At 72.2% G+C, this 96,873-nt stretch carries 85 protein-coding genes, 1 tRNA gene, 4 pseudogenes and 1 riboswitch (1 of these 91 cut by a window edge); of the genes and pseudogenes, 47 read left to right on the top strand and 43 right to left on the bottom strand.

The window, feature by feature from the left end; all coding sequences use genetic code 11:
* Positions 1-186 (bottom strand): annotated as a pseudogene (locus tag ACZ6B1_RS19155) (YbjN domain-containing protein); the annotation flags it as partial.
* Positions 187-366: 180 nt separating this feature from the next.
* A complete protein-coding gene (gene clpB / locus ACZ6B1_RS19150; RefSeq protein ID WP_468779810.1) occupies positions 367-2,964 on the bottom strand; it encodes an ATP-dependent chaperone ClpB in 2,598 nt (865 codons plus the stop codon).
* Positions 2,965-3,105: 141 nt separating this feature from the next.
* On the opposite strand from clpB, the gene ACZ6B1_RS19145 reads away from it, so the two are divergent.
* Positions 3,106-3,519 (top strand): pyridoxamine 5'-phosphate oxidase family protein, encoded by a 414-nt coding sequence (locus tag ACZ6B1_RS19145; protein WP_468779808.1) that lies wholly within the window; start codon positions 3,106-3,108, stop codon positions 3,517-3,519.
* A gap of 166 nt (positions 3,520-3,685) precedes the next feature.
* Here ACZ6B1_RS19145 and ACZ6B1_RS19140 read toward each other — a convergent pair whose 3' ends face one another.
* The gene (locus tag ACZ6B1_RS19140; protein WP_199211337.1) at positions 3,686-4,021 is read right to left on the bottom strand and encodes a hypothetical protein; all 336 of its coding nucleotides are present in this window, start codon (positions 4,019-4,021) and stop codon (positions 3,686-3,688) included.
* On the bottom strand, positions 4,018-4,206 hold the full coding sequence (locus ACZ6B1_RS19135; protein WP_468779806.1) for a hypothetical protein: 189 nt from the start codon (positions 4,204-4,206) through the stop codon (positions 4,018-4,020). The genes ACZ6B1_RS19140 and ACZ6B1_RS19135 overlap by 4 nt, the downstream gene beginning before the upstream one ends.
* Positions 4,207-4,341: 135 nt before the next feature.
* On the opposite strand from ACZ6B1_RS19135, the gene ACZ6B1_RS19130 reads away from it, so the two are divergent.
* Positions 4,342-5,394: a helix-turn-helix transcriptional regulator gene (locus ACZ6B1_RS19130; RefSeq protein WP_468779804.1), complete on the top strand. Its 1,053-nt coding sequence runs from the start codon at positions 4,342-4,344 to the stop codon at positions 5,392-5,394.
* Positions 5,395-5,420: 26 nt separating this feature from the next.
* Here the strand turns inward: ACZ6B1_RS19130 and ACZ6B1_RS19125 are convergent, their stop codons facing one another.
* The 7 genes from ACZ6B1_RS19125 to ACZ6B1_RS19095 form a co-directional block, all read right to left on the bottom strand.
* On the bottom strand, positions 5,421-6,473 hold the full coding sequence (locus ACZ6B1_RS19125; protein ID WP_468779801.1) for a helix-turn-helix transcriptional regulator: 1,053 nt from the start codon (positions 6,471-6,473) through the stop codon (positions 5,421-5,423).
* Positions 6,474-6,641: 168 nt separating this feature from the next.
* Complete coding sequence (locus ACZ6B1_RS19120) at positions 6,642-7,748, bottom strand: sugar ABC transporter substrate-binding protein (RefSeq protein WP_468779799.1); 1,107 nt, start codon at positions 7,746-7,748, stop codon at positions 6,642-6,644.
* A gap of 306 nt (positions 7,749-8,054) precedes the next feature.
* Positions 8,055-8,513 carry a heat shock protein transcriptional repressor HspR gene (locus tag ACZ6B1_RS19115; RefSeq protein WP_401136404.1) on the bottom strand — a complete coding sequence of 153 codons (459 nt, stop codon included), beginning with the start codon at positions 8,511-8,513 and terminating at the stop codon, positions 8,055-8,057.
* Between the two features lie 7 nt (positions 8,514-8,520).
* Positions 8,521-9,690, bottom strand: coding sequence for a molecular chaperone DnaJ (gene dnaJ, locus ACZ6B1_RS19110; protein WP_468779797.1), 1,170 nt, complete (start codon positions 9,688-9,690; stop codon positions 8,521-8,523).
* A gap of 36 nt (positions 9,691-9,726) precedes the next feature.
* On the bottom strand, positions 9,727-10,389 hold the full coding sequence (gene grpE, locus ACZ6B1_RS19105) for a nucleotide exchange factor GrpE (protein WP_468779796.1): 663 nt from the start codon (positions 10,387-10,389) through the stop codon (positions 9,727-9,729).
* Positions 10,386-12,224, bottom strand: coding sequence for a molecular chaperone DnaK (gene dnaK / locus ACZ6B1_RS19100; RefSeq protein WP_468779794.1), 1,839 nt, complete (start codon positions 12,222-12,224; stop codon positions 10,386-10,388). Before dnaK ends, grpE begins: the two co-directional genes overlap by 4 nt.
* Before the next feature lie 94 nt (positions 12,225-12,318).
* Positions 12,319-13,338 (bottom strand): MraY family glycosyltransferase, encoded by a 1,020-nt coding sequence (locus ACZ6B1_RS19095; RefSeq protein ID WP_468779792.1) that lies wholly within the window; start codon positions 13,336-13,338, stop codon positions 12,319-12,321.
* 193 nt (positions 13,339-13,531) lie between these two features.
* On the opposite strand from ACZ6B1_RS19095, the gene ACZ6B1_RS19090 reads away from it, so the two are divergent.
* The 5 genes from ACZ6B1_RS19090 (at position 13,532) to ACZ6B1_RS19070 (ending at position 19,569) form a co-directional block, all read left to right on the top strand.
* Positions 13,532-15,814 carry a (Fe-S)-binding protein gene (locus tag ACZ6B1_RS19090; protein ID WP_468779790.1) on the top strand — a complete coding sequence of 761 codons (2,283 nt, stop codon included), beginning with the start codon at positions 13,532-13,534 and terminating at the stop codon, positions 15,812-15,814.
* Between the two features lie 168 nt (positions 15,815-15,982).
* A complete protein-coding gene (locus ACZ6B1_RS19085; protein WP_468779788.1) occupies positions 15,983-17,281 on the top strand; it encodes an FG-GAP repeat domain-containing protein in 1,299 nt (432 codons plus the stop codon).
* Between the two features lie 121 nt (positions 17,282-17,402).
* Positions 17,403-17,921 (top strand): integrin alpha, encoded by a 519-nt coding sequence (locus ACZ6B1_RS19080; RefSeq protein ID WP_468779786.1) that lies wholly within the window; start codon positions 17,403-17,405, stop codon positions 17,919-17,921.
* Between the two features lie 24 nt (positions 17,922-17,945).
* Positions 17,946-18,971, top strand: a complete 1,026-nt coding sequence (locus ACZ6B1_RS19075; RefSeq protein WP_468779784.1) for a Yip1 family protein — start codon at positions 17,946-17,948, stop codon at positions 18,969-18,971.
* Positions 18,972-19,176: 205 nt separating this feature from the next.
* Positions 19,177-19,569: a hypothetical protein gene (locus ACZ6B1_RS19070; RefSeq protein WP_468779783.1), complete on the top strand. Its 393-nt coding sequence runs from the start codon at positions 19,177-19,179 to the stop codon at positions 19,567-19,569.
* A gap of 84 nt (positions 19,570-19,653) precedes the next feature.
* Here the strand turns inward: ACZ6B1_RS19070 and ACZ6B1_RS19065 are convergent, their stop codons facing one another.
* Both ACZ6B1_RS19065 and dcd read right to left on the bottom strand, forming a co-directional pair.
* Entirely contained in the window at positions 19,654-20,163 is a 510-nt protein-coding gene (locus ACZ6B1_RS19065; RefSeq protein ID WP_468779781.1) for a phosphoribosyltransferase, read from the bottom strand.
* 13 nt (positions 20,164-20,176) lie between these two features.
* Positions 20,177-20,752: a dCTP deaminase gene (dcd, locus tag ACZ6B1_RS19060; protein WP_351672548.1), complete on the bottom strand. Its 576-nt coding sequence runs from the start codon at positions 20,750-20,752 to the stop codon at positions 20,177-20,179.
* Between the two features lie 521 nt (positions 20,753-21,273).
* Here dcd and ACZ6B1_RS19055 point away from each other — a divergent pair.
* The 4 genes from ACZ6B1_RS19055 (at position 21,274) to ACZ6B1_RS19040 (ending at position 24,027) form a co-directional block, all read left to right on the top strand.
* Positions 21,274-21,344: transfer RNA gene (locus ACZ6B1_RS19055), tRNA-Gly, on the top strand.
* Between the two features lie 431 nt (positions 21,345-21,775).
* A complete protein-coding gene (locus ACZ6B1_RS19050) occupies positions 21,776-21,979 on the top strand; it encodes a cold-shock protein (protein ID WP_210925114.1) in 204 nt (67 codons plus the stop codon).
* Between the two features lie 179 nt (positions 21,980-22,158).
* Entirely contained in the window at positions 22,159-23,640 is a 1,482-nt protein-coding gene (locus ACZ6B1_RS19045) for a DEAD/DEAH box helicase (RefSeq protein WP_468779779.1), read from the top strand.
* A 78-nt stretch (positions 23,641-23,718) separates the two neighbouring features.
* Positions 23,719-24,027: a CBS domain-containing protein gene (locus tag ACZ6B1_RS19040; RefSeq protein ID WP_468779777.1), complete on the top strand. Its 309-nt coding sequence runs from the start codon at positions 23,719-23,721 to the stop codon at positions 24,025-24,027.
* Between the two features lie 87 nt (positions 24,028-24,114).
* Here ACZ6B1_RS19040 and ACZ6B1_RS19035 read toward each other — a convergent pair whose 3' ends face one another.
* On the bottom strand, positions 24,115-24,489 hold the full coding sequence (locus ACZ6B1_RS19035; protein ID WP_468779775.1) for a hypothetical protein: 375 nt from the start codon (positions 24,487-24,489) through the stop codon (positions 24,115-24,117).
* 556 nt (positions 24,490-25,045) lie between these two features.
* On the opposite strand from ACZ6B1_RS19035, the gene ACZ6B1_RS19030 reads away from it, so the two are divergent.
* The 3 genes from ACZ6B1_RS19030 to ACZ6B1_RS19020 all read left to right on the top strand — a co-directional run bounded on the left by ACZ6B1_RS19030 (position 25,046) and on the right by ACZ6B1_RS19020 (position 26,337).
* Complete coding sequence (locus ACZ6B1_RS19030; RefSeq protein ID WP_468779773.1) at positions 25,046-25,396, top strand: helix-turn-helix domain-containing protein; 351 nt, start codon at positions 25,046-25,048, stop codon at positions 25,394-25,396.
* Between the two features lie 167 nt (positions 25,397-25,563).
* Entirely contained in the window at positions 25,564-25,902 is a 339-nt protein-coding gene (locus tag ACZ6B1_RS19025; RefSeq protein ID WP_468779771.1) for a helix-turn-helix domain-containing protein, read from the top strand.
* A gap of 231 nt (positions 25,903-26,133) precedes the next feature.
* A complete protein-coding gene (locus tag ACZ6B1_RS19020; RefSeq protein ID WP_007383480.1) occupies positions 26,134-26,337 on the top strand; it encodes a cold-shock protein in 204 nt (67 codons plus the stop codon).
* Positions 26,338-26,427: 90 nt separating this feature from the next.
* On the opposite strand, the gene ACZ6B1_RS19015 is transcribed toward ACZ6B1_RS19020, so the two are convergent.
* Positions 26,428-27,180 carry a DUF4232 domain-containing protein gene (locus tag ACZ6B1_RS19015; RefSeq protein WP_468779769.1) on the bottom strand — a complete coding sequence of 251 codons (753 nt, stop codon included), beginning with the start codon at positions 27,178-27,180 and terminating at the stop codon, positions 26,428-26,430.
* A 214-nt stretch (positions 27,181-27,394) separates the two neighbouring features.
* Between ACZ6B1_RS19015 and ACZ6B1_RS19010 the strand changes: the two are divergent.
* Both ACZ6B1_RS19010 and ACZ6B1_RS19005 read left to right on the top strand, forming a co-directional pair.
* A pseudogene (locus ACZ6B1_RS19010) lies at positions 27,395-27,538 on the top strand (helix-turn-helix domain-containing protein); the annotation flags it as partial.
* Positions 27,539-27,838: 300 nt separating this feature from the next.
* The gene (locus ACZ6B1_RS19005; RefSeq protein ID WP_468780153.1) at positions 27,839-28,750 is read left to right on the top strand and encodes a hypothetical protein; all 912 of its coding nucleotides are present in this window, start codon (positions 27,839-27,841) and stop codon (positions 28,748-28,750) included.
* A 46-nt stretch (positions 28,751-28,796) separates the two neighbouring features.
* On the opposite strand, the gene ACZ6B1_RS19000 is transcribed toward ACZ6B1_RS19005, so the two are convergent.
* From ACZ6B1_RS19000 to ACZ6B1_RS18980, 5 genes and pseudogenes are all read right to left on the bottom strand, one after another.
* The gene (locus ACZ6B1_RS19000; protein WP_468779767.1) at positions 28,797-29,081 is read right to left on the bottom strand and encodes a hypothetical protein; all 285 of its coding nucleotides are present in this window, start codon (positions 29,079-29,081) and stop codon (positions 28,797-28,799) included.
* 9 nt (positions 29,082-29,090) lie between these two features.
* Positions 29,091-29,237: a hypothetical protein gene (locus ACZ6B1_RS18995; protein ID WP_468779765.1), complete on the bottom strand. Its 147-nt coding sequence runs from the start codon at positions 29,235-29,237 to the stop codon at positions 29,091-29,093.
* A 108-nt stretch (positions 29,238-29,345) separates the two neighbouring features.
* The gene (locus ACZ6B1_RS18990) at positions 29,346-30,533 is read right to left on the bottom strand and encodes an NAD(P)/FAD-dependent oxidoreductase (RefSeq protein WP_468779763.1); all 1,188 of its coding nucleotides are present in this window, start codon (positions 30,531-30,533) and stop codon (positions 29,346-29,348) included.
* A gap of 93 nt (positions 30,534-30,626) precedes the next feature.
* On the bottom strand, positions 30,627-31,571 hold the full coding sequence (locus ACZ6B1_RS18985) for an RNA polymerase sigma-70 factor (protein WP_468779762.1): 945 nt from the start codon (positions 31,569-31,571) through the stop codon (positions 30,627-30,629).
* A pseudogene (locus ACZ6B1_RS18980) lies at positions 31,480-31,770 on the bottom strand (protein translocase subunit SecD); the annotation flags it as partial. The gene ACZ6B1_RS18985 and the pseudogene ACZ6B1_RS18980, both read right to left, overlap by 92 nt.
* A 252-nt stretch (positions 31,771-32,022) precedes the next feature.
* Here ACZ6B1_RS18980 and ACZ6B1_RS18975 point away from each other — a divergent pair.
* Positions 32,023-32,343, top strand: a complete 321-nt coding sequence (locus ACZ6B1_RS18975) for a GYD domain-containing protein (protein ID WP_468779760.1) — start codon at positions 32,023-32,025, stop codon at positions 32,341-32,343.
* Positions 32,344-32,355: 12 nt separating this feature from the next.
* On the opposite strand, the gene ACZ6B1_RS18970 is transcribed toward ACZ6B1_RS18975, so the two are convergent.
* Positions 32,356-33,048, bottom strand: a complete 693-nt coding sequence (locus ACZ6B1_RS18970; protein ID WP_468779758.1) for a TNT domain-containing protein — start codon at positions 33,046-33,048, stop codon at positions 32,356-32,358.
* Positions 33,049-33,267: 219 nt separating this feature from the next.
* Positions 33,268-34,041 carry a VOC family protein gene (locus ACZ6B1_RS18965; RefSeq protein WP_468779756.1) on the bottom strand — a complete coding sequence of 258 codons (774 nt, stop codon included), beginning with the start codon at positions 34,039-34,041 and terminating at the stop codon, positions 33,268-33,270.
* A 132-nt stretch (positions 34,042-34,173) separates the two neighbouring features.
* Between ACZ6B1_RS18965 and ACZ6B1_RS18960 the strand changes: the two genes are divergently transcribed.
* The 4 genes from ACZ6B1_RS18960 (at position 34,174) to ACZ6B1_RS18945 (ending at position 39,128) form a co-directional block, all read left to right on the top strand.
* On the top strand, positions 34,174-35,718 hold the full coding sequence (locus ACZ6B1_RS18960) for a M1 family metallopeptidase (protein WP_468779754.1): 1,545 nt from the start codon (positions 34,174-34,176) through the stop codon (positions 35,716-35,718).
* Between the two features lie 174 nt (positions 35,719-35,892).
* The gene (locus ACZ6B1_RS18955) at positions 35,893-37,830 is read left to right on the top strand and encodes an N-acetylmuramoyl-L-alanine amidase (RefSeq protein WP_468779752.1); all 1,938 of its coding nucleotides are present in this window, start codon (positions 35,893-35,895) and stop codon (positions 37,828-37,830) included.
* 72 nt (positions 37,831-37,902) lie between these two features.
* Positions 37,903-38,085 (top strand): hypothetical protein, encoded by a 183-nt coding sequence (locus ACZ6B1_RS18950; RefSeq protein WP_468779750.1) that lies wholly within the window; start codon positions 37,903-37,905, stop codon positions 38,083-38,085.
* Positions 38,086-38,138: 53 nt separating this feature from the next.
* Positions 38,139-39,128, top strand: coding sequence for an NAD-dependent epimerase/dehydratase family protein (locus ACZ6B1_RS18945; protein WP_468779748.1), 990 nt, complete (start codon positions 38,139-38,141; stop codon positions 39,126-39,128).
* Positions 39,129-39,304: 176 nt separating this feature from the next.
* Here the strand turns inward: ACZ6B1_RS18945 and ACZ6B1_RS18940 are convergent, their stop codons facing one another.
* Entirely contained in the window at positions 39,305-40,489 is a 1,185-nt protein-coding gene (locus tag ACZ6B1_RS18940) for a sensor histidine kinase (RefSeq protein ID WP_468779746.1), read from the bottom strand.
* Position 40,490: 1 nt separating this feature from the next.
* A complete protein-coding gene (locus ACZ6B1_RS18935; protein WP_468779744.1) occupies positions 40,491-41,225 on the bottom strand; it encodes a response regulator transcription factor in 735 nt (244 codons plus the stop codon).
* 105 nt (positions 41,226-41,330) lie between these two features.
* On the opposite strand from ACZ6B1_RS18935, the gene ACZ6B1_RS18930 reads away from it, so the two are divergent.
* The 3 genes from ACZ6B1_RS18930 (at position 41,331) to ACZ6B1_RS18920 (ending at position 43,448) form a co-directional block, all read left to right on the top strand.
* Entirely contained in the window at positions 41,331-42,020 is a 690-nt protein-coding gene (locus tag ACZ6B1_RS18930; protein WP_468779742.1) for a glycosyltransferase family 2 protein, read from the top strand.
* 88 nt (positions 42,021-42,108) lie between these two features.
* Complete coding sequence (locus ACZ6B1_RS18925) at positions 42,109-42,720, top strand: TIGR04282 family arsenosugar biosynthesis glycosyltransferase (RefSeq protein WP_468779740.1); 612 nt, start codon at positions 42,109-42,111, stop codon at positions 42,718-42,720.
* A complete protein-coding gene (locus tag ACZ6B1_RS18920; protein ID WP_468779738.1) occupies positions 42,717-43,448 on the top strand; it encodes a class I SAM-dependent methyltransferase in 732 nt (243 codons plus the stop codon). Before ACZ6B1_RS18925 ends, ACZ6B1_RS18920 begins: the two co-directional genes overlap by 4 nt.
* Before the next feature lie 346 nt (positions 43,449-43,794).
* Here the strand turns inward: ACZ6B1_RS18920 and ACZ6B1_RS18915 are convergent, their stop codons facing one another.
* Complete coding sequence (locus ACZ6B1_RS18915; RefSeq protein WP_468779736.1) at positions 43,795-45,033, bottom strand: molybdopterin-dependent oxidoreductase; 1,239 nt, start codon at positions 45,031-45,033, stop codon at positions 43,795-43,797.
* A 113-nt stretch (positions 45,034-45,146) separates the two neighbouring features.
* On the opposite strand from ACZ6B1_RS18915, the gene ACZ6B1_RS18910 reads away from it, so the two are divergent.
* Positions 45,147-46,529, top strand: coding sequence for a hypothetical protein (locus ACZ6B1_RS18910; RefSeq protein ID WP_468779734.1), 1,383 nt, complete (start codon positions 45,147-45,149; stop codon positions 46,527-46,529).
* A gap of 40 nt (positions 46,530-46,569) precedes the next feature.
* Here the strand turns inward: ACZ6B1_RS18910 and ACZ6B1_RS18905 are convergent, their stop codons facing one another.
* The 3 genes from ACZ6B1_RS18905 to ACZ6B1_RS18895 all read right to left on the bottom strand — a co-directional run bounded on the left by ACZ6B1_RS18905 (position 46,570) and on the right by ACZ6B1_RS18895 (position 49,053).
* Positions 46,570-47,514 carry an MIP/aquaporin family protein gene (locus ACZ6B1_RS18905; RefSeq protein WP_468779732.1) on the bottom strand — a complete coding sequence of 315 codons (945 nt, stop codon included), beginning with the start codon at positions 47,512-47,514 and terminating at the stop codon, positions 46,570-46,572.
* 101 nt (positions 47,515-47,615) lie between these two features.
* Entirely contained in the window at positions 47,616-48,281 is a 666-nt protein-coding gene (locus ACZ6B1_RS18900; RefSeq protein ID WP_468779731.1) for an SDR family NAD(P)-dependent oxidoreductase, read from the bottom strand.
* A 55-nt stretch (positions 48,282-48,336) separates the two neighbouring features.
* On the bottom strand, positions 48,337-49,053 hold the full coding sequence (locus ACZ6B1_RS18895) for a DUF4328 domain-containing protein (protein WP_468779729.1): 717 nt from the start codon (positions 49,051-49,053) through the stop codon (positions 48,337-48,339).
* Between the two features lie 202 nt (positions 49,054-49,255).
* Here ACZ6B1_RS18895 and ACZ6B1_RS18890 point away from each other — a divergent pair.
* A pseudogene (locus tag ACZ6B1_RS18890) lies at positions 49,256-50,449 on the top strand (AAA family ATPase); the annotation flags it as partial.
* Here ACZ6B1_RS18890 and ACZ6B1_RS18885 read toward each other — a convergent pair.
* The 3 genes from ACZ6B1_RS18885 to ACZ6B1_RS18875 form a co-directional block, all read right to left on the bottom strand.
* Positions 50,434-50,733 (bottom strand): hypothetical protein, encoded by a 300-nt coding sequence (locus tag ACZ6B1_RS18885; RefSeq protein ID WP_468779727.1) that lies wholly within the window; start codon positions 50,731-50,733, stop codon positions 50,434-50,436. The pseudogene ACZ6B1_RS18890 and the gene ACZ6B1_RS18885 overlap by 16 nt on opposite strands.
* Before the next feature lie 131 nt (positions 50,734-50,864).
* A complete protein-coding gene (locus tag ACZ6B1_RS18880; RefSeq protein ID WP_468779725.1) occupies positions 50,865-51,749 on the bottom strand; it encodes an RNA polymerase sigma-70 factor in 885 nt (294 codons plus the stop codon).
* Positions 51,750-51,821: 72 nt separating this feature from the next.
* Positions 51,822-52,508: a DUF6445 family protein gene (locus tag ACZ6B1_RS18875; protein WP_468779723.1), complete on the bottom strand. Its 687-nt coding sequence runs from the start codon at positions 52,506-52,508 to the stop codon at positions 51,822-51,824.
* Positions 52,509-52,793: 285 nt separating this feature from the next.
* Here ACZ6B1_RS18875 and ACZ6B1_RS18870 point away from each other — a divergent pair, with 285 nt between their 5' ends.
* Positions 52,794-53,549 carry a DUF4142 domain-containing protein gene (locus tag ACZ6B1_RS18870; RefSeq protein WP_468780133.1) on the top strand — a complete coding sequence of 252 codons (756 nt, stop codon included), beginning with the start codon at positions 52,794-52,796 and terminating at the stop codon, positions 53,547-53,549.
* Between the two features lie 100 nt (positions 53,550-53,649).
* Here the strand turns inward: ACZ6B1_RS18870 and ACZ6B1_RS18865 are convergent, their stop codons facing one another.
* Positions 53,650-55,296 (bottom strand): glycoside hydrolase family 13 protein, encoded by a 1,647-nt coding sequence (locus ACZ6B1_RS18865; protein WP_468779721.1) that lies wholly within the window; start codon positions 55,294-55,296, stop codon positions 53,650-53,652.
* A 257-nt stretch (positions 55,297-55,553) separates the two neighbouring features.
* Between ACZ6B1_RS18865 and ACZ6B1_RS18860 the strand changes: the two genes are divergently transcribed.
* Together ACZ6B1_RS18860 and nicT are read left to right on the top strand one after the other, a co-directional pair.
* Positions 55,554-56,486: an LAETG motif-containing sortase-dependent surface protein gene (locus ACZ6B1_RS18860; RefSeq protein WP_468779719.1), complete on the top strand. Its 933-nt coding sequence runs from the start codon at positions 55,554-55,556 to the stop codon at positions 56,484-56,486.
* A 141-nt stretch (positions 56,487-56,627) separates the two neighbouring features.
* Positions 56,628-56,832, top strand: a riboswitch (cobalamin riboswitch).
* A 29-nt stretch (positions 56,833-56,861) separates the two neighbouring features.
* Positions 56,862-57,947: a Nickel transporter NicT gene (gene nicT, locus ACZ6B1_RS18855; protein ID WP_468779717.1), complete on the top strand. Its 1,086-nt coding sequence runs from the start codon at positions 56,862-56,864 to the stop codon at positions 57,945-57,947.
* Positions 57,948-57,974: 27 nt separating this feature from the next.
* Here the strand turns inward: nicT and ACZ6B1_RS18850 are convergent, their stop codons facing one another.
* Positions 57,975-58,961 (bottom strand): nucleoside hydrolase, encoded by a 987-nt coding sequence (locus ACZ6B1_RS18850; RefSeq protein WP_468779715.1) that lies wholly within the window; start codon positions 58,959-58,961, stop codon positions 57,975-57,977.
* A gap of 471 nt (positions 58,962-59,432) precedes the next feature.
* On the opposite strand from ACZ6B1_RS18850, the gene ACZ6B1_RS18845 reads away from it, so the two are divergent.
* Positions 59,433-60,215, top strand: a complete 783-nt coding sequence (locus ACZ6B1_RS18845; protein ID WP_468779713.1) for a hypothetical protein — start codon at positions 59,433-59,435, stop codon at positions 60,213-60,215.
* A 129-nt stretch (positions 60,216-60,344) separates the two neighbouring features.
* Here the strand turns inward: ACZ6B1_RS18845 and ACZ6B1_RS18840 are convergent, their stop codons facing one another.
* Positions 60,345-61,688 carry a helix-turn-helix domain-containing protein gene (locus ACZ6B1_RS18840; RefSeq protein WP_468779711.1) on the bottom strand — a complete coding sequence of 448 codons (1,344 nt, stop codon included), beginning with the start codon at positions 61,686-61,688 and terminating at the stop codon, positions 60,345-60,347.
* Positions 61,689-62,187: 499 nt separating this feature from the next.
* Between ACZ6B1_RS18840 and ACZ6B1_RS18835 the strand changes: the two genes are divergently transcribed.
* Both ACZ6B1_RS18835 and ACZ6B1_RS18830 read left to right on the top strand, forming a co-directional pair.
* Positions 62,188-63,771 (top strand): LCP family protein, encoded by a 1,584-nt coding sequence (locus tag ACZ6B1_RS18835; protein ID WP_468779709.1) that lies wholly within the window; start codon positions 62,188-62,190, stop codon positions 63,769-63,771.
* Positions 63,772-63,940: 169 nt separating this feature from the next.
* The gene (locus tag ACZ6B1_RS18830) at positions 63,941-65,893 is read left to right on the top strand and encodes an NHL repeat-containing protein (protein WP_468779707.1); all 1,953 of its coding nucleotides are present in this window, start codon (positions 63,941-63,943) and stop codon (positions 65,891-65,893) included.
* Between the two features lie 6 nt (positions 65,894-65,899).
* Here the strand turns inward: ACZ6B1_RS18830 and ACZ6B1_RS18825 are convergent, their stop codons facing one another.
* Positions 65,900-67,033, bottom strand: coding sequence for a hypothetical protein (locus ACZ6B1_RS18825; protein WP_468779705.1), 1,134 nt, complete (start codon positions 67,031-67,033; stop codon positions 65,900-65,902).
* Positions 67,034-67,097: 64 nt separating this feature from the next.
* On the bottom strand, positions 67,098-68,240 hold the full coding sequence (locus ACZ6B1_RS18820; RefSeq protein ID WP_468780131.1) for a PP2C family protein-serine/threonine phosphatase: 1,143 nt from the start codon (positions 68,238-68,240) through the stop codon (positions 67,098-67,100).
* 152 nt (positions 68,241-68,392) lie between these two features.
* Between ACZ6B1_RS18820 and ACZ6B1_RS18815 the strand changes: the two genes are divergently transcribed.
* Positions 68,393-68,881 carry a hypothetical protein gene (locus tag ACZ6B1_RS18815; RefSeq protein ID WP_468779703.1) on the top strand — a complete coding sequence of 163 codons (489 nt, stop codon included), beginning with the start codon at positions 68,393-68,395 and terminating at the stop codon, positions 68,879-68,881.
* 328 nt (positions 68,882-69,209) lie between these two features.
* A complete protein-coding gene (locus ACZ6B1_RS18810) occupies positions 69,210-70,151 on the top strand; it encodes a hypothetical protein (RefSeq protein ID WP_468779701.1) in 942 nt (313 codons plus the stop codon).
* On the opposite strand, the gene ACZ6B1_RS18805 is transcribed toward ACZ6B1_RS18810, so the two are convergent.
* Positions 70,051-71,397 (bottom strand): aminotransferase-like domain-containing protein, encoded by a 1,347-nt coding sequence (locus tag ACZ6B1_RS18805; RefSeq protein ID WP_468779699.1) that lies wholly within the window; start codon positions 71,395-71,397, stop codon positions 70,051-70,053. The two genes, ACZ6B1_RS18810 and ACZ6B1_RS18805, sit on opposite strands and share 101 nt — an antisense overlap.
* A gap of 88 nt (positions 71,398-71,485) precedes the next feature.
* On the opposite strand from ACZ6B1_RS18805, the gene ACZ6B1_RS18800 reads away from it, so the two are divergent.
* The 10 genes from ACZ6B1_RS18800 to ACZ6B1_RS18755 all read left to right on the top strand — a co-directional run bounded on the left by ACZ6B1_RS18800 (position 71,486) and on the right by ACZ6B1_RS18755 (position 85,089).
* Positions 71,486-72,289, top strand: coding sequence for an alpha/beta fold hydrolase (locus ACZ6B1_RS18800; protein WP_468779697.1), 804 nt, complete (start codon positions 71,486-71,488; stop codon positions 72,287-72,289).
* Entirely contained in the window at positions 72,286-73,269 is a 984-nt protein-coding gene (locus ACZ6B1_RS18795; RefSeq protein WP_468779695.1) for an endonuclease/exonuclease/phosphatase family protein, read from the top strand. The genes ACZ6B1_RS18800 and ACZ6B1_RS18795 overlap by 4 nt, the downstream gene beginning before the upstream one ends.
* 61 nt (positions 73,270-73,330) lie before the next feature.
* On the top strand, positions 73,331-74,818 hold the full coding sequence (locus ACZ6B1_RS18790) for a VWA domain-containing protein (RefSeq protein ID WP_468779693.1): 1,488 nt from the start codon (positions 73,331-73,333) through the stop codon (positions 74,816-74,818).
* A gap of 138 nt (positions 74,819-74,956) precedes the next feature.
* Positions 74,957-76,672, top strand: coding sequence for a methionine--tRNA ligase (gene metG, locus ACZ6B1_RS18785; RefSeq protein WP_468779691.1), 1,716 nt, complete (start codon positions 74,957-74,959; stop codon positions 76,670-76,672).
* A 364-nt stretch (positions 76,673-77,036) separates the two neighbouring features.
* Entirely contained in the window at positions 77,037-77,750 is a 714-nt protein-coding gene (locus ACZ6B1_RS18780; protein ID WP_468779689.1) for a nucleotidyl transferase AbiEii/AbiGii toxin family protein, read from the top strand.
* Between the two features lie 115 nt (positions 77,751-77,865).
* A complete protein-coding gene (locus ACZ6B1_RS18775) occupies positions 77,866-80,991 on the top strand; it encodes an FG-GAP repeat domain-containing protein (RefSeq protein ID WP_468779687.1) in 3,126 nt (1,041 codons plus the stop codon).
* 125 nt (positions 80,992-81,116) lie between these two features.
* Positions 81,117-81,704 (top strand): hypothetical protein, encoded by a 588-nt coding sequence (locus ACZ6B1_RS18770; protein ID WP_468779685.1) that lies wholly within the window; start codon positions 81,117-81,119, stop codon positions 81,702-81,704.
* A gap of 21 nt (positions 81,705-81,725) precedes the next feature.
* Positions 81,726-83,123 carry a peptidoglycan-binding protein gene (locus tag ACZ6B1_RS18765; protein WP_468779683.1) on the top strand — a complete coding sequence of 466 codons (1,398 nt, stop codon included), beginning with the start codon at positions 81,726-81,728 and terminating at the stop codon, positions 83,121-83,123.
* On the top strand, positions 83,120-83,878 hold the full coding sequence (locus ACZ6B1_RS18760) for an ABC transporter ATP-binding protein (protein ID WP_468779681.1): 759 nt from the start codon (positions 83,120-83,122) through the stop codon (positions 83,876-83,878). Before ACZ6B1_RS18765 ends, ACZ6B1_RS18760 begins: the two co-directional genes overlap by 4 nt.
* Positions 83,875-85,089: an ABC transporter permease gene (locus ACZ6B1_RS18755; protein ID WP_468779680.1), complete on the top strand. Its 1,215-nt coding sequence runs from the start codon at positions 83,875-83,877 to the stop codon at positions 85,087-85,089. The genes ACZ6B1_RS18760 and ACZ6B1_RS18755 overlap by 4 nt, the downstream gene beginning before the upstream one ends.
* A gap of 327 nt (positions 85,090-85,416) precedes the next feature.
* On the opposite strand, the gene ACZ6B1_RS18750 is transcribed toward ACZ6B1_RS18755, so the two are convergent.
* Both ACZ6B1_RS18750 and ACZ6B1_RS18745 read right to left on the bottom strand, forming a co-directional pair.
* On the bottom strand, positions 85,417-87,033 hold the full coding sequence (locus ACZ6B1_RS18750; RefSeq protein WP_468779678.1) for a sensor histidine kinase: 1,617 nt from the start codon (positions 87,031-87,033) through the stop codon (positions 85,417-85,419).
* Positions 87,030-87,752, bottom strand: coding sequence for a response regulator transcription factor (locus ACZ6B1_RS18745; protein WP_468779676.1), 723 nt, complete (start codon positions 87,750-87,752; stop codon positions 87,030-87,032). Before ACZ6B1_RS18745 ends, ACZ6B1_RS18750 begins: the two co-directional genes overlap by 4 nt.
* A 383-nt stretch (positions 87,753-88,135) precedes the next feature.
* Here ACZ6B1_RS18745 and ACZ6B1_RS18740 point away from each other — a divergent pair, with 383 nt between their 5' ends.
* On the top strand, positions 88,136-88,492 hold the full coding sequence (locus ACZ6B1_RS18740; protein WP_468779674.1) for an SH3 domain-containing protein: 357 nt from the start codon (positions 88,136-88,138) through the stop codon (positions 88,490-88,492).
* 102 nt (positions 88,493-88,594) lie between these two features.
* Here ACZ6B1_RS18740 and aspS read toward each other — a convergent pair whose 3' ends face one another.
* A complete protein-coding gene (gene aspS / locus ACZ6B1_RS18735) occupies positions 88,595-90,358 on the bottom strand; it encodes an aspartate--tRNA ligase (protein ID WP_468779672.1) in 1,764 nt (587 codons plus the stop codon).
* A gap of 176 nt (positions 90,359-90,534) precedes the next feature.
* Here aspS and ACZ6B1_RS18730 point away from each other — a divergent pair, with 176 nt between their 5' ends.
* Positions 90,535-92,658, top strand: coding sequence for an ATP-binding SpoIIE family protein phosphatase (locus tag ACZ6B1_RS18730; RefSeq protein WP_468779670.1), 2,124 nt, complete (start codon positions 90,535-90,537; stop codon positions 92,656-92,658).
* Here the strand turns inward: ACZ6B1_RS18730 and ACZ6B1_RS18725 are convergent.
* From ACZ6B1_RS18725 to ACZ6B1_RS18715, 3 genes are all read right to left on the bottom strand, one after another.
* Positions 92,628-93,674 (bottom strand): AI-2E family transporter, encoded by a 1,047-nt coding sequence (locus ACZ6B1_RS18725; protein WP_468779668.1) that lies wholly within the window; start codon positions 93,672-93,674, stop codon positions 92,628-92,630. The genes ACZ6B1_RS18730 and ACZ6B1_RS18725 overlap by 31 nt on opposite strands.
* Before the next feature lie 146 nt (positions 93,675-93,820).
* Positions 93,821-94,798, bottom strand: a complete 978-nt coding sequence (locus ACZ6B1_RS18720; RefSeq protein ID WP_468779666.1) for a pirin family protein — start codon at positions 94,796-94,798, stop codon at positions 93,821-93,823.
* A gap of 109 nt (positions 94,799-94,907) precedes the next feature.
* Positions 94,908-95,384, bottom strand: a complete 477-nt coding sequence (locus ACZ6B1_RS18715; protein WP_468779664.1) for an SseB family protein — start codon at positions 95,382-95,384, stop codon at positions 94,908-94,910.
* Between the two features lie 143 nt (positions 95,385-95,527).
* Here ACZ6B1_RS18715 and ACZ6B1_RS18710 point away from each other — a divergent pair, with 143 nt between their 5' ends.
* Positions 95,528-96,873, top strand: partial view of an acyl-CoA dehydrogenase gene (locus ACZ6B1_RS18710; RefSeq protein ID WP_468779662.1) — the 5' portion only. It continues 481 nt past the right edge of the window; 1,346 of the gene's 1,827 nt are visible here — the first part of the coding sequence; the start codon lies at positions 95,528-95,530; its stop codon lies beyond the right edge, outside the window.

The following is a 96,873-nucleotide window of genomic DNA, read 5'->3' as shown; positions in this document are numbered from 1 at the left end:
GTACGTGCGGAACTGCTCCCAGGGCGCCGCGAGGTCTCCCTCCTCGTCGACGACGTACTTCAGCTCCATCTGGTCGAGGAGCTGCTTCACGAGGTCCTGATCCGGGACGACGGGGCCCACCGGTCCCTGGGGCTGCGGTTCGGGCTGGCCCCCGAAGTTCGGAATCGAGGACGGGTCGATGCTCACCGTGTATTTCCCTTCATTGGATCCCGCCATCCTCCCCCATGCGGGGAGGGGGGTGGCAAGCCCCGACGCGGCCTGTCAGCCCAGGGCTGACATGATCCGCCGAGCGGGTGCGGGCCGCACGGACCCGCCGTGCGGCCCGGGGGCGGCGGCCCCCGCCCCCGGGTCGCGCGGCCGCCCGCGTCAGAGCGTCTTGCCCGTCACCGGGCCCACGATCAGACCCTCCTCGAAGCGGTCCACGCGGACCGTGTCGCCGTCCTTGACCTCGCCGGAGAGGATCTCCCTGGCGAGGCGGTCACCGATCGTGGTCTGCACGAGCCGGCGCAGCGGGCGGGCGCCGTAGGCCGGGTCCAGGCCCTCCTCGGCGAGCCAGGCCAGCGCCTCGGGCGTGATGTCCAGCGTGAGCCGGCGCTCGGCCAGCCGCCTGGCCAGCCGATCGATCTGGAGGCCCGCGATCCGCTCCAGCTCGGACTTGGTCAGCGCGGTGAAGACCACCAGGTCGTCGAGCCGGTTGAGGAACTCGGGCTTGAAGGATGCGCGTACGACCTCCAGCACCTGCTCCCGCTTCTCCGCCTCGCTGCTCACCGGGTCGACCAGGAACTGGCTGCCCAGGTTGGAGGTGAGCACCAGGATGGTGTTGCGGAAGTCGACCGTGCGCCCCTGACCGTCCGTCAGGCGGCCGTCGTCCAGCACCTGCAGCAGGATGTCGAAGACCTCGGGGTGGGCCTTCTCCACCTCGTCCAGCAGCACCACGCTGTACGGGCGCCGCCGCACCGCCTCGGTGAGCTGGCCGCCCTCCTCGTAGCCGATGTAGCCGGGAGGCGCGCCGACCAGCCGGGCCACGGTGTGCTTCTCGCCGTACTCGGACATGTCGATGCGGACCATGGCCCGCTCGTCGTCGAAGAGGAAGTCGGCGAGCGCCTTGGCCAGCTCGGTCTTGCCGACACCGGTCGGGCCCAGGAAGAGGAAGGAGCCGGTGGGACGGTCGGGGTCGGCGATCCCGGCCCGGGAGCGCCGTACCGCGTCGCTCACCGCGCGCACGGCCTCGGTCTGGCCGATGAGACGCCGGCCCAGCTCGTCCTCCATGCGCAGCAGCTTCTGCGTCTCGCCCTCCAGCAGGCGCCCGGCGGGGATGCCGGTCCAGGCGCCGACGACGTCGGCGATGTCGTCGGAGCCGACCTCCTCCTTGACCATGGTGTCCTTGGCGACCTCCTCCTCGGCCTCGGAGGCGGCCTCCAGCTCCTTCTCCAGCTCCGGGATCCGGCCGTAGAGCAGCTTGGCCGCGGTGTCGAAGTCACCGTCGCGCTGGGCCCGTTCGGCCTGGCCGCGCAGGTCGTCCAGGCCCTCCTTCAGCTCACCGACCCGGTTGAGGGACTGCTTCTCCTTCTCCCAGCGGGCGGTCAGGCCCCGCAGCTCCTCCTCCTTGTCGGCGAGGTCGCGGCGGAGCTTCTCCAGGCGCTCCCGGGAGGCCGGGTCGGTCTCCTTGGCGATCGCCAGCTCCTCCATCTTCAGCCGGTCCACGGAGCGCTGGAGTTCGTCGATCTCCACCGGGGAGGAGTCGATCTCCATCCGCAGCCGGGAGGCCGCCTCGTCGACCAGGTCGATGGCCTTGTCGGGCAGGAAGCGGGAGGTGATGTACCGGTCGGACAGGGTGGCGGCGGCCACCAGCGCGCTGTCGGCGATCTGCACCTTGTGGTGGGCCTCGTACCGGCCCTTGAGCCCGCGCAGGATGGCGATGGTGTCCTCGACGGTCGGCTCGGCGACCAGCACCTGCTGGAAGCGGCGCTCCAGGGCGGGGTCCTTCTCGATCCGCTCCCGGTACTCGTCCAGGGTCGTGGCGCCGACCATGCGCAGCTCGCCGCGGGCCAGCATCGGCTTGAGCATGTTGCCCGCGTCCATGGCCGAGTCGCCGCCGGCACCGGCGCCGACGACGGTGTGCAGCTCGTCGATGAAGGTGATGATCTGCCCCTCGGAGTCCCTGATCTCGGCGAGCACCGACTTCAGCCGCTCCTCGAACTCGCCGCGGTACTTGGCGCCGGCCACCATCGCACCCAGGTCGAGCGCCACCAGCCGCTTGTCCTTCAGCGACTCGGGCACGTCGCCCTTCACGATCCGCTGGGCGAGCCCCTCCACGACGGCGGTCTTGCCGACGCCGGGCTCACCGATGAGGACGGGGTTGTTCTTGGTACGGCGGCTCAGCACCTGCACGACCCGCCGGATCTCCTGGTCCCGCCCGATGACCGGGTCGAGCCGGCCCTCACGGGCGGCGGCGGTGAAGTCGGTGCCGAACTTCTCCAGGGCCTTGTACTGACCTTCGGGATCGGCGGTGGTCACGCGGCGTCCTCCCCTGGCCTTGGTGAAGGCCTCTTCGAGCTTCTTGGCGTCGGCACCCTGCCTCTGGAGAACCTCGCCGGCCGCGCCGCCCTTCGCGGCGATGCCGAGGAGAAGGTGCTCGGTGGACAGGTACTCGTCGCCGAGCGCCTTCGCCCGCTCGGTGGCGTCGGCGATGACCGCGAGCAGCTCGCGGTTGGGCTGCGGGGGCGCGACGGTGGAGCCGGTCACGCTGGGCAGTCCGGCCAGCACGCGCTCGGCGCCGGAGCGTACGGCGGCCTGGTCGGCCTCGACGGCGGCGAGCAGGTCGGTGATGTTCTCGTTGTCCTGGCCCTGGAGCAGAGCCAGCAGCAGGTGAGCGGGGGTGAGGTCCGGGTGCCCCCCGGTGACTGCGCGGTTGCCGGCCGCGTTGATCGCGTCCCGGCTCCTGTTGGTCAGCTCGGCGTCCACGTGTCCGTTCTCCTCCTCGGCGTCGGCTCGGCGGCCAGGTCCTTCCCAGTGCTGACTTGACCAGCGTACACAAAGTTGAGTCTATTCCACTCAAGGCACGGCATGCCGCGGGACGGGGGAAATTGCGGCTAGGTTTCGGCCATGGCCAAGCACTCCGTAGACCCGGCTGCCCCGGACGAGCCCTATCTCGCCTTCTGGCGGGAGCGGCATCTGTGCACCCTGACGACCCTGCGCCCGGACGGCAGCCCGCACGTGGTGCCGGTCGGGGTGACGTACGACCCCGAAGCACGCCTGGCCCGGGTGATCACGAACGGGGGCAGCGCGAAGGCGGCCCACGTCCGCGCGGCCGGCACCGAGGGCGCCCGGGTCGCGGTGTGCCAGGTGGACGGGCGCCGCTGGGCCACGCTGGAGGGCCGGGCACGGGTGCGCACCGACCGGGCGCGGGTCGCGGAGGCGGAGCGGCGGTACGCCGAGCGCTACCACCGGGTGCCGGCGGAGAACCCGCGGCGGGTGGTGATCGAGATCGAGGTCGAGCGGGCGCTCGGGCACGGCTGACACCGGTCACCCCGCATGCACCGGCCATCGGATTCCAGCCAGTGCGGGAACGCGCCCATACCCCGAAATATCACCGGAAACTGCAGCGGCGTCACCGTGTTCAGGTCACGGTGACGCCGCTGCGGGGGGAAGCACCTGAGCGATCTTTTACGACGGGGGAATCGCGTCAGGCACTGCGGGGGGTGGCTGAGATGGTCGTGAGTTCCGGGTCCTCCGGCTCCGCGAGGCGGTGGTCCCTCTGGTCCAGGTTCACAAAGATCATGCCGTAGCGGACGGCGCACCGCACCGGCTGCGGCGCCCCGCGCGGCTTGCGCAGGCACCGGTAGGCCCGTACGTCCTCGTCCTCGTCCCGGGTGACGACGACCGGCTCTCCGAACACGGTCACCATCAGCGAGTCACCACTGTGGGGGATTGCGGTGACCAGGTCGATGAAGTGCCAGCCGGAGCGGTAGGCGGTGGCCATCTCTCGCCGGAAGGACCGGTCGTCGGGTGGGGTGGTCATGCCGGCGCACCCGCCCGCACGACGTCCCAGCCGAGATCCTGCCCGGACGCGGTCTGGCTCGTGCGGGGCGTGATGTCCCAGCCGAGATCCAGCGCGGAGTCCGCGTGACCGGCCGGCCGTACGATGTCCCAGCCGAGGTCCAGCGTGCTCACCGTGCCGAAGACCAGTCCTGTGGAGAAGGCCACGGCAAGTACTGAGCGAAGCATTCTCTTGCACATGATGGGCTTCGTCCTCACTTCCCCTGTGTCTCTCCCCCGCCCTCAAGACGATGGCTCATCAAGCCACGTCAAAGCCACAGAAGCGGTGCATCATGTTCCTGCATGTACAGGACCCTGGGGGGTGGAGATTTGCCTAATACTCACACAAACGAGACACATCATCCTCACGGGATGACAGATCTCTGTGAAGACGGCAAGCGCCTGTACGCCGACGCGCTGCGGCTGGGACGCGTCGCCCGCCCGGAGGTGGAAGTCGCCCCCTGCCTGCTGGAACTCGCGCTGCTGCACCCCGATCCGGACGATCCGAAGTGGCTGCGCCCCGTACCGCCCGCCGCCGCGCTCGCCCAGCGCCTGCATCCGATCGAACGGGAGATTCAGGAGCGCAGACACGTCGCGATCGAACTCACCGATTCCTTCGAGCCATTCATGGCCATCAGTGCCCAGAGTACGGGGGAGACCAACGCGGTCACGGTGCACGAGGGCATCGAGCGGATCAACGCGGCCATCGAACGGGCCACGGCGGACTGCCGGCACGAGGTGCTCACCGTGCAGCCCGGCGGCGGACGCAGCGAGAACGTCCTCGGCATCGCCCTGAAGCGGGGTCAGGCCGTCATCGACCGCGGGATCTCGATGCGCACGCTGTACCAGCACACGGTGCGGCACAGCCAGGGGACGCTCGCGTACGCGGAGATCATGGCCAAGGGCAAGGTGGAGATCCGCACGCTCGAGGAGCTGATCGAACGTCTGATGATCTTCGACCGCGAGGTCGCCTTCATCCCCGCCCGCGACGACCGCCAGGTGGCGCTGGAACTGCGGCACCCGGGGCTGGTCGACTATCTGGTCAAGGTCTTCGAACAGCTCTGGCGGCGCGCGGTCCCCCTTCTGGAGGAGCCGGCCTACGCTCCCCCGGTCGACGGCGTCACCGGGGTGCAGCGCTCCATCGCCAAGCTCCTGGTCGAGGGCCATGTGGACGAGGCGATCGCCCGCCGGCTCGGCATGAACGTACGGACCTGCCGGGCCCACATCGCCAAACTGGCCGCCGCCCTCGGCAGCGGCAGCCGCGCCCAGCTCGGGTATCTCATCGCCCGCTCCGGGCTGCTGGACCAGGAACCGGACCAGGCGCCCGGGATGCCTGCCCCGGGGGAGCACGACTGACGAGAGGGCGGCGCGGCCCGGGCGCGTCAGCGCACGCTCGGGGAGCCCTGGCCGGGTATTCCCAGCGCGGTGGGCGTGGCCGGCGGGCCGCTGTGCGGAGGACGGTCCAGGCCCACCTGGGCGATGCGCACACCCAGTTGGGTACGGCTCGCCGCGCCGAGCGTGTCCGACAGCCGGGCGATGTGCGCTCGGCAGGTACGGACGCTGATGCCGAGCCGTTCGGCGATCACCGCGTCCTGGTGGCCCTCGGCGAGCAGCGCGGCGATGGACCGCTCGCGGTGCGAGATGCCCTCGATGCCGGTGTCGGGCAGCGGGGCCGTCAGCGGCAGCGCCAGGCGCCAGAGCCGCTCGAAGACGGTCACCAGGTACTCGACCAGGGCCGGGTGCCGCAGTTCGAGGGCCATCGTGCGCTCGGAGTTGGCGGGGATGAACGCGACCGTGCGGTCGAAGAGGATCAGCCGGTCGATGACCTCGTCCAGGGTGCGGGCCTCGACCGCGCCGCCCATCAGCTCCAGGTAGTTGAGCAGCCCCTGCCCGTGCCGGGCCACGTGCGTGTACAGGTCGCGCATGCGCACGCCCCGGCCTCGCAGCGCCAGCGCCCGGTGCAGCCCCTCGGACAGCTCGCCCTCGCGCCGGATGCCGCCGGGCTGCACGGTGAGCACCTCCGCGGTGCACGCCGCGGTCGCCTCGTCCATCGCGGCCTGGATGCGGGAGAGCCCGTCCAGCACCCGGATGGCCGTGCCCTCACCGGACGCCGACAGCGCCTGCAGCTGCCGGCCCAGACCGGCGTACCACTCGAAGGCGGCGACCGCCGAGCCCACCCGCCGCTGGCTCTCCCTGACCTCGTCGTGGACCCCGCGCAGCAGCCGGGTCATGACCTCCTGCGGTGAGGTCGGCACCAGCCAGTCCATGTCGTCCGGATCGGGGTGCAGCAGGGCCAGTTCCAGCAGGCAGGGCACCGGCACGGCGTCCGTGCGCGGCACCCGCCCCCGGCGTACGGCCCGGGAATACACGCGATCCCCGGCCTCGCACAGCCGGTCGGCACCGTGAGGATGCTCCTCCGTCCCGTGCCCGGCCATCGCCCATTCCACCCCCGGTTGCTGCCACTTCCGCAGCGCAACTATGCGCGGCCGGGACCGGGTCCGCAACACGGCTCCGGCCGCCCCGGGCGGGGAAAACGGCTGGTATGCGCCATTGCGTACGGGCTTCCGCCCGCCGCGACCGCAACAAGCTGGGGGGGACGCGGGCTACTTCAGGCCGATCGACGCGCAGGCCGCCTTGTACTTGGCCGTGCAGATGTCGCCGACCGAGTAGATCCCGTCGGCGATGACGGTGTCCTTGATCTTGGCCCGGGTCAGCGCGCTCACCTGGACGAGGCGGGACGGGATGTCCTTGTCGGTGGGGCTGTCCACCCGGTCCTGGGTCAGGGCGTCGAACTGGATGTCCTTGCCCTGGACCTTGGTGACGGCCATCTGGGCCGCGGCCTCGGCCTCGTCCGGGTAGGACTTGTAGACGCTCATGTACTGCTCGCCCGCGACGATCCGCTGCACCCCGTCCAGTTCGGCGTCCTGGCCGGTGATCGGGGGCAGGGTGGTGACACCGGCCGCCTTCAGGGCCTTGATGACACCGCCGGCCATGCCGTCGTTGGCGGAGTAGACCGCGGCGATGTTGTTCTTGCCGATCTCGGCGATCGCCTTGGCCATGTTGGCCTCGGCGTTCTCCGGCTTCCAGTCGGTGGTGTCGAAGGACTTCGCGATGTCGACCTTGCCGTTCAGCTCGGACATCGCGCCCTGCTTGAACTGCTTGGCGTTGGGGTCGGTGGGCGAGCCGTTCATCATGACGACCTTGTCGGAGGTGTCCACCCCCGAGCCCAGGGCCTCGAGCAGCGTGCGGCCCTGCACCTCGCCGACCAGCTCGTTGTCGAAGGAGATGTAGGCGTCGATCGGGCCCTCGGCGAGACGGTCGTAGGCGATGACGGGGATGCCCGCCTCCTTGGCCTTCTTCACCTCGCCGACGATGCCGTGCGAGTCGACCGCGTCGAGCAGGATGACGTCGACCCCGTCGTCGATCATCGTCTGCATCTGGCCGGCCTGCCGGGCGGCGTCCGCGTCCGCGTTGGCGTACCGGACCGTGCCCTTCTTGTGGGTCAGTTCGGCCACCTTGCTCTTGATGATCGGGTAGTCGAACTTGTCGTAGCGGCTGTTCGCCTTCTCCGGGAGCAGCAGCCCGACGGTGACGTCGTCACCCTTCGTCGGGCTCGCGCTCGCACCGTCCCCCGTCGCGTCCAGCACGCCGCACCCGGCGAGCGAAAGGATCATCGTGGACGCGGCCACGGATATGGCGATACGACGCATTCGAGGGCTCACTTCAGGTGCGATCCGGACGTGGGTGCTGCTTTACGACCCAGGTGTCTGAAAAGACAACGCGGAGCGGCCACCCGGCGTCAAGCGGAACCACTTAACGAGTGCGCAACAGCACGCTCCGCTGTACCTGTGAAGGCGGAGCGGAATCCCCTCCAAACGCTCTTTACGGACCCTCCACGTAAAGGAAGTTCACAGGAGGGCAAAGATCCGGGCAACCTTCGGCGGCCGCCGCGCACGCGGAAGGGGCCGGAGACGTCACCCGTCTCCGGCCCCTTCGCTGCTGCTTCTCGCGGGCGGTCAGTCCGCCTGCTGCTGCCGCTTCGGCCGCCAGACCACCAGCGCGCTGGTCTGCTGCACCTCCTGATACGGCACCAGGTCGCGCCGGTAGGAGGCGTGGACGGCGGCCTCGCGCTGCCGCATCGCGGCCGCCGCGCCGTCCAGGGCCCCCTGCAGCTCCGCGACGCGGGACTGGAGCGCGGCGACCTGGTTCTCCAGTTCGATGATGCGCTTGATACCGGCCAGGTTGATGCCCTCGTCCTGGGACAACGCCTGCACCTGGCGGAGCAGTTCGATGTCACGGGCCGAGTAGCGGCGGCCCCGCCCGGCCGTGCGGTCCGGGGAGACCAGACCGAGACGGTCGTACTGGCGCAGCGTCTGCGGATGGAGTCCGGAGAGCTGGGCCGCCACCGAGATGACGTAGACCGGGGTCTCCTCGGTCAGTTCATACGGGTTACGCCGACGGCCGGGTGTGTCCATGGGGCCCTCAATCTCCCTTCGCGGCCTCGAACAGCTCCGCCCGCGGGTCCTCGCCCGCGGTCGCCTCGCGATACGCCTCGAGTGCGTCACGAGCCTTCCCCGACAGGTCCTTCGGGACACTCACCTCGACGGTGACCAGAAGGTCGCCGCGGGTGCCGTCCTTGCGGACCGCGCCCTTGCCCCGGGCGCGCATGGTGCGGCCGTTCGGGGTGCCGGGCGGCAGTTTCAGGGTGACCGCCGGGCCGCCGAGGGTCGGGACCCGCACCTCGCCGCCCAGGGCCGCCTCGGGATACGTCACCGGCACGGTGACGGTGAGGTTGTCGTCCTTGCGCCCGAACACCGGGTGCTCGCCGACGTGCACGACCACGTAGAGGTCGCCGGCCGGTCCGCCCCGCTCGCCGGGCGCCCCCTTGCCGCGCAGCCGGATCCGCTGCCCGTCCGTCACTCCGGCCGGGATGCGGACCTGCATGGTGCGCGAGGACTTGGCGCGGCCGCTGCCCTTGCACTCCAGGCAGGGATGCTCGGCGATCAGGCCGCGGCCCTTGCAGTCGGGGCAGGGGTCGGTGAGCGAGAACCCGCCGCCCGAGCCCCGGGCGACCTGCCCGGTGCCGACGCAGGTCGGGCACACACGCGGTGTGCCGTTCTTGTCACCGGTGCCCGAACAGGCCTTGCAGGGCGCCTGGGAGGACATCCGCAGCGGCACCGTGGCGCCCTCGATGGCCTCCGTGAAGCTCAGCGTGACCTCGGTGTCGATGTCCTGTCCGCGCCGCGGCTGGGTACGGGTCGTGCCCGTGCCGCCGCGGTTGAACAGGCCGCCGAAGACGTCGCCGAGCCCGCCGCCGAAGCCGCCCGAGCTCTGCGCGTTGCCCCCGAAGAGGTCGCCGAGGTCGAAGTTGAAGTTGCCGCCGCCGGCGCCCGGCCCGGGGCGGAAGCCGCCGTTGCCGAACAGGGCGCGCGCCTCGTCGTACTCCTTGCGCTTCTTCGGGTCGCCGAGGACGTCGTTCGCCTCGGAGATCTCCTTGAAGCGCTCCTCGGCCCTGGCGTTGCCCTTGTTGGCGTCCGGGTGGAACTCGCGGGCGAGCTTCCGGTACGCCTTCTTGATCTCGGCGTCGGTGGCGTCCTTGGGGACGCCGAGGACCTTGTAGTAGTCCTTCTCGATGAAGTCCTTGGTACTCATCCCCGACGTCCCTCCTTCCTGTCCCGGGTGATTACGTCAGCCCTCCTCCGGGCCACCGTTCTCCTTGTCGTCGGCCGCTTCCGCCTCGGTGTTCTCCTCGGCGCCCTCGGCCTTGACCGTCTGCGCGCCGGGCTGTGGTTCGGCGACGGCCACCCGCGCGGGGCGGATGGTGCGCTCGCCGATGCGGTACCCGGGCTGCAGGATGGCCACGCACGTCGTCTCGGTGACGTCCGGCGCGTAGCTGTGCATCAGGGCCTCGTGGATCGTCGGGTCGAAGGGCTCGCCCTCCTTGCCGAACTGCTGCAGGCCCATCTTGGCCGCGACGGTCTCCAGCGACTCGGCCACCGACTTGAAGCCGCCGACCAGTTCGCCGTGTTCCCGTGCCCGGCCGATGTCGTCGAGCACGGGCAGGAGCTCGGTCAGGAGGTTCGCGATGGCGATCTCCCGGACCGCGACCCGGTCGCGTTCGACGCGGCGGCGGTAGTTCTGGTACTCGGCCTGCAGGCGCTGGAGGTCCAGCGTGCGCTCGTTCAGTGCCGTACGCACCTGGTCCAGCTGTGCCACCAGGCCGGCGTCTGCGGTTGCGTCCCCGGCCGGGGCCGCCCCCTCCTCGGGGGCGGCCTTCGGCTCGGCGTCGTCAGGGGTGGCGCCGGAGGGGACGTCGGGCTTCTCCTCGAAGCCCGGGGTCTCCTCCGTCACGCGGCACCGTCCTTGCGCTCGTCGTCGACGATCTCGGCGTCCACGACGTCGTCGTCCGCCTTGGCCTCACCCTCGGGCGCGCCACCGGCGGCCTGGGCGGCCTGGGCGTCGGCGTACATGGCCTGACCCAGCTTCTGCGAGACGGCCGCGACCTTCTCGGTGGCGGTGCGGATCTCGCTGGTGTCCTCGCCCTTGAGCTTCTCCTTCAGCTCGGCGACGGCCTCCTCGACCTCGGTCTTGACCTCGCCCGGGACCTTGTCCTCGTTGTCCTTGAGGAACTTCTCGGTCTGGTAGACGAGCTGCTCGCCCTGGTTGCGGGTCTCGGCGGCCTCGCGGCGGCGGTGGTCCTCCTCCGCGTACTGCTCGGCCTCCTGGCGCATGCGGTCGACCTCGTCCTTCGGCAGCGAGGAGCCGCCGGTGACGGTCATCTTCTGCTCCTTGCCCGTGCCCAGGTCCTTGGCGGTCACGTGCATGATGCCGTTGGCGTCGATGTCGAAGGAGACCTCGATCTGCGGGACGCCACGCGGCGCCGGCGGCAGACCGGTCAGCTCGAACATGCCGAGCTTCTTGTTGTAGGCCGCGATCTCGCGCTCGCCCTGGTAGACCTGGATCTGCACCGACGGCTGGTTGTCCTCGGCCGTGGTGAAGATCTCCGAGCGCTTTGTCGGGATCGTGGTGTTGCGCTCGATGAGCTTGGTCATGATGCCGCCCTTGGTCTCGATACCGAGGGACAGCGGGGTCACGTCGAGGAGCAGGACGTCCTTGACCTCACCCTTGAGGACACCGGCCTGGAGCGAGGCGCCGATGGCGACGACCTCGTCCGGGTTCACACCCTTGTTGGCCTCCTTGCCGCCGGTCAGCTCCTTGACGAGCTCGGCGACGGCGGGCATACGGGTGGAACCGCCGACGAGGACGACGTGGTCGATCTCGCCGAGCTGGATGCCCGCGTCCTTGATGACGTTGTGGAACGGCGTCTTGCAGCGCTCCAGCAGGTCCGCGGTGAGCTGCTGGAACTGGGCCCGGGTGAGCTTCTCGTCCAGGTGCAGCGGGCCCTCGGCGGACGCGGTGATGTAGGGCAGGTTGATCGAGGTCTCGGTGGACGAGGACAGCTCGATCTTCGCCTTCTCGGCGGCCTCGCGCAGACGCTGCAGCGCCATCTTGTCCTTGGCGAGGTCCACGCCGTGGCCGGCCTTGAACTGCTGGACCAGGTAGTCGACGACGCGCTGGTCCCAGTCGTCACCACCGAGGTGGTTGTCACCGTTGGTGGCCTTCACCTCGACGACGCCGTCGCCGATCTCCAGGAGGGACACGTCGAAGGTGCCGCCACCGAGGTCGAAGACGAGGATCGTCTGGTCGTCCTTGTCGAGGCCGTAGGCGAGCGCCGCCGCGGTGGGCTCGTTGACGATGCGCAGGACGTTCAGACCGGCGATCTCGCCGGCCTCCTTCGTCGCCTGGCGCTCGGAGTCGTTGAAGTAGGCCGGGACGGTGATGACCGCGTCCGTGACCTTCTCGCCCAGGTAGGACTCGGCGTCCCGCTTCAGCTTCTGCAGGATGAAGGCGCTCATCTGCTGCGGGTTGAACTGCTTCCCGTCGAGCTCGATCTTCCAGTCCGTGCCCATGTGGCGCTTGACGGAGCGGATGGTCCGGTCCACGTTGGTGACCGCCTGGCGCTTGGCGACCTCGCCGACCAGCACCTCACCGTTCTTCGCGAAGGCGACGACGGACGGCGTGGTCCTGGCACCCTCGGCGTTGGTGATGACGGTGGGCTCGCCGCCCTCCAGAACGCTGACGACGGAGTTAGTCGTGCCCAGGTCGATGCCGACCGCACGTGCCATGGTTGATTCCTCCAGCTGACTTGAGTGGAACAGGCTCAAGTGTGCATGAGCGGGCCCGCGCGGTCAACAGACCTGAGTCAGCCGGACTCAACTCTTATCCGTTCCTTACACGCAACTGCCCGCTGACCTGCGTCGATACCGTCCGCCGAGGCGGCTGGACAGGGATGCGAAGGAGTACGAGAACGGCGAAGACCACCCCGCCGACCACCCACAGCACCGCCTTCCCCCCGGTCCACCCCGTGTGCACGAGCACCCCCACGAGAACGGAGGAGAAGGACCCGGCACCCAGCAGCACGACCGCCCCCGGCGGGGTCGGCCCGAGCCGCCGCAGCCGGTGCGCCAGATGGTCCGGGCCGCGCCTGAGCAGCGGCCGGCGGGAGGTGAGGCGCGCCAGGACGACCAGCAGGAAGTCGGCCGCGGCCACGGCGCTCAGGCTGAACACCACACCCGCGCTCTGCTCCAGCCCGTACCCCGCGCGCGTGAAGACGACGGCCGAGGAGAGCAGGAATCCGGTGAAGAGCGACCCGCAGGCCCCGAGCCCCACGCGCGCGGGATGCCAGTTGTGCATCAGGAAGCCGGTCAGCGCGGCGGCGAAGACGCTGAGCAGAACGGCGAGGCCGTCCATCAGCTCCGCCGCGGCGCAGACCCCCGCCCCGAAGGCGGTGACCACGCCCACGGTCCCGGCCAGCCCGTCGGCGTGGTCGAGCCCCTTGAAGGCGAGGGTGGCGAAGACGATCCAGCCCACGGCCAGGAGGCCGCCCCAGGCGCCCGTCTCGTCGTACGGCACCACACAGGCCGCCGCCACGGCCGTGCCGGTGACCAGCACCCGTGCCCGCAGCCGCCACACGTCGGCGACCAGCCCCAGTAAGGCGATCCCGGCGGCGACGGCGAGCAGCCGGCCGACCCCGTCTCCCAACGGCGCGACCCCGATCCACTCCCCCGCCCAGGCGACCAGGCCGGTGACGGCCACGACGGCCAGTCCCCCGAGCACCGGAAGAGGCCGCTGCCGCCGCCGGTCCACGATTCCCGCGCGCAGCGCGGGCACCCGGAGCAGCGCCGCGAGCACGGCGGTCAGGAGGAGGGCGGCACAGGCCGCGGCGATCCCGTAGAGCACGGCTCTAAGTTAGGCGCGAAAGTAGCAATTCGGTATGAATAACACGATCAGATTGCCACTCGGCTCAGGCACACCTCAGCGATCCAGATCACCTCGCGCCTGGCTACAGTGCGAGTAAAGATGCGGGTAGTCTCGAACGGACTGCATAAGTTACCGCTTAGTAATTTCCCTCGCAGGCCCGAGGAGCCCCGAAATGCAACTCGCCGCGATCATCGTGTCGCTGGTTCTGATCGTGGTCGGCGTGGCCCTGTTCGCCCGCGCCCTCCTGCAGATCTACAACTTCATGCGGCTCGGCCAGAACGTGCCCGCGGGCACCCGAACCGACGAGCCCGGCCGGCGCACCGTCACCGTGGTCAGGGAGTTCCTCGGCCACACCCGGATGAACCGCTGGGGCATCGTCGGTGTCGCGCACTGGTTCGTGGCGGTCGGCTTCTTCTCGCTGCTGCTGACGATCGTCAACGCCATCGGCCAGCTGTTCCAGGCCGACTGGATCCTGCCGGTCATCGGCGACTGGGCGCCGTACAACGTCTTCGTCGAGTTCATCGGCACGATGACGGTGCTCGGCATCCTCGCCCTGATCGTCATCCGGCAGCTCACCCACCCGCGCAAGCCGGGCCGCAAGTCCCGCTTCGCCGGCTCGAACTTCGGCCAGGCGTACTTCGTCGAGGCCGTCATCCTCATCGTCGGCGTCTGCATCTTCATGCTGCACGCGCTGGAGGGCGCCCAGCACCACGTGGACGGCTACGAGGCCTCGTTCTTCATCTCGTACCCGGTCGTCCACTGGCTCGAGGGCATGGACGTCTCCACGCTCCAGAACCTCACCTACTTCTTCGCGGGCCTGAAGATCGCGACGTCCTTCATCTGGATGATCACGGTCGCCCTGAAGACCGACATGGGTGTGGCCTGGCACCGCTTCCTCGCCTTCCCGAACATCTGGTTCAAGCGCAACGCCGACGGCGGGACCTCCCTCGGCGCCCTGCTCCCGATGACCTCCGGCGGCGAGCCGATCAACTTCGAGGACCCGGGCGAGGACGACGTCTTCGGCGTCTCCCAGGTCGAGCAGTTCTCCTGGAAGGGCCTGCTGGACTTCTCCACCTGCACCGAGTGCGGCCGCTGCCAGTCGCAGTGCCCCGCCTGGAACACCGGCAAGCCGCTCTCCCCGAAGCTGCTGATCATGTCGCTGCGGGACCACGCCCACGCCAAGGCGCCGTACCTGCTGGCCGGCGGCGGCAAGACCATGGAGGGCGAGGAGAAGGCCTCCGAGGAGCAGCTCAAGGACGTGCCCGCCGCCGCCCTCGCGGAGGCCGAGCGCCCGCTGATCGGCACCGCCGAGGAGAACGGCGTCATCGACCCGGACGTCCTGTGGTCCTGCACCACCTGCGGCGCCTGCGTCGAGCAGTGCCCGGTGGACATCGAGCACGTCGACCACATCGTCGACATGCGGCGCTACCAGGTCATGATCGAGTCCGCGTTCCCGTCCGAGGCGGGCACGATGCTCAAGAACCTGGAGAAGAAGGGCAACCCCTGGGGCCTGGCGAAGAAGCAGCGCCTGGAGTGGCTCAAGGAGGTCGACTTCGAGGTCCCGGTCGTCGGCAAGGACATCGAGGACCTCACCGAGGTCGAGTACCTGTACTGGGTCGGCTGCGCCGGCGCCCTCGAGGACCGCGCCAAGAAGACCACCAAGGCCTTCGCCGAGCTGCTGCACATCGCGGGCGTGAAGTTCGCGATCATGGGCGGCGACGAGAAGTGCACCGGTGACTCCGCCCGCCGCCTGGGCAACGAGCCCCTGTTCCAGGAGCTCGGCATGGAGAACGTCATGGCCCTGAACACGGCGTTCGGCGAGGAGCTGGACGACGACGGCAAGGTCACGGCGGAGTCCAGGAAGCCGAAGTCGGCGAAGAAGATCGTCGCCACCTGCCCGCACTGCCTCAACACCCTCGGCAACGAGTACCCGCAGCTCGGCGGGGACTACGAGGTCATCCACCACACCCAGCTGCTCCAGCACCTGGTGGACGAGGGCAAGCTCGTCCCGGTCACCCCGGTCGAGGGCATCATCACCTACCACGACCCGTGCTACCTGGGCCGCCACAACAAGATCTACACGCCTCCGCGCGAGATCATCGGCAAGGTCCCGGGCCTGCGCAACGAGGAGATGCACCGCCACAAGGAGCGCGGCTTCTGCTGCGGCGCCGGCGGCGCCCGGATGTGGATGGAGGAGCGGATCGGCAAGCGCATCAACAACGAGCGCGTCGACGAGGCTCTCTCGCTGAACCCGGACATCGTCTCGACCGCCTGCCCGTTCTGCCTGGTCATGCTGACCGACTCGGTCAACGGCAAGAAGAACGACGGCAAGGCCAAGGAGTCCATCCAGGTCGTGGACGTCGCCCAGCTGCTGCTCGACTCCGTCAGGACGCCGGTCGACCCGGCGGGCGAGGCGGAGACGGAGAGCGAGCCGGAGCCCGAGCCGGTGAAGTGACCGCCCGCTGAACAGCCCACGGCGCCCCCCGAACCGCACGGCGGTTCGGGGGGCGCCGTGGTGTCCGCGGGCCGCCCGTGACCGAACCGCCACCCCCGCCCCTTACCCCGCCTCTCGAACGCGTGCATGATTGCGAGGTTGTCGTCCGGGAGTCTGGAGGGGTGTGCGGTGCCGTTGCGCAGACGTGGGACCCGTACCGCGGCCACCGCCGTCCTCTGCGGCACCCTGCTCCTCGCCGCCTGCGGCCCGGGCGGCGCCGGCGGCGGAGCCGGGCCCACGCCCGCCCGGATCGCCGACGCCCCCGCCGAGATCCCCGTGCCGCACGGCGAGGGAAGCGACGTCCCCGACGACTTCAACGGCGACGGCCACCGCGACCTCGTCCTCAACGACCTCGTCAAGGAGGACAGCCACGCCGACGACGCGGGCATCGGGATCGTCTACGGCGGCCCGCGCGGACTCACGCCCGGCGCGCGGCAACTGCTCACCCCGGGGAAGCGGGCCGCCCCCACCAAGGGCCGCCTCCCAGCCGTCTTCGACGCGGAGGAGGGCTGCGACCTGGACGGCGACGGCTTCACCGACCTGATCGTCTCCACCGACCCGCCCTACGACGGCCAGGGCCGGCCCCCGGTGCCGCTGCAGGTGCTGTTCGGCTCTCCCGCCGGGCTGACCGGCCGCGCCGTCAAGCTCACCGTCCCGGCCCGCGCCCGCTTCGGCAACGACTGGCCGGACCAGCCGGTGTGCGGCGACTTCGACGGGGACGGCAGCAAGGACCTGGTGCTGCACGCGTCCGGCGGCAGGCTGTCGTACCTGCGCGGCCCGTTCGGCCGGACCGGCGCCCCGCACGCGGCCGGCGCGCCACTGGCCGCCCCCGGCGAGGTGCCCGCCGGGCCCGCGGCCGACGTCGACGGCGACGGGAACGACGACCTCGTGGTCCGCGCCACGGAGGGCACCGGCACGGCCGCGGTCGTGCTCGGCGGCCCGGCCGGCCCCGCCCGCACCGGCACCCGCCTGCCCGCCGGCGCCGACGTGGCCCTCGGCCGCTTCGGCCGCGGCAAGGCGCTGGACGCGGCGGTCGGCAGCACGGCGGAAACGTCCCTGCGCTACGACCTCCCGGCCGCGGCGGCCCGGGCGGCCCTCGCCGTGCCCGGCTCCGTGCTGGACGCCGCCGACTTCGACGGCGACGGCCGCGACGAACTCGTCTCCAGCGGCTCCCGGCTGCGTGTCCTGCGGGCGGGGAGGACCGGGCTGTCCGGGGACGGCATGGTCACCGTCATGCCGGCCGGGCCCGGCACCACCCGGGTCCTGACGGTCGGCGACTTCGACGGGGACGGGCGGGCCGACCTGGTCGTGCGGACACACCGGGGCGGGACGAAGGACACCGTCGCCGTGTACCGGGGGTCGGCGAGGAACCTGCTCGACGGCAGGCCCGCGGTGACCTTCTCCAGCTCGGAGTTCCTGGCGATGTGATCCGGGCCGGTCCGGTTCCCGGCAGTCCCGGAAACCGACCGGGCTCACGTACAACCCTCACGCCCCGACGCGGGTCTCCTCTGCGCCGAACGCTCCGTGAACCAAGGGCGGCAAGGTCTGGGTGACCTACGGCTCCGACGGCGACCCCTCCAACGCCACCGGCATCACCCAGGACACGGGCAACGTCCCCGGCACCGCCGAGGGCAACGACTTCTTCGGCTACGAGCTCGACCTCGGCGACGTCAACGGCGACGGCTTCCTCGACCTCGCGATCGGCGTGGCCGGCGAGAACATCGGCAGCGCCGCCAACACGGGCACGGTCACCGTCCTCTACGGCACCCCGGACGGCCTGGACACCACCTCCGGCGCCCAGTCCTTCGCCCAGTCCACGGCGGGCGTGCCCGGCAGCGACGAGGACGACGACTTCTTCGGGCAGGACGTCAAGCTCGACGACGTCACCGGCGACGGCAGGGCGGACCTGATCGTGGGCTCCCGGGAGAACGCCGACAACGGCGCGGTGACCTACCTGCCCTCCAACGGCACCCGGATCACCACGACCGGCTCCCGCGCCATCTCCCCGAGCACCTCGGGCGTCTCGACGACGGGCACGCCGTTCTTCGGCGCCAACTTCGCCGACTGACCGACCCTGACGGTCCCTTAGGGGATGTCACAGGTCGGCCGCAAAGCCGGGCCCGGACGCCCGGGTCCGGCACGTCGGTCCCCGGGACCAGGTACGTTCGATGACGTGGCTGGATTCAGGAGCGGACGTGGGGGCCGGGACAACCGCACCCCCCAAGGACAGCAGGCGCCGCAGGGCCCGTCGTACGGACAGGGGCGGCCCGGCGGGCCCTCGCAGGGACGGCAGGGACCGTCGTACGGACGGCCCGCGGGCCCCTCGCACGGCTACCCGGCGGCGCCGCAGCCGCCGTACCCGCAGCAGGGGCAGCCGTACGGGTACCCGGGGGCGGCCGACGACGGCCCGGAGTACTTCGGCGACGGCGGCCACCCGGGGGCCGGACACGGCGGGTACGACCCGTACGCGGCGAACAACCCGGGCCACACCCAGGCGTTCTCGGTCGACGAGGCCGCCGGCTACACCCAGGGCTCGACCTACCACGCCGGCGCGGCCGCGCCGTCCGGCCCGATCGGCCCGCCCCTGCACTGGAAGGAACTGCTGAAGGGCGTCGTCCTCGCCCCGAACCAGACGTTCCTGCGGATGCGGGACTACACGATGTGGGCCCCGGCCCTGATCGTCACCTTCCTCTACGGCTTGCTCGCCGTCTTCGGCTTCGACGGGGCCCGCGCGGACGCGATCAACGCGACGCTGTCCAACGCGATCCCGATCGTCCTGGTCACCGCCGTGGCGATGGTGCTGAGCGCCTTCGTCCTGGGCGTGGTGACCCACACCCTGGCCCGCCAGCTCGGCGGCAACGGCGCCTGGCAGCCCACGGTCGGCCTGTCCATGCTGATCACGTCCCTCACGGACGCCCCCCGCCTGGTCGTCGCCATGTTCTTCGGCGGCGACGCCGGCTTCGTCCAGCTGCTCGGCTGGGCCACCTGGATCGGCGCGGGCGCCCTGCTCACCCTGATGGTGTCCCGCTCGCACGACCTGCCCTGGCCGAAGGCGCTGGCCGCGTCGGCCATCCAGCTGATCGCGCTGCTGTCGATCGTGAAGCTGGGCACGTTCTAGCCCGGCCCGTCACCATCGAAGAAGGCCCCCGCGCAATCGCCCGCCGGGGGCCTTTCGCACGCGCTCCGCGCATTTCCCCGGGTGAGGCTGTCCGGGGGAAAAGGAAGGCACCGCAGCGCGCCCAGTGATCCTTCGCCGCCCGTCGTGACCATTCTGTCCACCGAAGCCGGGAATTCGGTGTCAGGGACGACGAAAGGTTGGTCGAGTGAAGTTCGCCAAGCGATGTGCCGCGGTCAGCGCCGCTGTGACGGCGGCCGTTCTCTTCAGCGCCGGAGGCGCCCAGGCACAAGGTGTCGGGGACCTTCCGCTGCTGGGCCACGTGACACTCCTGCAGATCTCCTACCCCTCGATGGACCAGGCCCGGCTGGGCGACGCCGCCACCAAGGCCCTGAAGGCCATCGACAAAGACGACGACGGCACGATCACCGTCAACTGCAACCAGCAGCAGCAACAACAGCAGCAGCAGGCGGGCGGGGCCGCCACCAAGGCCCTGAAGACCGTCAAGGCCCTGAAGACCGTCAAGAAGGACGGCGGGAACACGGTCACCATCAACTGCAACCAGCAGCAGCAACAGCAGCAGCAACAGGCGCGGCCGTAACGACGGAGCCGATCGCACGGTCCGGCGGCCGGGTGACGTGCAACCCCGGCCGCCGGACCGTTCCGGCCGCTCCGGAGCGCGTCTCTAGAGCGCGTCCTTGGACGGCGTGACCGGCGTACCGGCCTTACGGACCGGGGGCAGCACGCTCCACGGGAAGTTGATCCAGTCCTCGGTCCGCTGCCAGACGTACTCGCACTTCACCAGGGAGTGGGACTTCTCGTAGATCACCGCGGAGCGCACCTCGGCGACGGTGTCGAGGCAGAAGTCGCGCACCAGCTTGAGCGTCTTGCCGGTGTCCGCGACGTCGTCGGTGATCAGGACCTTCTTGTCGGAGAAGTCGATCACGTTCGGCACGGGCGCGAGCATGACGGGCATCTCGAGCGTGGTGCCGACGCCGGTGTAGAACTCGACGTTCACCAGGTGGATGTTCTTGCAGTCGAGGGCGTAGGCCAGCCCGCCCGCCACGAACACGCCGCCCCGCGCGATGCTCAGCACGACGTCGGGCTCGTACCCGTCGTCCGCGATGGTCTGCGCCAGTTCGCGGATCGCGGTGCCGAACCGCTCGTAGCTCAGATTCTCACGCGCTTGGCTCATGTCGTCGCCGCCCTCACACCTGGGTCCGGTGGAAGTTCAGGAAGGACCGCGAGGCCGTCGGCCCACGCTGCCCCTGGTACCGGGAGCCGTAGCGCTCGCTGCCGTACGGGTGTTCAGCGGGCGAGGTCAGCCGGAACATGCAGAGCTGGCCGATCTTCATACCGGGCCAGAGCTTGATCGGCAGGGTGGCGAGGTTGGACAGCTCCAGGGTCACGTGACCGCTGAACCCCGGGTCGATGAACCCGGCGGTGGAGTGCGTGACGAGCCCGAGGCGGCCGAGGGAGCTCTTCCCCTCGAGACGTGAGGCGAGGTCGTCGGGAAGCGTGATCACCTCGTACGTCGACGCGAGCACGAACTCCCCGGGGTGCAGGATGAACGGCTCGTCGCCCTCGGGCTCGACCAGCCGGGTCAGATCGGCCTGCTCGATCGAGGGGTCGATGTGCGGGTACCGGTGGTTCTCGAACACCCGGAAGTACCGGTCCAGCCGGACGTCGATGCTCGACGGCTGCACCATGGTTTCGTCATAGGGATCGATCCGTACCCGCCCGGCATCGATCTCGGCCCGGATGTCCTTGTCTGAGAGAAGCACGCACCGAGGATACGCAAGGCGCGCGGAGCCCCGACAATCGTGACGACTCCGCGCGCCTGTGTCCGTGTGCCGAGGTCCGGCTACCGCTTCTCCAGGGCGACCGGCACCACACTGCGGAGCCGGGCACACCGTGGACACCTCACGAGCCGGCCGGGGCCCAGCCGCTCGGCCTTCTGCATCGGGAACGAAGTGGCGCTGAAGACGTGCCCGTCCGCGCAACGAACGACGGTGCGTTCCATCAAATCCCTCAAGTCCCTTCCCCAAGAGCCTCGTCGCCCTGCTGCTCCGACGACGAAAGCCACATTACGGGATCAAAGAGACGACTCTCCAGGCGGCACTCCGGCCTCGCCCGGCCCCTCTCCCACCCCGCCACGGTACGCCCCAACTCCGTTCCCCCGCAGCGGTATCCCATGCCCCGGACGCACGTGGACCCCCGGGTCCGGGCACCGGGGGTCCACGATGGGGTACAGTGAGCGAGCGTTCGGGCATCGACTCCGCGGAGCCGGTCAACCCGTAATCACGCGGGTGTAGTTTAATGGTAGAACATCAGCTTCCCAAGCTGAGAGCGCGAGTTCGATTCTCGTCACCCGCTCTTCTTGAAGCCCCAGGTCAGTGACCTGGGGCTTCTTTCATTTAGGAGCCATTGCCGCGCAGCGTGGCGCCGGCCGACGCGCAGCCCCCAGCCTCTCCGGCGGCGTCGCGGTGCTGAAAGGCCTACAAGCAAGGGGTCGTCGGCGCCCGCACGAAGATCGCGACGAGTCGGCAGACGTACCCGACAGCGGTTCCTCCCCGGAAACCAATATCTGTGGTCGCGAGATGAGAAATCGACGCGGCGCAGGAGAAATATCTCTGCGGCCACAAGCGGGGCGGAATTATTTATCGCACTCGACCGGCGCCGACGTGCTACTGTCGTCATCAGTTGCAGGTGTGGTTGCCAGTGGGCTTTTCCGACGGCTGATCATCACGGCGACACGGAATGCGCACGAGGTGTATTCCTGAAACCGCCTCCGAAGGAGAGACAAAATGGCTACTGGCACTGTGAAGTGGTTCAACGCGGAAAAGGGCTTCGGCTTCATCGAGCAGGACGGCGGTGGCGCCGACGTCTTCGCCCACTACTCGAACATCGCCGCCCAGGGCTTCCGCGAGCTGCTGGAAGGCCAGAAGGTGTCGTTCGACGTCGCGCAGGGCCAGAAGGGCCCGACGGCCGAGAACATCGTTCCCGCCTGACACACCGGCACTGCCGCGTACTTCGCAGCTGGGGCCCGCACCTTGGGGTGCGGGCCCCAGCTCGCTTTACTGGCGGGGGATTCACCCCTGCCGTTCTCGGCCCGTTCTCGCGATTCCCTGCGCCGCGAATTCTGCTGCGGAAATTCCTTGATACGTGCCCGCATCGAGGAAGGTTCCGCATGAACCGCACACGTACCACTCGCACACGCGCCGATCGCCCGTCCGATCGCTTCGGTGGGAATGCCGCCGGGGGTCGCTCCGGCGTTCCGCGCCGCTCCAGCGGTTTCGGAAACCGGCAGCCCGCGCAGGGCGAGTTCGCCCTGCCGAAGACGGTCACGCCCGCGTTGCCCGCTGTCGATTCGTTCGCCGATCTCGGCCTGCCGGCGGCGTTGCTGGCCACGCTCGGCCATGAGGGCGTGACCGTACCGTTCCCGATCCAGGCGGCGACCTTGCCGAACTCCCTGGCCGGCCGTGACGTACTCGGTCGCGGCCGCACCGGGTCGGGCAAGACCCTCGCCTTCGGCCTCGCGGTACTGGCCCGTTCGGCCGGCCGGCGCGCCGAGCCGCGCCGCCCACTGGCCCTGGTGCTCGTCCCCACCCGCGAGCTGGCCCAGCAGGTCACCGACGCGCTCGCTCCCTACGCCCGCTCCGTACGCCTGCGGATCGCCACCGTCGTCGGCGGAATGTCTCTCGGCAGGCAGGCCGGTGCGCTGCGCACCGGCGCGGAGGTGGTCGTCGCGACGCCCGGCCGGCTCAAGGACCTCATCGACCGGGGCGCCTGCCGGCTCGACGACGTCGGCATCACGGTTCTCGACGAGGCCGACCAGATGACCGACATGGGCTTCATGCCCCAGGTCACCGCCCTCCTCGACCAGGTCCGCCCCGAGGGTCAGCGGTTGCTCTTCTCCGCCACCCTGGACCGCAACGTCGACCTGCTGGTCCGTCGCCATCTGACCGACCCGGTGGTCCACTCCGTCGACCCGTCGGCCGGTGCCGTCACCACGATGCAGCACCACGTACTCCACGTGCACGACGCGGACAAGCACCGCACGACCACCGAGATCGCGGCCCGGGACGGCCGGGTCATCATGTTCCTGGACACCAAGCACGCCGTGGACCGGCTGACCGAGCACCTGCTGAACAGCGGTGTCCGCGCCGCGGCCCTGCACGGCGGCAGGTCCCAGCCGCAGCGCACCCGGACCCTGGCGCAGTTCAAGGACGGTCACGTCACCGTCCTGGTGGCCACCAACGTCGCCGCCCGCGGCATCCACGTCGACAGACTCGACCTGGTCGTCAACGTGGATCCGCCCGGTGACCACAAGGATTACCTGCACCGTGGCGGCCGTACGGCCCGCGCCGGGGAGTCCGGCAGCGTCGTCACCCTCGTGACCCCCGGCCAGCGCCGCGGCATGAGCCGACTGATGGCGTCGGCCGGCATCACCCCGCACATCACCCCGGTCCGTTCGGGCGAGGCGGAACTGCGTCGCATCACCGGCGCCCAGGCGCCCTCCGGCGTCCCTGTGGTCATCACGGCGCCAGTCACGGAACGCCCCCGCCGCGCGTCGTCGCCGTCTCGGGGCCGCGCCGGCCAGGGCGGATCCGTCGGCGCGGGGGTGCGGCGACGCGCACAGCGGCGGCCCGGCAACGACTCGGCTGCTTAAGGCCCGCACAGGGAGCCCCATGCCCTCCTGGGGCCGCGGGGCCGTCAGACCGACCAGCCCTTACCGAAGGAGACACCCTTGACGCCGGCACGGACGCAGTACCGCAGGACGCACCCCGCCCCCGGGTCCGTGCTCGACGACAGCCATGGGCACCGGCCCCGGGTATGTGACGACATGACCGTCGAGGTGGCTCTGGCCGTCATGGCGGGTGCCCGGGTCGAGTACCTGACCGTGTGCGACGGGGACGACGAGAGCACGGGTCTGATCACCTTGGCCCGGCTCGCCGTTCTCCGCGACAGCTCCGCGTACACGGACCGGATCCGTCTGCGGGACGTCCTCGACGGATCGCCGTCCCGCGCGGGTGGCGCGCCCTCCCTCGTCCCGTGACTTCACCGCCGGCGATGCCGGGTCCTCTGGATCCCGGTGGGACCGTCCACTCGCAAAGGCCGCCCGGGCCGAGGGACGGAGACGGCGTCACCGGTCGACGTAGCTGAAATCCCCCACGGTCCATGCGCCGACGTCCTCGATCGCGACCCGGTACATGCCGCCCGTCTCCGGGATGCCGAGGCTTCCCTGCAGGATCCGGGCGAGATGGAAGTGCAAATGCGTGGGCGCCTCGCCGCGTTCGGGCGGGTTCCCTCGCCGGCCACGGTCGAAGACCTCCGCGAACGGGCCGAGACGGTCCGAGTCCTTCAGGACGTCCGCCACCCGCTCCCTCCATACGGCCTCAGGGGCCAGCCGGCCAGTGATGACGGCGCCGCCGACGACCACGGTCAATGACATCTGATTGCTTCGCCCGGCCTCCACCGCGGCGGCAATGGCGACAAGCAGTTCATCAGGGTTCGACATGCCAGCAGAGCTTATGCGGCCCGCGCGTATCCGACCCCCCGCGGGGTCGTGCCGGTCACGCGCGCGGCAGGAAGGGCTTCTGTCAACCGGCCGGCGCGACCGTAACAGACCTTCTCCTTCACCAGACGGGTGAAACCTACTCTGCACGAAGTAGATTTTTACTCGCGCCCTGGGTATGCTTCTTGGCGTAGACATGGTCGATGGAGGCCCGCCAGACGCGAACCGGCGGGATGCTGAAGAAGAAGCCCGCAGCTCAGGGCGGATCTCTGGCCTGGAGGCCAGTTCGTTCAGTGGTTGACCCGACGGAAAGGAACGGAGGAGCAGACGCCATCAGGATCGCCCGGCCCGAGGAGCACTCGGCCCGGGTACCGCAAGACCCCGGAATGGATGGTGGTCCCCGGTCACGCAGCTGCGATCCCCGCTCCGCCCTGCCGGGCCGGTAGCGGAAACAGAAGGTCGGCAGAGCAGTAGGGCCGACAGATGGTGTTGAATTTCCTTCGGGGCCCTGGTGCCGTACGGCACCAGGGCCCCTCGACGCGTTGCACAGCGAGGTGACATGACATCGGACAACCCACTGAATGATCGTCTGGACGACGACGACTACCCCGCGTACACGATGGGCCGGGCAGCCGAGCTGCTCGGCACCACCCCGGCCTTCCTCCGAGCCATTGGTGAGGCTCGTTTGATCACTCCACTCCGCTCGGAGGGAGGACACCGCCGGTACTCCCGCTACCAACTGCGGATCGCCGCGCGCGCCCGCGAACTCGTCGACAAGGGGACCCCGATCGACGCGGCGTGCCGCATCGTCATCCTCGAGGACCAACTCGAGGAAGCACAGCGCATCAACGCCGAGTACCGGCGTGCCGCCGATCGATCGGCGGGCAGCCGCGGCACCGGCGCCGGCTGAACAGGCGGACGAGCGCGGCCGGCGTCGGCCCTGATCGGATATCTGCCATGACGGGGCCACATCTCCATGCCTCCCGACGCTAGGGTTGCCGTACGAGGCAGAGGAGCGCCGAGTCCGCGTGGCGCGCACAAACGGGTTCTCCGCCGCGCCCCCGAGACGAAGGTGCCATGCCCGCCGATAAAGCCCCCGTCGCCGGCAACCTCGACGACGACGACTATCCCGCCTACACCATGGGACGGGCCGCCGACGTCCTCGGGACCACCCCCGCCTTCCTCCGGGCCGTCGGCGAAGTCGGGCTCATCACCCCCCTGCGTTCGGGAGGGGGCCACCGCCGTTACTCGCGCCGCCAGTTGCGCGTCGCCGCCCGGGCCCGTGAACTGGTCGCCCAGGGCACTCCCGTCGAGGCCGCCTGCCGCATCGTCTCCCTCGAGGACCATCTCGACGACACCCTCCGCCTGAACCGGGAAATGCTCCGGAAGCTGGACGGCCGCCGCACAGATATCTAGTCCCGCCGGTACAGAATTACGGGTGGCGGCCGGACGAGGATTAACCGACGCTCCGGAAAATGCTCAGGTGCTGGGACCGGGACCTGTGTTAGCTTGGCTACCGGTTGCAGTTTTGGTTGCCAGAGATTTTTTCTTTGCAAAGCTTTCCGGATCTTTCCGGAGGGGTGATCATCGCGGCCACTCGGTTCCGTAAAGTGCGGATCCGGCACTGCCCCTCAAGGGAGATTCAATATGGCATCTGGCACCGTGAAGTGGTTCAACGCGGAAAAGGGCTTCGGCTTCATCGAGCAGGACGGCGGCGGCGCTGACGTGTTCGCCCACTACTCGAACATCGCCACCAGCGGCTTCCGCGAGCTTCAGGAAGGCCAGAAGGTGACCTTCGACGTCACGCAGGGCCAGAAGGGCCCGCAGGCGGAGAACATCGTTCCCGCCTGACGCTGACGCGAATCGTCGCGAGCCAATGGTTCGCGCACCACGTGGCCGGGGCCCGCACCCATGAGGTGCGGGCCCCGGCTCATTTGCGTGTCACCAGTTCAGGGCGTCGTCCATGGTCGACTGCCAGTACGAGACCCGGATCGAGTCGTCGACGTGCACGCCCTTCGCGGGCAGCGACGGACGGGCGGCGACGTTCGCGCTCGTGTTGAAGTACACCTCGAGGGACTTGGCCGTGTAGCCGTGCGAGCCGCTGCCGTCGCCGGCCGAGAGACGGACGCTCGCATAGCCCGACTCACCGGGCGCCAGCGTGACCACAGCCTGCGGCTTGGAGTCCTCGTAGGCCGCCGGGACGGACTGCGCCTCGCCGAACCGGACCGCCGGGTAGTGGAGAAGGTCGCAGTTCTTCGAGCCGGTGTTGGTGACGGTGAGGAGAAGGTGGTTCAGGGGGCGGGAGACCGCCGTGGCGGTCGTCCGGGTGGAGGAGACGGAGCAGCGGGTGGAGGCGGCCCCCGAGTCCTTCGAGCCCGACGAGCCCTTCGAGCCGGACGACCCGCTGGAACCCTTCGAGCCCGTGGCCCCGGTCGAGCCCTTGGAGCCGGACGAGTTCTGAGAGCCCGTGGTGCCGCTCGAAGCGGCCGAGCCGTCTGCCGAGCCGTCGGAGGTCCCCCCGCCCGCCTTGGACGAGGACGTGGCGGAGGCCGTGGGCGCCGACGTGGACGCGGATCCGGCCGACGCCCCCTCGTCGCGGACGTCCTGTCCGTCGTTGCACGCCGTCAGCGTCAGCGCGGCGGCGGCGAGCGCGGAAGCGAACAGCAGACGGGTGCGGCGGGTGCGAGTGGACATGGGATCCCCCTTGTGCGGTACGGGTGTTGGCGTGGGCCGCTCGTCCGGGATCCGGGAGCGGCGTGCTTGGATGGCCCAAGCTTGTGCGGCGATCCGTCCCGGCCGCCACAGCCGCCGGGACATCCGGGACGGCGGAACGCCCGCAACAGCTCTGACCTGCTGAAATGACCTCCCCCTGGAATGGGGGTGCGGGACGCGTGGAGGGGACGGAACGGTGACGGGGGACGATTTCCCGGAGCTGTTGGGCCGGTTGAAGGAACGGTCCGGGCTCAGTTACGGGGTGCTCGGGAAACGGCTGCACACGAGTGCGTCCACGCTTCACCGGTACGTCAACGGGGACGCCGTACCGACGGACTACGCGCCCGTGGAACGGTTCGCGCGACTGTGCAGGGCGACGCCCGAGGAACTGGTGGAACTGCACCGGCGGTGGGTTCTCGCGGACGCCCGGCGTGGACAGAGGGCGAGCGGGGCGGCGGAGTCCGAAGCGCCTTTCGCGTCCGGGACGGCGGAGTCCGAAGCACGGCCCGCTTCCGGTGCCGCGGGGGCCGCGGCGCCGCCCGCGGCTGCGGCTGCGGCTGCGGCTGCGGCGGCGGAGTCCGAGGCCGCTGCGGACGGGACCGCTCCCGAGGGTGAGCCGTGGCGTTCGGCGGAGGCTCCCGTGGCACGGCGGCGCACCGCCGTCCTCGCCGGGGTCGGTGTGGCCGCCGCCCTGGTGTCGGCCGCGCTCGTGGCGAACCTCCTGTCCGGCGGTGGCGAAGACCGCCGGGCCGCAGACACGTCCACGGGAACGGCGGTCTCTCAGCCCGACGCCGGGAGTGCCGGCGCCTCGAAGCCGGCCGACGGGAAGAGCGGTTCACCCTCGCCGTCCGCCTCCCGCGGCGCGAGTCCACCGGCTTCCGCCCCCGCCTCCCCCTCCCGTGGCGGTGCGGCCGGGGCGGCGCGGGGCGGCGGTTCTGAGGACGGGGCCACCGCGCCCACCGTCGCCGTCGATCCGTACAAGTGGGAGGACCCGTGCAGCCAGCACTACCTGATCGACCGGCAGCCCGAGCAGGTGCCTCCGCCGCCGGGTGAGCAGGACGCGCGCGGGTGGGTCACCGCGCTGGGCGGGGTCGCCGGCGGACAGCAGATGCTCGCGCTGACCGTGCAGGGGACCGGCAGGGCCACCGTCGTCCTGGAGGGCCTGCATGTACGCGTGGTGGAGAAGAGCGCGCCGCTCGCCTGGAACGACTTCGCGATGGGCGTCGGGTGCGGTGGTGGCGTGGGTACGGCGGCGTTCGGGGCGGACCTCGACGCCGGGCGGCCCACGCTCACCCCGAAGGCCGGTCAGCGCGACTTCCCGTACAAGGTGAGCGAGTCCGACCCCGAGGTCTTCTACGTCTTCGCGGACGCGCGGGCGCACAACGTGAGCTGGTACCTGGAGCTGGACTGGTCCAGCGGTGACCGGCACGGCACGGTGCGCGTCGACGACAACGGCAGGCCCTTCCGGACGAGCGGGAACGTGGGACGCCCCGCGTACAGCCATCCGCTCGGCTCCTCCGAGTGGGGGCCCAACCCCGACGTTCCCCGGTGAGAACGGTGGTCCCTCGGCCACCGGGTGTCGGTACGGGATGGCGCGGCTACGCCCGGGGCGTGAACCGGCGCACCAGGACGAGGCCGGTCCAGCCGGCCAGCATCACGGCGCCGCCCAGCGGGGGCCACTGCCCGCCCGCCAGGACGCCGAAGGCCGCCAGGGAGGCGCCGGACAGGACGACTGCGGCCACCGCGGACTCGGCGCGGAGCCGACGGGCCGGGCGCCGGCCCGTCGAGGGCCTGACGAGCCGGCGGCCGAGGAAGGCCTGCACGGCGTTGATCACGGCCAGCAGGGCCGCCAGGGCACCGAGGGAACCGAGGGCTATGGACACGGCGTGAAGCTACACCGGCCGGGTGGCGCGCCAGGCCGGGAGGGTGCCCGCCGTGCCGTGGGCCAGGAGCAGGTCGTCGTGCCGGCGCTCCAGGGAATGGTGGCGCCGCTGCTGCTCGTGGGTGCGAGTGGCCCCCGCGACTGAGCCGTCCGGCACCGGTCACCCGGTGTCCCCCGGGCGCACCGGGCCGGGGTGCGCCTCGCAGGCCGACGGCGGGCCGCGGGACGGGCGTCCTCGCCGAGAGGACGCCCGCCCGCGGTGCGGTCAGGCGACGGCCTCGGCCGCCTGGGCCGGCTGCCGCACGACGCGGCGGCGCCGGGTCGGGACGCCGAGCGTCGGGTTGGCGACGCCCCAGGCCGCGCCCTTGCAGACCAGTTCCTTGTAGAAGGCCGCGAGCCGCCCGGTCAGGGCCGCCCGGACGGCCCGGTCGTCGGCGGTGACGTACTGAATCAGCGCCTCCCCGCGGCCCAGCGAGACGCACTGGTTGAAGTAGCGCAACGGCACGCTCGGCAGCTTGCCGCCGGTCAGGCGGGCCGCGATGGCGTCGGCGGCCTGCCACGCCATGGGCACGCCAGAGGCGCAGGACATCCGCAGCGGATTGTCGGCGGCGCCCGTCGCCATGGCGGCGTCGCCGACGGCGTACACGTCCGGGTGGGACACCGAGCGCATGGTGCCGTCGACCACGATCTGTCCGGTGCCGGTGACCTCCAGGGTGGTGGCCCGCGCGATCGGGTGGACGGCGAAGCCGGTGGTCCACACGGTGACCGCGGCCGGGATGGAACCGCCGCCGGCGGTCACGACCCGGTCGGCCTCGACGGCGGTGACGGCGGTGTGCTCGTGCGCGGTGATGCCGAGCCGGCCGAAGACCTTCCGCAGGTGCCCGCGGCCCTTGGCCGAGAGCCAGTCGCCGAGGCCGCCACTGGCGGCGAGGGCGACGTCGAGGTCCGGGCGGGCCTCTGCGATCTCGGTCGCGGCCTCCACACCGGTGAGGCCGCCCCCGACCACCACCACGGTCCGGCCGGCGTCCAGGCGGGCCAGCCGCTCGCGCAGCCGGAGCGCGCCGGTCCGGCCGGCGATCTCGTCGGCGTGCTCGGCGGTCCCGGGGACGCCCTGGTCGTTCCAGCCGCTGCCGAGGGCGTACACGAGGGTGTCGTACGCCAGTTCCTCGGCGCCGTTCGCGGTCTCGACGGCCACCGTCCCGCGGTCGGCGTCGACGCCGGTGACCTCGGCGATGCGCAGTCGCACGCCGGTGCCCGCGAACAGGTCGGCGAGGGGCCGGGGCCGCAGCTCCTGGCCCGCCGCGAGCTGGTGCATCCGGACGCGCTCGACGAAGTCGGGTTCGGCGTTGACGAGCGTGATGGCGACGTCTTCGGGGCGCAGCCGCCTGGCGAGGCGTCCGGCGACGGTGGCGCCGGCGTATCCGGCTCCGAGGACGACGATGCGGTGCTGCATGTCCCTGCTCCTGTCTTCAGCGGATTCGCCCCTTGAACCGGGCGGCCCGCCGTTTCCTGACAGGTTTTGGATGTGAAGCAGGTCACATCCGGTTCAGAAGATGGTGAGCAGGGGTTCTCCGTGGTCGGTGGCCGCCCAGCGCTCGGTCGCGCGCTCGAGCTTGTCGGGGTTGGCCTGGCTGCGGAGCGCGGCGATGCCGTCGGCGGTGACCTCCAGACACAGGACGCCGATGACGCGGCCGTCGAGGACCACCACGACGGCGGGTCCGCCGTTGGCCGTCACGGCGTGGATCTCGGGCGAGCCGCCGACCAGGTCCCGCTTGGCCTTTCCGGGCTTGAACAGACCGCGCATGAACTTCGCGACCGCGAGGGCGCCCTCGAACGCCTTGGTGCGGGCCGGGACCTTCCCGCCGCCGTCGCCGATCGCGACGGCGTCCTGGGTGAGCAGCCGCACCAGGGGCTCGGTCCGGCCGCTGGTGGCGGCCGCGAGGAACTCCTCCACGATCCGCCGGGCGGCGGACTCGTCGATCTCGGTACGGGCCCTGCCCTCCGCGACGTGCTTCCTGGCGCGGTGGAAGATCTGCTGGCTGGCGGCCTCGGTGAGGTCGAGGATCTCGGCGATCTCCCGGTGCGGGTAGTCGAACGCCTCCCGAAGCACGTACACCGCGCGCTCGTTGGGGGACAGCCGCTCCAGCAGGGTGAGGACCGCGTACGAGACCGACTCGCGCTGCTCGGCGGTGTCGGCGGGGCCGAGCATCGGGTCCCCGGCGAGCAGCGGCTCGGGGAGCCACTGGCCCACATACGTCTCGCGCCGTGCGCGGGCCGAGGTGAGCTGGTTGAGGCACAGGTTGGTGAGCACCTTCGTCAGCCAGGCCTCGGGCACCTCGATACGGCCGACGTCGGCGGCCTGCCAGCGCAGGAACGTCTCCTGCACGGCGTCCTCCGCCTCACCCGCCGAGCCGAGCAGACGGTAGGCGATGGCCTCGAGGCGTGGCCTGGACGCCTCGAACCGGTCCACGTCGTGCACGGTCAGTGCCATGGTCACGGATCCTAGCCCGCGCGGGGCGGGAGTGCTGGTGGCGGTGCGCCCCCGTGCGGGTTCCACTCGGCCCGCGCCCCGCCGCCCGCCGGTCCGGACCTGGAGTTCGATCGGGTGCGGCGACGAAGACGGAGGACCAGGTGCCGACCGCCAGGCCGATGAGCAGGGCGAGGGCGAAGTCGGTGAGCGAGTCTCCGCCGCGGCCGCCTACGGCACCGCGGCCCTCGCCGTGCTGCACGACCTCGCCGCGTGGGACGAGGCCTGGGCCAGGCCGGCGCCCCGCTGGACGCCGTCCCCGTGATTGGGCGGCGGGTGACGGGGGGTCACCGTGCCCTGGGCGGGCACCGCGAGACCGCCGGGCGGGTGATTCAGGCCGCGCCGCGGGGGACGGCCGGGGCCGCGACGGGAAGCCCCTCGTGCGTAAGCCGGTCACCGACGTGCAGGGAGTGTCATGCCGAAGTTCCTCATCCAGGCCACCTACACCGCCGAGGGCACGAAGGGTCTGCTCGACGAGGGCGGGAGCGGTCGCCGCGCCGCCGTCGAGCAGGTCGTCACCGGCCTCGGGGGCAGCGTAGAGGCCATGTACTTCGCCTTCGGGGCGGACGACATCGTGCTCGTCGTCGCCTTCCCCGACCCGGTGTCCATGGCCGCCGTCAGCCTCTCCGTCAAGGCCAGCGGCGCCCTGCACACCCGGGCCACCCCGCTGCTCACCGTCGAAGAGATCGACGAGGCCGCCCGCCGTCAGGTGGCCTTCCGCGCTCCCGGCAGATGAGCCGGTCCCGCCCTACGCCGCGGGGGCGATCTCCTTCAGCTTCTGACCGGCGATCAGTTCCGGGACGGTCTTGCCCGTCACGTACTGCCGCCCGAGTCCCGGCTGGCCGAACCAGGGCCTGATGGGGCCGGCCTGGACCGTGAAGTCCTCGAGGACACGGTAGAGGTGGTAGTTGAACGGCGGAGCGGCCGTGTCGTACTCGTCCAGGTTGGTCGGCGGGATGGCCCGCTTGGCGTACGGCGTGCCGGCCGGTGCCAGGAAGTTGCCGCGGCCGCTGCCGAAGAGGTCGACGAGCTGCCCCTTGCGGAGGGTCTCCGTCTGCTGCACCGGGCGGCCGTCGCGCAGCACGAACCCGTTGTTGTCCGGGTACCACCAGCCGGACACGTTCTGCTGGTCGGTCTGCCAGTAGCAGCCCAGGAACCAGTACGAGGACGTGCTGTCCTGCGGTTTCCACCCCTTGAGCATCTTCGCGACGGGGCCGGTGGTGGGGAGGTGGCTGGGGCCCAGCCGCCAGTCGTCGCGGTAGTAGTTCTCCAGCCCCGTGGGCGGCGCCTTGGTCGGGCCCGCCGTGCGGTGGGTGACCGGGCAGGCGCGGCTGTCGTGGCGGAGTTGTGCCTCGGCGGCCTGGGCGGGGGCCGGCGTGACCCCGAACAGCAGGAGCGTCGAGGCGAGCGCGCTCCACAGGAAACGGCGCAGTACGCGCATCCAGGTCCCTTCCTCTCCGGTGCCCGCGGGGCACCGGGTACGCGGGCATGTTCGTGGACGCGCGAAGGGACGGCCCGGAGCGGATGCCCTTCACGCGGCACGGTGCATTCAATGCGCGGCGCGGGGACGGAGCGCCGAACTGCGGCGGGAGGGGCACCGGAACGGCGTAACAGAACACCCCGGGCAGCCGAGGGCCGCTCCGCCCGACGGAGGATTGCCTCAGACCTGGCGCGGGTTCGGCCGCAGGACGGCGAACACGGACTGGTCGGGGGCGCTCAGCCAGGCGATGGTGCCGACCTCCGGGACGTCGACCGCGGGCATGAGCACCGTCGCCCCGTTGTCCCGCCCGGCGGCGACGACGGCCTCCGGGTCGGACACGGCGAAGTACGGCACCCAGCGCGGGTCACCCTGGCCGCCCTGCAGCGGGGCCACACCGCCGAAGGCGCCCTCCTGCTGGTCGCCGTCGGCGATGCTGAGCACCTGGTACGTCATGCCGGGTGCCGTCATCTCCGCCGAGCGCCAGCCGAACACCCCGGCGTAGAACCGGATCGCCGACTCCGGGTCGGTGGTGTGCAGTTCGACCCACACCAGCGCGTTGTCCTCGGACGTCCGCTGCAGCCCCATCGGGGACTGCAGCACCGCGAACCGGGCGCCCTGCGGGTCGGTGAACTGGGCCATCGAGCCCTCACCCACGCTCATCGGCTCGACGCGCACCGTTCCGCCGCCCGCGACCACGTCACGAGCGGTGGCCTGGATGTCGTCGCTGTGGAAGTACGTCGTCCAGGCCGGGGCGGCGCCCGGTTCGGTGAGGTGTCCGAGGGCGGCGACGGTCCCGCCTTCCTTCAGGAAGAACCCGTAGCCGCCCGCCTCCGGTCCGGCGGAGGCGAAGTGCCAGCCGAAGACAGCCCCGTAGAAGGCGGCGCTCGCGTCGGTGTCCGGGCTTCCGAGGTCGAGCCAGACGGGCGATCCGGTACGGAAGTCGGTGCCGAGCATGCGTTTCCTCCTGGGGCCGGTGCCAAGACGCCGCCACTATGCCGCAAACCTGGTGAGGAAGTGACAGACAGACATGTAAGTGCTCATAGGAAAATAAGCCGCGATTCATCGCTTTGCTGACATAGTGCGGCCATGAAAATCACGAGGACCGGCAGCCGTGCCCGCACCGCACGCCCCCGCGGCCGCCGTACGGCCCTCGTGCTCGCCGGCACCGCCCTCCTGGCCGGCGCCCTCTCCTGCCAGGGCGGCCGCGACGCGCCCCACCCGGCCCGCCGGGCCCCCGGCTCGGGCGCGAGCGCCTCCGGTGCGGCCCCCTCCCCCGGCGCCCGGGGCATCGGCGACCCGCTGCTGCCGCACGACGGCAACGGCGGCTACACGGTGCGCCGTTACGACCTCGCCTTCGACTGGCGGGCGCCGGGCACGCCCTTCGAGGCCGGCGCCACCATCACGGCCACCGCCACCCAGGCCCTGTCCCGCTTCGACCTGGACTTCGCGGGCAACACGCTGCACACGGTCACCGTCGACGGCCGTACCGCGCGGGCGGAGCGCGACGGCGACGAACTCGTCGTCACCCCGGCGCGGCCGGTCCCGGACGGCGCCGCCTTCACGGTGCGGGTCACCTACACCGCCGACCCCGACCAGCGTCGCCACCGCCGCGACGCGATCGGCGAGTACGGCTGGGTGCCCACCCCCGACGGCACCGTGCTGTACCCGCAGCCCGACGGCGCCAAGATGATCTTCCCGGCCGACGACCACCCCAGCCTGCGGGCGCCGTTCACCTTCCGCATCACCACCCCCGCGGACCGCCGTGCGGTGGCCAACGGCCGGCTCGTCGAGCGGGCGCCGCAGCCCGGCGGACGCCTCCGGTGGACGTACGACTCCGAGGAGCCCATCGCGGCCCAGCTCGTCCAGGTGGCGATCGGCAGGTTCGAGTTCGCCGACGCGACCGGACCGCACGGGCTGCCGGTGCGGGACGTGGTGCCGGCGGACCTCGTCGCGGACACCGGGGAGTACCGCTCCCTCACCCCGGAACACCTGGCCTGGCTGGAACAACGGCTCGGCCCCTACCCGTTCCGCCGCTACGGCGTGCTGGTCGCCGACACCGACCTGCCGGTCGCGCTGGAGACCCAGTCGCTGTCCGTCGTGCCGAGGGACAGCCTGCTGGGCGACCGGGTGCACGCCGAGCGCGACCTGGTGCACGAGCTGACCCACCAGTGGACGGGCGACAGCGTCGCCCTCCGGCGGTGGTCGGACCTGTGGCTGAGCGAGGGTCACGCCCGCTTCTACGAACGCCTCTACTCCGACGCGCACGGCGGGGTGTCCCTGGAGGACGCGATGCGGGACGCGTACGAACAGCACGACCAGTGGCGGCACGACGACGGGGCGCCCGCCGAACCCACCGAGCCGGCCCTCTTCCGGAACATCCGCTACGACGGCTCCGCGCTGGTGCTCTACGCGCTGCGGGAGGAGGTCGGCGAGGAGACCTTCGAGCGGATCGAACGGTCGTGGGTGACCCGGTTCCGGGGCCGGGCCGCCGGCACCGCGGACTTCGTCGCGCTCGCCTCCGAGGTCGCCGGCCGGGACCTGAAACCGTTTCTGACGCCGTGGCTGTACGGGCCGCACACCCCGCCGATGCCCGGGCACCCCGATTGGCGGGTGGATCCGGTCGAGGACTGAGCGTCCACGCCGCCGACCGGGTGGCCTGGGCGGGGTCACTGGTCCACGCCGGTGACCCTTGGCGCGACGTGGCGCGGTGGGCACGGCAGCGTACATGGGGTGGCGGTGGAGCACTCGCTCCCCCCTGGGCAGCACGAGCGCGGTCGGAGGCCCTTGCATATGTGGAGTCGTGTCATGTCCCGTGTCCCCGACGCCGTACGCGGACGCAACGGGCTGATCTGCGCCACCGCCTCGGCGGCGCTCCTGCTGCCGCTGCTGGCCTGGCCGCCGTCCGACGACGGCGGGACGGAGGACGGGCGGCTCCAGAACGACTTCGCGACCGCCGCGCAGGACTACCACGTACCGGTGAGCGTCCTCATGGGCGTGTCCTATCTGCAGTCGCGCTGGGACTCCCATCCGGGCGTCCCGAGCACCGGCGGCGGCTACGGGCCGATGCACCTGGTGGACGACGGAGTCACTGGGGCGGCGGGCCCCTCGCCCCGGCCGGCGGCCAGGCCCGCGCGCGGCCGGCCGGAGCAGCAGGCGGCGGACCTGCGCCGGGCCGCCCGCCTGACCGGAGAGGCGACGGACCGGTTGCGGCTGGACGCCGCCGCCAACGTGCGCGGCGGCGCCGCCCTGCTGGCGGCGACCCAGAAGGCGCTCGGCAGGCCGCTGAGCAAGAACCCGGCGGACTGGTGGGACGCGGTGACCCGGTTCTCCGGCTCCAGCGACAAGGCGGAGGCGGCGACATACGCGCACGACGTCTTCGAGGTGATCCGGCAGGGCGCGCACCGCACCACCGACGTGGGTCAGCGGGTCAACCTGGCCGCCCGCCCCGAGGTGCGCTGGAACCCCGCCGGCCGGTCGGGCCCGCAGCGGGCGCAGGACCCCGAGTGCCCGCCGGAGCTGTCCTGTTCCTGGCTGAGCGCGTCCTACGACACGACCGACGACGACGGCGGGTACGGCAACCACGACCTGGCCGACCGGCCCCGGGACCAGAAGATCGACTACATCGTCATCCACGACACCGAGGCGATCCTGCCGAACATGTTCAAGACCGTGCAGGACCCGACGGAGGCCTCCTGGCACTACTCGATCAGCTCCCGTGACGGGCACGTCACCCAGCACATCAAGACCAAGGACGAGGCCTGGCACTCGGGCAGCCAGTTCGTCAACGCCCGCTCGATCGGCATCGAGCACGAGGGCTTCCTCACCCAGCCGGACGCCTGGTTCTCCGAGACGATGTACCGGACCTCGGCCCGCCTGGTGCGCTACCTGGCGAGGAAGTACGGCGTCCCACTGGACCGGCAGCACATCTTCGGCCACGACAACGTGCCCGCCCCGACCGCCGACTCCATCCCCGACATGCACGACGACCCCGGCCCGTTCTGGGACTGGCGGCACTACTTCGACCTGCTCGGCGCCCCGCTGAAGGCGACGGCCGGGGCGGACAGCCCGATGGTGACCGTGCTGCCCGACTACGCCACCCACAAGCCGCGGTTCACCGGGTGCACGGGCAAGGGCGACCCGTGCGCGCCGCACGGCTCCAGCGCCGTCCGCCTGCACACCGAGCCGTCCGACAACGCGCCGCTGATCCAGGACATGGGCCGGCACCCGGACGGCGAGGACTCCACGGAGGACGTCAACGACCTCGGCTCGCGAGTCTCGGCCGGACAGACGTTCGCGGTCGCCGGGCGCAGCGGCGACTGGACGGCGATCTGGTTCCAGGGCAACAAGGCCTGGTTCGAGAACCCGAGGAAGCACCCGACGGCGGTCGGCGCGGCCGGCCGGATGGTGACGCCCAAGGAGGGCCTGAGCGAGATCCCGGTGTACGGGCGCGCGCTGCCGGACGAGGACTCCTACCCGGACGGCGTGGAGGAACAGCCCGAGTCGCCGCTGCCGTACGACCTCCGCGCGGGCCAGCGGTACGTGACCCGGTCCAGCGTCCTCGGCACCTGGGCGGGCAAGTCCTACGGCAGCGCGCCCAACCCGGTGGTGAAGGGCCGGGAGCGCTACTACGAGATCCAGTTCGGGCACCGGCTCGCCTACGTCCGGGAGCAGGACGTGGACCTGGTGAAGGTGCCGTCCACGAAGGCCCCGAAATCCGGGGCGGCGGGCGGCCCTTCGCACTGACGCAGCCCCCTCCCCGGCGGGTCACCGGGATCGTCGAGCACGCGGTGCCCGAGCCCCGAGGGAGGCGTAGGCATGGAGATCGCCTGCACGGTGGGCGGCCGGCGCTGTCCGTCGGGCGACGACTGGGTCTCGGCCTACGGCCTCATGGCCGTCGCGGGCACGATCGGCGTGCTCGCCTGCGCCGGCACCGTCCTCGTCACCCACCGGGCCCGCACCGTCCAGGCCGCCGGTGACGGGGTCCTTACGGACCCGTGACGCGCCGTCCGCCGCACGGGGTCCGGGGCCCGGCCCGGGCCTAGCGTGGCCGTATGCGCGTACTGGTCACCGGCGGTGCCGGGTTCATCGGGTCCCATGTCGTCGACGCCCTGCGGGCCCGCGGGCACGAACCGGTCGTCTACGACGTCCGAGTGGACCCCGGAGCCGACGTACGCGACCCGGCGGCGGTCGCCCGCGCGCTCGCCGGGGTGGACGCGGTCTGCCACCAGGCGGCCATGGTGGGCCTCGGGGACGGCGTCGCGGACGCGGCCGAGTACGTCTCCCGCAACGACCTCGGCACCGCCGTCCTGCTCGCCGCGATGGCCGGGGCGGGCGTGCGGCGGCTGGTGCTGGCGGGCTCGATGGTGGTGTACGGGGAGGGCCGCTACGAGTGCCCGGCGCACGGCACCGTACGTCCCGGCCCGCGCGCCGAAGCCCGGCTGGCGGCCGGCCGCTTCGAACCGGACTGCCCGCTCTGCGGCGCCGAGCTGGCCCCGGGACTGGTCGCCGAGGACGCCCCGGCCGACCCGCGCAACGTCTACGCCACCACCAAGCTCGCCCAGGAGCATCTGTCCGCCGCCTGGGCGCGCTGCACCGGCGGTACGGCCGTCTCGCTGCGCTACCACAACGTGTACGGGCCCCGGATGCCCCGTGACACGCCCTACGCCGGCGTCGCCTCCTTCTTCCGCTCGGCCCTCGAACGCGGCGAGCCACCGCGGGTGTTCGAGGACGGGCGGCAGCGCCGGGACTTCGTCCACGTGCGCGACGTGGCCGCCGCCAACGTGACCGCGCTGGAGGCCGGGGGGCGTCCCGGAACGCTCACCGCGTACAACACCGGCAGCGGTGAGCCGCACACGGTCGGCGACCTGGCCCGCGCCCTGGCCGCCGCCCACGGCGGCCCCGAGCCGCTGGTCACCGGCGAGTACCGGCTGGGCGACGTCCGCCACATCACGGCGGACTCCGCCCGCCTGCGCGCGGAACTCGGCTGGCGGCCGGAGACCGGTTTCGCGGCGGGGATGCGGGAGTTCGCCCGGTTCCGCTGAAGCGTCGCGCTAGCGCGGCCACGCACCAACTTCGACCGCGGGCCCAGGAATCGTTCCGGCTCCCGTGCAGCCCGTGTCTCTCGCCGAGGGCCTGCGGACGGCGACGACCACCCCGGCCTCGCGGCCGGAGTCCCCGGCGACGTGACCAGGCGGCAGCCTCTTTCGTGCCGGCGCGGTCACCGTCCCGCGCGGCGGTCCGGCTCGGCGGACCCTCCCGGACGCATCCCGGACCCGCCCGCGGACCCGGCCCGCGCCTCGGCCGCCGGCAGGGTCACCTCGAAGCGGCAGCCGCCCGGGATGTTGCGCACCGAGGCGTGACCCTGATGCGCCTCCACGATCCCCCGTACGATCGCCAGGCCAAGGCCCGCCCCCGCCGGGGGCGTCCGGGCGTCCGTGCCGCGCCAGCCGGTGTCGAACACGCGGGGCAGGTCCTCCTCGGGGATGCCGCCGCAGCCGTCCGTCACCGACAGCACCACGCCGCCGGGCGCGCGCTCGGCGGCGACGGCGACCGTGCCGTCGGCGGGGGTGCGGCGGATGGCGTTCACCAGCAGGTTGGCCAGCACCCGGCTCATCTCCTTGCCGTCGACCTCCACCGGCACCGGCTGCACCCCGTCCCCGACCAGCCGCACACCGTGCTCGCGGGCGAGCGCGCCGACGCCCGCGAGGGCGTCGCCGACCAGGTCGTACAGGGAGACGCGGGCCGGGCTGAGGGGGAGCGTGCCGGCGTGGATGCGGGAGAGCTCGAAGAGGTCGCCGACCATGTCGTTGAGGCGTTCCACCTCGGTGCGGATCTGCTTGAGGTAGCGGTCCGGATCGGTGGCCACCCCGTCCTCCAGCGCCTCCGACATCGCACGCAGTCCGGCGAGCGGGGTGCGCAGGTCGTGCGAGATCCAGGCGACCAGTTCGCGCCGGGAGGTCTCCAGCGCCCGTTCGCGGTCCCTGGAGGCGGCCAGCCGGGCGCTGGTGGCGGCCAACTCGCGGCTCAGCGCCTCCAGTTCGGCGGTGGCCGGGACAGCGGGCGCGGCGAAGGCGCCGCCGTCGCCGAAGTGCCGTGCGGCGTCGGTGAGTTCCCGGCTGCGGGCGACGACCCAGCGGCCCAGCAGCAGCGCGGTGGCCAGGGAGACGACGGCCGCCATCGCGACGACGGCGGTGACGACCCGCAGATCGTGGGCGGACAGGAACATCGCCCAGGCCACGGCCATGGTCCCGGCGAGCATGGCCACCACCCCGACGGCGGCCACCACCGCGAGCGAGGCGGTGAGGGAGCGTCTGCGGATCACGCGCAGCACAGCCGCGCCCACGAGGCCGGTGGCGGCGGCACCGAGGAAGGCGTAGAGGGCGATGAGGAGGTTGCCGCGCACGTCAGACCGCCTCCTTCCCGGTGTCGTCGAAGCGGTAGCCGACGCCCCACACGGTCTGGATGAGGCGCGGCCGGGCCGGATCGTCCTCGACCTTTCCGCGCAGCCGGCGGACATGGACGGTGACGGTCGACAGGTCGCCGAAGTCCCAGCCCCACACCTCCCGCATCAGCTCCTCCCGGCCGAACGCCCGGCCCGGGTGCCGCAGGAAGAAGGCGAGCAGGTCGAACTCGCGCAGGGTGAGCAGCAGTTCGGCGCCGTCCTTGGTGGCGCGGCGGGCCTGCGGGTCCACGGTCAGACCGGCCGCGCCGAGCCGGGCGGCCGGGGCGGCGGGCCGGGCGCGGCGCAGCACCGACTCCACTCGCAGCACCAGTTCGCGCGGGCTGAAGGGCTTGGTGACGTAGTCGTCGGCGCCGACCTCCAGGCCGAGGATGCGGTCGTCCTCGTCACCGCGCGCGGTGAGCATGACGACCGGCACCGAACCCCGCTCGCGCAGCCGGCGGCACACCTCGAGGCCGTCCATGCCGGGCAGCATCAGATCGAGCACCACCAGGTCCGGCCGGTGCTCGGCGGCCCGCTCCAGGGCGGCCGGCCCGTCACCCGCGCGGTCCACGGCGAACCCGGCTCGGTCCAGGTAGCCCGCGACGACCTCGGCGACGGTCGGGTCGTCGTCCACGACGAGGATCCGGCCCCGGCTGTCCGGCCGCCCGGTGTCCGGTGATGCGTATGGCTGCTGCATGCCTCCCACCCTGGCACCGCGCCGCCGCCGCGGCCCGGTCCCGGCTCCGACGTCCGGGTTTCGTAAGGAGCGGATGTCCGGTTCGTCATGGTTCGGCTTCGTAGGGTGAACGCCGTGACCACCTCACCGTCCCCCGCCGGCGTGGATGTCGTCCTGCCCTGTCTGAACGAGGCCGAGGCCCTGCCCTGGGTGCTGGAGCGCATTCCGCCCGGCTGGCGCGCCCTCGTCGTCGACAACGGGTCCACCGACGGCTCCGCCGCTCTCGCCCGCGCCCTCGGCGCCACCGTCGTCACCGAGGAACGGCGGGGCTTCGGCGCCGCCTGCCACGCGGGGCTGCTGGCCGCCACCGCCGACGTGGTGTGCTTCTGCGACTGCGACGCCTCCCTCGACCCCGCGCAACTGGTCCCGTTCGTCCGCGAGGTCCAGGGCGGTGGGGCCGATCTGGTCCTCGGCCGGCGCCGCCCGCGGACCCGGGGCGCCTGGCCCGTCCACGCCCGGGCCGGGAACCTGGCGCTCGCCCGTCTGCTGCGCCGCCGCACCGGGCTGCGTCTGCACGACCTCGGCCCACTGCGCGCCGCCCGCCGGGAGGCCCTGCTCGCCCTCGGCCTCACCGACCGGCGCAGCGGCTATCCCCTGCAGATGGTGGTGCGCGCCGCCGACGCCGGCTGGCGCATCACCGAGCACGACGTCCCCTACCTCCCCCGCACCGGCACCTCCAAGGTCACCGGTACCTGGCGCGGCACGTGGCACGCCGTGCGGGACATGAGCACGGTCCTGAAGGAGCCACCCCGGTAGCCGCCGGGACAGCGGCATCCCGCCAGCGCGGGCGAGTGGAACATCCCTGCCCACCCCCCGACTCCGGTCACAAGCCAAGGACCCGAGCATGACCACCCTCCTAGTCATCGCCAAGGAACCCCGCCCCGGCAGGGTCAAGACCCGCCTCACCCCGCCCTTCACCCCCGCCGAGGCCGCCGCCCTCGCCGAAGCCTCCCTCGCCGACACCCTGCGCGCCGTGGCCGAAACCCCCGCCACCCGCAGACTCCTCGTCCTGGACGGCCGGCCCGGCCCCTGGCTCCCGCCCGGCTTCGACGTCGTCCCCCAGTGCGCCGGCGGCCTCGACGACCGCCTCGCCGACGCCTTCGCCCGCTGCCCCGGCCCGGCCCTGCTGATCGGCATGGACACCCCGCAGGTCACCCCCGCCCTGCTGACCGTGGACTTCGCGGACTGCGACGCGTACTTCGGCCCGGCCGAGGACGGCGGCTTCTGGGCGCTGGGCCTGGCCCGCCCCGAGCCCGCGCTGCTGCGCGGTGTGCCCATGTCGACGCCGGTGACCGGGGCCGTGCAGCGGGAGCGGCTGGTGGCCGCCGGGCTGCGGGTGCGGGACCTGCCCAGGCTGCGGGACGTCGACACCGCCGCCGACGCCCGTGCCGTCGCCGCCCTGGCCCCGCACGGCGCCTTCGCCGCGCGGCTGGCCGACTGCACGGCCGGCCGATGAGCACGGCCGGCGCCCCGCCCGCCTGGGCGGCCTGCGATCCGTACACCGCCGCGCTGCGCAGCGGCCGGGGCCCGCTCTTCCTGCGCCGCGCCGACGGCCGGCTGCTGCCGCTGGAGGTGGAGCGCTGGTGCGCCGGCGCGGACGCCGTCGACCGGGCAGTGCTGGCCCGCTGCGAGGGCGCCGTCCTTGACGTCGGCTGCGGACCGGGCCGGCTGGTCGCCGAACTCGCCGCCCAGGGCCGCACCGTGCTCGGTGTCGACGTCTCCGAGGCCGCCGTCACCCGCACCGTCACCGTGGGCGGCCAGGCGCTGCGCCGCTCCGTCTTCGGCCCGCTGCCCGGCGAGGGCCGCTGGGGGACCGTCCTGCTCATGGACGGCAACATCGGCATCGGCGGCGACCCGGGTGCCCTGCTGCACCGGATGCACCAGCTTCTGTGCCCAGGCGGCCTGCTGATGACCGAGACCGACCCCGCGGACATCGACGAGCGCGCCGAGGTACGGGTGGTGCGCCACGGCCGGGAGGCCGTCGGCGAACCGTTCCCGTGGGCCCGGATCGGCACCCCGGCCCTGCTCGGGATCGCGGACCGGGCCGGATGGCGGACGGCCGCTCAGTGGGCGGCCGGTGAGCGCCGCTTCGTCGCCCTGCGCACGCCGAGCACCCGGAGCACCAGCAGCAGCGCCGAGCCGCCGAAGAGCACGGCCGTGATCAGCAGCCAGCGGCCCAGGTAGACGTCGGCGGACATGCCGGTGGCCGCGCGGTAGCGCCGCTCCACCAGGTTCAGGATCAGCGGGCACCACACGAGCAGCAGCAGTCCCGAGAGCACGGCCGGCACCCGCACGTACAACGTCCACTCACGGCATCCGGCCGCGCCGAGCCCGCGGACGACCGCCCGGTCCGCCGCCGAGTACAACGGCAGCAGCACCAGGTCGTGCAGCAGTGCGGCCCCCACGATCCACAGCGCGATCCCGAGCCAGTCACCGGCGAGCAGCCGTACCCCCGCGTACCCGGCGAGCGCGAACGAGCAGGCGAGCAGCAGCAGTTGGAACGGGCTTCCGACCGGAAAGCGGCTCCGCATCACAGGTCTCCGAAGGTCAGCCGGGCCACCCACTTGGTGTTGAGCACACCGGGTGCGGCGGGCACGATGATCCGCGCCGGGTAGCCGTGGTCCATGGACAGGTCCTCGCCGTTGACGGACAGGGCGAGCAGGGACCGGCCGTCGGCCACCTGGTTGGCGCGCAGGGCCGCGCGGCGGAAGGCACCGTGCCGCTGCAGGGACTCCACGAACACGTCGGGCACCTCGCCGTCGTACCCGACGAGCGCCGCGAGGTCGCGCAGCCGCACCCCGCGCCACCACTGGTCGGCGGTCGACCAGCCCTCCACGCAGGCGATGGGCAACGACGAGCTGTGCTGGGGCAGTCGCAGCAGCTCGGCGCGGCCGAGGCGCACCGTGCCGGTCCGCCCGGTGACGACGAGCCGCCACGCCTGCGCGCCGGTCTCCGCCGCGTCGATCCCGGCGTACGCGGCCGTCTTGTTGATCTGGAAGCCGTTCGGGCCGCCGCCCGGGTCGGGCCCGCCGTGCGGCGCGAGCAGCGCGGTGCGGCGGAACGGGCCGCCCAGGCTCTGCCCCACCGTGGTCAGGAACAGCAGCAGCGAGCCGCCGCCGACCAGCCACAGCGCCCCGCGCCGGGAGACGGTGGGCGGGTCGGGGCGCGGAGCGACGAGGTCGCTCTCCGGCTCCTCGCGCAGGCGCCGCCGTACGGTGCGCACGGCGGTCGGCGCCTTCAGCGCTGCGTGCGCCACGAAGGCGGCGAAGAACACCCAGGCACCGTAGAAGTGCAGCGGGTAGAAGGAGCCCGGGAAGACGTAGGCGAGCTGGACGTTGAGCACCCCGGTGGTGAACTCGAACAGCCCGCCGCCGACGAGCAGCAGGAGAGAGAGCCGCTCCAGGGCGTGCGCGAGGGAACGGGCCGGCGGCAGGGTGAACAGCCGGGGCACCACCGACCACAGCTTGGCCAGCAGGACCGGGACGAGGGTGATGCCGAGGGTTACGTGGACGCCCTGGGTGAACCGGTACAGCCACACCGGGCCGACCGGCCAGGAGAACAGGTAGAACCCGAGGACGCCCTTGTCAGGCGTGGTGTCGTTCACCGGGGACAGGTCCGGGTTGTAGGCGGCGTACGACACCAGGCCGGTCACGAACAGCACGGTGATGCCGGCGAGCAGCACGAGGCCGAGCACCGAGGTGAACCAGGGCCCGCGCAGGGGGCTGCGCCAGAAACCGGGGGCGGTGGGACGCCGGGGATGGTCGCGCATGTGCCGACGGTAGGCCGCGGGGCGTCCGGAGAAGGGTCCGCGACCGGTGACGAAACGCTGACGTCAGCCCCGTGCGACGGCTTTGGCGCGGCCGTGCGGCCTAACGTGCCGACGTGACCCGCTCCCTCCGCCGTGACACCGGCCGCGCCTCCCGCCCGGCCGGCCGGGACGCCCGGCGCGACCTCCGCCGCGACCTGTACGCCGCCGGGGCCGCCGCCCTGCTGGTGACGGCCGCCGTGCTGACCGGCCGCCGCATCCAGTCCACCCGCCACACCCTGTTCGTGCACTGGCCGCCCCTGCTGGCCGAGTGGGACCCGCACCTGGGCCCCGGCACCCCGGCCGCCGTCCTCCTCGCCGTGGCCGGAGTGGCGTACGGGCCGTCGCTCGCCGAACGCCTGCCCTGGCGGGCCCTGCTCGCGGCGGCCTGGGCGGCGGCGACGGCCTGGGCCCTCTCCCTCGCCCTGGTCGACGGCTGGCACCGGGGCGTCGCCGGCCGCCTCAGCACACGTGAGGAGTACCTCCGGGTCACCGGCCGCTTCCACGACATCCCGGCCGCCCTGCGCGACTTCACCCACCACATCGTGGCCGGTACCCCCGATCCCTGGCCGGCCCATGTCGCCGGCCACCCGCCCGGCGCCACGCTCACCTTCGTCCTCCTCGACCGGGCCGGACTGCGCGGGGGCGGCTGGGCCGGCCTGTGGTGCGTGCTCACCGGCGCCACGGCCTGCGTGGCCGTCCTGGTCGCCGTTCGGGCCCTGGCCGGCGAGACACTCGCCCGGCGCGCCGCGCCCTTCCTGGTACTGGCCCCGGCCGCGGTCTGGACCGGCACCTCGGCGGACGGCTGGTTCGCGGCGGCCGCGGCCTGGGCGGTGGCCCTGTCGGCCCTCGCGGTCACCCGGCGCTCCCTGCCCTGGGCGGCCGCCGCCGGCCTGCTGTACGGCCTGACCTGCTACCTGTCGTACGGGCTCACGCTCATCGCCCTGCCCGGCGCGGCGGTGCTGTGGGTGGCCCGGGACGGGGCCCGCCGGCGTCCCGTCCTGCTCCTGGCCCTGCTCGCCGGACTGGCCGTCGTGCCCCTGGTGTTCACGCTCGCCGGGTTCGACTGGTGGACGGCGTACCGCCTGCTGGTGACCCGTTATTACCAGGGCGTCGGCGGCGTCCGGCCCTACGGCTACTGGGTGTGGGCCAACCTGGCCTGTGCCGTGCTGATCACGGGCCCGGCGACGGCGGCGGGCCTGCGCCGGACCGCCACTGCCCTCACCCACCGCGCGTCCCCGGCCGCGGTCCGCCTGGCGGTCCTCGTCTGCGCCGCCCTCCTCGCCCTGCTGATCGCCGACCTGTCCGGGATGAGCAAGGCCGAGACCGAGCGGATCTGGCTGCCGTTCGCGACGTGGCTGATCCCGGCGTGCGCGTACCTTCCGCGTCCCCGGGCCTGGCTCACGGCCCAGACGGCGCTCGCCCTGCTCCTGAACCACCTGCTGTTGACCGGGTGGTGAGGGGCGGGAGCGGTCCACAGCCTGTGGACGGCCGCCGGTGCTAGTAGCCCTCCTCCTCCACGGGACGCGTTCGGCCCGGCTCGGGCAGTTCGCCGAGCTCGCCGCGGACCACCAGCACATCGCCGATGAACAGGTCGTAGACGAGGATCCCGATCACGGCGCCGATCAGCGGCCCGACGATCGGGATCCACCAGTACGCGCTGAACGAGCCGGCCACACTGCCCGGGAAGGCCAGACTGTCCCAGCCCGCCGCCCAGGTGAACAGCCGCGGCCCGAAGTCGCGGGCGGGGTTGATGGCGTAGCCCGCGTTCGCGCCGAAGGACATGCCGATCGCGGCGACGACGAAGCCCACCACCAGCGGTGCGAGGTTGGCCTTCACGGCCTGGTTGCGCAGGTCGAGGACGGCGGCGATCAGCATCAGCAGGAAGGCCGTGCCGACGATCTGGTCGATCAGCGGCCCCCAGATCCCGCCGTGGAAGTACGGAGCCGGGAAGGTCGCGAAGATCGAGAACGTGGCGTTGGTATGCCCGTTCACCTTCGGTCCCGGCACGGCCGCGTCGAAGGCGTTGATCGCCTGGTGGTAGACGAGGTAGACCAGCGCCGCTCCCGTGAACGCACCCACGATCTGCGCGAACCAGTACGGCAGCACCTTGACCCAGGGGAACCCGCGGCGCACGGCCATCGCCAGCGTCACCGCCGGGTTGATGTGGGCGCCGCTGACGCCGCCGGCGACGTAGACGCCGAAGACGACGGCCATCGCCCAGCCCCAGGTGATCAGCAGCCAGTCACCGGCTGCCAGGAAGATCGTCGTCGGGGTGGCGGCACGGCCCGATCCGGGCAGCGCGGCGACCGCCATGGCGACCACACCGCAGCCGAAGGAGATGAGGACGAAGGTCCCCAGGAACTCCGCCAGACACTCGCCCAGCAGCCCTCCCCGGCTTCGGAGCCGGGACGGCTTGATGAGCGAAGGGATTTCCACAGCCATTGAGGCCCCCTCGAAGAGAGCAATGCGGCCAACATCACCATATTGGCTCACAAATGCTCTTCATGCAGGGCAGCGCCCGGGGCCCCCGCCCGCCTGCGGTTTCAGGCGTCGAGGTCGTCGGCGTAGTGCCGGAATCCGCGCCGGTCGCGGTGCATGTCCCACAGGGTGTCCGCCAGCACGGCCGGGTCCTTGCGCACGTGTCCGGGTGTGATCGACCCCGGGATGACCAGTTGGGCGACATGGATGCCCTCACCGGCCAGCCGGTCGTGCAGCAGATGCCCGTACGCGCTCTCCGCGGCGAACGCGATCGAGGTGCCGGCCCGCTCGGGATGGGGCACGGCGGCCGTACCGCCGTTCACGAAGAGGATGGTCCCGCGGCCCAGCTCCCGCATGCCCGGCAGCACCTGCTGCACCGCCGCGACCGGCCCGTACACCGAGAACTCGATCGGCCCGAGCAGATCACGGTGCCGGGTCTCCAGCACCGGCCGCATGAAGTCGCGGTGCGGTACCGGGCTGTACTGCAGCACCTCCACCGTCCCGAGTGCGCTGCCCGCCTCCTTCAGCGCGGCGGCCAGTTCCTCCGGCCGGCGCACGTCGGCGGCGAAGCCGCGCGCGGTGACCCCGTCGGCGGCCAGCTCACGGACCAGGTCGTCCAGCCGCCCGGGATCCCGCGCGAGGAGGGCGACACCGAAGCCCTCCCGCCCGAAACGGCGAGCGGCGGCGGCCCCGAGCCCGGGGCCGGCCCCGACAATGGCGATGGCACTCACGCAAGAAATCCTCCCCGCCCCACGGCCACCTCACCACCCGCGGGCGGGTTCCCCGTCACCCGCCGCCGACGCCCACGGACTCCTCCGCCACGCCCTGACCCCGCCCCTGCCGGATCCGCTCCACCTGCGCGGCGGTGACGGCCCGTACGGCGAACGCCCCGGCCACGGCGGCCCCGACCACGGCGGCGTCGGCGATGAGCAGCGGCCACACCTCCTCGTAGGCCCGCGCGATGATCTCGTCCGTCGAGTCGCGCGACACCAGCCCGACCCCGCCGAACATGCCGATCAGCCAGAGCACCCACCACACGTTGACGGAGACCGGCAGCTTCCGTTCCGGGGCGGTGGCCCGGAAGGCGTCCGCGACGATGCCGCGCGGGAACCAGAGGTTCACGACGGGCACCACCCACCCGAGGTACACCCAGATCCCGAGGTACTTCGGCGCCCGCCCCGACAGCACCCGCGCGTTGTCCCGCACCCGCCACACCCAGGCCAGGAACAGCAGCGCGCACACGAAGGCGACGCCACCGCCCAGCGAGGTCACGAGGTGGTACGAGTCCTCGAGCCCGTTGAGCGGCCGGTGCACCCCTTCCCCCTGGTCCGGCGGCCCCGATGCGGGCTCCCCGGCCACAGTCAGCCTGATCTCCCAGACCCCCCGCACCACCCAGGCGGCCCCGGCCGCCAGCAACGCCCCGCCGGCCAGCCACCCGGCAACCCGAACGGACCGCTCCCCGAGCCGCCCGCGAGCGGCTCCCTCCCCCATGAGTTCATCCACGGGCCCATCCTGGCGCATCGGCCCGCCAGCCCGCGAGGAACCCCTCGTCGAGCGCGATCTCCCGCAGCCGTCCCAGGCTCGGTTCCGGTCGAGTCTCCCCTTGCACGCGATGGGGTACGGCCGCGTTACGCCCTCGCGCCGAACGCCCGAAAAGCGGCGTCGATCTGCGGATCGACGCAGCACCCCAATGCAGGGGTACACGGTCGATGCGCTTCTGGCGCTGGGAGCCGAACGGCCCGTCCCAGTCGTGATCGACGAGTTTCCGTATCTGGCCAAGGCCAATCCGGAGCTGCCCTCGATCGTTCAGGAGGCGCTGCGGACGCTGCGCGACGAGCGCACCGGTTCCCGCACCAGGCTGCTCCTGTGCGGGTCGGCGTTGTCGTTCATGGGGCGGTTGCTGTCGGGGAACGCCCCGCTACGTGGCCGGGCAGGGCTGGAACTGGTGGTCCGCCTCCTCCACCACCGCCTCGCCGCCCAGTTCTGGGACATCACCGATCCCCGTCTGGCCATGAAGGTCAACGCGATCGTGGGCGGCACCCCCGCCTACCGGCGCGAGTTCGCACGCGGCGACTCGCCCAGGAACGCGGACGATTTCGACGACTGGGTCGTCCGCACCGTCCTCAATCCCGAGACCCCTCTATTCCGCGAGGCCCGCTATCTGCTCGCCGAGGAACCCGACCTCCGCGACACCGCCCTGTACCTGTCCGTCCTGGCCGCCGTCGCCGACGGCAACGCCACACGCGGCGGGATGGCCGGCTACCTGGAACGCAAGGCCACCGATATCGCGCATCCCATCAACGTCCTCGAGGACGCGGGTCTGCTCCACCGTGACGCGGACGCCTTCCGCGACAACCGGCCCACGTACCGGATCGCCGAGCCATTGATCGGCTTCTTTCACGCGATCATGCGCCCGGTCTGGGACCAGCTCGAGCGCCCCGGCAGCGCAGCACGCGTCTGGCAGGCCAGTCGCCGCCGCTTCGTCAGCAATGTCCTGGGACCTCATTTCGAACAGGTCTGCCGTGACTGGACCCTGCATCACGCCGACCCCGAGCTTCTGGGCGGGATACCCGCCCGCGTCGGGCACGGCGTGGTGCACGACCCCAAGGCCCGTATCGGCCACGAGGTCGACGTGGCGGTCATCGGCATCGCCGACGGCTCCAAGCCACCGCTCCTCGCCATCGGGGAGGCCAAGTGGAACGACACCCTGGGCATCGCCCACATCGACCGCCTCCGGCACATCCGAGACCTCATCACTCAGGCCGGACGCTATGACACCAGCGGCACCCGGCTCCTCTGCTTCAGCGGAGCGGGCTTCAACGACAAGGCGCACACGGCGGCGAAGGCCGGCCCCGAGGTTCAGCTGATCGACTTGCAGACCATCTACGCGCTCACCTGACACGAGAGCCCGCCACGCCTCATGCGGAACGTCCGCCGCGCGGAGTCCGTGAGGGGCCGGCCGGAATGCACCGGCGCCCGCTCGTCCCCATGAACCACGAACGGGCGCGTGCGGACAAGGAAGATGTGCCGGTGGGCGGTGTCCACCAGCATGTGGTAGTGGGCCAGCGGCAGCGCCGCCGTGCTGTCGGCCTGGGCGGCGGCACCGCCGAGGCCGGCGGTGGCGGTGGTCAGCCCGGCGACGGCCGATATCGCCGTCGTGAGCGAGACCCCCTTGAGGCGCATGGCGCTCCTCGGGAGAAGTGGAAGATCAACCCGGACGATAGCGCCCGGCACCGGCAGCCCCGAGGCCAGTGCCCCGGTGCGAATCCGGCGCCCTCACCCGCGGTCCGGCGGGACCGTCCGCCGTCGGCGGCTCAGCGCCGCAGCCCTCGCAGCTTGTCCGGGTTCACCTGCAGGCGGAGGTTCTCGATGCGGTCGTCCAGCAGGTCGTAGGTCACGGCGCCCACCGGCTCCCCGCCGAGGGTGAGCAGGATGCCCAGTTCCCCGTTGACCGGCACGAGCTTGACGGCCACGCCCTCCATCCGGGGCTTTCGCAGTACGCCCAGGACGAACCGGCCCACGTGGTCCGCCCCGTGCAGCGGACGCCGGGCCGCGGAGACCTTGCCGCCGCCGTCCGACCAGCAGGTGACGTCCGGTGCGAGGAGTTCCAGTACCGCGTTCAGATCACCGCCCGCGCACGCCTCGATGAACCGGGCGGTGACCGTGGCCCGCCGCTCGGGGTCAGTGTCGTAGCGGACGCGGCGGGAGCGGACGTGCTCGCGGGCACGGCGGGCGATCTGGCGGACCGTGGGTTCGGGGCGGTCCAGGAAGCCGGCGATCTCCGCGTGCGCGTAGCCGAAGACCTCGCGCAGGACGAACACCGCCCGTTCCACCGGGGTCAGCGTCTCCAGGACCACCAGCATGGCCGTCGAGACACTGTCGGCGAGTTCCGCCTCCTCCTGGACGCCGGGGGAGGTCAGCAGGGGCTCGGGCAGCCAGGGGCCGACGTACCGCTCGCGGCGCGCCCGGGCCGAGGTGAGGCGGTTCAGGGAGTGGTTGGTGACGGTGCGGACCAGGTAGGCGCGGGGGTCCCGGACCGCCGAGCGGTCCGCGGAGTGCCAGCTCAGCCAGGTGTCCTGTAGGACGTCCTCCGCGTCCGCCACGCTGCCCAGCATCCGGTACGCCGTCGCGAACAGCGTCCGCCGGTGCTCGAGGTAGGGATCGGGGTCGCGGCCGGTGTCCGTCTCCGAGTGCGCCATGGAACCAACGCTGCCAGAGGACCCCGGCACCGCCACCGCCGGGTCCCGGCACCGCCAGGCGGGATGCCCGGCTCAGGCCATCCAGAAGAAGACCGCCGTCATCCGCTTCTGCGCCAGCTCCCTGCCGAAGTAACCCGTCGCGCTGTGCACCAGGCTGGCGTTGTAGAGGAGCAGCCGGTTGTACCGGTGCGGGACGCGGACGTCCTCCTCGAAGGCGTCGGCGGCCACGAAGCGGGTGCCGAGCGCCTCCACGAGGTTGTTGTGCGGGGCCTGGACGACATTGCCGCCGAGCCGGCCGCCGGGCAGGGACTGGCGGTAGAAGCTGGTGCCGCAGTCCTTGGGCACGCCCGGGTTGAGGTACAGCACGGCCGCGTACCGGCACAGCGCGCGCGAGTCGGTGTGCGGGCGGGGTTCGCTCTCGCCCTCGCCGACCACCTGTACGCAGTTGTGGTTGAGGGTGCCGCCGCCGGGCGCCCGCTGGACCCACAGCTTCCCGGCCCCGGTGGCCTTCCTCACCAGCCGCTCGACGCGGTCGAGTTCACGGGGTTCGAGGCCGGGCATGGCGCGCAGTCCGGGCCAGGTCTCGGAGGTGTACGGGTGACCCCTGGTCCAGTCGTCCTTGGCCAGGCACCGCTCCCGTACGGCGCCGGGGTCCGGGAGGACGTCGTCCAGCACCCAGTAGTCACGGCCCCTGGTGGGCTTGCGGTAGGGCAGGACGGGCAGCACGGCGGGCGTCCTCGGGGACGGTTGCGGGGGCATGCGGCGAATCTAGGTCCGCCTCCGGTCTGCCTTCTCCCGGCGGAGGGTCAACCTTCACCCAACCATCTGCCATGTACATCTATCGATTGCCAACGGATCGCAATCGAGGAGGGCTGGGACCTCGTCTTCGGCCCGGTGACAGTTTTTACCCTCGCCACAGAAACGATCGGCCCTCCCGTCCGTACTGCTGTGCGTACGAACTGCCCGCGCGTCGTCGGGGGCGGAATCCACGACCGGGCAGGAGGCACGGTGCGCTTTTCGCGGAACGCGACGGGAACTCTCTTCGTGGGCGGTGCGATGGCCCTGACACTCGGCGCGCTCGCCTACCCGAGCATGCTCGGGCTGAACACCGTCTCCACCTCGCAGACCCGGATCATCGCCCAGACGCAGTGGGGGCCGCTCACCGAGGGCGACCGGGACTTCGTGGTCAGGGTGCGGGCCGCCGGTCTGTGGGAGTACCCGCTCGGTCAGATCGGGTTGCAGAAGGGCGCCTCGAAGGGAGTCCTGGAGGCCAGCAAGCACCTGGTCGACGGGCACGCCGCGCTGGACGCGAGCTGCCGCAAGATCGCCCCCATGCTGAACATCACCCTGCCCAACGTGGCGAGCCCCCAGCAGGAGGGCTTCGTCACGCAGCTCAAGGCGGAGAGCGGCAAGTCGTTCGACACCGACTTCGCCAACATCCTGCGGATGACGCACGGCTCGATCTTCAACTCGATCGCCAAGATCCGCTCCACCACCAAGAACTCGCTGATACGCGCCCTCGCCGACCAGGCCAACGACACCGTGCTGGACCACATGACGGTGATGGAGAAGACCGGCCTGGTCGACTTCGAGCAGACCATCTTCCAGCAGACCACCCCGCCGAAGCTGCCCTCCGACAACCTCACCCCGCCCCCGCCGCCGGCGGGTCAGCCGGAGGTGGTACTCACCCCGCCGCCGAACGCAACGTCCACCCCGCTGAACCTCAACGGCCTCAACGGCGACGGCGGCGGCTCCGGCGGCAACGCCCCGGCCCCCACCCCCAGTCCGACCGTGGGCTAGGGCCTGTTGTGAAAGTCCCGCCGTACGCCCGAAGGGCGGGCCGGGCGGCGTCAGGTGCGTGCATCACGTCGTCCGGCAGGCGGGACTTTCGCGCCAGGCCCTAGCCGAGCCACACCGTGGTGTCCGGCGGGAGGAGTCCGGCCTCCGCCAGCGGGGTGCTGGCGAGCAGCACCTCGCCCGGCGGCAGCGGTACGGGCCGTTCGGTGAGGTTGGTGACGCAGCGCCAGGTCTCGGTGCGGGCGAAGTCGAGGACACCGGCCGGGGCGCCGGGCGTCCAGGTCAGCGTCTCGCCCTCCAGCAGCTTCCGGCGCAGCCGCAGGGCGGTGCGGTAGAGCTCCAGGGTGGAGCCCTCGGCACCGGCCTGCGCCACCACCGCGTAGGAGCCGAAGGACTCCGGCTGCGGCAGCCAGGCGGCCCCCGGCCCGAAGCCGTACGACGGTCCGTCCGGCGTCCACGGGAGCGGCACCCGGCAGCCGTCGCGACCCTTGCGGACATGGCCGGTCTGCTCCCAGATCGGGTCCTGCAGCACCTGGGTGGGCAGGTCGGCGACCTCGGGCAGGCCCAGTTCCTCGCCCTGGTAGACGTACGCGGAGCCGGGCAGCGCCAGCATCAGCAGGGTCGCGGCCCGGGCCCGGCGCAGACCGGCCTCCGGGTCGACGGCGGGGGCCCGGCCGCCGGACAGCAGCCAGGCGTTCTCGTCGGTGCCGGGCGGCAGCAGCAGCCGGGAGGCGTGCCGTACGACGTCGTGGTTGGAGAGCACCCAGGTGGCCGAGGCGCCGACGGTGCGGGCCGTGGCGAGCGAACCGGTGATGACCTCCCGCAACTCGTCCGCGTTCCAGGAGGCCTGCAGATACTCGAAGTTGAAGGCCTGGCCGAGTTCGTCCGGGCGGGCGTACAGGGCGCGGCGGGCGTCCGGGACCCAGGCCTCGGCGACCGCGGTGCGGGGCGGGGTGTATGCGTCGAAGATCTTGCGCCAGTCGCGGTAGATCTCGTGGACCTCGTCGCGGTCCCAGTAGGGGTGGCTGCCGGGCGCGACGCGCAGCAGGGCCTCCTCGCCGGTGGCGCCGATGCCGCCGATGTCCCGCAGCGGTTCGGCGAGGTCCTTGGCGAGGCCGTGCGCCACGTCGACGCGGAAGCCGTCGACGCCCCGGTCGGACCAGAAGCGCAGGGTGGTGCGGAAGTCGGCGCGGACCTCCTCGTTCTCCCAGTTCAGGTCGGGCTGTTCGGGCGCGAAGAGGTGCAGGTACCACTCGCCGTCCGCGGCCCGCCGCCAGGCGCTGCCGCCGAACACCGACTGCCAGTCCGTGGGCGGCAGTTCACCGTGCGCGCCGCGGCCGGTGCGGAAGACGTAGCGGTCCCGGGCGGCGGAGCCGGGGCCGGCCCGCAGCGCCTCCTGGAACCAGGGGTGCTGGTGCGAGGTGTGGTTGGGGACGATGTCGACGACGACCTTCAGACCGAGCCGGTGGGCCTCGGCCACCATCGCGTCGAAGTCGTCCAGGGTGCCGAGGCGGGGGTCGACGTCCCGGGGGTCGGCGACGTCGTAGCCGCCGTCGGCCAGTTCCGAGGGGTAGAAGGGGCTCAGCCACAGGGCGTCGACGCCGAGCGTGGCGAGGTGGTTGAGGCGCTGGGTGACTCCCCTGAGGTCGCCGAGCCCGTCGCCGTCGGCGTCGGCGAAGCTGCGCGGATACACCTGGTAGATGACGGCCTGGCGCCACCAGTCGGGGTTCCGGGACGAGAGGTCTGCCATACGGGCTCCCTTCGGGAAGGACGACAGTACAGAGACTGTCCACATTGCCCGGAAAGGGAACCTTGGGGCGATGGGGAGCGGATCATTCCCCGTGTGATGGAGTTGTGACGACCCCATGAACGACCCTTGTATTCACGCAGGTTGACAGGTTTCAACAGGGCCGATCACCATGGCCTCACACTGTGGCGCATGTGACCAGTGCGCCGGGTGTCTCTCCTGACTTCTTCGCTCACTCGAGCTTCTGCGATGGGATATCCATGTCCATAGCCAGACGTGTCACCGCGCGCCGCCTGCTGGGGACGGGCGCCGCGTCACTCGCCCTCTGCGCCGCCTCGGTCGCCGCCGCCTCCGGCGCCTGGGCCCACGGCACGCACGGCGGTGACGGCTGGAAGTCCGGTGGCCACTACGCGCCCGGCACCGGCGCGGGCACCGAGACCGGCACCGACCGCTGCCGGTTCTCGCTGGACGGCGTGAACTTCTTCGACTCGGTCAAGGTGGACGACCAGAACCTCAGGCCGACCGAGGACGGCAAGGTCCACGTCAAGGTCCGCGCCGCCGAGGACGCCGCCGGCTGCACCGCCTCGCTCGCCTCCTACCTCGCCCACGGCGCCAGCTTCGCCACCTCGGGCGAGCAGGTCTTCGTCGACTTCGACACGGTGGCCGTCAAGCCGGGCGAGACCGACTCCCTCGACATCGCGGTACCGGACGCGGGCTGCTTCGCCCAGATCGACCTCTACCGGGGCGCGGTCAGGTTCGACGGCAGGACCGACGCCGGTGACGGCTTCGAGCACGGGGACCTGCCCAAGGGCCCGGACCACCCGGTCATCAAGGACAAGCTGATCGCGGCCTGGAACGGCGGCACGAAGGACTGCACCAGCACCCCGGAGGAGCCGCAGTCCCCGTCGCCGAGCGCCCCCGCGGAGGAGTCGGCCCCGCCCGCGCCGAGCGCCTCGGAGTCGTCCGAGGCACCGTCCCCGGCCTCCTCGGAGTCCGCGCCTGCCCCGTCCGCCTCCGAGTCGCGGGCCGGCTCGGCACCCACGCCGGACGGTGGCGGTGACGACGGCGGCGACCTCGCGGAGACCGGTGGCGGCGGCAACTCGGGGCTGATCGCGGGCGGGGCCGCCGTGCTGGTCGCCGGCGGCGCCGCGTTCGTGCTCCTCGCGCGCCGCAAGCGGGGCGCGCAGGGCTGACCGGCCGCCCCTCACCTCCCGCACATCACGACCCCCGCCGCTCGCGGCAGCCGCGAGGCCTGCCAGACGGCGGGGGCCGTGCCGCGTGTGATCTTGAGTACCTGCACCGGTGCGCGGCTATGCGGACGAGCGTTCACCTGCCTACGGTGGGCGGGCCGTGGTGCTCGGGAAGTCGGTGACGCCCCCTCAGGGGTCCATGCCGACGCGGCCCTCGCCACTGTGATCGGGGAGTTCCCGTCCCGTCCGGCGTCCGCCGGGCCACTGGCCGTTCACCCGGCTGGGAAGGCAGGGACGGCGAACGCACCACCCCGTAAGCCAGGAGACCGGCCACGGCAGCTCACGAGATGATCCACGAGGTGCTGGAGCGTGAATCCGATGGCCGATGCCGCCGCTTTCCGATGGCGACGCGAGGACACGATCAGGACGGCGGGGCTGCTGGCGGTGATCGCCGCCCTGCACGTCGTCGCCTTCGGGGTGCTGTTCCTGCTCGTCGCCCCGGGGCACTACAAGGTCGGCCAGGACGTCTTCGGCGTCGGCCTCGGCGTCACCGCCTACACCCTGGGCATGCGGCACGCCTTCGACGCCGACCACATCGCCGCGATCGACAACACCACCCGCAAGCTGATGGCCGACGGCAGACGGCCGGTGTCGGTGGGCTTCTGGTTCGCGCTGGGGCACTCCAGCGTGGTGGTGCTGCTGGCCCTGCTGATCGCGGGCGGGACCCGGCTCGCCGGCCGGGTCATGGACGAGCACTCACGCACCCACCAGGTGCTCGGCTTCATGGGCACGACGATCTCCGGCACCTTCCTCTACCTCATCGCCGCGCTCAACCTGGTCGCGCTGGCGGGCATCCTGAGGGTGTTCCGGGCGATGAGGTCCGGCACGTACGACGAGCGGGAGCTGGAACAGCACCTGGACTCGCGGGGGTTCATGAACCGCGTACTGGGGCGGCTGACCAGGTCGGTCTCCCGGCCGGGACAGATGTTCCCGCTGGGCTTCCTGTTCGGGCTCGGCTTCGACACGGCCACCGAGGTCACGCTGATGGTGATGGCCGGGTCGGGCGCGGCGGCCGGACTGCCCTGGTACGCGGTGCTGTGCCTGCCGCTGCTCTTCGCCGCCGGGATGAGCCTGTTCGACACCCTCGACGGCACGTTCATGAACTTCGCCTACCAGTGGGCGTTCTCCAACCCGGTGCGCAAGGTGTTCTACAACCTCACCATCACCGGACTGTCCATCGCCGTCGCCTTCTTCATCGGCACCATCGAGCTGGTCGGCGTCCTGCACGAGAAGTTCGCCCTGGGCGACGCCGTGACCGGCTGGATCGCCGGACTGGACCTGGACAGCGTCGGCTACGTCATCGTCGGGCTGTTCGTGGTGGTGTGGGCGGCCGCGCTGGCCTACTGGCGGCTGGCGCGGGTGGAGGAGCGCTGGACGGCACGGGTCACGGCCACGTCCGACTGACACCCTGGGCCCCGCGTCCCCGGTGACTCACCCCGCCGGAACCCGGGGCCCCTCGACGGTCTCCAGGTACAGCTTCACGAACCGGTCCACGTCCACCTGCAACGCCACGTCCACCAGGGCCTGTTCGCGGACTCCCTCGTGGATCTCGGACTCGCCGGGGCGGGGGCGGCGGTCGACGAGGGTCTGGCCGCGGGCCGGACCGGGAGCCAGCGAGACCTCGACCGGCAGGCGCCGGGTGGCGATGCCCGCCGGATCGGCGACGGCGCACACCGCGCCCGCGTCACCGAGTCCGCCCGCCTCCTCGGCCTCCGGCGCGCCGCCCTGAGCGGTGGGCCGGTGGGCGAGGAGTTCCCCGGCCAGCCGGGTGCCCGGATCGGCGCTGCCGCGCAGCCGGTGCACATCGGTGCCTGGCACGACGACCTGCATGAAGACGTCCAGCCCGTACATCGTGATCGGCACCCCCGCGGTGAGCAGTACGGCCGCCGCCTCGGGGTCGTGCCAGACGTTGAACTCGGCGACCGGCGTGGCGTTTCCGGTGGCGACCGCGCCGCCCATGAACACGATCCGCTCGATGTTGCGGGTCACTTCGGGGTGGGTGCGCAACAGCAGGGCGATGTTGGTGAGCGGGGCCGTGGGCACGAGGGTGACCGGGCGGGGGGAGGCCAGGATCTCCCGGCGCAGCAGGGTCACGGCGTCCACGTCGGCCGGGGTGCGGGTGGGCGCGGGCAGGCCCAGGTCGCCCATGCCGTCCGAGCCGTGCACATGCCGGGCCGAGCGGGCGGGCTCGATCAGCGGACGTTCGGCGCCCCGCGCCACCGGGATGTCGGGGGCACCGGCCCGCTCCAGCACGGTCAGGGTGTTGCGGACCACCCCGTCCACGTCCGTGTTCCCGGCCACGCAGGTGACGGCCCGCAGATCCAGCCCCGGGTGGCGTACGGCGAACAGCAGGGCCAGGGCGTCGTCGACGCCGGTGTCACAGTCGATGATCACAGGAATACCGGACTGCCCGGCCACGACGGTCTCCTTCCACCACCCGACCCGAGGACTCGCCACGAAGGCCACCTCAGCCTACGGCCGCCCGCTCTCCCCGGCCGCACGACGACCGCCCCGCACCCCGGAGGCGGAGACCCCGGACAAGCGCCGAGAGCCGCGGGAGCTGCGACCGGGCACCGGATCGGGCCCGGCCCCTCGCGCGGAAGGCCGGGAAGGGGCACCTCAAGGGCGACGTGAGAGCCGCGGGGGCATTCACCCCTGCTCCGAACCGAGCCGGTGCCGAGGCGGACACCCGGGACAGCGGAGGAGCCGGACCTCGCCAGGAGCACCGGATCGGGCCCGGCCCCTCGCCCGGCCGGACGGCTCGCCCGGCGCGCCCGACGCCGCCGGCCCCGCATCCTCACCCGGACGGCCCGGAGCGCTGGTGAGCCGGTGGTGGCGGTGGTGGCGTGAGAGGTGGCACCACCACCGGCCCGCACAGGAGGCCCCCCGATGACCGCCGCGATACGCCCCCGTGCCCTCCCGCTCGCCGCTCTCGCGGCCGGCCTCCTCACCCTCACCGGCTGCGCCGCCCTCGGCCTGGAGCACCCGCCGACCGCCGAGCAGCCGCTGCCCACCGTCGACTCGGCCTCGCCCACACCGAAGGCGTCCGACCGTGGCGACGGCACCCTGCTCACCGACGATCAGGCCCGGGCGGCGCTCCTGACCCAGAACGACCTCGGCGCCCCCTGGTCGGCGACGCGCGGGGCGGCCACCTGGCGCGACGGCCTGCTGAAGGCGAGCTCGCGGACGGCGGAGTGCCAGCGCCTGCTCGACGCCCTCTACGCAGACGAACTCCTCGGCGCCCCCGGCCGGGTCGCCGTCGGCCTGGACGACGCCGACACCGACGCCCAGCTCCGCTACCAGATCGGCGCGCGGCGCCCGGCTGACGTGGACGCCGCCCTGGCCTGGCTGCGGACCATGCCGGCGCGCTGCGCCCGGTTCACCGCCACCACGGAGAACGGCCTGGTGGAGGACGTCCAGGTGCAGGAGGCTCCGCTGCCGCAGGTCGGCGACGCGCGCCAGGGCCTGCGGCTCACCCTCTACACCACGACGCCCGACGGCCAGGACGTCGTCCTCACCATGGACGTGGCCGCCGTACGCGTCGGGGAGGACTCCTTCGCGCTCACCAACGGCGGCCTGGGCGACGTGCCGAACGAGGCGACCCAGGCGGCCGTCCAGATCGGCGCACTGCGTCTGGCGGACATCCGCAAGCAGGGCCGGGCCGAGGTCTGAGAGACCGGTGCCCGGGAGGCTCGGGGCAGCTCACCCGGCCCGAAGCCGACCGCAACCGGGCACCGGGCCCGGCCGGCGGCCGAGAACACGGCGCGACCGGCACCGCACCGAGCCCCGTCCCGGAAGCTGTCACAGCGGAGGCGGGACCGGGGCCGGGCCGAGGGTGGTGGTGCCCGGGGCGGTGCGGTGGCCCAGGCCGGTGCGGTAGGCGTCGAGGGCCGCTTCCACCCGGCCGGTGCGGCGCAGCAGGTCGCCCAGCAGGCGGCACAGGTCGGCGAGGTCGCCGGCCGCCCCGGCGCGTTCCAGCAGGCTGAGGGCGCGGACGTAGTGCTCCTCGGCCGCCTCGGTGTCGCGAGCGTCCTCGGCGATGATGCCGAGGAGGCGGTGCGCGGCGGCCGCGTGGACGGCGCCGCGCTCGGAGGAGAAGTCCCCGAGGACCCCGTTCAGCAGCTCGGCCGCCTCGGCGGACCTGCCGAGCCGGTGCAGGACGTCGGCCAGCTCGACGGCGGCCTGGCTGCGGTAGAGGGCCGCCCTGGTCTCGGAGAACATGGCGAGGGCCTGCCGCAGCTCGGCCTCGGCGCGGTCCAGTTCGCCGTTCTGGGCGCAGACGTAGCCGCGCATCCAGTGGCAGTTGGCGAGTTCGGTGCGGAGCTGGAGCTGCCGGTTCAGCTCGGCGGCCTTGGCCAGGGAGGCGTCGGCCTCGGCGAGACGGCCCTCGGCGAGCAGCGTGCGGGCGACCGTGCGGTGCATCCGGGCGATCAGCGCCGGGTCGGCGACCTGCGGGGCGAGTGCGAGGGCGAACTCGGCGGCCTGGGCGGCGCGGGCGTGCGCGCCCATGTCCATGTACGGGCCGATGACGCCGGCGTAGAGGAGCAGCAGGGCGTCCGGGTCGTGCAGTCCACCGCGGTTCAGCTCGTCGAGGGCGGACTCCAGGAGGTAGACGGCGTAGCGGAGTTCACCGGCGAGGTAGTGGGAGACCGCCCGGCCGCGGACGGCGGGCACCCGGGCGGCCAGCGACTCCCCGGACAGGCGCTCCTCGGCCCGCTCGAAGTGCTCGCGGGCCCGGCCCAGCTCGCCCGACTGCAGGGCGGACTCGCCCAGCCCGAGCAGCGCGGTGGCCTGCTCGGCCGGCAGCCCGTGGGCCTCCGCCTCGGCGAGCAGCCCGGCGTACTGGGCGGCCGCCTCCTCGCAGTCGCCGTCGGCCAGAACGCGCTGGGCCTCGGCGAGCCGCAGCCGGAGGTGGGTCGCCAGATGGGCGGGCCTCCCCACGGCCAGCTCCTCGAAGGCGACCCCGAGCCGGCCGGCGATGTGCCGCAGCGCCTCGTCGGAGGCGCGGACCCGGCCCGCCTCCAGGGTGGAGATGTAGGCGGGCGTGTAGGCAGGCTCCGCCAACTGCCGTTGCGTCAGCCCCCGTTCGGTACGCAGTTGCTGTACGCGCCGCCCCACGACCTGCGGATCGTCCCGTTCCGGCATCTCCCCGTCACCCCCAACTCCCCTTGCAGGCCTTGCCGTTCACGTCCGCCAGCCTCTAGGTTAAACGGCGGATTAAGCATGCTTAACAGACCGCTGTTGTTGCGAGGTCGTCGTGCCCGGTCGTACATCCGAACCCTACGGACACCCCGGCGCACCGGCCCACGTCCGGGCCCGCCCGGGCGGCCGGACGCCCACCGCCAGGGGAGTGGCAGCGGCCGTGCTCGCCGTGGCGGCGCTGGTCACGGTGGCCAACGTGGGACCGGCCCGGGCGGCGGACATCGCACCGGCCCCGCCGGCCGTGGGCCGGACCCACCCCTGACACCCCCTCACCGCCCGAACTACTGGTGAGTCAGGCCTGGTTCGTCAACCCCTTCGAAGGTTGTACGGGAGTGGCATATCTCACCACTCACCCCATCTCATCGCGTCACGCCGATAATGTGTGCGATCCGGTGCAGCCGGAGACGCGGCAGGCGCCGTCGTCGGGGTGGGAAGGCAGAGAATGACGCTGGACGCACAGCCGCGGCCGGCCGGCCGCGGCCGGCACGACGACGGCCACGGGGACGACGACACATCCGGCAGACCGCGCCGCGCGCGCCGGATACTGCGCTGGTCGGCCCTCGCCCTGGCGGCCCTGATGTTCGGCGGCGCGGTCGCCGGATACCTCTACTACGAGCACCTCAACGCCAACCTCACCAAGGCCAGGCTGAACCTCGGCGACTCCACGCCGCCCAAGGCGGCCCCCAATGCCGAGGGCCAGACCCCGCTGAACATCCTGCTGCTCGGCTCGGACAGCCGGAACACCGCGGCGGACCTGAAGCTCGGCGGCTCCAAGGGCGACGTGGGCCGCCCGCCGCTCGCGGACGTGCAGATGCTGCTGCACGTCTCGGCCGACCGCGGCAACATGTCCGTGGTCAGCCTGCCGCGCGACACGATGATCCCGATCCCCAGGTGCACCGACCCCGACGGCGGCAAGGTGTACGGCGCGCTCACCCTGGCCATGGCCAACGAGTCGCTGGGCCGCGGCGGCCCGGGCTGCACCGTCGCCACCTGGGAGAAGCTCACCGGCATCCACATCGACCACTTCATGATGGTCGACTTCTCCGGCGTGGTCTCGATGGCGGACGCCATCGGCGGCGTCCCGGTCTGCGTCAAGGAGAACGTCTGGTCGCACACCGCCGAGGGCCACGGCTCGGGCCTCAAACTGAAGGCGGGCACCACGTACGTCAAGGGGAAGCAGGCCCTGCAGTGGCTGCGCACCCGCTACGGCTTCGAGGACGGCACCGACATCGGCCGCACCCACGCCCAGCACATGTACATGAACGCGATGGTCCGCCAGCTCCGCGAGAACGCGACCCTGGGCAACCCCACCGAGATGCGCCGGCTCGCGGAGACCGCGACCAAGGCGCTGACGGTCGACGAGGGCCTGGGCACGGTCAAGAAGCTGTACGACCTGTCCACGGAGCTGCAGAAGGTCCCCACCGAGCGGATCACGATGACGACGCTGCCCACCGTGCAGTGGTCCCAGGACCGCAACCGGCTGGTGCCCGCCACCGAGGACGCCGACCAGCTCGTCTCCATGGTCCGCACCGACACCCCACTCGACGGCAAGGCCGGGCAGCAGCTCACCGAGCAGGTGTCGGACGACCCCGCCGCCCCGGCCGGCACCCTCACCGTGCGGGTCCGCAACGCAACCGGGACCAGCACGAAGGCCCCGGTGCTCCACCGGGCCGAGGCAGTCGTCCGGACGCTGCGGGACAAGGGGTTCGCCCAGGCCGCCGTGGACGCCACGGCCGCGACGGGAACCACCACCGCCGCGACGGGAACCACCACCGCCGTCCTGTACCCGAGCCACCACCTGGAGGGTGACGCCCAGGCCGTGGCCAAGGCCCTCGGCATCCCGCTGACCCAGGTGCGCGCGTCCACCGACGTCACGGGCGTCACGCTGACCGTGGGCGCCGACTGGCGCACCGGCGGCACCTACCCGAAGTCCGCGGCCCCGGCCAAGGCACCCGAGTCCGCGGCCGTGCTGAACGGCGGCAGGACCGATGCCTGCATGCCGGTTCAGCCGGGTTTCACCTGGTAGAGCGAGTTTCCCCCGGGCAAGGAAACCTGGGGCCACCAGCGCTTTTACCGGCCACGTGCCTTAGTCTTCGCTCACTCGCCACGCCCGGCACCCAGGGGGCTCTACACCGGCCGTGCCGCGTGGCACTCCATCTCCTCATTCGTTCCGGGGGGTTCGAATCAGCGTGCGTATGCGCACCCTTCCCGCGGCCGCCGCCCTGGCGGCCATGATCGGCTCGATGGCGCTCGCCGCGCCGTCGTACGCCGACACCGACCGGTCCATTCCGGTCTGGAACGTCGACGACACCGTGGTCGACGGCATCCACCAGCAGGTCTTCCTCAGCGACAGCTACAGGAACCAGATCGTCGTCACCGACTACTCGGGCCAGGTCGTCGGCACCGTCACCGGCCTCGGCCAGGTCAAGGACCTGGAGCTGAGCCCGGACGGGGGCACCCTGTACGCGGCGGTCTCCGAAGCCGACAAGATCGTCGCGATCGACACCGGCACGCTCCAGCAGACGGCGGAGTACCCGACCGGCGACAAGACCGCCCCCTCCCGTCTGGCCTACGCCGACGGCAGGCTCTGGTTCGGCTACGGCGACCAGTGGGACTCCGGGCTCGGCGTGGTCGACCTGAGCGCCGGGACCCCGACGGTCACCCTCGCCCTCGAAGGCGACCACGACTTCTCCAGCCCGCCCGAGATCTACGCCGACCCCGACAACCCGGGCACGCTGCTGGCGCTCGACGCGAACATCAGCTCCGGCCCGATCGTCGTCTACGACATCTCCTCCGGCACCCCGACGATCAAGGTCTCCGCCGAGAAGGGCGGCTCCTACGCGGACGCCGCCCTCACCCCGGACGGCCAGAACGTCGTGGTGGCCGGTCCCGGCACCCGCGCCCTGACCGAGTACCGCCTCTCCGACCTGTCCGAAGTGCGCACCTACCCGGTCCCGAGCAGCCCGAAAGCGGTCAGCATCGCCCCGGACGGCACGGTCGCGGCGGCCGTCTCCGACACCGGCGGCGATGGTGACACCTACGTGTTCACCGGCGGCGCCGACGGCACGCCGAGCGTCCGCGACCTCTCCCCCACCTTCACGCCGGGCGGCGGGCACGCGATCAGCTGGACGCCGGACGGCGGCGAGCTGTTCGTGCAGACGGGCTACGACACCTCCACCCGGCTGCACCGGGTCGACGAGCCGCGCAAGTACGCGCCCGTCCTGACGGTGAACGCCCCCTCGACCGGCACCCGGGCCAAGTCGCTCACCGTCACCGGCAAGCTGACCGCGGGCGTCGCCCTGCCCGCAGGCACCCCGCTGAAGGTGACCCGCAAGGACCTGGACTCACCGAGCGGCAAGTCCCTCGGCACCAAGACCCTCGGCACCGGCGGCACGTTCTCCTTCACCGACACCCCGACGGCCGGCTCCAAGGTCACGTACACGGTGACGTACGCCGGCGACGCCACCCACACCTCCGCCACCGCCTCGGACAGCGTCGAGGTCTCCCGCGCCACGCCGAGCCTGTCGATCGACAACAACGGCAAGGTGTACGCGTACGGCAAGGACGTGAAGTTCACCGCGCACCTGGGTTCGACGTACAAGAACCGCACGGTGGAGATCTGGGCCGACCCGTACGGCGCGGACAAGCCGAACAAGCTGGTGAGGAGCGGCACCGTCGACTCCCACGGCAACCTGACCACCGTCGTCGACATGAAGCGCGACACCAAGGTCACGGCGAAGTTCGCGGGCGACTCCCACTACCAGCCGCGGTCGGTGTCGAGCACGGCCGGCGCCGAGGTGAAGGTCTCCACGTCGGTGAGCGGGCACTACAAGACCAAGTACACCTACGGTCACACCTACTACTACTTCCACAAGTCCAAGGACCCGCTGTTCACCACGGACATGACGTACTACCGGGGCCGCAAGCAGCGCCTCGAGATCGACATCTACGCCGACGGCCGGTGGCAGCGCGCCGGAGCCCAGTACTTCGCGCTGGAAACCGACGGTGTCTCCCGGGTCCACCTGACCGGTACGCACAGCACCGGCTGGCGGACGCGCGTCCGCTCCTCGTACTACAACTTCTCGTCGGGTGACAACGTCAACTCCACGACGCACGGCGCCTGGAAGTACTACGTCTTCACCAGCTGATCGGGGTCATCCCGCCTGGAGCTGCCGCAGATGCCGCTGGACGTTCTCCAGCGCGCCCCGCCGGCGGCCCGGCACCCGCAGCCTCAACTCCGCGAGCGCGGGTCCGAGTTCACGGGCCCGCGCCGCGTCCTTGATGCTCCCCCACTGGTGATGGGCCCGGTCCACGGCCGCCTCCACGGCGGGCGTGTCCGGCGCCTGCCCCGCGGCCAGCCGCACCCCGGCCACCGCCAGCCAGGCCCGGCAGCTCCGCGCCGCGTCGCCCGCGAACATGGCGAGGTCCGCCCGGACCTCGGCCCAGTGCAGGGCCTCCCCCGAGGCGGGACCGAAGGCGCGCACGGCGGCCTCCTCCTGCCGCGCGGCGAACGCGTCGGCCTCGGCGTGCCGGCCCGCACGGACGGCGTCGCTGATGGCCGCGTGCGGATCGCCCTGCGCCGGCGGGGCGGTCACCGGGGCGTTTGGCGTGTACGGACGCGGCACCACCGGCAGGGGGACGGGCCGGTGGGCGAAGCCCCCGGGGCCGGCCAGCACCAGGTCCCTTCCCGCGCCCGGCTCGGTGACCCGCGCCAGGGCGTGCTCGTGCAGCTCGGCGAGCGGCGGCCGGTGCCCGCTGCGCAGCAGGGTCGCCACCGCCTTCATGTACGCCGGCTCGGCCGGACCCCGGCCCCTGGCCGGGGGCGCGATACGGCCGTAGACCGCGGTCGTGCGCCCGGAGTCCAGCGGGTGCTCGGCCAGTTGCCGCCAGGTTTCCGCGTCCGCGTGCAGATCGACCACGAGCGCGGTGTCGGCCGCGGAGCGCAGCCGCAGCTCCTCCCGGATCCACGCCCAGGGCAGGGCCGTGTAGCGGACGGTCGCCGGGGTGGTGCGGGCCAGCGCGAGATGCGGTCGGCGCTGGCGCCGGTCCAGGTGCAGCTGGCCGGTGACGTACACGGTGAGCGGTCCGGGCGCGGCCGCGGCGGCGCGCAGCCGGGTGAGGACGGCCTGCGGCTCGAGCGGGTCGGCGAGTTCGACCACGTTCGCGGTGTCGGTGCCGGACAGCACCGCGGGAGCGACCGCGGCGAGGACGGGCAGCACACCGGCCGCGTCCACCAGACGCCCCCGGCCCAGCGGCGAGGCCGCGAGCAGCAGCACGGTTCCGGGCATCGTCCCTCCCCTGTGGATCGCCCTACAGCCAGCACCGTAGCCGCTGCTGCTGCAAAGGGTCGGCTCAGGACCGCAAACGTCCCTGTTCGGGGTCTTCGCGCATCCGCCGAATGGCGAACACCGTGGTGTCGTCGCCCAGGTGACCGCCGGTGTGCCGGAGCACGCCGTCGCGGACCCGGCGCACCAGCCGGTGCGGCTCGGCGCGGCCCGGGTCGGCCGCGACCGCCCGGGTCACCTCCGGGACGAGCGGGTAGAACTCCCCGGCCCTGTCCCGCGCCTCGGTCACCCCGTCGGTCACCAGCAGCAGCGTCTCCTCGCGGCCCAGCGGCACCCGGTGCAGCGGCGGGCAGCCGGCCACCAGGTCGCCGAGTCCGAGGGGCAGGCCGTCACCGGCCGGCAGGGCGCGCACTCCGTGCGGGCCGACGGCGAGCGGCGGCTCGTGGCCGAAGTTGATCAGCTCGACCGTGTCCGGGTCGTCCTCGGGGAAGCCGAGCAGCACGGCGGTGGAGAAGCGGTCGCCGTCGTCCCGGCCGAGCGCGACGCGGTGCAGGCGGTGCCGGGTCATACGGGTCTCCAGCCGCTCGGCGACGACCGTGAGCTCCGCCTCGTGATAGGCGGCCTCCCGGAAGGTGCCGAGCAGCGCGGCCGCCGTCTCCACCGCGCCCAGCCCCTTGCCCTGGACGTCCCCGACGAGGACCCGGGTGCCGTGCGGGCCGGGCTGGATGTCGTAGTAGTCACCGCCGACCCGGGCGTCCACGTCGGCGGCGAGATAGGCACCCGCGTGCTCCAGCCCTCCCCAGTCCGGCGGCAGCCTGCGCAGCACGGTGCGGCGGGTGGTGTCGGCGATGTCCCGCATGTGCAGCAGCTGCCGCTCCCTGCGCGCCCGCGCGGCGGAGGCCAGCGTGGCGAGGGCGCCGCCGAGGGCGACGAGCAGGAGGTCGGCGAGACCGGCCCGGTGCTCGCTGGGGAAGGCGCGGTCCACGGCGACGTACGTGAACAGGGAGAGCACCGCGTACCCGGCGGTCGTCCACACCCCGCAGAGCGCGGCGGCCGTGCCGGGGACCAGCACGATCCAGGAGACGATCCGGAACCATTCACTGGTCCTGAGATCCAGCACCGTGATGCCGGCGAGGAGCAGCAGGGGCAGCGCCTGCACCGCGATCCGCTCACGAGTCCGCAGCGGCTGCCGCCGGCGCCGGGACTCCATCTGCGTCACGGCGGGCAGCGCTCCATGACCCTCAGCGAAGCACGGCATCGAAACGGTCGCATCCGGGCACCCGGCCCGTCCGACCGACTTGCCAGGCCGTCCCCACAGGTGTGCCCTGGAGACCGGGGGCGAGGAGCGAGAGGAGTGCTCTCATGGCTCAAGCGGCACCCGCGCCCGGTGGAATGCCCGGGCGCACGACAGCGCCCGCACTCGGCGGCCCGGACGCGGCCGCCCGCCACCGGCCGCCCGATGTCTTCGACGAGCGGACCCACGCGATGGCGCGGTGGGTGCTGCCCATCGTGCTCGGCCTGATCTACGGCTACTGGGCCGCCGCCAACACCCGCTACGGCGGCCCCATCACCGGCTTGAACGTGCTGTTCGGCGTGGTGACGGGCATCGTCTTCTTCGCCGTCTTCCGGGCCCTGGAGTACTTCGCCGCGCGCTGCCGGCGCGAGGTGCACGCGGTCCTGTGGGCGGCCTTCACGGGAATCGCGGTCGGCTTCCTGTACAGCCTGAGCGGCCGCGGCCACGGCGTGTGGGAGTCCACGGTCCTGGCCCTGGCGATCGCCGTGCCCACGTTCGCGGTGCTGTTCTACCGCTACTACACGCACGAGGACGCGGCCGGCCACCGCATCCGCTGAGCACGCGGTCCCGCGCCGAGCGCGCTGGACCGTGTCCGCGGATCGCGCGGCACGCGCGTGGGCCCCGGCCGGACGACCCGGCCGGGGCCCACGCACTCCCCTGTGCTTCCCTTCCTCACCGGTCGCCGGGCCCGCTTCCCGCGGCCCGGCGTCTCCCAAGCACCAGGAAACACCCGTTCGGGTGAACCCTCCACCGGAGGGCGGATTCGCCCGGTTCCGGCGAGCGGAAGTGGGGGAGGCGGCCCGGGTGGGCCGTTCGGCCGCGCCCCGTCCCCCGAATGCGGGCGCCCCGCTCGCGCACCCGGGCGGGCGGCTCTTGCCTTGAAGGGTGCCCCCACGCCTCAGGAGCGCCCTGTCGGCCGCCCTGATCGCCGTGTCCTGCCTCCTCGTGCCGTTCGGCGCGCTGGCGGCCTGGGCGGCGTACGGACTCGCCGACACGGGCCGGTACGTCACCGCGATGGCCCCGCTCGCCGCCGACCCCGACGTGCGGGAAGCCGTCGCGGAGACCGTGGGGGACGGCATCCTGCGCGAGGTGGACCAGCGGATGCACGTCCGCCCGCTGGAGGGCTCGGTCACCCCGTTCGTGCACGAGGCGGTGCGCTCCTTCACCCAGACCCGGGCCTTCCGGATGGCCTGGGACACCGGCAACCGGGTCACCCACGACGCCGTCCTGCGCGCCCTGCGCGAGGACACCGCCGCCGGCGACGCGGGCGACGGCCCGGTCACCGTCGACCTCGCCCCCGTCACCGCCCAGGTCAAACAGCAGCTCACCGACGACCACATCGCGCTGGCCGCGCGCATCCCGGTGGAGCACACCGCGGTGCCCGTGCTCGAGGCACGCGAGGTGGCCCCGCTGCGGAAGGGATTCCACGTGCTCGAAGTCGCCGGTTTCTGGTGCCCCGTCGCGGCCCTCGTCTTCGCGGTCGCCGGTATCGCCCTGGCCGTCCACCGCCGGGGCGCGATCGTGGCGACCGCGCTCGGCACGGCCCTGGGCGGCGGCCTGCTCAACCTAGCCCTCGTCATCGGCCGCGGCCTCACCCTCGACGGCCTGGCCGAAGGCGTGTCCCATCCGGCAGCGGGAGCGGTCTACGACGCCCTGACCGGCACCCTGCGCACGGCCTCCTGGCTGCTGATCGGCCTCGGTCTCGTGGTGGCCCTCACCGCCCTGCTCACCCGCAGGCTGCGGCCGCCCCGTCCCGCGCGACGCCGGCGAGGATCCGCAGCGCCCGCCCAAGCTCCCGCTCCGGAACCGACCCGAGCCCGAGTCTGACCGCGTCCGGCGTGGTGCTCGGATCCACCCGGAACGCCGTGCCCGGGGTCACCGCGATCCCGTGTGCGCGCGCGGCCGCGGTGAAGGTGTCCGCCCGCCAGGGCGCGGGCAGCCGCCACCAGGCGAAGTAGGCGGCCGGGTCGGACCGTACGTCGAAACCCGCCAGCTCGTCGATGGCCAGCCGCTGCCGGCGCGCGGCGTCCCGCCGCTTGGCGGCGACCAGCCGCGCCACGGTCCCGTCGCCGATCCACCGCACGGCCGCCTCCAGCGCGAAGGAGCCCGCGCTCCAGCCGCCGGACCTGATGGCACGCGCCACCGCCTCGGCCCGCTCGGCCGGTACGGAGGCGAACCCCACGGTGAGCCCCGGCGCGACCCGCTTGGACAGCCCGTCCACCAGGTGCACGAGATCCGGGGCGAGCGCGGCCAGCGGCGGCGGGCCGGCCGGCTCCAGGAAGGACCAGATCCGGTCCTCCACGACCGGTATCCCCAGGCTGTGCACGACATCGGCCACCCGCTCCCGGCGCTCGGCGTCCATGGTCAGCGAGGTCGGGTTGTGCAGGGTCGGCTGGAGGTAGAGGGCGGACAGCGGGGCGGCCCGGTGGGCCGCGGCGACCGACTCGGCGAGCGGCCCCCGGTTGTCGGCCGCGAGCGGGACGAGCACGCAGCCGAGCCGGGCCGCGATCTCCTTGACCAGCGGATACGTCAGCGGCTCCACACCGACCCGGCCGCCCGGCCGGACCAGGGAGGCGAGGGTGGCGGCGATGGCCTGGCGGGCGTTGCCGGTGAAGAGCAGCCCCGCCGGGTCGGGCCGCCAACCCCCCGTGGCCAGCAGCCCGCCGGCCGCCTCCCGCGCCGCGTCCGTGCCGGTGGCCGCGGCGGGCCGCAGCGCCTCGCTCAGCGCGTCCGGCCGCAGCAGCGGCGCGAGCGCGGGGGCGAGCAGCTCCGACTGGCCGGGCGCGGACGGATAGTTCAGCTCCAGGTTCACCGGCGTGGTGGCGGCCGCCTCGGTCAGCGCCCGCCCCGGCTGCCCGTCCGGCTCGGTCGCCCGCACGAACGTGCCGCGCCCGACCTCACCCACCACCAGCCCCCGGCGCACGAGTTCGGCGTATACCCGGCCCGCCGTGGAGGCGGCGATCCCGTGCCGCCGGGCGAACGCCCGCTGCGGCGGCAGCCGTTGCCCCGGCCGGAGCCGCCCGGATCCGATGTCACCGGCGATCCGGTCGGCGATACGCCGGTAGTCCTCCACAAGTCCCCCTGCCGTAACGCACGTTGGATTGCACCGAGGGCAAAGATTTTATTGCACCGAGAAGACGCGGCACCCTAGGGTCGATCACATGCCCCCCTTCCTCGCATACGATGACAAAAACCCCGGAACCTCCACCCGCGCCCCGCTCGTCCTCGTCCACGGCCACCCCTTCGACCGCACGATGTGGGCCCCGCAGCTCGCCGCGTTCTCCGCCGGGCGCCGGGTGATCGCCCCCGACCTGCGCGGCTACGGCGCCTCCCCGGTGACCCCCGGCACCGTCCCGCTCTCCCGCCACGCCCGTGACATCGAGGAGCTGCTCGACTTCCTGGAGGTGGACACCTTCGTCCTGGCCGGGCTGTCGATGGGCGGCCAGATCGCCATGGAGTGCTACGACCGCTTCGGCGACCGCGTCCGCGGCCTGGTCCTCGCGGACACCTTCCCCGACCCCGAGACCCCCGAGGGCAGACGGGGCCGGACCGCCCTGGCCGCCCGGCTGCTCGCCGAGGGCATGCGCGGCTACGCCGACGAGGTCCTGGAGCGGATGGTCGCCCCCTACGCCGATCCCGGGGTCAAGGCCCATGTGCACCGCATGATGACGGCCACCTCGGCCGAGGGCGCCGCGGCCGCCCTGCGCGGCCGCGCCGAACGTCCCGACTACCGCCCGCTGCTGACCCGGGTCTCGGTGCCGGCGCTGGTCGTGGTGGGCGCCGACGACACGTTCACACCGGTCGCCGACGCGGAGGCCATGCACGCGCTGCTGCCCGACTCCGCCCTGCACGTGGCCGAGGGCGCGGCCCACATGCCGAACCTGGAGCGGCCGGAGAAGTTCAACGAGGTACTGGGGAGGTTCCTGGCCCGGGTGGACGCCCCGCCCGTAGGCTCGGCCGGGTGACCGATCGACCCGGACGCGGACCGGGCACCTGGTGCGTGGTACTGCTCCTCACCGGGGCCGGCGCGGTCCTCGGCTGCCGGATGGCCGGCACCGACGGCGTCACGCCCGCACCGCAGCTGCTCGCCTTCCTGCCCTGGCTGCTCGCGCCGGCCGGACTCGGCCTGCTGTGCGCGCTGCTCGCCCGCTGGTGGCCGGGGCTGGTCTGGGCGGTGGCCGTACTCGGTCTGCTGGCCTGGTACCTCGACCCCTACGGCAAGGTCCACGAGCCCGACGGCCCACCACTCGCCTCCCTGCGCGTCCTGACCGCGAACGTCGAGTTCGGGCGCGGCACCCCCGCCCTGGTCCCGCAGCTCCGCCGCCACCACCCCGACCTCGTCCTCGTCGAGGAGTGCGAGCGCACCTGCCGGGCCACCCTGGACGAGGAACTCGCCGACGTCTATCCCCACCGGCGGGCCGTGGCTGCGGACGGCTCCCGGGGCTCCCTGATCCTGAGCCGTTTCCCGCTGAGGCCCGCGGCGGGCGTGCCCGGCACGATGGGCATGCCCGGCGCCGTGGCCGCCGTACGCGGCCACGCCGTACGGGTCCAGCTCGCCCACCCGATGCCACCGCTCCCCGGCCAGGTCGGCCGGTGGAAACGCGAACTCGGCCGGCTCCGCGCCTACGCCGCCGGGGACACCCGTACCCCGACCATCCTCGCGGGCGACTTCAACGCCTCACAGGACCACGAGGCCTTCCGCCGCATCCTCGACACCGGCCTGACCGACGCGGCCCGCCTCGCAGGCCACGACCGCACCCCGAGCTGGCCCTCCCGCACGGCCTCCGTCATCGGCGCCCAGATCGACCACGTCCTGCTCACCTCGGACTTCTCCGCCGAGGACGCCCGATTCCTGCGCCTGACGGGCACCGACCACCGCGCGCTCGTCACCGACGTCACGCTCCACGGCTCCGCCGGAGACCGAAAAGCAACTTCGGGCCGCTAACCTTACGTGTCCGTCCTGGCCAGGGATTAACGGGTACCAACTCACGCAAAGGGTTGCGCACATGGGCATTCTCACTCTCCTGCGGAACGCATTCGGCCGGGGGCGCAAGGCGCGCGCCGCCGAAGCAGAGGGTGCGGACCGACGTCCGTCGCAGGAACCGGAGCCGACGACCACCGACCCGGCCCCGACCGCCCAGGTCCCCGAGCCCCGCACGTCGTCCCCCGACGAACACGATCTGGTCTCGGCGGCCTTCGACAGCATCACGGTCCCCAGGCAGCCGGACCGCTCCGCGGAATCCCCGGCCACGGACACGCCGGCCCCCGAACTGATCCTCAACCTGACACCGGAGCCGGAGGCGGAGGCGACGCCGGATGCGGAGGCCGCGCCGGAGGCGGAGGCCACGCCGGAGGCGGAGGCCGCGCCGGAGGCGCCAGCCAAGGCAGAGGCGGAGGCGACAGCCGAGCCGGCGCCGAAGCCGACCGAGGCGGAGGCCACCCCCGAGCCGCAGGCACCGACGGCCGAGGCGGAGGCCGAATCGACGCCGGAGCCGACCGAGCCCGAGGCGGAGCCGAAGGCACAGGACGAGCCCGAGCGGGCACCGAAGCCGACCGAGGCGAAGGCAGAGGCCGAGGCGGAGCCGAAGGCCTCCACCCCCGAGCCGCAGGCCGCCGACGGCGAGGACACCCCGCAGGGGCCACCCGCACCCGACAACGAGAGCCGCACGGGTGGTGCGGGTGGGAACACTCCCGCCGAAGGCGAAGCCGAGGCGTCCTCCGAGCCGCAGGCACCCTCCGCCGAGGCGTCCCCCGAGCCGCAGGCACCGGCGGCCGAGGCGCCGGCGGAGCCGCAGGCACAGGCGGAGCCCCAGGCCCCCTCCGCCAAGCCCGCAACCCCCCTCACCAAGATCAAGTCCCGCACCCCCAGCCTCATCACCGCCTACAAGGCAGCCACCGCCACCCTCAAGAAGAACAACCTCACCGGCACCCGAGCGAAGCTCTACCTCGTCCTCGACCGCTCCGCGAGCATGCGCCCGTACTACAAGGACGGCTCCGCCCAGGCCCTCGCCGACCAGACCCTCGCCCTCGCCGCCCACCTCGACCCCGAGGCCACGGTCCACGTCGTCCTCTTCTCCACGGAGATCGACGGCACGACCGACCTGACCCTCGCCGAGGACCACGAGACGAAGATCGACGACGTCCACGCGAGCCTCGGCCGTATGGGCCGCACCAGCTACCACGCCGCCGTGGAGGCCGTACTCGCCCACCACGAGAAGAACAACGAACCCGGCACCCCCGTACTGGTGGTCTTCCAGACGGACGGCGCCCCCGACGCCAAGACCCCCGCGACCCAGTCCCTCACCGAGGCCGCGAAGAACCACCCCTGCGTCTTCTTCTCCTTCGTCGCGTTCGGCGAGCACGACAACAAGGCCTTCGACTACCTGCGCAAACTGAAGACCGACAACACGTCCTTCTTCCACGCCGGCCCCACCCCCCGAGAGCTCACGGACACCGAGCTCTACGAGGGCGTCCTCGCGGCCTGGCGCCCGTAACACCCCGTAACGGCGCACAACGCACCGCGCAAAAAATGCCGCCCGCTTCTCACCCCGTAAAACGGGAGGCGGGCGGCATACACATGTCGGCTACGATTTCAAGGTTCGCAAAACAACCCGACCTGGGAGCAGCCCCCGATGGCTCGACACCTCATCACCAGCGCCCTTCCGTACATCAACGGGATCAAGCACCTGGGCAACATGGTGGGGTCCATGCTCCCGGCGGACGTGTACTCCCGGTACCTCCGCCAGCGCGGCCACGACGTCCTGTACATCTGCGCCACGGACGAGCACGGCACTCCCGCCGAGCTGGCCGCGAAGGAGCAGGGCCTCGCGGTGGACGAGTTCTGCGCCCAGGCGCACGACGCGCAGAAGGCGGTCTACGACGGCTTCGCGCTGGCCTTCGACTACTTCGGCCGCAGCTCCTCGGCGGAGAACCGGGACATCACCCAGCACTTCGCCCGCAAGCTCAACGAGAACGGTTTCATCGAAGAGCGCGCCATCCGCCAGGTGTACAGCCCCACCGACGGCCGCTTCCTCCCGGACCGCTACGTCGAGGGCACCTGTCCCCACTGCGGCTACGACAAGGCCCGCGGCGACCAGTGCGAGAACTGCACCCGCGTGCTGGACCCGACCGATCTGATCAACCCGCGCTCGGCCATCTCCGGCTCCACGGACCTGGAGGTCCGCGAGACCAAGCACCTCTTCCTGCTGCAGTCGAAGCTGCAGCACGAGGTCGAGCAGTGGGTGGCCCGCCACGAGGACGACTGGCCGCAGCTCGCCTCCTCCATCGCCCGCAAGTGGCTGAACGAGGGCCTGCACGACCGTGCGATCACCCGCGATCTGGACTGGGGCGTCCCCGTGCCCGCGGACGCCTGGCCGGAGCTGGCGGCCGAGGGCAAGGTCTTCTACGTCTGGTTCGACGCCCCGATCGAGTACATCGGCGCGACGAAGGAGTGGGCGGACCAGGACCCGGAGAACCGGGACTGGAAGTCGTGGTGGTACGACGTGGACACCGAGGTCCGCTACACGGAGTTCATGGCCAAGGACAACGTCCCCTTCCACACCGTGATGTTCCCGGCCACCGAGCTGGGCGTGCGTGAGCCGTGGAAGAAGGTCGACTTCGTCAAGGCCTTCAACTGGCTGACGTACTACGGCGGCAAGTTCTCCACCTCGCAGAAGCGCGGCGTCTTCACCGACCAGGCGCTGGACATCCTGCCCGCCGACTACTGGCGTTACTTCCTGATCGCCAACGCCCCCGAGTCGGACGACTCGTCCTTCACCTGGGAGCACTTCACCGCCACGGTCAACAAGGACCTCGCCGACACCCTCGGCAACTTCGTCAACCGGGTCCTGTCGTTCTCCCGCAAGCGCTTCGGCGACGACGTGCCGGCCGGCGGCGAGCCGGGCGAGGCCGAGGCGAAGCTCGGTGAGGAGATCGCGCGCCTGCTGGCCGAGTACGAGGAGCAGATGGAGGCACTCCAGTTCCGCAAGGCGGCCGCCGCCCTGCGCGCCCTGTGGTCGGCGGGCAACTCCTACCTGGAGGAGAAGGCCCCCTGGCTGGAGATCAAGACGAACAAGGACGGCGCGGCGCTCACCCTGCGCACTGCGATGAACCTGATCCACCTGTACGCGGTGGTCTCCGAGCCCTTCATCCCGGCGACGGCGAAGACGATGCGCGAGGCGTTCTCCCTCAAGGACGACACGGCGACGTGGGTCACGGCGGCCGAGGCGAAGACCCTCTCCTCCGTTCCCGCCGGCACCCCCTTCACGGTCCCGCCGGTCCTCTTCGCCAAGCTCACGGACGAGGACCTGGAGAACTACAAGGAGCGCTTCGGCGGCGAAGAGGGCTGAGTGTGACGGTCGCCGGGGGAACGGCCCTCTTCCAGCGCCTGGCTGCGAAGCCGACCGCGTAGCCCCGTCTCCACATCGAGAGAGGCCCGGAAACATTACGTTTCCGGGCCTCGGCGTGTTCGCCGTCCCCGAGCAAGAAGGCGTGAACCACCGCGGACACGCCAGAGAAACTGTCCACCAGCGACCTGCCACCGGCGCCCGGCCACCCTCCTGGCCCACCGCCTCACCGCCCAGCTCCCACGCCCCGCAGGTTGAGCACAGACCGAAGCCTGCCCGGACCGGACCCTGATCGATGACCTGAACCGGAGTCTTCCGGGCGGGGCGCCCCACCACCCCGCCCCCCTTCTGGCAGAGTACGGATGCCGTGACCCCTTCCGACCCCCAGCTGCGACTTCTCGCGGACGTTCTCGGCGCAGGCAGCACGTATGCGCTGGTGCTCGCGGGCGGTTATGCCCTGCAGGCGCACGGCCTGGTGTCCCGTCCGCACGCCAATGTCGACTTCGCCACCGAGAGCCCCAGGGTCATGGAGCGGATCGTGGCCGCCGTCGACTCGGCCCTGGAGGCGCGCGGACGCCGGGTGCGGGTGGGGGCCGTCACCCCGCTCACCGCGCAGCTCACCGTCACCGATCCGCCGAGCGGGGAGCCCATCGCGCTCGCGCTGCACAAGGAGGCCTTCTGGCAGCCGCCCGAGCTGACCGAGTACGGGCCCGCCCTGTCGCTGGAGGACGCGGTCGGTACGAAGATCCGCGCGCTGTACGACCGGGGAGCGGCCGTCGACCTCGTCGACGCGCGGGGCGCCGCCGCCCGGTTCTCCCTGCCCCGCCTGGAGGAACTGGGCCGCCGTCACGCCCACGACCCCTTCGACCTGCCCACCCTCCAGTCCCGGCTCACCGGCACGGACTTCTACGCCGACGCCGACTTCCGCCGGTACGGCCTGGACGAGCCCCAGGTTCTGGCCCTGCGCGCCTGGGCCCAGCACTGGTCCGACGACATCGCCGAGCGGCTGATGGAGGACGGCGCGTACCCGGACACCGAGCAGGATCCCGACACGGACACGGATACGGACGTGGATACGTAATCCGGTGCGAGTACCGGTGAGCGGCCCGGCACCCTCCCCGTCAACAACGGGAAAAGGGCTGGTAAAGTCCGCTCACTTGGCGAGGGCGGGGGCCCTCGCGGGGAGGGAACCTCACGTGGGCAGACACGCCCCGAGACGGCGCGGCATGGCCGCGGCCGTCTCCTCGTTCGCGGTCGCCGTGGCGGCCGTCTCCGCCGCCGTACTGCCGGAGAGCGGCGCCTCCGCCGACCAGACCGGCACGGCGGCAGGCACCACCGAGATCACACTGAGCCACCCCGGCTCCTCCGCCTACCCGCGCACCGACCGGCCGCTCGTCGCCGGGCAGAGCGGGTTCCTGCACCGGGCGAGCGGGGTCCCCGGGCTGCTGTGGACGGATTACGCCGACGGCACGACCACGGTCGTGAGCACCAAAGACGGCGCCTACACGCCGGTCGGCTCCTGCGCGAACCTGGGCTCGACGACCTGCTCGACGGGCACGTACGGCTCGGACGCCGACCTGGTCGCGCTGCCGTCGAGCGTGTCGGACAAGATCGTGACGCTGTGGGATCCGACGACGCGGACCACGTCGTCGTTCACGGCCGCCACCGCGTACCGGGGACTGGCCGGGAAGACCGTCGTCACCGAGCGCGACCTGATCGACCGCGTGGACGGCCAGTGGCGCGCCCGTGCCATCCAGCCTTCCTGGCTGCGCGTCAACTCCGGCGCGATCACCGCCGTGGACGAACACGGCGCGCTGGTCAGGGTGGACTCGAACCTGTACTACCTCGACCTCGACACGGCCGTGGCCACCCAGGCCTTCACCGGTACGGGCGCCCGCCCGGTCACCGTCCAGAGCGAGGACCGCACCGGCTGGTACGACGCCGCCTCCGGTGACCTGCACCTGAAGCAGCGCACCGACCCGGGCGGCGCCGAGCAGGTGCTCGACCTGCCGGCACCCGGCGCCACCCTGGACGGTGCCCCGGTGCTCAGCGGCGACTGGCTGCTGCTGCCCCTGCACACCGGCACCGGGACCAGCGAACTGACCGCGGTGTCCCTCACGGACGGGTCGTCGCACCCCCTGCTGGACAAGGCCGGCGAGTACGCGGTCCACGCCTTTGGCGACGGCGCCCTCGTCACCGGCGGCACCGGCCCGACCGACTGGTGGGTGCGGCGCGTCGGCCAGGGTCAGGACGGCTCGCCGAGCCTGGAGAAGGTGGCCCAGGTCCCGGCCGTGGAGAACGCCAAGACCGGCCTCGCGCTCAGCCGCGGCAGCCTGCGCGTCGCCGAGGACAAGCCGGGCAGCACCTCGGACACCACCACGGTGCGCACCCTGACCACCGACGGCGGCACCGAACTGACCGCTTCCGAGCCGAAGACCGGTGACTCGGTCAGCTCCGTGTGCCCGTACCAGGGCGCCGACTGCTCGATGCTGTGGGGCAACAGCGGCACCGACCCCGAGGACGTCTTCCTCGGCACCTACTACGACGGCGACGAGGGCGGCAGCGGCCTGGAGAACGCGGACCGGCTGGTCGCCATCGGCGACGAATGGTCCAGCGGCTACCTGGAGTTCCACACCGCGGGCGGCACGATCGTCGACGTCTCCGACGGCTACGCGGTGTACAACTCCGGCGGCGCCTCCCCGGCGCAGTACGTCGGTGAGTTCGGGCAGGGCCAGAAGTTCAAGCGCTCGGTGCGCGCCGCCGCGCTGAACGGCTCCACCCTGTGGAGCGCCGCCACCGCCGGCAAGCTCACCTCGTACAGCCTCACCGAGGACCGCACCCTCGCCACGGTCACCGTGCCGGGCCTCGGCTGCGTGCCGAACGAACTGCAGGCGGCGGGCCGCTGGGTGTACTGGGCGTGCGGCGACGGATCCGCCGGTGTCTACGACACCAAGGCGGCCACCTCCCGTGCGGTGACCGGCGGCGACGTGCTGCTCGGCGACGGCTTCACGATCCACCACGACCACTCCGCCGGCACCCTGGTGCTGACCGCGGCGGCCACCGGCACCACCCGTGTGGTCGCCACCGGTCTCCAGGAGTCGGGCCTCGCCGTGGACCGCCGCTTCCGGTGGACCGTGGACGAGTACACGGGCCTGGTCGCCTGGACCGACCTCTACCAGCGCACGCACATCGCCACCACCGGTGTCCCCCCGTCGGCCGTGACGTCCATCGGCACGGAGACCGAGAGCTACGTGGAGCCCGGCTCGACGCCCCACTGGACCCAGGTGAGGCTGTCCCGCCCGGTCACGTCCTGGTCCCTGAGCTTCACCTCGGTGCAGAGCGGCGCGACCGCCCGGGGCACGCGCACCTACACCGGCGGTGCGACCTCGTCCCAGGTGTCGGTGAGCTGGGACGGGAAGACCTCGGGCGGCACCCCGTTCCCCAACGGTGAGTTCCGCTGGGCCCTGAAGGCGACCGGCGTCGGCGCCGGCACGGCGGACACCGTGGCCTCCGGCGAAGGCTTCCTGACCCGCGGATCGGCCGTGCGGCACGACTTCGGCAGCCTGGACGGCCCGGACGGCCGGGGCGACCTGCTCACCCTGAACTCCTCCGGCGGCCTGACCTTCCAGTACGGCACCGGAACCGGCAAGTTCGGCTCCAAGACCACCGGCACGGGCTGGGCCACCACCATCAAGGCCGTCCCCTTCGGCGACCTGAGCGGCGACCGCTGCAACGACGTCCTCGTGCGCTACAGCAGCGGGGCCCTGCGGCTGTACAAGCCGGGCTGCAACGCGGCCGTCAAGCCGTCCACGTCGTACACCACCCTCGCGAGCAGCGGCTGGACCCAGTACGACGTCCTGACCTCACCCGGTGACGTCAGCGGCGACGGACGTCCGGACCTGATCACCCGCAACGCCTCCACCGGCGCCGTCTACCTCTACAAGGGCACCAGCACCGGCAAGCTGTCGTCCCGCGTGAAGCTGTACGACGACTGGAAGGGCTACAAGAAGATCATCGGTGCCGGCGACCTCAACGGCGACGGCATCGGCGACCTGCTCGCGCAGGACAAGGCCAACACCCTCTACCGCTACAACGGCAAGGGCGACGGCACCTTCGCGGCCCGCGCCAAGGTCTTCGGCGACTGGGGCGCCTCCTACAACGCCGTGGTCGGCGTGGGTGACCTCACCGACGACGGGAAGGTGGACCTCGTATCCCGCGACAGCAGCGGCAACGCCTGGCGCAACAGCGGTGACGGCAAGGGCTCCTTCGGATCCCGCACGAAGATCGCCACCGGCTGGAGCGGCTACAAGTCCCTCTCCTGACAGAGCGGTTCCGGACGGAACAGTTCTTGACGGCTTCTTCATAGGTCCTTCATCACCCCGGATCTACATTCGTCGCCGCCCGGCCGGAACAGGCCGGGCGGCGACGGCGTGAAGGGGGCACGGTGATGAGTGCGCGGCGGAGGTTCGGGACGCGGAGCCGGCTGGTCGGAGTGGCGGTCGCGGTGGCGGCCGTGGTGGGCGTCGCCGGCTGCGGCGGTGACGGCGACAGCGGCGGCGAGGTCGCCTCGGCCGGCGGCGGCAAGGCGGGCGCCGGCGCCTCCAGGAACGCGTCGAGCGAGCTGACCGAGTACGTCGACGCCCAGCGCAAGTGGGTCGGCTGCCTGCGTGACGCCGGGCTCGACGCGCCCGACCCCGACGCCGAGGGCAAGGTGGACCTCGGCGACCAGTCCAGGTGGAAGCGCGATCCCAAGGCCCTCAAGGCACAGGAGAAGTGCGCGGACCTCAGCGTGCCCGTCCCGGACAGCGTCGAGAAGGCCCAGCAGCCCGAGCTGTCCAAGGCGGAGATCCGGAAGAACCAGAAGTACGCCAAGTGCATGCAGGAGCACGGCGCCGCCGACTTCCCGGACACCGACTCCGGCGGCCACTTCCGCGACGTCACCTGGGACTCCACGTCCGCGGGCGCCAAACGGGCCACGCGCGAGTGCGCCTCCATCATCGGCGTGCCCACCGACGCGCCCTCGGCCCAGGGCTGACGGGCCGGTGCCGTGGACGTCATGAAGGACGGGCACCACGAGCCGGTGGCGGGAGCGGCGGGCCTTGAGGACTTGGGGGACAGGGGCCGGGCCCCGGGGCCGGACCGGGGCGCCGCACGCCGGCGGAACAGGCTCGCCCTCGTCGTGGCCGGCCTCCTCGTCGTGTCCGGCGTCAGCGTCGTCGGTGCCCTGGGCCTCGGCGGGGGCGGCGGCTCCGACGACCACCCGGCACCGGGCCGCAGCAGCCAGGTCGTACACGTCACCCGGGCGACCCTCACCGACCAGACCGAGGTCGACGGACAGCTCGGTCACGGGCCCCAGGTCCCTTTCCCGGTCAAGGCGAAGGGCACGGTGACCTGGCTGCCGGCCACCGGCACCACCCTGCGGCGCGGCCGGACGGTGATGCGGGCCGACGACCGTCCCGTGGTCCTGCTGTACGGCAGCCTGCCGATGTACCGGGACCTGGGCGTCGTCGAGCCGGAGCGCTCGGACGCCGCGGGAGCGGGCGAGGGCACGGACGCGGGCGACGGCGGCTCGGCGGCCGGCAAGGCCCCGGCCGGCGCCACCCCGTCCGCCTCGGTCACCCGCCCGGGCGCCACCGCGGCGGCGCCCCTGCACGGCATGGACGTCAAGCAGTTCGAGAGCAACCTCAGCGCCCTCGGCTACTCGGGCTTCACCGTCGACGAGTCGTACACCGAGCTGACCGCGAACGCCGTGAGGCGCTGGCAGAAGGACCTCGGGCTGCCGCAGACCGGCAGGGTCGGCGCCGGCGACGTCGTGTACGCGCCCGGGCCGGTCCGGGTCGCGGGCACCAGCGCCCGCGTCGGGGACGAGGCCGCCGGCGGTCAGGTCAGCTACACCAGCACCTCCCGCATGGTGACGGTCAGTGCCCCTGCCGCCGACACGGACTGGGCGCGGCGCGGCGGCGAGGTCACCGTGGACCTGCCCGACGGCCGCTCGGTCAGGGGAACGGTCGCCAGCCTGGGCTCGGACGCCTCGTCGGCGTCCGGCGGGGGCGGTGACGGCGCGGGTGCGGGTGACGGCGGAGGTGACGGCGGTGGCACCGACGGGGGTTCCGGCGGTGGCCCGGACGGCAAGTCCGCGACGGTCTCCGTCGTGATCACCTTCGACGACCAGGGTTCCCTGGGCCGGATGCAGAGTGGGCCGGTCACCGTCCGCTACACACGGAAGCAGCGCGAGGACGTCCTCACCGTGCCGGTCGCCGCGCTGACCGCGCTCGCCGAGGGCGGCTACGGCCTGGAGCTCGCCGACGACGGCGCCCGGGACGACAGCAAGGACGGGGAGGCCGGTGGTCCGGGACGCTTCGTCCCCGTGAGGACCGGGCTGTTCGCCGGGGGCAAGGTGGAGGTCAGCGGTCCCGGCGTGCGCGAGGGCATGAAGGTGAGGATCCCCAAGTGAACCCGGAGGACGCCGAGTACGCCGCCACTGTCGCCCCCGCCCTCCCCGTCGCCTCCGTGGTCGAGTTCGCGGGGGTCTCCAAGACGTACGCCGGGGGCGTCAGGGCCGTGGCGGACGTGGACCTGACCATCCGGCACGGCGAACTCGCCTGCGTCGTCGGCCCGTCCGGCTCGGGCAAGTCGACCATGCTGCACCTGATGGGCACCCTCGACAGGCCGTCCGCCGGGCGCATCGCCATCGACGGGTACGAGGTCGCCGGCCTCTCCGACCGGGAGCTGTCCGCGCTGCGCGCGCAGCGCGTGGGGTTCGTGTTCCAGCAGTTCCACCTCGCGGTCGGGGTGCCCGTGCTCGACACGGTCGCCGACGGTCTGCTGTACACCGGGGTGCCGCTGCGGGAACGCCGGCGCCGGGCCGCACGGGCGCTGGCCCGCGTCGGGCTCGACCACCGGCTCGGCCACCTGCCGCACCAGCTCTCCGGCGGCGAACGGCAGCGGGCGGCGGTGGCCCGCGCGGTGATCGGGGAACCGGCGCTGCTGCTCGCCGACGAGCCGACCGGCAACCTCGACTCGGCCTCCGGGGCGGCGGTGCTGGCCCTGCTGCGGGAGCTGCACACGGCCGGCACCACGGTCGTCGTCATCACGCACGACCGGGAGATGGCGGAGGTGTTCGACCGCAGGGTGGAGATGAGGGACGGACGTGTCGTGGCCGACAGCGGCCCGCGCACGGCCACGGCGGGTACGGGGGACCGGCGGTGAGGCCGTGCACCGCGGGCGGGGGAACGCTCAGGCCGGCCCGGCTGCGGCCCGCCGACTTCCTGCGGCTCGGCGGCACCGGACTGCGCACCCGGCCGCTGCGCGTCTTCCTCTCCGCGCTGGGGATCGCGATCGGGGTGGCCGCGATGGTCGCCGTGGTCGGCATCTCGTCCTCGAGCCGGGCGGAGGTGGACCGCCGGCTGGACGCGCTGGGCACCAACATGCTGCGGGTCGCCCCCGGGCGGACGCCGGACGGCACGGCGACCCGGCTGCCCCAGGAGGCGGTGCCGATGATCCGGCGGATCGGGCCGGTGGCCCAGGTCGCGGCCACCGGTGGGGTCAAGAACGCGGCCGTCTACCGCAACGAGCACATACCGGTGGGGCGTACCGGCAGTGTGGAGGTGGCCGCGGCCGGAGCGGGACTGCTGCCCGCGGTCGGCGGCGAGGTGCGGGTCGGACGGTGGCTGACCGAGGCGACCGAGGAGTACCCGGCGGTGGTGCTGGGCGCGCAGGCCGCCCGCCGGCTCGACGTCTACACGCCGGGCACCCGGCTCTGGCTCGGCGGCAAGTGGTTCTCCCTGGTCGGTGTCCTGGAACCGGTGCCGCTCGCACCGGAGATCGACGGCTCGGCGCTGGTCGGCTGGCGGGCGGCCCGGACGTACCTGGGCTTCGACGGCCATCCGTCGACGGTGTACGTACGGGCCCGTGACGACCGGGTGTCCCACGTGCGGGCGGTTCTCGCGGCGACGGCCAACCCGGAGAAGCCGAACGCCGTGCTGGTCTCCCGGCCGTCCGACGCGCTGGCCGCCCGGGAGGCCACCGAGTCGACGCTGACCGGGCTGCTGCTCGGCCTCGGTTCGGTGGCGCTGCTGGTGGGCGGGGTCGGGGTGGGCAACACCATGGTGATCTCGGTCCTGGAACGCCGGCCCGAGATCGGGCTGCGCCGCGCGCTGGGCGCCACGAGCGGGCAGATCCGGGGCCAGTTCGTCTCGGAGTCACTGCTGCTGTCGGCGCTGGGCGGTCTGGGCGGCACGGTGCTGGGCACGGCGATCACCGCGGTCTTCGCGTCCGTACGGGGCTGGCCGACCCAGGTCCCGGTCTGGGCGACGGCGGCGGGCGTCGCCGTGACCCTCCTCATCGGAGCCCTGGCGGGCCTCTACCCGGCAGTCCGGGCAGGCCGCCTGACGCCGACGGAGGCGCTGGCGGGGCCATGAGCAAACCGGCCGGTGACCGGCACCCTCGACGTCCGACCGCCGCCGACCGGCACCCTCGACGTCCGACCGCCGGCGACCGGTCCTCCACGACCGGCCGCCGCCCCCTCACCGCCGGGTGGCCGCCGGTCCCTCGCCGCTGGGCCACCGCCCGTCCTCGTGGCGACCGGACGCTGTCCCCTTCCCGCCCGGGGGCCGTCGGTCCCCTTCCGGCGGGTAGCCGACGACGCGCCCTTCCGGACGGCGCAGCCGTCCGCCGTCGTCGCGAGCGTCGACCCCACCGGCGTCACCGCCCACGGCACCCGGCCGCCACCGGCCGCGCCGCGTCCCTCACCGCACCGCCCCCAGCGTCACCGTGAACGTGGTCCCCGTGCCCACCCGGCTCGTTGCCTCGATCGTGCCGTCGTGATCGGTGACGATCTGCTGGGCGATGGCGAGGCCGAGGCCGCTGCCTCCCGTGGTGCGGCCACGTGCCGGGTCCGCGCGCCAGAAGCGGTCGAAGAGACGGGGCAGTTGCTCCGCCGGAATCCCCTTGCCCGTGTCCCGCACGAGGAGCACCGCCGCGTCACCCCGGCGCTCGGCGGAGAGGGTCACCGTCCCGCCGGGCGCGGTGGCCCGCAGCGCGTTGCCCACCAGGTTGCCGACCACCTGCCGCAGCCGGTCGGCATCGGCGTGGACCCGTACCGGACGGGGCGCCTCGGTCCGCAGCGTCACACCGGCGGCCTCCGCCTGGGCCAGGTGGGCGGTACGGCTGGTCTCCAGCAGCTCACCGAGGTCCACGACGGCCCGGTGGTAGGTGAGCGCCCCCGCCTCGGCCAGCGCCAGGTCCTGGAGGTCGTCGACGATCCGCTGCTGCAGCAGCGCCTCCTCGTGCAGGGAGTCCAGCAGTTCGGGCGTCGGTTCGACCACGCCGTCCCGCAGCGCCTCCAGATAGCCGCGCACATTGGCGAGCGGGGTGCGCAGTTCGTGGGCGATGTCGGCGGTGAGCCGGCGCTGGCGTTCCTCGGCGGCCTGCAGCGAGTGGGCCATGCGGTTGAACGCCCGGCCCAGCTCGGCCATCTCGTCCCGCCCGGAGACCGGCACCCGCCGTTCCAGTTCACCCTCGCCGAGGTCACGGGCGGCCGAGGTCAGGGCCCGTACCGGCCGCAGCACCGCCCGGCTGAGCAGCAGCGCACCGAGCACCGCGACCAGGGCGACACCGGAGGCGACGGCCACCGTGGGCGCGGCGGCCAGCCCGGCCGGTGCCTCGCCCCGGAAGCCGAGCCCCACTTGGAGCCGCGGCGGGGCGAGGGCGGCGGTCCGCTCGTTGAAGACCCGCTGCAGACAGGCGGTGAAGCGCTGTTCGCCGGAGCAGCGCGAGACGGCCGCGTGGTCCTCGCCCGCCCGGGGGTCCGCTCCGGGGTCGGACCGGACGCACTGGGCCTGGTCCCGGTCGGTGCTGATCCGCGGGATGCCGGTCCGCCCGGTCCGGGCGGTGACCTGCGCGCCGGCCCTGGTCAGGCAGGTGGCGTAGGTGACGGCGGACCGGTAGTCGGCGATCGCGGCCACCGTCCGCTTGACCGAGGCGAGCGGTACGGAGGTCTCCGGCAACCGCAGCCGGGGCCGGGGGTCGACCAGGACGGGCGGCTGTCCGCCGACCGGGCGCGGGGTGCGGCCGGCCAGGGCGTCGGAGTCGGCGAGGAGGACGTCCGACTCGGTGCTGACCCGGATCCGCTGACCGGTGTCCGCCGCCAGTTTCCGCACGGTCGGGGCCACGCCGTCCCAGGTGCCGTGCCGGAAGCCGTACGACTGGAGGGCGTGGGTGATCCGCGCCACGTCCTGGCGCCCGGCGGTCACCGAGTCCCGTGCCTGACTGGCCGCCTGCCGTAACGTCAGCCAGGCGGTGGCCCCTGTGGCGGTCAGGGCGATGAGGGCCAGCAGGGCCAGTACCCGCAGCCGGAAGCTCACCGCGTCCCGCCGTCCGGCACCGGCGTCCCGGGCGCCCGCGTCGCCAGGCGGTAGCCCCGCCCGTACACGGTCTCCACGTACCGGGTCCCGTCGCGGCCCCGCACCAGCTTCCGGCGCAGGTTCATCACATGCGCGTCCACGGTGCGCTCCAGCACGTTCTGGTCGAACCCGAAGACCCGGTCGATGATCTGGGCCCGGGTGAAGGCCCGCCCCGGCTCGCCCGCGAGCACGGCCAGGATCGCGAACTCCTTGCCCGTGAGCGGCACCGGTTCACCGGCCACCCGCACCTCGAAGCGCGCGGTGTCGATCTCCAGGTCGCCGACCGTGAGCAGGGCCGGCCGTTCGCCCTCGGCGGCCCGGGCCCTGCGCAGCAGCGCCCGTACCCGGGCGGTCAGTTCGCGGGGGCTGTACGGCTTGGTCATGTAGTCGTCGGCCCCGAGGTCCAGGCCGAGCAGCAGGTCCTCCTCGGTGCTGCGGGCGGTCAGCAGCAGGATCGGCACCCGGGAGTCCATGCGCAGGATGCGGCAGACGTCGAGTCCGTCCACGTTCGGCATCATCACGTCGAGGACGATCAGGTCCGGCCGGGAGGCGCGGGCGCGGTCGATCGCGGTGCGCCCGTCGGCCACGAGCTGGACGTCGTGGCCCTCCCGTTCCAGGTAGATACGGATGAGTTGCGCCTGTTTCACGTCGTCCTCGGCCACCAGTATGCGAGCGGGCAACGCGACTCCTTCGCCTGGGATTTCACACCGTACCGGATTGGACCCGTACTGATGAGGGGCGGATACGGAGCTTTCTCATCCGCCGCCGGCCGGAAACGGGAATTCCGGAATCCGTGGATCCATGGGCCCGGCGACCGAACATTTCGAGCCGAACGGCCACCTCGCTCAGGGTTGTACGCATGCCACACAACGGCACAGGAATGGCCTGTTCCCCCATCATTTCTTTTCGGTCGCACATCGAACAGAAACGGACATCCCTTATCGGAAGCATTTCTTCAGTCCGTCCGGCACCGAATCGTACTAGTGCCACTCGGGGCCCGGACGATCCCGGGTGACGCGAAAGGAAAAGCGACAACGACAAGAACAACGACGATGGGGGTTCAATGAAGCGTCGATTCGCAGTCGTTCTGCCCACGCTCGTGGCGGTGGCCGCGAGCCTGCCGATCGCCCTGGCCACCACGCCGGCCTCGGCGGCCGCGTCCTGCGGCAAGACCGTGACGGACAAGGACTCGAGCGCCTGGAACAAGACGGCGGACGGGGCCAACGAGCGCAGCGGCTCCAGCACCGGCTGTGCGATCAACGGGATCGCCTACTCCACCCAGCGGCTGGACTACCACTGTTACACCGTCGCGGGCGACTACACCTGGACGTACGTCCGCAACGACAGCACGGGGGTGTACGGCTGGATCCGTGACGATCTGCTGAGCGACTACGGCAGCTCGGTCTACTGCGGATTCTGACACCGCGAAACGGAATCCGTTCAGGAATCCGAGCACGGCAGAAAAAGGGCGGCCCCCCTGTGGGGGCCGCCCCTCTCGGCCGTCGCGGAAACGGCGCGTGAATTACTTCGGCTGCGGCTTCCGGACGGAAAGGTGCAGCTCGCGCAGGCGGGACTCGTCCAGCTCGGTCGGCGCGCCCATCATCAGGTCCTGGGCGTTGCCGTTGAGCGGGAAGGAGATCGTCTCGCGAATGTTGGGCTCGTCCGCGAGGAGCATGACGATCCGGTCCACGCCGGGCGCGATTCCGCCGTGCGGCGGGGCGCCGAAGCGGAAGGCACGGAGCATGCCCGCGAACTTCTCCTCGACCGTCTCGCGGTCGTAACCCGCGATCTCGAAGGCCTTGAGCATGATCTCCGGCTCGTGGTTCCGGATGGCGCCGGAGGACAGCTCGACACCGTTGCAGACGATGTCGTACTGCCAGCCGAGGATGTCCAGCGGGTCCTGGGTCTGCAGCGCCTCAAGACCGCCCTGCGGCATCGAGAACGGGTTGTGCGAGAAGTCGATCGCGCCGGTGTCCTCGTCCTTCTCGTACATCGGGAAGTCGACGATCCAGCAGAAGCGGAAGACGTTCTCCTCGAACTGCCCGGCGCGCCTGGCGGCCTCGACCCGCACCGCGCCCATGATCTTCGAGACCTCGTCGAACTCGCCGGCCCCGAAGAAGATGGCGTGGCCGGGCGCCAGCGACAGGCGCTTGGTCAGCTCGGCGACGTTCTCCTCGGTCAGGAACTTGGCGATCGGGCCGGACAGCGTCCCGTCCTCGCCGACGCGCACCCACGCCAGACCCTTCGCGCCCAGCGAGACGGCGAAGTCACCGAGCTGGTCGAAGAACTTGCGCGGCTGGTCCTGGACCGCCGGAACGGGCAGCGCACGCACGTGCTTGCCGGCGAACGCCTTGAACTCCGAGCCCTCGAACACGTCGGTGATGTCGACGAGCTCCAGCTTGGCGCGCAGGTCCGGCTTGTCCGAGCCGTACTTCAGCATCGCCTCGCGGAACGGGATGCGCGGGAAGGGGGAGGTGACGTGGCGGCCGCCACCGAACTCCTCGAACAGCTCCGTCATGAGCTTCTCGATCGGCTGGAAGACGTCCTCCTGCTCGACGAAGCTCATCTCGACGTCGAGCTGGTAGAACTCGCCCGGCGAGCGGTCGGCGCGGGCGTCCTCGTCGCGGAAGCAGGGAGCGATCTGGAAGTAGCGGTCGAAGCCGGAGATCATCAGCAGCTGCTTGAACTGCTGCGGGGCCTGCGGCAGCGCGTAGAACTTGCCGGGGTGGACCCGGGAGGGGACCACGTAGTCGCGGGCGCCCTCGGGGGAGGTGGCGGACAGGATCGGCGTCGCCATCTCGTTGAAGTTCATCGCCGCCATCTTGTGCCGGATCGCGGAGATCACGGCCGTGCGCAGCATGATGTTGCGGTGCATGCGCTCGCGGCGCAGGTCCAGGAAGCGGTACTCCAGGCGCCGCTCCTCGTTGACCCCGTCCTCGGCGTTGATGGTGAAGGGCAGCGGGGCGGCCGCGCCGAGCAGCTCGACCTCGGAGACCTCGACCTCGATCTCACCGGTGGGCAGGTCGGCGTTCACGTTCTCGGTTCCACGTGAAACAACGCGGCCGTCGACGCGGACCGTGGACTCCTTGGAGAGCTTGTCCAGGGCCTCGTACGAGGGCGTGCCGGGACGGGCCACGAGCTGCGTGATCCCGTAGTGGTCGCGCAGATCGATGAAGAGGATGCCGCCCAGGTCGCGCCGATTGTGCAGCCAGCCACTCAGCCGGACGTCGGTGCCGACGTCAGAGGCGCGGAGCTGGCCGCAGGTGTGGGACCTGTACCGATGCATCGTCGTTCATCGTCCTTCGTGGTGGGGTGATGAGTGCCGGGACTGCCGCCCCGGCGGGGGCCGGGCACGGGGCCCGGACCCATCAAGGGTACCGGGCACGCCAAGATCGGCTCCCCACCATTTCCGGCGTCCGCCAAGGGTGGCAGTTATCGATCGCTTCTCCTTAAATGGGGGCAATGCGTACAGGCGAGCCCCTGCCGTCCGTCGGTGACGTCCTCGCCGCCCTCGCGACCGGGCTGTGGCACTGGGACACCGCCGCCGGACTGGTCACCGTGGACGGGGAGGCGGCGCGGCTGCTCGGGCTGCCCCCGGAACCGGTCACCCTCACCGAGAGCCAGACCCGGGCACGGCTGCATCCGGAGGACTGGAACGAGATCACCGGCGTGGTGCCGCTGGCGGTCGACGAGGGCACGCTCGCCGAGGTCCGGATCCGGATCATGGACGAGGAGGGCCGGGTCGTACGGGTCGTGCGCAGCCGCTCGAAGCCGTCCTTCGAACCGGACCGGCGGGCGTACGAGCTGATCGGCACGCTCCAGGAGGTCACCGAGCCCACCCCGGGCACCGCGGCGGCCCGCAACGCGGTCACCGGCGACTGGCGTCGCTCACGGGAGGCGTTCCTGCTGGACGCCGGCCGGGCGCTGGCGGAGGCGCGTTCCACGGAGGAGGTGCTGCGGGTCGCGGCCGGGCTGTCCATGCCCGGGTTCTCCCCGGACGGCCTCGCGGTGTTCGGCGTGGAGGGCGAGCGGCTGACGGTGATCGGCCACCACGGGCAGCAGCCCGGTGAGGACGGGCCCTTCCTGCACATGCCGCTCAGCACGGACTACCCGGCGGCCGAGGTGGTCCGCACCGGCCGGGCCGTCTATCTCTCCTCCCCCGAGCAGTACCGGACGCGCTACCCCGCCACCTGGCCGCTGGCCCGGCACTTCGAGCGCCGCTCCTGGGCGTTCCTGCCGCTGACGGCGGCCGGACGCACCATGGGCGCCTGGATGGCGGCCTTCACCTACCCGGTGGCCTTCACCCCGGACGAGCGCGCGGTCCTGACGACGGTCGCCCGGATGCTCGCCCAGGCCCTGAACCGGGCCGGCGCCGCCGACACCCAGCGGGAGCTGACCGAGGGCCTGCAGCGCTCCATGCTGCCGTCGCTGGGCCCGGAGATCCCCGGGATGACGGTGGCCGCCCGCTACATCCCGACCGGCGGCGGGCTGCAGGTCGGCGGCGACTGGTACGACATGATCCCGCTGCCCGGAGGCAGGTTCGCGCTGGCCATCGGCGACGTCCAGGGTCATGACGTCCGCGCGGCGGGCCTGATGGGCCAGCTCCGGATCGCGCTGCGCGCCTACGCCTCCGAGGGCCACCGACCGGACGCCGTACTCTCCCGCGCCGCCCGCTTCCTGCACGGCATCACGCACGACGAGCACATGACCGATGTGCGCTTCGCGACCTGCCTCTACGTCGAGGCGGATCCGGCGACCGGAATGCTGGAGATCGCCCGCGCCGGCCATCCGGACCCGGCGATCCGGATGGCCGACGGCACGGTGATGATGCGGCCGACGGCGGGCGGGGTGCCGCTGGGCGTCGATCCGGACGCCGACTACCCGACCACCCGGTTCACGCTGGAGCCCGGCGAGACCCTGATGCTGTGCACCGACGGCCTGATCGAGACCGGCGGCCACGACATGGAGAGCGGCTGGCGGCGCATACGCGCGATCCTCGAGGACCACACGGGCGATCTGGAGTCGATGGCCGACGCGCTGGTGCAGGGCGTGCACGGACCGTCCTCGCACCACACCACCGGCCCGCTCGCCGACCGCCGCGAGGACGACATCGCGCTGCTGCTGCTGTGCCGGCAGGGCGCGGGCCGCGGCCGCGACGACACCCTGATCCTGCGGCCCCGGCTGCGGCGCACCCTGCTTCCGGTCGCGCAGGACGAGCCCGAGCGGATCGCCGAGGCCCGCCAGCACCTGCGCGAGCTGCTGCACGACTGGGTGTCGGCCGAGCAGGTGGACTCCGCGGTGCTGCTGGTCTCCGAGATGGTCACCAACGTCCTGGTGCACACCGACGCGGACGCGCTGCTGCTGGCCGAGGTCGCCGGGGAGCCGGGCGGGCGCCGGCTGCGGGTGGAGGTCACGGACTCCGGCGACGACCTCCCGCACCGGCGCCGGCCCGGAGAGCTGGCCTCCTCCGGCCGCGGTCTGATGCTGATCGAGCTGCTCGCGGACCTGTGGGGGGTGGACCCGCGCGGCAAGGGCAAGAGCATCTGGTTCGAGCTCTACGAGTCCGACGGCCCGGCCGCCGTGTGACGTTCGCGGAGCTCGTGCACGACCCCGAAGACGGCCGCGGTCAGCGGCACCGAGAACAGCATGCCGAGGATGCCCGCCACGGACGCCCCGGCGGTGATCGCCAGCAGCACCACCGCGGGATGCATCTGCACGGTCCGGCTCTGGATGGCCGGCTGGAGCACGTGCCCCTCCAGCACCTGCACCGCGAGCACCACGCCCAGCGCCCACAGCGCGATGACGAAACCGCGGTCGGCGAGGGCGACCAGCACGGCCACCGCGCCCGAGATGAAGGCGCCCAGGTAGGGGATGTAGGCGCCGACGAAGACGAGCGCGCCGAGCCCGATCGCGCCGGGCACCCGGAGGATCAGCAGGCCGACGGTGATGCACACGGCGTCGATGAGCGCGATGAGCGTGGTGCCGCGCATGAACCCCTGCACCGCCCCGAAGGCACGCCGCGCCATCGCCTCCAGGGCGTCGCCCCGGGCGCCCGGGGCGACGGACCTGAGTGCCCCGGCCACCCGGTGGGAGTCACGCAGGAAGAAGAAGACGAGCAGCAGCGCGAGCAGGATCATGGCCAGGTACTCGCCCACCACGCCGACCCCGCTGATGACGTTGGAGGCCGCGGTCCCGCCGAACTTGCCCAGCAGTTCCTTGGCGTTGGCGGCCAGGTCGTCCAGCCCGGTGCCGGCGGCCCCGAAGTGCCTCGTCAGGGCCCTGACGGCCTGCCGTACCGACGCGATGATCTGGTCACCGGTGTCGACCAGCGCGGCGATCACGATGTACACGGCACCGCCCACGACGGCCACCACGGCGACGCAGGTCAGCCCGGCGGCGAGCGACCGCTGCACCTTGGCCTTCACCAGCCGCCGGTGCAGCGGCCCGAGCAGCGCCGTGCCGAGCAGCGCGAGCAGCACCGGCACGACGGCGGTACGCAGCGCCGCGCACAGCCGGATCGCGACCCACCCGACTCCGGCGACCAGCAGCACGACGGCACACCAGGCGGCGAGACGGCGCACGGACTCGGGCAACAGCGACACACCCCCAGCGGATCACCCCCCGGCCCGTCTGTCCTGCCGCGCGGGCCCGGCCGGGTGAGGGTTCCGGCCCCGTACACGGCCCCGTACACGCCCGTCGCCCGGACCGCTGGACGGGCGGGGCGGGCGACGGGGACGGGCGCGGCGGGTCAGGCCTGGGGGCCGCTCGCGGTCATGCCGTGGACGGCCGGGACGGTGCCGAGGCGGCCCTTCTGGAAGTCCTCGAAGGCCTGCATCAGCTCTTCCTTGGTGTTCATGACGAACGGGCCGTAGTGCGCCATGGGCTCACGGATGGGCTGTCCGCCGAGGAGGACGACCTCCAGGTCCGGGGTGTGCGAGTCCTGCCGCTCGTCCGCGCGGACCGTCAGCGAACCGCCCGCGCCGAAGACGGCGGTCTGGCCCAGGTGGACCGGCCGGCGCTCGGTACCCACGCTTCCGCGGCCCGCCATGACGTAGGCGAGGCCGTTGAAGTCCTCGCGCCAGGGCAGGGTGATCTCGGCGCCCGGGGCGAGGGTCGCGTGGATCATCGTGATCGGCGTGTGCGTGATGCCGGGGCCCGCGTGGCCGTCCAGCTCGCCCGCGATGACGCGCAGCAGCGCGCCGCCGTCCGGGCTCGTCAGGAGCTGGACGTTGCCGCCGCGGATGTCCTGGTAGCGCGGGGCCATCATCTTGTCCTTGGCCGGGAGGTTCACCCAGAGCTGCAGGCCGTGGAAGAGACCGCCGGACATGACCAGCTGCTCCGGCGGGGCCTCGATGTGCAGCAGGCCCGAGCCCGCGGTCATCCACTGGGTGTCGCCGTTGGTGATGGTGCCGCCACCGCCGTTGGAGTCCTGGTGGTCGAAGATCCCGTCGATGATGTAGGTGACGGTCTCGAAGCCGCGGTGCGGATGCCAGGGGGTGCCCTTGGGCTCGCCCGGCGCGTACTCCACCTCACCCATCTGATCCATCATGATGAACGGGTCGAGGTGCCGGTAGTTGATCCCGGCGAACGCCCGGCGCACCGGGAAGCCCTCACCCTCGAAACCGCTCGGGGCGGTCGTGACGGCGAGCACGGGCCGCGCCACCGCGTCGGCGGGAGCTGCCACGCGGGGCAGGGTCAGCGGGTTCTCGACGGTCACTGCAGGCATGGTCGGTACCTCCTTGTGCAACCAGTTTAGTTGAGCATTGAACTTTCTGCCACCCCACAACAGAACGAGCCCGGAGGGCATTCCCTCCGGGCTCGCAGCGGGTGCGGGGTCAGCCGCCGTACATGCGGCGCATGGCGAAGTCGACCATCTGTTCGACCGCCTTGGCGTCGAACACCATCCGGTGCTCGCCCTCCATGTCCAGGACGAAGCCGTAGCCGCTCGGCAGCAGGTCGATCACCTCGGAGCCGGTGATCACGAAGTACTTGGACTCCTTGCCCGCGTACCGGCGCAGCTCCTTGAGCGAGGTGAACATCGGGATCACCGGCTGCTGGGTGTTGTGCAGGGCGAGGAAGCCGGGGGTGTCCCCGCGCGGGCAGTACACCTTCGACGTGGCGAAGATCTGCTGGAAGTCCTCGGCGGGCATCTGTCCGGTGGTGAAGGCGCGCACCGCGTCCGCCAGGGAGGGTGGGGACGGCTCCGGATAGAGCGGCGCCTGCTGGCCGTACCCCCCGACACCGCCCTGCTGCGGGGGGACGTAACTCTGCTGAGCGGCGCCACCGTCCATGGGCTGGCCGTATCCGTACATGCGCAGAAGAGTACTCAGTCACAGATGACCGAATCGGGCTTGCGTCTTATTACCGGCGGGTAGCATCATCGTAGCTACTTGTTGGTACGTGAACCAGATGCGAGGAGTCAGTGCCTCGCCGAGTCCGATACGGAGCCGTCACCATGGGGCACTACAAGCCGAATCTCCGCGACATCGAGTTCAACCTGTTCGAGGTGCTCGGGCGCGACAAGCTGTACGGCACCGGCCCGTTCGGCGAGATGGACACGGACACCGCAAAGAGCGTCCTCGAGGAGCTGACGCGCCTCGCGGAGAACGAGCTGGCCGAGTCCTTCGCGGACGCGGACCGCAACCCGCCGGTCTTCGACCCGGAGACCAACACCGCGCCCGTCCCGGCGTCCTTCAAGAAGAGCTACAAGGCCTTCATGGAGTCCGAGTACTGGCGTCTGGGCCTGCCGGAGGAGATCGGCGGCACGACGGCTCCGCCGTCCCTGATCTGGGCCTACGCCGAGCTCATCCTCGGCTCGAACCCGGCCGTGTGGATGTACTCCTCCGGCCCGGCGTTCGCCGGCATCCTCTTCGACGAGGGCAACGACGTCCAGAAGAAGATCGCGCAGATCGCCGTGGAGCGGACCTGGGGCTCCACCATGGTGCTCACCGAGCCCGACGCGGGCTCCGACGTCGGCGCCGGACGAACCAAGGCGATCCAGCAGGAGGACGGCTCCTGGCACATCGAGGGCGTGAAGCGCTTCATCACCTCCGGTGAGCACGACATGGAGGAGAACATCCTCCACTACGTGCTCGCGCGTCCCGAGGGCGCCGGCCCCGGCACCAAGGGCCTGTCCCTCTTCCTCGTCCCGAAGTACCTCTTCGACTTCGAGACCGGCGAGCTGGGCGAGCGCAACGGCGTCTACGCCACCAACGTCGAGCACAAGATGGGCCTGAAGGCCTCCAACACCTGCGAGATGACCTTCGGCGACCGGCACCCCGCCAAGGGCTGGCTGATCGGTGACAAGCACGAGGGCATCCGCCAGATGTTCCGCATCATCGAGTTCGCCCGCATGATGGTCGGCACGAAGGCGATCTCCACCCTCTCCACGGGCTACCTCAACGCCCTGGAGTACGCCAAGGAGCGCGTCCAGGGCCCGGACCTGGCGAACTTCATGGACAAGACCGCGCCCAAGGTCACCATCACCCACCACCCCGACGTCCGCCGCTCGCTGATGACGCAGAAGGCGTACGCCGAGGGCATGCGCGCCCTCGTCCTCTACACGGCCTCGATCCAGGACGCCATCGCGGTCAAGGAGGCGAACGGCGAGGACGCCAAGGCCGAGCACGCGCTCAACGACCTGCTCCTGCCCATCGTGAAGGGCTACGGCTCCGAGAAGGGCTACGAGCAGCTCGCCCAGTCGCTGCAGACCTTCGGCGGCTCCGGCTTCCTGCAGGAGTACCCGATCGAGCAGTACATCCGCGACGCCAAGATCGACACCCTGTACGAGGGCACGACCGC

Source organism: Streptomyces sp. NPDC041129 (assembly GCF_055592265.1).
This window is presented reverse-complemented; position numbering and strand designations above follow the sequence as displayed.

Excerpts from the sequence above, each read along its gene's own strand:
- ACZ6B1_RS18970 (WP_468779758.1), bottom strand. The coding sequence starts at position 33,048 with ATGCGCGTACTGCGCCGTTTCCTGTGGAGCGCGCTCGCCTCGACGCTC.
- aspS (WP_468779672.1), bottom strand. The coding sequence starts at position 90,358 with ATGCATCGGTACAGGTCCCACACCTGCGGCCAGCTCCGCGCCTCTGAC.
- dnaK (WP_468779794.1), bottom strand. The coding sequence starts at position 12,224 with ATGGCACGTGCGGTCGGCATCGACCTGGGCACGACTAACTCCGTCGTC.
- ACZ6B1_RS19090 (WP_468779790.1), top strand. The coding sequence starts at position 13,532 with ATGCAACTCGCCGCGATCATCGTGTCGCTGGTTCTGATCGTGGTCGGC.
- ACZ6B1_RS18835 (WP_468779709.1), top strand. The coding sequence starts at position 62,188 with ATGACGCTGGACGCACAGCCGCGGCCGGCCGGCCGCGGCCGGCACGAC.
- ACZ6B1_RS18915 (WP_468779736.1), bottom strand. The coding sequence starts at position 45,033 with ATGCGCGACCATCCCCGGCGTCCCACCGCCCCCGGTTTCTGGCGCAGC.
- ACZ6B1_RS18845 (WP_468779713.1), top strand. The coding sequence starts at position 59,433 with ATGACCGCCGCGATACGCCCCCGTGCCCTCCCGCTCGCCGCTCTCGCG.
- ACZ6B1_RS19030 (WP_468779773.1), top strand. The coding sequence starts at position 25,046 with ATGACATCGGACAACCCACTGAATGATCGTCTGGACGACGACGACTAC.
- ACZ6B1_RS18825 (WP_468779705.1), bottom strand. The coding sequence starts at position 67,033 with ATGCCCGGAACCGTGCTGCTGCTCGCGGCCTCGCCGCTGGGCCGGGGG.
- ACZ6B1_RS18960 (WP_468779754.1), top strand. The coding sequence starts at position 34,174 with ATGAAAATCACGAGGACCGGCAGCCGTGCCCGCACCGCACGCCCCCGC.
- ACZ6B1_RS19120 (WP_468779799.1), bottom strand. The coding sequence starts at position 7,748 with ATGCGTCGTATCGCCATATCCGTGGCCGCGTCCACGATGATCCTTTCG.
- ACZ6B1_RS18730 (WP_468779670.1), top strand. The coding sequence starts at position 90,535 with ATGCGTACAGGCGAGCCCCTGCCGTCCGTCGGTGACGTCCTCGCCGCC.
- ACZ6B1_RS18820 (WP_468780131.1), bottom strand. The coding sequence starts at position 68,240 with ATGGAGTCCCGGCGCCGGCGGCAGCCGCTGCGGACTCGTGAGCGGATC.
- dnaJ (WP_468779797.1), bottom strand. The coding sequence starts at position 9,690 with ATGAGTACCAAGGACTTCATCGAGAAGGACTACTACAAGGTCCTCGGC.
- ACZ6B1_RS19145 (WP_468779808.1), top strand. The coding sequence starts at position 3,106 with ATGGCCAAGCACTCCGTAGACCCGGCTGCCCCGGACGAGCCCTATCTC.
- ACZ6B1_RS19140 (WP_199211337.1), bottom strand. The coding sequence starts at position 4,021 with ATGACCACCCCACCCGACGACCGGTCCTTCCGGCGAGAGATGGCCACC.
- ACZ6B1_RS18840 (WP_468779711.1), bottom strand. The coding sequence starts at position 61,688 with ATGCCGGAACGGGACGATCCGCAGGTCGTGGGGCGGCGCGTACAGCAA.
- ACZ6B1_RS19045 (WP_468779779.1), top strand. The coding sequence starts at position 22,159 with ATGAACCGCACACGTACCACTCGCACACGCGCCGATCGCCCGTCCGAT.
- ACZ6B1_RS18920 (WP_468779738.1), top strand. The coding sequence starts at position 42,717 with ATGAGCACGGCCGGCGCCCCGCCCGCCTGGGCGGCCTGCGATCCGTAC.
- ACZ6B1_RS19130 (WP_468779804.1), top strand. The coding sequence starts at position 4,342 with ATGTACAGGACCCTGGGGGGTGGAGATTTGCCTAATACTCACACAAAC.
- ACZ6B1_RS18720 (WP_468779666.1), bottom strand. The coding sequence starts at position 94,798 with ATGCCTGCAGTGACCGTCGAGAACCCGCTGACCCTGCCCCGCGTGGCA.
- ACZ6B1_RS19015 (WP_468779769.1), bottom strand. The coding sequence starts at position 27,180 with ATGTCCACTCGCACCCGCCGCACCCGTCTGCTGTTCGCTTCCGCGCTC.
- ACZ6B1_RS18985 (WP_468779762.1), bottom strand. The coding sequence starts at position 31,571 with ATGGCACTGACCGTGCACGACGTGGACCGGTTCGAGGCGTCCAGGCCA.
- ACZ6B1_RS18830 (WP_468779707.1), top strand. The coding sequence starts at position 63,941 with ATGCGCACCCTTCCCGCGGCCGCCGCCCTGGCGGCCATGATCGGCTCG.
- ACZ6B1_RS19115 (WP_401136404.1), bottom strand. The coding sequence starts at position 8,513 with ATGGACACACCCGGCCGTCGGCGTAACCCGTATGAACTGACCGAGGAG.
- ACZ6B1_RS18740 (WP_468779674.1), top strand. The coding sequence starts at position 88,136 with ATGAAGCGTCGATTCGCAGTCGTTCTGCCCACGCTCGTGGCGGTGGCC.
- ACZ6B1_RS19035 (WP_468779775.1), bottom strand. The coding sequence starts at position 24,489 with ATGTCGAACCCTGATGAACTGCTTGTCGCCATTGCCGCCGCGGTGGAG.
- ACZ6B1_RS18875 (WP_468779723.1), bottom strand. The coding sequence starts at position 52,508 with ATGCCCCCGCAACCGTCCCCGAGGACGCCCGCCGTGCTGCCCGTCCTG.
- ACZ6B1_RS18885 (WP_468779727.1), bottom strand. The coding sequence starts at position 50,733 with ATGCGCCTCAAGGGGGTCTCGCTCACGACGGCGATATCGGCCGTCGCC.
- ACZ6B1_RS19075 (WP_468779784.1), top strand. The coding sequence starts at position 17,946 with ATGTCACAGGTCGGCCGCAAAGCCGGGCCCGGACGCCCGGGTCCGGCA.
- ACZ6B1_RS18770 (WP_468779685.1), top strand. The coding sequence starts at position 81,117 with ATGAGTGCGCGGCGGAGGTTCGGGACGCGGAGCCGGCTGGTCGGAGTG.
- ACZ6B1_RS18955 (WP_468779752.1), top strand. The coding sequence starts at position 35,893 with ATGTCCCGTGTCCCCGACGCCGTACGCGGACGCAACGGGCTGATCTGC.
- ACZ6B1_RS18880 (WP_468779725.1), bottom strand. The coding sequence starts at position 51,749 with ATGGCGCACTCGGAGACGGACACCGGCCGCGACCCCGATCCCTACCTC.
- ACZ6B1_RS18790 (WP_468779693.1), top strand. The coding sequence starts at position 73,331 with ATGGGCATTCTCACTCTCCTGCGGAACGCATTCGGCCGGGGGCGCAAG.
- ACZ6B1_RS19020 (WP_007383480.1), top strand. The coding sequence starts at position 26,134 with ATGGCATCTGGCACCGTGAAGTGGTTCAACGCGGAAAAGGGCTTCGGC.
- ACZ6B1_RS18965 (WP_468779756.1), bottom strand. The coding sequence starts at position 34,041 with ATGCTCGGCACCGACTTCCGTACCGGATCGCCCGTCTGGCTCGACCTC.
- ACZ6B1_RS18945 (WP_468779748.1), top strand. The coding sequence starts at position 38,139 with ATGCGCGTACTGGTCACCGGCGGTGCCGGGTTCATCGGGTCCCATGTC.
- ACZ6B1_RS19125 (WP_468779801.1), bottom strand. The coding sequence starts at position 6,473 with ATGGCCGGGCACGGGACGGAGGAGCATCCTCACGGTGCCGACCGGCTG.
- ACZ6B1_RS18765 (WP_468779683.1), top strand. The coding sequence starts at position 81,726 with ATGAAGGACGGGCACCACGAGCCGGTGGCGGGAGCGGCGGGCCTTGAG.
- ACZ6B1_RS18975 (WP_468779760.1), top strand. The coding sequence starts at position 32,023 with ATGCCGAAGTTCCTCATCCAGGCCACCTACACCGCCGAGGGCACGAAG.
- ACZ6B1_RS19025 (WP_468779771.1), top strand. The coding sequence starts at position 25,564 with ATGCCCGCCGATAAAGCCCCCGTCGCCGGCAACCTCGACGACGACGAC.
- ACZ6B1_RS18925 (WP_468779740.1), top strand. The coding sequence starts at position 42,109 with ATGACCACCCTCCTAGTCATCGCCAAGGAACCCCGCCCCGGCAGGGTC.
- ACZ6B1_RS18950 (WP_468779750.1), top strand. The coding sequence starts at position 37,903 with ATGGAGATCGCCTGCACGGTGGGCGGCCGGCGCTGTCCGTCGGGCGAC.
- ACZ6B1_RS18860 (WP_468779719.1), top strand. The coding sequence starts at position 55,554 with ATGTCCATAGCCAGACGTGTCACCGCGCGCCGCCTGCTGGGGACGGGC.
- ACZ6B1_RS18800 (WP_468779697.1), top strand. The coding sequence starts at position 71,486 with ATGCCCCCCTTCCTCGCATACGATGACAAAAACCCCGGAACCTCCACC.
- ACZ6B1_RS18935 (WP_468779744.1), bottom strand. The coding sequence starts at position 41,225 with ATGCAGCAGCCATACGCATCACCGGACACCGGGCGGCCGGACAGCCGG.
- ACZ6B1_RS18990 (WP_468779763.1), bottom strand. The coding sequence starts at position 30,533 with ATGCAGCACCGCATCGTCGTCCTCGGAGCCGGATACGCCGGCGCCACC.
- ACZ6B1_RS19050 (WP_210925114.1), top strand. The coding sequence starts at position 21,776 with ATGGCTACTGGCACTGTGAAGTGGTTCAACGCGGAAAAGGGCTTCGGC.
- ACZ6B1_RS18715 (WP_468779664.1), bottom strand. The coding sequence starts at position 95,384 with ATGTACGGATACGGCCAGCCCATGGACGGTGGCGCCGCTCAGCAGAGT.
- ACZ6B1_RS19065 (WP_468779781.1), bottom strand. The coding sequence starts at position 20,163 with ATGAGCCAAGCGCGTGAGAATCTGAGCTACGAGCGGTTCGGCACCGCG.
- metG (WP_468779691.1), top strand. The coding sequence starts at position 74,957 with ATGGCTCGACACCTCATCACCAGCGCCCTTCCGTACATCAACGGGATC.
- nicT (WP_468779717.1), top strand. The coding sequence starts at position 56,862 with ATGGCCGATGCCGCCGCTTTCCGATGGCGACGCGAGGACACGATCAGG.
- ACZ6B1_RS18905 (WP_468779732.1), bottom strand. The coding sequence starts at position 47,514 with ATGGCTGTGGAAATCCCTTCGCTCATCAAGCCGTCCCGGCTCCGAAGC.
- ACZ6B1_RS18865 (WP_468779721.1), bottom strand. The coding sequence starts at position 55,296 with ATGGCAGACCTCTCGTCCCGGAACCCCGACTGGTGGCGCCAGGCCGTC.
- ACZ6B1_RS18815 (WP_468779703.1), top strand. The coding sequence starts at position 68,393 with ATGGCTCAAGCGGCACCCGCGCCCGGTGGAATGCCCGGGCGCACGACA.